This window comes from Pandoraea sp. PE-S2T-3, assembly GCF_002179965.1.
Classification (GTDB): Bacteria; Pseudomonadota; Gammaproteobacteria; order Burkholderiales; family Burkholderiaceae; genus Pandoraea.
This window is the reverse complement of the sequence record NZ_NGUQ01000011.1, coordinates 113,949-229,291: the sequence shown is the minus strand read 5'-3', so window position 1 is coordinate 229,291 and position 115,343 is coordinate 113,949. Positions and strand designations below refer to the sequence as shown.

Here is a 115,343-nt window from a genome sequence, read left to right as displayed (position 1 = left end):
CGCTGCGACATACAACCCGGTGATGTGGTGGCGATTGTAGCTGAAACGCAATCCCGGCCTGTCAATGTGGAATTAGCCGAACTCGCCGCTCAGGCGCTCGGCGCGAGGCCTTTCCGACTGGTCGTGCCGAGCCCGCGCGTGAGCGCGCCGGTGCCCGTGCGCTCCACCGGCGCCAGCGATGCACTAGGGCAGCTTGCCCCTGTCGTGGCGGCCCTCAAGGGGGCGGCGCTGGTCGTCGACTGCACCGTGGAAGGGCTGCTGCACGCCCCCGAACTGCCCGAGATTCTGGGCGGCGGCGCGCGCGTGCTGATGGTCTCGAACGAACACCCCGAAATTCTGGAACGCTGTGCCACCGACCCGGCATTGGAGCCGAAAGTGCGCGCCGCGATCAAGCGTTTGCGCAGTGCAGCAGAAATGCACGTCACCTCGAAAGCCGGTACCGATTTGCGCATCAGTTTGCGTGACGCGCGCGTCGGCGGTGTCTGGGGCTGGTGCGCGAAACCGGGACAAGTGGCGCACTGGCCGGGCGGTCTCGCACTGGCATTCCCCGCCGCACACAGCGTCAACGGTCAACTCGTGCTGGCACCCGGTGACATCAATCTCACGTTCAAACAGTACTTGCGCGACCGCATCGCGCTCACGGTCGAAGACGATTACGTCGTCGAGATCGAGGGCGAAGGCGTCGACGTCGATCTCATGCGCGAGTACTTCGCCGCGTGGGGCGACCGCGACGCCTACGCGGTGTCGCATGTCGGTTTCGGCCTGAACCAACGTGCCCGCTGGGATGCGCTCGCCTGTTACGACAAACGCGACTGCAACGGCACCGAGCAACGCGCTTTCGCCGGTAACTTCCTCTATTCGACTGGGGCGAACGAGGTCGCGGGGCGTCATACGCTGGGTCACTTCGATCTGCCGTTGCGCCGCTGCACCATTGCGCTCGACGGCGACGTCGTCGTACGCGACGGATTACTGCAAGGCGAGTTCGCATGACGGCCGCCAGCACGCCGGCGCCCGCCTTCCGATCGGCGGGCGAGGGGCCTCTGACACTGGTGCTGTTGCACGGCATCGGTGGCAATCGCAACGTCTGGCCGGCGCAATTTGACACCTTTACGCGCGACGGGCATCGCGTCGTCGCCTGGGACATGCCCGGCTACGGCGAGAGCCCGATGCCCGCAATCGCCACGATGGCCGCGCTGGCCGACAGCCTGCGCGCCTTGCTCGATGCTTTGACGAAGACAGGCGCTTCGCGCTTCGTACTCGTCGGGCACAGCATGGGCGGCATGGTGGCGCAGGAACTGATGGCACGCGGCGAACCGTCCACGCGCGATGTGGCGGCGCTGGTGCTCTGCGGCACATCGCCCGCGTTCGGCAAACCGGATGGCGATTTTCAGCGCGAATTCGTGCGTCAGCGCACCGCGCCGCTCGATGCGGGCAAGACACTGCGCCAGATGGCCGAAGCCATTGTGCCCGGCATGCTGGGTGAGCCCGACGAAGCGACACGCGCAAGCGCCCACGCCATTGCCGTGGACGCCATGGGCGCACTCACGCCCGATGCGTATCGCGCGGCGTTGCAGGCGCTCGTCGGTTTCGAGCAACGTGCGGCGCTCGCGCGTCTCGCCGTGCCGGTGCTGCTCATTGCCGGCGAACACGACACGAATGCCCCGCCTAAGGTGATGGCGCGCATGGCGGAAGCGATCGTCAATGCCCCCACCGTTCGTTACGTCTGCCTGCCCCGCGCGGGCCATCTGATGAATCTGACGCATGCGACGCCGTTCGACGTCGAAGTGCGCGCTTTCCTCGCAACACTCTAGGAGACAACCGTGGCCTATCAGCCCCCTTCGATCGTCGGCGAACACTATCCGCTCACCGACAAGCAACGTCGTCTGCTGGCGCTCGCCGAGCAGGTGGGACGCGAGTCACTCGCGCCGCGCGCCGCGCGCTGGGACCGTGAAGCGACGTTCCCGTTCGAGAACTACGACGACATGCGTGCCGCCGGGCTGCTCAAGCTCTGCATTCCCGAAGCACAAGGCGGGCTGGGGGCGGACTTCGCCACGTACATGATGGTGTCGGCCGAACTGGGCCGTCACTGCGGCGCGACTGCGCTCACGTTCAACATGCATACGTGTTCGATGATGTGGACCGGCATTCTGGCCGACGATCTCGACATGACCGAGGAACAGCGCGTCGAACACGCCCGCTACCGCGAGCATCATTTCGCCCGCGTGACGAAAGATGGCGCGGTCTACGCGCAGCCGTTCTCCGAAGGCAGCGCGGCCGCCGCAGGCAAGGCCCCGTTCGGCACCACGGCCACCAAGGTCGATGGCGGCTGGATGATCAACGGCCGCAAGATCTTCGCGTCGCTCTCGGGGGCCGCCAACTACTACGGCGTGCTTTGTACCGAAGACAAGCCCGAGCTGTCGATGAAAGACACGATGTATATCGCCGTGCCGGGCGACGCGCCGGGCGTGACGGTCACCGGCGACTGGGACCCGCTGGGCATGCGCGGCACGGTCTCGCGCACGCTGTTGTTCAAAGACGTGTTCGTGGCGGACGAACTGCAACTGATGCCGCGCGGCGTCTACTATCAGGCGGCGAGCCGCTGGCCGCACATGTTCATGACGCTCGCGCCTACTTACATGGGCATCGCGCAGGCGGCCTATGATTTCACCGTGAAATACCTGCGCGGCGAAGCCGAGGGCATGGGCGCACCGATCAAGCGCCGTATGTATCCGACCAAGCAGATCGCGGTGGCGCAGATGCACATCATGCTCGAGCAGACGCGCGCACTTTTCCTGCGTGCGTTGCAGGACGGCCGCGCCGACCCGGGCAAGGAAGCGCGCCTGCGTGCCTACGCTGCGCAATACACGATCATGGAGAACGCCAACGAGATGTGCCGTCTGGCGATTCGCACGTGCGGCGGACAGTCGATGCTCAAGACGCTGCCACTCGAACGGATGTATCGCGACTCGCGTTGCGGCGCGCTGATGCTGCCGTGGACGGCCGAACTCTGCCTCGATCGCATTGGCCGTGAAGCGCTTTACGAACCGGGCGAACGCGACGAATAAGCCGCACGAATCAGTGGCACGAACAAGTCGCACCAATAAGCGGCACTTTGCAAGCTGAAACACCTCTTGTCACGGAGGACAAGTTGACGCCTTTTGTAGAAGCGCTTGCCCGTCACGCGCGCGCCACGCCCGAGCGGCTGGCGCTGCGTTGCGGTGTGGGACAGCAAGCTGAAGAAACCGACTACGCCGCCCTGTGGCGACGCATCGAGCGCGTGGGCGGGCATCTGCGCGAGACGTGGCGTATCGCCCCGGGGGATCGCATTGCGTGCCTCGGTCTCAACGACGAGTTGCAGATCGCGCTGCTGTTTGCGTGTGCGCGCGCCGGGGCGATCTTTCTGCCGCTGAACTTCCGGCTGGCGGTGCCGGAGCTTGCGGCCATCGTGCGTCATGCAGGCGTGCGTGTGCTGTGGTTCGACGCGGAGCATCGCAATGCAGCGCGCGAGATTCGCGACGCGCTCGAACAAGAGGCCATCACCGATCTGCCGCCCCCGGCGATTGCGCCGATCGAAGGCTTGATTGCCGTGCCTTCGATCAAGCCTGTCGTGTATCCCGACGTCGCGCCCGATGCCCCTGTGTTACTGGCGTACACGTCAGGCACGACCGGCGAGCCGAAAGGCGCGTTGCATACACAGGCGGGCCTGCTCGCCAACGCCGAAGCCAGTTGGTGGGCGCACGACATGCGCGCTGACGATCACGTGCTGTCGACGCTGCCGATGTTTCACGTCGGGGGTCTTTGCATTCAGACGCTGCCGGCGTTGCTGCGCGGGGCAAGTGTCACGTTGCACCCGCGTTTCGATCCGGCGGCATGGCTGACCGACGTGGCATCGCGTCGGCCCACACTCTCGTTGATGGTCCCCGCCACCATGCGCGCGGTGCAACTGCATCCCGCATGGCCGGCGACCGATCTGTCGTCGCTGCGCGGCGTCATGGCCGGCTCGTCCGTGGTGCCGTTATCGGCGATCGACGCGTTTCACACACGCGGCATTCCGCTGGGGCAGGTGTACGGTGCGACGGAGACCGGTCCGGTGTCGATTGCGTTGCGCTTCGGCGAAGCGAAGGCCCATCCGGGGGCGGTGGGCCGTGCGTGTCCCGCCGTGGAAGTGCGACTGGCCGATTCCACGGGCAACGAGGTCGCGCCGGGCGAGGTCGGCGAAATCCTCATTCGCGCCCCGAACGTGATGCGCGAATACTGGCGTGCCCCGCAACATGCGTCGTTCGTCGAGGGCTGGTTCCGATCGGGAGACCTGGCGCGCTTGCGCGAGGACGGCTGCTTCGAAGTGGTCGGGCGCAGCAAGGACATGATCATCTCGGGCGGCGAAAACATCTATCCGGCAGAAATCGAAAATGCGCTGGTCGATTGCCCGGGCGTCCTCGAAGCGGCCGTGGTGGGTATTGCCGACGAGCGCTGGGGAGAAGTGCCGGTTGCGGCCATCGTCGCTGCACCGGTGGCGGGCGCATCGGCAGAAGTGACGCCGCAGGCCGTGCTCGATTACCTCGGCACACGCATCGCACGCTTCAAGTTGCCGCGCCGGGTGGTGATACTCGACACATTGCCGAAAAGCGCGCTTGGGAAAGTGCAAAAACCGATTCTCACCGCGTGGCTATCGAAACCGGAGGATGGGCAAATCCCAACTGCCAGTCGATAATCAGAGGACTTCTTCAAATTACTCTGTAAAACGCCGAACCCCTTGTGAATCAAGGGGTTCGGCGTTTTTGCTTGTGTCGCTTACGCAATGCATAAGGGAAAATCCCTATGAGTAAATTCCCATTTTGTTACCATCCCATGGGAATTTGATTTTTTACTTTGGGAATTTCCTCGCAAGATACGCCCATGTCGTCATCGGCGTTCTACCCCGCCGATTTTTTTGCTTTTTTCTGGTTTTAGGACGATGGACACCACCGAAGCTCACTCGGTCTCCGAACGCGTTTTACAGGTCCTCGTGACCGTAGCGCGTCACGGACGCCCGATCGCGGCACGCGAGATCGCCGCGCAGACGAGCCTGCCGCTCTCCACGGTTTACCGCCACCTCGTACCCCTGAAGAAATGGGGGCTGGTGCAGGAACACGCCCATGAGGCGTTGTATGAACCGGGTCCGGTCGGCGTGCAACTGGCGTGGGGTTTCGACCACAACTCGCATCTTGTCACGCAGGCGCGTGAAGAAATCGACGCCCTTGTGCAGCGCACCGGCGAGACCGTCGGCCTGCTGGTCGCCGCCAACGGTCAGGTGGTCTGCCTCGACATGCACGAGAGCGAGCAATCGCTGCGTTGCTCGTTCGCGAAGGGCCGCGCGCATCCGCTGGTGCACGGCGCCTCGGCCAAGGCCTTGCTCTCCTTCCTGCCGCAAGCGACCCGCGAGACCCTGATCGGCCGTCAGCTGGCTGGCCAGCCGGTCGCGCAGGAGCGTCTGATTGCGCAGGTCGAAGAGATTCGCAAGCAGCGTTATGCGGTGTCCGAGAGCGAAGTGGATTTCGGCGTCTGGGGCGTGTCGGCCCCGGTGTTTGCCGCCAAAGAACGCCTGGAGGGCACCATCACGCTGATGGCGCCGGCCGTGCGCGTGGCTCAGCGCCACGAAGAGCTGATCCGCCTGACCGTGGCGGCAGCCGAGCGTATTTCGAACCGATTGCAATATTTTTAACCGGTTACCCGACCGAGACTACACGAGGAGTACCAGATGAAATTGCGTCACATTCTGTTCACGATGGCGCTGGCCGTCACGTGTTCGAGCAAGGTTTTTGCGGCTGACGACGTGCTGCGTGTCGCCACCGATGCCACCTTCCCGCCGTTCGAATACGTGGAAAACGGTAAGCGTACCGGCTTCGACGTGGAAATGATCGAAGCGCTCGGCAAGGCCATGGGCAAGAAAGTCGAATGGACCGACATCGACTTCAAGGGTCTGATTCCGGCACTGCAATCGAAGCGCGTCGATGTGGCCGCCTCGGCCATCTACATCACCGACGAGCGCCTGAAGGTCGTGAACTTCACGCACCCGTACTACACCGGCGGTCTGGCCATCATGGTCAAGGCTGACAACAACACCATCAAAGAGCCGGCCGATCTGAACGGCAAGAAGGTGTCGGTGCAGGTGGGCACGAAGTCGGTGCAGTTCCTGACGGAAAACTATCCGAAGGTGCAGCGCGTGGAAGTCGAGAAGAACCAGGAAATGTTCAACCTGGTGGAAATCGGCCGTGCTGACGCGGCCGTGACCGGCAAGCCGGCGGCGCTGCTGTACGCCAAGGCACGTCCGGGCGTGAAGGTGCTCGACAAGACGCTGACGATCGAGCGTTATGGTTTTGCCGTGCGCAAGAGCGACACCGAGCTGACCAACGAAATGAACCAGGCGCTGGAAAAGATTCGTGCCGACGGCACCTACGCCGCACTGGTGACCAAGTACTTCGGCACGTCGAAGTAAGTTCGCAAGCCGCAATGACCTGAGTCCGGGCAGATATCTTGCCCGGTCGCAGGTTGGCTGCGGCAAGAAAGTCGCAATAAAGCAGTAGAGCAACTGACGGAGTACGCATGGAACTCGATTTTTCGCCGGTGTGGGCAAACTGGCAGGACCTCGCGCACGGCGCGCTCGTTACCGTCGAGGTAACTGTCTGCGCGCTGGCCTTGGGCTGCGTGTTGGGTTTGCTGGTCGGCATGGGGCGCCTGAATCCGGCGCATCGCATCCGCTACGGCATCTGCACCATCTATGTCACGTTCATTCGTGGCACGCCGCTGCTGGTGCAGCTCTTTATCCTGTTCTTCGGCCTGCCGCAGTTCAACATTCTGCTGCCGGCGTTCCTGTGCGGTGTGCTGGGTCTGGGCATTTATAGCGGTGCCTACGTCTCGGAAATCGTGCGGGGCGCCATCCAGTCGATCGAGCGCGGCCAGATGGAAGCTGCCCGTTCGCTCGGTATGCCCTACGGCATGGCCATGCGCTCGGTGATTCTGCCGCAAGCGATCGTGCGCATGATTCCGCCGCTGGGTAACGAATTCATTGCGTTGATCAAGAACTCGGCACTCGTGTCGTTGCTCACCATTCACGACGTGATGCACGAAGGCCAGAAGATCATCAGCGTGTCGTACCGCTCGCTGGAAGTGTATCTGGCGATTGCGTTTGTTTATCTGATTCTGACCGGTGCCACCACGCTGCTGTTGCAGCGCGCCGAGAAGTCCCTGCGTGCCGGAGGTGCCGTGCAATGAGCAATGTGAAGAAAGACATCGGCGCGCCGATTCTCAAGATCGAAGGGCTGGGCAAGGCCTACGGCAGCCATCAGGTGCTCAAGGGCATCGACTTCGAAGTCGATGCACGTCAGGTGGTTGTGGTCATCGGGCCGAGCGGCTCGGGCAAGAGCACGTTCCTGCGCTGCTGTAACGGGCTGGAGACGGCCGAGCAGGGCACCATCGAGATCGTCGGCAAGAAGCTCGTCGATCACGGCAAGATGATGAGCGAGAACGCGCTCAACGAACTGCGCACCGAAGTGGGCATGGTGTTCCAGTCGTTCAACCTGTTCCCGCATCTGACGGTGCTCGAGAACGTCACGCTGGCGCCGAAGAAGCTGCGCGGCATGAAGGGCGGGGAGGCCGAGAAGCTCGCGCGCGAGTTGCTTGCCAAAGTGGGGCTCGCCGCCAAGGCCGACGTATTCCCGGGCACGCTCTCGGGCGGTCAGAAGCAACGTGTGGCCATTGCGCGAGCGCTGGCCATGCAGCCGCAGGTCATGCTCTTCGACGAACCGACGTCGGCACTCGATCCGGAACTCGTGGGTGAAGTGCTGCAAGTGATGAAGGCGCTCGCCAACGACGGCATGACGATGCTGGTCGTGACGCACGAAATGGGGTTCGCTCGCGAAGTGGCCGATGTGGTCGTCGTGATGGATCAGGGCCGCATCATCGAAGCGGGTGCGCCCGAACAGATTTTCACCGCACCGCGTGAAGCGCGTACGCGTGAGTTTCTGCAAGCAGTTATCGCACGGTAAGGGCAAGGCAGGTACACGTATGACAATCGATCGAACGGTGTGGCAAGGCCGTGTGGATACTGGCGAAGCCGGTCACACGCTGCGTCTGCATCAGGTGCTTCGCGACTACGATGCGGCGCAGGCCGCGGGCGGCGCTGTCGTCCTGGGTTTTTGCAGTGACGAAGGCGTGCGCCGCAATCACGGGCGCCAGGGCGCAGTGGCGGGCCCCGACATGCTGCGCCGGGCGTTGGCGAGCCTGCCCGTGCAGGGCACGCCGGCCGTGTTCGACGGCGGCAACATCGTGTGCGCCGACGACCGGCTTGAAGCGGCGCAAGCCGCCCTCGGCCATCGCGTGGCCGAAGTGCTGGCCGCTGGTGCGCGTCCGGTGGTGCTCGGCGGCGGTCATGAAATCGCCTACGGTACGTTCCTCGGGGTCGCCGAACACTTCGGCGACCGCCTTCGCGACGAGCCAATCCTGATCCTCAATTTCGACGCGCATTTCGACTTGCGTGCGCAACCGACGGCCAGCTCGGGCACGCCGTTCTGGCAGATCTCGCAGTTGCTAGCCGGGCGTCAGGCGCCGTTCCACTACGCGTGTCTGGGCGTGAGCCGCTACAGCAACACCGACGCACTGTTCGAACGTGCGAAGGCGCTGGATGTCGACTTCTGGCTCGATACGGAAATGCTGGCGCATCGTCTGCCGGAAATGTGCGAACGGCTGGAGAAGAAGCTCGCCCGCGTGAGCCACGTCTATCTGACCATCGACATGGATGTACTGCCGGGCGAGAAGGCCCCGGGCGTGTCGGCACCGGCGGCGCACGGCGTAGCGTTCGAAGTTGTCGAGACGCTCATCGGCGTGGTCCGCCGCTCGGGCAAACTGCGTGTGGCCGATATTGCCGAGTACAACCCGACGTACGACCGCGATGGATTGACGGCACGTGTGGGGGCACGTCTGCTGCACCCGTTGATCACGCAATTGGAAGGCTGAGCCGGGGGCTGAATGCGTCGCGGGACGGAAAGCGCGAAGCAAGGCAGGACGGAAAACCGAATGCGCGGTTGAGCGCGGGAGGCGATGGGCGTGAAGGGTTATTTGCGCCAATCGCGGAATTTCTGCGCGACAATAGGGCGGGCGATCGATGGTGATCGCCCGCCCTATTTGTTTGGTGCGTTTTTTGGTGCGCTGCCGCAAAATTCCCCGGATTTCGCGGGTCGCGCGCCGTCCGAAGTCGACAAGCGAGGTCACGATGACAGAGCAGACGAATTCCCCCAACGATGCCCACACCGAAGTCGCCACCTTGGCCGGTGGTTGTTTTTGGTGTCTCGAGGCTTGTTACCAGCAGCTCGACGGCGTGAAGCGCGTCGTCTCGGGGTACGAGGGCGGTCAGGTCGATAACCCGAGTTACGAGCAGGTTTGTGAAGGCGATACCGGCCACGCCGAGGTGGTGCGCCTGACTTACGATCCGGACATCGTCAGCTATGAAGAATTGCTGATCGTGTTCTTCTCGATTCACGATCCGACCACGCTGAACCGGCAGGGCAACGACGTCGGCACGCAATATCGTTCGGCGATCTTCTATCACGACGAGAAGCAGAAACAAGTCGCCGAGCATCTGATTGCCGAGTTGATGGCCGAGATGACCTATCCGGCACCGATCGTCACGCAGGTCGTGGCCGAAGAGACGTTCTGGCCGGCCGAGGCTTATCACCAGAACTACTTCGTCCAGCATCCCGATCAGGGCTACTGCGCGTATGTCGTCGCCCCGAAACTCAAGAAATTCCGCGAGAAGTTCTCGCGTCGCTTGAAGGCCGCTTGAGCGCAAGCGCCGGACTCGCACGTGAGACGGATACCGTGCTCACGTGCGGCGTCGCGTTCCGCGCTTACGCATTCGCGGCGCTCAGAGTATGGCGCAGCGCAGACCGGCCCTCGGCATCGTCTGCGCATCTGCCGTTGCCGGTCGTTCGGCATCACGACGTTGCCGGCATGTCGCGAGATGGCGCGTGAAATCGGAAACTTGCATCATCGCCGGCGTGATCTTCGTCTCCCTGTTTTCCCGTGCACCGTGCCCAGCCATCCCCGCGGCCCCGTAATGGAAGTCGATGATGGCCGCGTGAGCGCTCGCGACATCGTACCGATACTCGTTGGGTGTATCGAGAAACATGAGCTCGCTGGCACCGAAGTCCAGCAGTTCCGCCTCGCTGGGCACCCCCTCACTGACCGAAAAGAAACCGCTCGCCACCGCGTGCGCGCCCACGTCATAGCGTAATGCGTTGATGGTGCCCGGCGCGTAATCAGGTCCGTCGCGCAGTAGCGACAGCAGGCCGATCTGGCCGATGACGCGTTCAAGCGAAGTGGCATCCCCTTGCGGATGCAGCGTGAGAATCGTCGCCAGCATCTCGCGCAATTGCGCGTTGTCCGGCACGCAGGCGTTCGGGCAACCGTCTCGTGGCGTCAACAATTCCGTCAATGCGTTTCGAACGTAGCGGTCGACCGGCACCGGCTTGCACTCGATGACACCGAGCCGGAAACGATCGGTCGCGCTGAGGGAGAGGGACGGCCCCGCAGGCAGTGCCGATAGTGCCGGTCGTGCCGGTAGTGCATTGGCCATTGTGCGCAGATCGGCGGCCACACGGGGCGGTTCGGCCGAACGCAGGCCGAGGCTGGAGGGTTCGCCTGGCAGGGAAAGGGCGGGAGCGAGGGCGTAGGAAGGTGGGCAAAGCGTGGGATTGGCGACAGCAAGACTCGGCATGTAGCGCGATCTCCTGAGAGTTGAAATGGATGAAGACGGGGCTGGGGGCAGGCGGGATTGAGGCTCATCCCACCACATTCACTGGCATTCCCTCAGCTTCCGCGAACAGAATCAGGCAGTGTTCCCCTACGTCCAGCGCGTGACCGTAGGCGGCGTCGAAGCTTTCGAAAACGAAGGCCTCCCGGGCGTCGGGCACTTGTTGCGTCACGATTTCGAAGCGATGGTGATCGAACCGGATATCGAGATACGTATCGCTCTCGTGAAACCAGACGACGTAGCCGCCGAATGGCAGAGTGGCAGGGGGCTCGCGCACCGTTGCCGTGCCGGGCGCGGCAGTACCGGGTGCCGCCTGCATCGAACGTGCATTGGGCGGCTGCGCATCCAGCCAGCGCTGATAGTCGTCACGAAAGGGCCGATCCGTCATGGGCGTATCTCCTTGGGAATGACAATGGCGCCTGTGAGGCGCCGGGGCGATGGTGCGATAAGTGACGTCCGCCGGTTGTTGCGAACGGGCTTGTCTTTGCCGAATTTGCGTCGAGTCGGGCGCACAACCGGCATCGGGGGAGGCCCCTCCGAAGGCGTGGCGCATACGATCATCGGGACGTGTTGATAGTGCCTTCCCGGGCCGGCCGGTAGTGCAAGGGACTTCCGAAAACGGTCTAGGACAACACCTCGATCCAGCAAATCTGCCCATCTCCAGCCGATTTCCACTGAAAACCCGCGCCGATACTAAACGTTCATATCTTCATTATTTTTCGCATAGAATGACGCTTCCCCTCATGAAGTCTTCAGGTAGTTAGCCGTGCGCCCCCTGCCTTTTCGCGATGCGTTGATGGCCATGATTGGCATCGCGCTCGTCAACATGCTGGTCGCTCTCGACCAGACCGTTGTCAGTACTGCCCTCCCGTCCATCGTCGCCGAACTCAAGGGTTTCGAGTATTACGCCTGGATCGCCAGCATTTATTTGCTTGCGTCCGTCGTGACCGTGCCGGTTTTCGGGCGGCTGGGCGATTATTTCGGCCGTCGCCAGTTCGTCATTGCCTCCGTGGTCACCTTTACGGCGGCCTCGGTGCTGTGCGGCCTGGCGCCCAACATGCCGTTCCTGATCTTCGCGCGCGCGTTACAGGGTCTCGGCGGCGGGATGATGGTCGGCACGGCCTTCGCCTCGGTGCCCGATCTCTTTCCCGATGCGCGCTCGCGCGTGCGCTGGCAGGTGGTGATCACCACGGCGTATGGCATCGGCACGGCGGCCGGCCCCTCGCTGGGCGGCCTGCTCTCCGAGCACTTCGGCTGGCGCTCGACCTTCTTCATCAACCTGCCGGTCGGCCTCGCCGCGCTGTACTTCGTGTGGCGATATCTGCCGAAATTCCCGTCGGTGCACAAGGGCGATGTCCGCGTCGACTGGCGCGGTGCGCTCTGGATCGCGGTCGTGCTGGGTGGTTTTCAGGTGTTCATCGAGAACGTGCCGGCGCATGGCGCGTCGCTCGTCAACCTGTTGCTCATCGTGGCGGTCGTCGTCGGCTTTTGGGTGTTGTTGCGCACCGAGCGTCGCGCCACGCACCCGATCGTGCCGCTCGACATGTTCCGGCACCCGCAACTGGTGGTGCTGTTCACGCTGTCCGTGCTGATCGGCTTCGTGATGTACTCCCTGATCTTCTTCGCCCCGCTGCTGCTGCAAGGCGGCTTTGGCCTGAGTCCGCAAACGGCTGGGCTCATCGCGACGCCGATCGCCGCTTGCATTGCGCTGGGCAGCTTCATCAACACGCCCATCGTGGTACGCCTGTCGCGCCCGACCAACATGCTGATCCTCGGCTTCTGCCTGCTGGCCGTCGCCTCGGCCGGTGTGGGGCTGGCGCATCGTGAAACCTCGCACGCCGTGCTCGCCCTGATGATGGCGTTCGCGGGCATCGGCATCGGGTTCATCCTGAACAACATGAACGTGTTCGGGCAGGAGATCGCCGGGCGCGAGCGCTTCGGCATCACCACCGCGCTGCTACAGTCGACACGCATGGTCGGCGGCATGCTCGGCACGACCATCGTCGGCACGCTCGTCAACCACTGGTACGCGAGCGGTGTGGCCGGTGCGGTGTCGGCCTATGACGGCACCCCGGCGTCACACGCTGTCGCGCGGGCCCTCGATCCGCGCATTCTGATCGACCCGGCGCTGCGCGGCGACCTGCTCACCGACCTGCGAGCCATGGGGATCGACGGCATGCCGCTGGTCGAAACCGCTCGCCAGACGCTGGTCAATGCCGTGCACGCCGGCGTGCTGCTCACCGGTGTCGCGGCGATCATTGCCGCACTGCTGGTGCGCCGCATCCGCCAGATCCAGTTTCCGAAGCGGCTCGACCGGTCCGTGGTCGTCGCGCCGGAATAAAGCGATAAGGCGTCGACCTCGTTTACAATGCGCGGTGTTTGCCGGTATGCGGCATCACCGAATTTTGTGAACGAGGTTTCCATGATCATCAAGCCACGCGTGCGCGGCTTCATCTGCGTCACCACCCATCCCGTTGGCTGCGAAGCCAACGTCAAGCAACAGATAGAGTACGTGAAGGCCCAGGGCCCGATCGCCAACGGCCCCAAGAAGGTGCTCGTGCTCGGCGCGTCTACCGGTTACGGTCTGGCTGCCCGCATCACCGCCGCGTTCGGTTGCGATGCCGCGACGCTCGGCGTTTTCTTCGAGCGCGCCGGCTCCGAGACGAAGCCGGCAACCCCGGGTTGGTACAACACGGCGGCGTTCGACAAGTTCGCCACCGAGAAGGGGTTGTACGCGAAGAGCATCAACGGCGATGCCTTCTCCAAGGACATCAAGGCCAAGACCATCGAGACGATCAAGAACGATCTCGGTCAGGTCGATCTGGTCGTCTACAGCCTCGCCGCGCCGCGCCGCATCCACCCGGAAACGGGGCAGGTCTTCAATTCCGTGCTCAAGCCCATCGGCAAATCGGTGACGCTGCGCGGTATCGATACCGACAAGGAAGTGGTCAAGGAATCGGTGCTCGAACCCGCGTCGCAGGAAGAGATCGACAACACCGTGGCCGTCATGGGCGGTGAAGACTGGCAAATGTGGATCGACGCGCTGGCCGAAGCCGGTGTGCTCGCCCCGGGCGCCAAGACCACGGCATTCACGTACCTCGGCGAGAAGATCACGCACGACATCTACTGGAATGGCTCGATCGGTGCTGCCAAGCGCGATCTCGACGACAAGGTGCTGAACATCCGTGCCAAGCTCGCCGCCAACGGTGGCGATGCCCGCGTCGCCGTGCTCAAGGCGCTGGTCACGCAGGCCAGCTCGGCGATTCCGATGATGCCGCTGTACCTGTCGCTGCTGTTCAAGGTGATGAAGGAACAGGGCACGCACGAAGGCTGCATCGAGCAGATCTACGGTCTGTACAAGGACAGCCTTTACAACGCCTCGCCGTTGCTCGACGCCGATGGCCGCGTGCGCACCGATCAGAAGGAACTGTCACCGGAAGTGCAAACGGCCGTGATGGCACTGTGGGACAAGGTGACCAACGACAATCTGTACGAACTGACCGATTTCGCGGGCTACAAGCAGGAATTCCTGCGCTTGTTCGGCTTCGAGATCGATGGTGTGGACTACGACGCCGATGTGAATCCGGACGTGCAGATTCCGCATCTGGTCGCGTAAGTTGACCCGGTAAGCGTCACAACGTTGTCCGACGAGGGCCTGACCCCGGCGAATTGCTTGAATTCGCTGGCGTCAGGCCCTCGGCGTTTCTGAATTCGCGTCGCCGGTGTCCGGCGATGTGGCGTCGGGCGTGCCGGCTCTGTCGGCCTCCGCCGTCGACAGTTCGGCAATTCGCTCGGCCAAGGCCTGACACGATAGCGGCGACGAGCCCTCGGCCTTGTTGTTGACGATCACATAGACGGGGTGACCGGCGAGCGCATAGTGCGTGGCCAGCGCGGCGAGCACGTCGCGTGTCGTCGGGTCGGGATCGACGATCTTGTCGAACGGCGCGTACTTCGCCTTGGCTTGTTCGTAGCGATGCCCGCTATTCAGATTCCAGCGCACCACCAGCGGTCCGGCGCCGGCTTCATCGAGCATCGCCAATGCGGCCGCCTGCCGCTCCACGTGTGGCATACGCGCGTGCAGGCCGATGCAATAACGCACGCCCAACTGTCCCAGCGCGCGCATCAACCGAGGCGTCAACAGCGCGCCGTCGCGAATCTCCAACGCATAGCAGGGACCGGGGACCGGTGTGCCCGACGGATCGTCCGACTGCGCCGGAAGCGGTGGCAACGCCGCGAAAAACGCTTCAATACGCTGCACCAGCGCGGGAATATCACGCAGAAGTTCCGAAGGCAGCGGCGACATCTGGAATACCAGCACTCCTGCCTTGGCACCGAGCCCGGTCAGACATGGCGTGACAAACTGCTCGGTCGCAATTCGCGCATCGAGAAAGCAAGGGTTCGACGACAGGCCTTCGCCTTGCTCGCCACGCACGACGGCGTCGGTAACCACGCTCGGTGCCTTGATCAGAAATCGGAAGCTGTCGGGCACTTGCTCGGCGTACTTCTGATACTCGACGATCGTCATCGGCTTGTAGAACGACCGGTCGATGCCGACGCAGCGCAGTACCGGATGACTCGCGTACGCAGTGAGTCCCTGACGGGAGAGCTTGGTATCGCTGTAGTCGTCATCCCAGACAATCCCCTTCCAACCCGGAAACGACCACGACGACGTCCCCAGCCGAATGTTGCCGGGGAGGGTGTTGCCCGTGGATTGCAAGGCGGAGGAGACGGTCGCCGCCCCTACACCGCCGCGACGGGGCATGCCCGCGCGGTGGCCGGTAGATTCGGGGGCGGTTGGGGTGGTTCGGGCAGGACCGACCTGCCCGGCGCGCCCGCCCGGCGCAGGATCGTCAGGCGGTGCCCCAAACAGATCGAACTGACTCATGAATGCCTACGGATGACGCGATGGATGACGAGAGGGTTGGTGCTACGGTCGACGCTATGGACGACGACGGACAACGCGATTAGACCACGTCCGCCACGTTGGCCGTCGTCCCGGCAATCTCGTCCGCCGCTCATCCGCCGATCGGGTTCTCGTACATATAGCGACGTGACCACGGCAGGCCCTTCGCTGGCTGCCCCGCCTTGCGGCACACGATCTGATAAATCGACACATGATCGTGTTCGAACGCATACGCGCAACCCGCGAGATACACGCGCCACACGCGGAAGCGCTCTTCACCCGCCAGCTCGCGCAGGCGCGGGGCATGCGCTTCGAAGCGCTCCGACCAGAGCGTGAGCGTGCGCGCATAGTGACGACGCAGACTCTCGACGTCGCTCGCTTCGAGCCCGCCGCGCTGCATCGACTCCAGCGCAAGGCTGATGTGCGGCAGCTCACCGTTCGGGAACACGTACTTGTCGATGAATTCGCCACCGCCCATGGCGGTTTCGCCACTGTCCGGGTCGGTCGAGGTGATGCCGTGATTCATCGCGACGCCGTCGTCCTTGAGCAGCGATGCCATCTTGGCGAAGTAGTCGGTGAGGTTCTTGCGGCCCACGTGTTCGAACATGCCCACGCTGGTGATGCGATCGAACTGGCCTTCGACGTCGCGGTAATCCTGAATGCGGATTTCGATCTGATCCTGAAGCCCCGCTTTCCTGACCCGCTCGGTCGCCAGATCGTACTGGTTTTGCGAGAGCGTGACGCCCACACATTTCGCGCCGAACTTCTTGGCCGCGCGAATCACCAGCGCTCCCCACCCGCAGCCGATATCGAGCAAGGTCTGCCCGGGCTGCACCTGAATCTTCGTGAGGATGTGATCGATCTTCTTTTCCTGCGCCGTATCCAGGTCTTCGTCGCCCTGTTCGAAGTAGGCACACGAATAGACCATGTTCTTGTCCAGCCAGAGCTGGTAGAAGTCGTTCGATACGTCGTAATGAAACTCGATCGAGCGCTTGTCGGACTGTTTCGTGTGATTGAAGTGGCGTGTGATGCGTCCGAGCGGACCGATCGCCGAAAGGCTGCTGCCGGCGAGCGCGTAGCTCATGTCGATAACGTCGGAGAGCTTGCCTTCGACGTCGATCTCGCCCTTCACATACGCCTCGCCTAGATTGTCGAGGCTTGGGGTCAGCAAGCGCGTCATGGCCGCAGGGCCATTGACGCGCAACGTCACGCTGGGGTTGTCGAACGCACCAAAATCATAGTGCTGCCCGTTCCAGAGCGCGAGGCGGATCGGCAGGTTGGAGGAAGTCTTGACGCCGCTGACCCAGCTTTCGAGTTTTTTCTCCCACAACATGGATGTGCTCCAAGTGTCACCAAAAAAACTTTAAGTCCGTACCGCACGGCGCGGCGACGTCTCCTCGTCAAACGGGCGGGCAGGCGTACCGCGTCGGCCAAGCCGATGCGTGGGTCAGGGTGAAAGGCGCGCCACGCGCCACGACCCATCGGCAAGCCGGAAATACTTGATGCGATCATGCAGGCGCGACACGCGGCCCTGCCAGAATTCGATGCTCTCGGGGTTGAGGCGATAGCCGCCCCAGTGCGGTGGACGCGGCGGTGCGTCGCCGAACTGGCGCCGGAAATCCGCTTCACGCTCTTCGATGATGCTGCGATCGGCCACTTCGGCGCTCTGCACCGAGGCCCAGGCACCCAGCCGTGAACCGACCGGACGCGAGTGATAGTAGGCGTCGCTTTCTGCTTCGGTCACCTTCTCGACGCGTCCCTCGATGCGCACCTGACGCTCGAGTTCGACCCAGTGGAACAGCAGACAGCCGTACGGCGTCGCGGCCAGTTCCTGCCCCTTGCGCGATTCGTAATTCGTGAAAAACGTGAAGCCGCGTTCGTCGACGCCCTTGATGAGCACAATGCGTGCGTCGGGGCGGCCGTCGGGCGTGACCGTGGCGAGCGTCATCGCATTCGGCTCGGACAGTTGAGCCTTGAGCGCTTGCTCAAACCAGTGTTGGAATTGGTCGATCGGACTGGGCGCTACGTCGCGCTCGGAAAGTGAGCCGAGGGCGTAGTTTTTGCGCAGGTCCGCGAGTGATGGCGTCTGGGTCACGACGATCGTTGTCGGTCAGTTGCGGTTGGGGGTTGCGACACAGTATAGCGAAGAGTCGGCGAATTTGCGCACGTGGTGATTTGTCGCATCGCCGACACGTCATCGCGCCGAATGCCGCGTAGTACGGGCATCCAGCGCCATGTGCTTGATATTTAAGGAGTGAACTATTTTGCGGGCTCGCCGGGACCGGCGGCCGAAGCGGATCCCGGCGGGGTGCCGCAAATCCCTGTGGCTGGCATGGGATTTGCGGCCGTTTTGCGACCTCAACCGGGCTTAGGGAGCCTCGCGGTCTGCCCCAAAAGTGGGCGCCGTACCGGGGCGCTGCGTGCTGCGCGAGGGCGTCGCCGATTTGCCACTCGCGCCGGGCACTGGCTTGACCGCCCCGGGGTTGCGGCTCGCCGGGCGTTGCAGGTTGGCGAGCAGCTCACCGCACGGGCTGTCCTTGCCCGGGCCGAGTTCGAGCAGCGGCACGAGGGCGGTGTATGGGGCGAGCACGCCAAGGGCAATGGCACCGCCCGCCCGGGCGACCAGCGTCGGCACGTTCACGCCCACGTCCGGATTCTTGAACGTGCCGTGCACGTACAGGGGCGAGCGCAACGACAGGAGGCCGAAGTGTTTCGGCTCGGGGCGGATCGTCAGGTTGAAGCGCTCGCGCTTGAGATCGACTTGCCCCGTCACGCCGATGCTGGTGTCGTCGGTATCGATCACGAAGGTGCGGGCGTCCATGATGCCGTCACGTACGGCAAAATCGGCCGCGGCACAGCGCATCTCGATCTGCTTGTCGCCAAAGAGCTTGGTGAGCACGATGTTGCCCACGTTCATCCCCAGGTACTGCAACAGCAGTTTGCTGACCGAGCCGCGATCGATCAGCGTCTTGATCTCGCCATTCGACGAGCCGGCCAGCGCGGCCACCGAGTTGCCCGTGGCGGTGAGCGCGGCGTCGCCGTTGACTTCACCGACGCTGGTCTTCATCAAGTCCACCTCGGGCAACAACTCCTTCATCTTCAGATGTCGCAACGAGATCTGCGAATCGACCTTCATCGGCTCGGCTTGCCCGTTGAGCACCAGGTTCGACGTAATGCGCCCGCCTGCCACCCCGAACTCCAGCGGTTTGAGCGAGAGCACGCCGTCGTCCAACACCACATGCGTGACGAGATTGTCGATCGGCAGGCTCTTGTCCTTGATGATCTTGCGGCCAGTGAACTGCACATCGGCGTCGATGGCTCGCCAGCGGTCTGTCTTGAACGGATCGACGGGCAGCACCTTGTCCGATGGCGGCGCTTTCGGCTTGCCGGAAAGGTCGCTGCCGCCCGACGGATTCTGGCCCCCGACGACCGGGCCCAGATCGACCAGCCGCAACTGATTCGAGACGACGGCGCCTTGCAGAATGTTGCGCGGCTCGCGCTGGCGGAACACCAGCGTGCCCGACAGATCGCTCTGGCCGACCTTGCCCTGGAAGCGTTCATAACGCCACACGCCGGCCGTATGCAGCAGATGGCCGTTGGTTTCGTAAGCGGGGGTTTCCGGCAACAGCACGCCGGTAATCGGATAGAGGTCGGCCATCGTCGGGCCGGCCAGACGCAGGTGCATGTCGAGCGCAGAGAGCGTGGCTGGGTTGGTGAACGTGCCGCGTGCGGCAATCTGTGTGCGGCCGATGCGCACGCTGGCGTCGAGCGGGTAGGGGTCTCCCGAGTCCTCCAACGAGAGAACGTCGCCGCCACGCGCCTTACCGGTCACGGCAGCCTTGCGGAAGGTGCCTTTGAGCGTTACGCCGATGCCGTACGGGGCTTGTCCGTCGATGGTGGCGACGTTGGCGGTCAGGTCGAGTTGCTGAGGCACGATATTGGCGCGAATCACGCCGTCTTCGAGAATCAGACGGCCGATACGAAATTTCCACGGCGAGGGCTCGCCGTTGCTCTTGGTGAAGGTCCAGTTGTTCTGGCCGTCGGCCCGTTCTTCGACAAGAATCTTGGGCGCGGAGAGCGTGACTTCGGGCAGGACGATGTGCTTGTCGAGCAGCGGCAGCCATTCGAGCGAGAACGTGAGGCGGCCGAGCGAGATCATGTTCGGCGTCTCGCTCCACGCAACATTGCCTAACACGATATCATTCGCGATCAGGCGAGGCCGCGGCAGCCAGCGCCCCAGTCCCGGGGTCTGTGCGTTCGGGGCGAGCCAGTGCAGTGACAGGTCGCCGCGAATCTCGAACGGCCGGCCGGTCGCGGTGCTCACTTCCCGGTTGATCCAGGGCCGGGCGTAGTTCCAGTCAAACCACGTGATGAACGCCGCGAATGCCAGCACGATGGCGACCAGAGTGATCGCCAGCCATTTCAAGGACGTTATCCATCGCATCATGAACAGTACCCCGTCGATTGTTGTTGCTCCGGTGCCTGCCACGCCATCGGAGGAAGATTTTGACGCGAACCGCCGTTTTGGCGGTATCGCGCGTTTATACGGTGACGACGGTCTCGCGCGCCTGCGGGAGGCCCACGTTGCTGTCATCGGCATCGGCGGCGTTGGCTCGTGGGTGGCCGAGGCCCTGGCGCGCAGCGCCGTGGGCAGGCTCACCCTCATCGATCTCGATAACGTCGCCGAAAGCAATACCAATCGTCAGGTGCATGCGCTTGATGGCAACTACGGCAAGCCGAAAGTCGCCGCGATGGCCGAACGTATTCTGGCCATCAACCCTGCCTGTCAAGTTACGCTTATCGAGGACTTCGTGGAACTGGAGAACCTCGACACGATGCTTGGCGGTGGCTTCGATTGGGTGATCGATGCCATCGACAGTGTGCGGGTGAAGACAGCGCTTATCGCGTGGTGCGTTGCGCACAAGCAGCGTCTTGTCACCGTCGGCGGGGCCGGCGGTCAGATCGATCCGACACGCATTCGCATCGACGATCTCGCTCGCACGATTCAGGATCCGCTGCTTGCAAAAGTGCGTGCGCAATTACGCAAGCAACATGGTTTTGTCCGTGGTCCCAAAGCCAAGTTCAACGTGCCGGCCGTGTACTCCGACGAGCCTTTGCAGTACCCCGAAGCGGTATGTGCGCCGGGCGAAACCCCCGATGCCGCTAACGGGCCCCAGGGGCTCAATTGCGCGGGTTTCGGCTCAAGCATGTGTGTCACAGCGACATTCGGCATGGCGGCTGCCGCGCACGTTCTGAAGCAAATGACGATGCGTGCCCCGAAAGCACGCACCTGACGTGTCTTTGTTTTACCAAGTCACGCGCGCCACGTCTGTAACCAAAAGTTACTAATGGGCGTGAAGTCGACGCGACGGGGGAAGCCGGGCGTGGAATAGAAAACGGCCGGGGGGCTGAACAGACCCCGGCCGTTTTTCATTGGTATGCCGCCATCGCAGGCGATCTCTCGAAATTCGTCACGCGACGAGAGATGACGCAGACGTGAGTGGCGCCGATCAGCGAAGTTCGCGGCGCAGCACCTTACCCACCGGCGTTTTCGGCAGTTCCTTGCGGAACTCGATCACGTGCGGCACCTTGTAGTTCGTGAGGTGCTGGCGGCAGAAATCGATCACGATCTGCTCGGTCAGGTCGGACGACTTCTTGACGATGACCGCCTTGACCGCTTCGCCCGTGCGCTCGCTGGGCACCCCGACGACGGCAGATTCGAGCACGCCCGGGCACATCGCGAGCACGCCTTCCACTTCGTTCGGATAGACGTTGAAGCCCGACACGATAATCATGTCCTTCTTGCGATCGGTGATACGAACGTAGCCTTGCTCGTCCATCGTGCCGATGTCGCCGGTGCGCAACCAGCCATCGGGCGTGACGGTCTTCGCCGTTTCGTCTTCCCGGTGCCAGTAGCCCTTCATGACTTGCGGGCCGCGCACGCAGATCTCGCCTTCCTGACCGAAGCCGAGGGCTTCGTTGGCGTCGTTGCGGATGCTCACCTCGGTGGACGAAATCGGCAGCCCGATCGAGCCGTTGAACTCGCTGCCGAGCGGGTTGATACACACGGCCGGCGAGGTTTCGGTGAGGCCGTAGGCTTCGATGAGCGGATGCCCGGTCACTTGGCGCCAGCGCTCGGCCACGGCGCGTTGCACGGCGGCACCGCCACCGAGGGCGCACTTGAGGGCGCTGAAGTCGAGCTTGTCGAACCCCGGGGTATTGAGCAGGCCGTTGAAGAGCGTGTTCACACCGGTCATGAACGTGAACTTCCACTTGCTCAATTCCTTCACGAAGCCCGGCATGTCGCGCGGGTTGGTGATGAGCAGGTTGAGTGCGCCCAGTTGCAGGAACACGAGGCAGTTCGCGGTCAGGCAGAAGATGTGATACAGCGGCAGGGCCGTGACGATGATCTCTTTGCCCTCTTCGAGGCCGGAGCCGATCCAGGCGCGCGCCTGCAACATGTTGGCGATCATGTTGCGGTGCGTGAGCATCGCGCCCTTGGCCACGCCGGTGGTGCCGCCCGTGTATTGCAGGAAGGCGATGTCGTCGTGACCGAGTTGTACCTCGTTCAGCTTGGCGCGCGCGCCTTGGGCGAGGGCGTCACGAAACGACACGGCGTGCGGAATATTCCAGTCGGGCACCATTTTCTTCACATGGCGCACTACGTAGTTCACGATCCAGCGCTTCGGGGCGGGCACCAGGTCACCGATGGCCGTCGTGATGACGTGCTTGACGGGCGTGTCGGGCAGGGCTTTTTGCAGCGTAGCGGCGAAGTTCTCGATGACGACGATGGCGGCGCAGCCGGCGTCCTTGAGTTGGTGTTCGAGCTCACCGGCGGTGTAGAGCGGGTTGACGTTCACGACAACCATGCCGGCGCGCAGGATGCCGAAGACGGCGACCGGATATTGCAGCAGGTTGGGCGACATGATCGCGACGCGCGAGCCGCGCTCCAGCCCGGGCAGGCTTTGCAGATAGGCGGCGAAGTCGCGCGATTTTTTCTCGAGGTCGGCGAATGTCATCGTCACGCCGAGGTTCGAGAAAGACGGGCGATTTGCGAATTTCTGGCAGCTTTGAAGAAACAGGTCGTTCAGCGAACGATACGCGTTGACGTCGATCTCGGCCGGCACGCCGGGCGGATAGCTCTTGAGCCAGACTTTTTCCATGAGCGCCTCCTTGAATATGGTTTTTATCGCATCGTCGCTTCCGGGGGAAGGGGGTTCCCCGTGGCGCCGTGCCTGTTTTGAATGTCGACGCGCGAAATGGTGCGCTGCCCGATGTTCCCTTGGGGAACTGTGCTCGGTGCACGCGGCGCCTTGAGCGCAGAAATCATGCGTCGCAAAAAGCCGTAGGATACCGTGTCGTTTGCGCGCGTAGCAGAGGGAATCCCATGATTTGGCGCGGGTTTGCGTGGAGTAATTGTTCTAGCGGCAAACACTTGCCACGGTGGGCGATTCCGCGCTAATCCCGCATGGAATGCGCGGTGAGGCGGGGAAATCAGAGATATGACAAAAGAATTGCAAAAAACACTTGCGCGGTGAGTTGGTTTCTTACATAATTCTGTTCTCACAGCGCGGCTGTAGCTCAGTTGGATAGAGTACTTGGCTACGAACCAAGGGGTCGTGGGTTCGAATCCTGCCAGCCGCGCCATCTGATTCGAGGGTCTCCTCACGGAGACCCTTAGTTTTTCGGGAGAATCTTTCCCGTTGGCGCACCTAGTATTAGGCATGCGTTGATGAGAAAGAGTATCGACAGCGTCAAAACGTCTGATCGGTGTCTCGCGTGTAGTTTGTGCGGCTGTAGCTCAGTTGGATAGAGTACTTGGCTACGAACCAAGGGGTCGTGGGTTCGAATCCTGCCAGCCGCACCACGTAGTAGAAAAAACGCTCCAGAGGCGAAAGCTTCTGGGGCGTTTTTCATTGGTGCGCCGGAAATGACGAGGGAACGTTGCTAAGCCGCAAAAGTGTTCTCGCCCCCCGGTAGTGCGTTTGCGCATGTTCAATTTTTCGAGATGTTCAATTTTCTTGAACAAGAAAATTGAACATCCCCTACGGCTCGATGCGTGCGCCGATTTGCCGTGTTTTACCCCACCTGCCACCCCAACCCCAGCGCCTTTTGCAGCGTAACGAACGACTTGAGCAGTTGCGCGTCGCCGGCGATGCGGTCTTGTTCGGCGGAGAAGCGCGTGCGCTCGGCGTCGAGCCAGTCGAGTGTGCTTGCCGTGCCGGCGCGATAGCGTTGACGCGTGAGCGTTGCGGCGCGCGTTGCCGAAGCCTCCACACTGCGCAGCCGGTAGACGTTCTCGCGCTGGTGTCCGTAACGCGTGAGCGCCACATCGGCGTCGCGTAGCGCCGTCAGCACGGCACTTTCGTACTTCGCCTGCGCCTGATCTCGTCCGGCCTTCGCACCGTCGACACCGGCCTGCACGCGGCCGAAGTCGAGCACATTCCATTGCAGACGCGGCAGCGCCATCCAACTGAAGTTCTCCTTGCGCACGAGATGACCCGGGTCGAGGGCCGAATAGCCCAGTTCACCCATGATCGAAAGCTTCGGGAACCAGTTGGCGGTCTGCACGCCGATCTGCGCGTTCTGCGATGCCAGACGCCGCTCCGCCGCACGAATATCCGGACGTGCCTGCAACAGCGCCGTCGGGTCGCCGATCGCCACCTTCGCGGGCACCGTCGGCAACGCCTTGGGCGCCTTGAACTCCGCGTCGAGCGCGCCCGGCGCACGGCCCGTCAGCAGCGCCAACTGATCGAGCGATTCGATGACGTCCGCCTCCAGCGGCAACACACGCGACTGCGTCTGCTCCACCTGCGTCACCAGACGTTCCACATCAAGTTCCGACGCCACGCCACCGGCACGCCGCTGGCGCGTGAGGTCCAGCATCTCGCCTTCAAGCTGCGCGGAGTCGCGCACCAGTGCCAGACGTGCCTGCTGATCGCGCAACGCGACGTAGGTCTGCGCGACCTCGGCGGCCAACTGCACGTGTGCGTCGGCGAGATCTTCCGACGCCGCATCGGCGTCGGCGCTCGCTGCTTCCACGGCCCGGCGCGTGCCGCCAAACAGATCGACTTCCCAACTGGCATCGAAGCCCGCGATATACAGATCGAGCGGACCACGCCCGCTTGAGCCGCTGCCCCCATTCCCGCCGAGCAGGCTCAAATCGGGAGAGCGTGTGCGCAGCATCGTCACATCCACCGTGCCCTTCGGCAGCAGATCGGCCTCGTGACTGCGCAGGCTGGCGCGCGACTGGCGCACTTTGGCCTGTGCTGCGCGAATGTCAGGACTGTGCGCGATGGCGTCGTCGATGAGGGCGGTGAGTTGCGCATCGTCGAGCGCCGTCCACCAGCGTGCCACGCCGGGCGTATGCGCTTCGACACCGCTGCCCGCATGCGGATAGGTGCCCGTGCGCATGGCATCGCCGGCCACGTCGGGCGCGCCATGGTAATCGGGGCCGACGGTGCAGCCCGCAACGAGAAGCGCCGAAGCAACGGCCAAGGTTCGCAAATAAAGAGTCATGATCAGTGCCCGCCGGAGCTGAAACCCGCGGGTTGCTTGAGCAGCAGGGCAAGCGGCACGCATAACAGCAGCGCAATGCCCAGCGCATAGAAGGTCTCGGAAAACGTCATCACACTGGCTTGCTGCGCTATCTGGGCGGCGAGTTGCGCCGTGGCCTGTAACTGCGCGTGGGCCATATCGCCCGTCTGCGCAAAGAAGCCGGCCGCGTTCGCTGCCAGATGTTCCTGTCCGAGCGAACTGTTGGCAGTGATCGTCTCGCGCAGCATGGCGTCGTGATAATCGGTGCGGCGGTCGATCAGTGTGCCGAGCAGGGCCAGGCCCACCGAGCCGCCAAGATTGCGCGCCATGTTGTAGAGCCCGGCCGCGTCGCCCGCGTCCTGCGCCTCCACGGCGGCCATCGACGCCTGATTGAGCGGCATCATCGCGAGCATCTGCCCCACGCCGCGCAGCAACTGCGACACCGTGAAGTCATGTCCCACGCTCTGCGCCGTCAGGTCGATGTCGAGCATGCAACTGGCGAAGAAACACAGCAGCCCGACAATCACGAGGAACCGGATATCCACGCGGCTGATGAGCCGTGGCAGGAACGGCATCATCAGAAACGCGGGCAGCCCCGAGAGCAGCATGATGTTGCCGGACTGTTGCGCGTTGTAACCCGCAATCGTCGCGAGAAACTGCGGCAGCAGATACGACACTCCGTAAAGCCCCGCGCCCACCGTGAACACGATGTAGATCACGCTCGCGTAGTTCTTGTTACGCAGCAGCGAGAGCTTCACGATGGGTTTCTCTGCCGTGAACTGCGCCACGAGCATCATGCCGATACCCACGGCCGACAGAATCGACAGCCAGATAATCATGTGCGAGTCGAACCACCGCTCGCGCTGCCCTTCTTCGAGCACCACCGTGAGCGAACTCAGGCCGATGGTCAGGCCGACAATGCCGAGCCAGTCGGCTTTGACGAACGCATGCAGATTGGTCGGCTCGCGTTTGAGGCCGAGCATGAGCAGCGAGACGATGGCCACCGAGATCGGCAGATTCAGGAAGAAACACCAGCGCCAGTTCGCGTTTTCGGTGAGCCAGCCGCCGACTACCGGACCGAGCAACGGCCCGAGCAGCACGATCAGCCCGAACATCGCCATCCCGACCGCCATCTGATGACGTGGCAGGCGAGTGCGAATGATCATCTGCGCGGTCGGAATCATCGCGCCACCGGCGAAGCCCTGACCGATGCGCCCGATCACCATCTCCGGAAGGCTGCTGGAGATGCCGCACATCATCGAGAAGATGGTGAAGAACACCGCATTGAGCGTCAGGAAGCGGCGCAGACCCAGCACGCGCGTGAGCCACGCCGCGAGCGGAATCATGACGATTTCCGACATCAGGTAGCCGGTCGAGATCCAAGTGCCTTCGGTGCCCGAGGCGCCGATCTGGCCTTGAATCTGCGGCAGCGCCGAGTTGGTAATCGAGATGTCGAGCGTGGCGAGCAAGGCGCCCATCGCACCGGCCGCGACGGCGATCCAGTCAGACGCCGAGGCGTTGCGGGGCGCAGCGGCCGCTGCACTTGCGCTGCTACGGCCGCCACCGCTGCCACCGCCGCCGGTGCCTGCGGCGACGACGCTGCGCGCTTCATCACGCGAAAGCGCGCCCGACGCGCCCGGCGAGCCGGCCGGGGCGGGGAGCGTGTGTGCTTCAGCCACGTTGCACTCCGGTGCTGTTGCTCCCCGGCGTAGCGCGAGCATTGGCGTTGGCGTTGGTCGCGGGGCCGACGGTGCTGTTCAGCGGTGCGCTCAGCGCCAACGGTGCGATCGACTGACCCGGCAATGCCGCCTGTGCGGGCTTCGCAGGTGCCGCTTCCTTACGCGCGTGCGTGTCCACGTCCGCCGTCACCGACAAGCCGGGCAGCAGGACCGTGCGCAGCGACTCGGGCACGTCCAGTCGAATGCGCACCGGCACGCGCTGCACGATCTTCGTGAAGTTGCCGGTCGCGTTCTGCGCCGGTAGCAGCGCGAACTGCGCGCCCGTGCCCGGCGAGAGCGAATCGACCACCCCGTGAATCGGCTCGCCGGGCAGTGCATCGACGTGCACCGTCACCGGCTGGCCCGGGCGCATGTGGCCGACCTGCGTTTCCTTGAAGTTCGCCGTCAGATAGACGTTCTGCACCGGCACCACGGTGAGCAGGCGAGTCCCCGGCTGGGCGAACTGCCCGACGCGCACCGTGCGATCTCCCACGCGACCGGCCAGCGTGCTCTTGACCACCGTATCGGCGAGATCGAGTTCGGCTTTGCGTGCACTGGCCTGCGCCACCGACAACTGCGCTTTGGCCTGCGCGAGCGCGGCGTTGAGCGTATCGGTCTGGCGCACGCTCGCGTCTACGCTGGCTTCGTTGCTCTTGAGCGTGGCGTCGGCGCGCGTGCTGGCGTTGCGCAGCTCGGCGAGCCGTTCATCCGTTTCTGCTCCCGTGGCGACGAGCGGCGCGTAGCGCTTGACCTGTCCGGCCGAGTACGCGGCATTGGCCCGGGCGCTTTCCAGCTCGGCGCGCGTCTGCGCAATGTTGGCGGCATGCTGGCCCAGTTCGGCCTGTGCACGGGCGACATCCGCTTCGCGGGCCGCGACCGTCGCCTGCGCTTCGTCGTAAGCGGCCTGATACTGACGGCCGTCGAGTTTGACCAGCGGCTGGCCGAGCGTGACGGTCTCGTTGTCGCGAACCAGCACTTCGGTCACGTAACCGCCGACTTTCGGGGCGACGGTCATGCTGTCGGCTTGCAGATAGGCGTCGTCGGTCGATTCGATAAAGCGGCCGACGAACCACCACTGCGTGCCCCAGCCGACGGCGGCGATCAACGCCAGCACGCCCGCGCCGATGGCGAGCTTTTTGCGACGGGGGTTGCCGGGGGCTTTCTGGGCGGGGCGATTCGCGCCATCCGGCGTGGCGGACGGGGCCGCGGTGCCGGGCGCTGTCTTGGCCTCTTCGGGCTGACGCGTGGCCGTATCGATCGACTGTGCCGACGTTTCGAGTCGGGCCTGCGCTGCGGTAGACATCGGAAAACTCCTAAATTATTCCAATTGGCAGAATTATTCCAGTTGATCGAATTATGTCAAGTGTTATATTTTTGACGAAAGTTTTGGGAAGCAAGGAGATTCATGGCACGGACATCACCGCAGACACAACGCGCACCACGCGCGGCAGCCCGCCCGCGACACGCGGTCGACACGGGATACCAGCGTGGCGAGGAAACGCGCGCGCGCATCATCCTGGCGGCGATCAAATGTTTCGGCGAGCACGGTTTTGCGGGCGCATCGACGCGCGACATTGCCAACGAGGCCGGCGTGAACGCCCCGGCGTTGCAGTACTACTTCGATAACAAGGAAGGCGTGTACACGGCGTGCGTCGAGTACATCGTCGAGGTGGTATGGAAGCAGGTGGGCGAAGCCGTGATGGCGGCCGAGGCCGTGCTGGCCGACCTGACGGCGGGCGATGTGCGCCTCATCGACGCGTTCTGTGCGTTGCAGGACCGCAAGGCCGGCTTTCTCGAAGACGTGCCGCAGATCGACGGCTGGCACATGTTCATGGCCCGCGAACAGGCGGGACTCGGCCCGGACGTCGGCTTCAAGATGTTTCACGAGCGCTTGTCGCAACGCATCGCGGCGGTGACCGGCGGGATCGTGGCGCGCCTTTGCGGCACGTCGACGGATGACGAACTCACGCTGATGCGCGCCGTGTGTATCAGCACCACGGGGATGGCGTTCCGGGTGATGGGCCGCTCCGTCAATTGCTCGATGGGGTGGTCCGATGAAGACCCCGAACGCAATCGCCGGATTCGCGCGGTCGTGGTGGAGCAAACCCGCGACATGCTGGAGTTGCTCGTCAAACGGCGCAAGGCATCGAAGTAATGCCATCGCCAGGGGTGCCGGACGGCACCCCTTGTTTCATTCAATTGTTCATTGCTGCGTGACGGCGTGAACGTCTCCCTCGCCATCGCGCTTGCGATACCAGAGGAAATACACCAGCAGCACCACGGCCACGAACGGCACGCCGAAGAGCAGCGTCATGCGAAACACGCCGGTAAAGAGCGTGGTCACCATGACGGCGGCCATGAGCGCCGCACCCAGCAGCGTGAGCCACGGAAAGCCCCACATCCGAAACGCGAGACGCGGATGATCGCCGCGCTGCCATGCCCGGCGGAAGAAGAAATGCGTGACGAAGATCATCATCCACGTGAGCATGGCGCCGAACATCGAGATCGCCATCATGAACGTGAACGACGACTCGGGGTACAGGAAGTTCACCAGCGTGGCGAGCGCGATACCCACCGTCGAGAGCATCAGTGCGGCGAGCGGCACACCGCGCTTGTTCACTTCGCCGAAGCGCGCGGGCGCATAGCCGGCACGCGAGAGCGAGAACATCATGCGCGTGGTGATGTAGAGCTGGCTGTTCATCGACGAGAGCGCGGCAATCAGCACCACGAAGTTGATGACCCCCGCCGCGCCCGGAATGTTGATGGCCTGCATCACTTTCACGAACGGGCTTTCGTCGTGACCGGCGGCCGTCCACGGCACGATGGCGAGCATGAGCGCCAGCGTGAGCAGATAAAACAGCACGAGACGCACGACCGTCGAGCGGAATGCGCGCGTGACCGCACGCTCCGGGTTTTCGGCTTCACCGGCGGCGACTGCAATCATCTCGATGGACAGATAGCTGAAGATCGAGATGATCACCGCGACCCACATGCCCCACAGGCCTTTCGGGAAGAAACCGCCGTGTGCCGTGTAGTTCGCGAAGCCGGCCGGCGAGTGATCGGCGTTCACCACCGAGCCCGGTGCGATGAACACCACGTAAGCGCCGATCATGATGAACGCGACGATGGCCGCAATCTTGATGAGCGAGAAGCCGTATTCGATCGCGCCGAACAAGTTCACCGACATGGCGTTCACGAGCACCAGCGCAGCGGAAAAGCCGGCCACCCAGTACCAGCCCGGCACCTGCGGGAACCAGTACTTCATGTACACGGCGATGGCGCTCACTTCTGTGCCAACGGCGAGCACGATGCACGACCAGTAGGCATAGCGCACCAGAAATCCGGCCCACGGCCCGATGTAGTGCTCGGCATACGCGCCGAACGAGCCGGACGTCGGATGCGCGACGGTCATCTCGGCCAAGCAGCCCATGAGCATCAGCGCGATGAGCGCGCCAATACCGTAGGAGAGCAGTACGCTTGGGCCCGCAAAGCCGATGGCGAAGCCGCTGCCGAGGAAGAGCCCGGTGCCGATGGCGCCACCGATGGCGATCATGGCCATCTGGCTGGCGGTGAGCGAGCGTCGCAAACCTTGTTCGCGGCGCGTGATGTGAGAGAAGTTACGGGGAGACGGGGGCAGGGGAGAACGCGACATGGCACACCTCTTGGGGCGCCGTCGGCATCAGGGCGGCACCCGCATGAAAACCGCATTGCTTGTTATTGCCCGTTCGCGCCTGACTGACGAACGCAACTCAAAAACGGCGCGACCGGACCCCACCGCCCCGGCCGAAGCCGGGACGGGTCAAACCACTGCAAAAGATGGAACTAAGACCAGCGTAGCTGGTGCGGCTGGTGCAGGTAAGGCGACATCAGAAGATGTGGCGAATACCCGTGCCCACGCCCACTTGCGTCGAGTTACCCGGCAGTTCGACGCGTGCGGCGCCGCTGACCTTGTTGTAATCGACCGTGCCGTAGACCTGCGTGCGTTTGGACAGCGCGTACTCGGCGAGCAGCACGTACGTGTAACGACGGCCCGAACCGGCATCGCCTGCCTGCGCGTTGATGTTCTTGATGTCGTCGAAGTAGGCGGCGCCCGTGATCGCGAGGTTCGGCATGGCCTGAATGGTCGTGCCGAGATAGAACGTCATGTCCTTGCGCGGGTTGTCGTTCAGGTTGCCCGTGGCGACGGTTTGCGACGGATCGTTGAGCGTACCGTCGAGCCAGCCGCTGCGGTCGCGACCGCCCATGTAGCCGACGAACACCTTGGCGATCGAGACGCTGTAGATACCACCCAAGCCCCACATCTGCTGCACGCGCTTGCTCGCGTCGCGGGCTTGCTGATACACGCCGGCGAGCTGGAACGGGCCCATCGCGTAGGCGGCACGCGCACCCCAGTAATTGCTGGCGGCCATCGTGCCGGCGGTGTTGCCGAAGCCGTAGGTCGCACCGACCGACAGCCCCCCGAACGTACCGGCGTAGCTGACGGCATTATCGACGCGACCGCGCGTGATGTTGTACATCCACGAGTTGTTTGCGTAGTTGCCGATCGTGAGCGGGTCGAAGTCACCATAGACGTTGAACGCCTCGGTAGCCTGACGACCGATCTTGATGGTGCCGTACTGGTTTTGCAGGCCGACGAAGGCATAACGATCGAACAGGCGCGGGCTGTTGGCGAGCGTACCGTTCTGCGGGTTGATACCCGATTCCAACTGGAAGATCGCCTTGAGGCCGCCACCGAGGTCTTCCGTGCCCTTGAAGCCGAAACGGCTGTTGGTCACGGCGCCGTTGGTCACTTGCCAGAGGGCATCGTTATTGGCATTGGCGTTGGTCTGGTAGCGAACGCTCTGGTCGACGATCCCGTAGAGGGTGACCGAGCTTTGGGCGGCGGCGGTAGTGCTGAAAGCCAGGCCGCAAGCGGCCGTCACAATGGCCAGGCTGGCCGGAATTGCAGACTTCATGGGTCTCCTTTTTAGTCTTGTAGACATCAGCTAATTGTCGAAACTGGCCCGCTTCTCCTTCCGATATAGGAGACGGCGGACTCTTTTTGGCACGACAACGGCGACAACCGGAACTGCACTTTTGGTGCCTTGGGTGGTTGCGCAACGCGAGCAATCCCCCGATGTCCGGCGCAAACAATGCAGCCTCCCGGCTGAAAGCCGAGGGCTATCATATCAATGCAAAATTTGAATTTGCTTGCTATTTATGCCGAGCAACTGGCGGGACGTCGAAGGATCTGCCAAAATCCCGGAAAACTTGATGGATTCTGCCAATGAACCTTGACCTTGCCGATCTGCGCATCCTGCGCCATCTGGAACTCAATGGCCGTATCTCCAACCAGGAGCTGGCCGATGCCGTCGGTTTATCGCCTTCAGCGTGCCTGCGCCGGGTCAAATTACTTGAAGACCGGGGCGTGATTTCCGGATACCGCTGTATCGTGGACGCACAGCATATCGGTCTGGAGTTCGAAGCGCTAGTGCAAATCACATTGCGTCCGGACGTCGATCAGTGGCATGAAAAGTTTCTGGCTTGCGTGCAGAACTGGCCTGAAGTCGTGACCGCACGAATTGTCACCGGATCAGCCAATTACATCTTGACGGTAAGAGCCCGTAACCTCGCGCATTATTCGGACTTCATCGTCAATGAGCTATACCGGGCGCCGGCTGTGATGTCGATTCAATCGAACATCGTGCTCAAGACAATCAAGAACACGCAGTCGCTTGTCGATCTCGTCAAGCAGAAATAAAACAATAGAAGATATTAACTACCTGTAATTCTCGCAATAATCGATTTTCAGTCGCTTCTCAGGTGATTCTCAGTCGATTCTCAATCGGTGATACAGGTTTTTCAAGCGGAAGAGGCTCTTTGTATCACTCGTCGAATATCATCGCGAGTTGATTTGAATTGAGTCGAATTACCGACAACCGATGCCGGTCTTTGAATCGGCACTATCAAAAACCAAAGAGACGCAGCATGGCAGTGATCACCACCATCGAGGACTTGCGGGTTCTCGCTCAGCGGCGCGTACCGCGCATGTTCTACGAGTATGTCGATTCGGGGTCGTGGACCGAGTCGACCTACCGCGCCAACGCGGAAGACTTCGGCGCGATCGGTTTTCGCCAGCGGGTGGCGGTCAACATCGAGCACCGCAGCACGCGCACGACGATGTTGGGCACCGACGTGGCGATGCCGGTGGCTCTGGCGCCGACCGGCATGACAGGCATGCAGCATGCCGACGGCGAAATTTTGGCGGCGCGTGCTGCCGAGGCATTCGGCGTGCCGTTCACGCTCTCGACGGTGTCGATCTGTTCGATCGAGGATGTTGCGGCACATACCAAGGCGCCGTTCTGGTTCCAGTTGTACGTGATGCGCGATCGCGACTTCATCGAGCGCCTGATCGACCGCGCGAAGGCGGCGGGGTGTTCGGCGCTGATGGTGACGATGGATTTGCAGATCAGCGGGCAGCGCCATCGCGATATCAAGAACGGTCTGTCGGCGCCGCCCAAGCTCACGTTGCCGAACATCGTCAACATGATGACCAAGCCGCGCTGGTGCATGGGCATGCTGGGGACGAAGCGCCGGACGTTCGGCAACATCGTCGGCCATGCGAAGGGTGTTGACGACATCGGCTCGCTGGCGGCATGGTCGGCGGCGCAGTTCGACCCGTGTTTGTCGTGGGACGACGTCGAGTGGATCAAGAAGCGCTGGGGCGGCAAGTTGATCTTGAAGGGCGTGCTCGATCCCGAAGATGCGCGTGCGGCACGCGACACTGGTGCGGACGCCATCGTCGTGAGCAATCATGGCGGGCGTCAGTTGGACGGCACGATGTCGACGATTCGCGCGTTGCCCGACATCGTCGCGGCGGTGGGGCGCGACACGGAGGTCTGGCTCGACGGTGGCATCCGCTCGGGGCAGGACGTCATCAAGGCGGTGGCGTTGGGCGCGAAGGGCACGCTGATCGGCCGTCCGTTCCTGTATGGACTAGGGGCGATGGGCGAAGCCGGCGTGCGCCGTGCGCTGGAAGTGATGGCGAAGGAAATGGACGTGACGATGGCACTGACGGGCCGCACGACCGTCGACCGTCTCGATCCCTCGATGCTCCTGCCGGGCAGCTACCCCACGGGTCTCGGTCCGTATCTTCCGGAGCCGGGCAGGACGTAAGGGGGGATTGCTGGTTCGACGTTGGGTACCGGCATGGAAAGCCGCAGCGAATCCGCTGCGGCTTTTTTCATTGAAAAGCTAGGGTCTTTCCGATAACGGACCGTTGACCTTCAATCTGGCTCCACGCGAGGCGATGATGCGGCGTTCATCCCTCAACACTTCGTATCCTGTGGCGGACTATGTCGACCTATCCCTTTACGCTTGAACGAGACACAAATGGCACCTTACTGGTGAGGTTTCCGGACGTGCCCGAAGCAATTACCGTTGCTGATGACGAGGCTGACGCGCATGTGCAGGCACGCGAAGCGCTTGAGGCTGCATTGGTGTTTTACGCGAAACGACCGCTTCCAGAGCCGTCCTGCCCGAACACTGGGCAAGCAACCGTCACGTTAGTTGTCGTGACCTGACCCACCAACAAAAAAGCCCTGCGATCCGCTCGCAGGGCTTTTCGTCATCCGCTAGCCGATACCACCGGCATCCGCACCAATCAATGACGATAGTGCTTGTGATGGCCGCGGCGCTTGCCGTGGCGATAATCGTCGTCGTAGGAGTTCGAGCGCGACATGTTGCCGCCGAGTGCCGCACCGGCACCGCCGCCCAGCGCTGCGCCGATCAGGCCGCCGGACTGGCCGCCCATGGCATTGCCGGCTGCCGTGCCGGCGCCGCCGCCCAGTGCGCCACCAAGAATGGCGCCCGTGCGTTCGCGACGGTTCGACGTGATCGCACCACCGGCACCGCCGCCGACCGCGCCACCCACGACGGCGCCCGTGCTGCCGCCGAGCGCACCGCCCACGGCCGCACCGGCCACACCGCCCAGCGCACCGCCGAGGGCATTGTTCATATCACCGGCCGTGGCCGTCAGGGAGGTGGTTGCGGCCAGTGCGGCCAGCACCACCATCGGAAGAATTCGCTTGAACATGAGGCTCGTATAGATTCGGGTTAATCGCGCAGCCAAGTATAAGGAGCCCTCGCCGCACTGCCCGCACCTCAATGTTTCCTCTTTCGTAAGACGGGTAACAAAGTGTATCGGCGCGTGATCTTCGCGTCGTTTAGTTATAGCGGCGGCTCCGCTTTCCGGCGCGACGTCACCTTCATCTCCGCCACATACCGGTAGAGCTGTTCCGCCGCCGGCGAGAGTGGCCGGCCCTTGCTGCGAATCATGCCCATGCGGCGCGTGACCACCGGGTCGATCAGCGGCACGCTGGTTAGCAGCGGATGCTCGCTGCCCGGCATGGCCATCGTGGGCACCGCCGCCACCCCGAGTCCCGCTTCCACCAGTCCGAGCATGGTCGTCACATGCTGCGTCTCGCAGATGCTGGGCGGGCGTTGCGGCAACCCCGTCAGCGCCTGATCCAGCAACAGCCGGTTGCCCGACACCTTGCCGACCGTGATGTAGTCGTACTCGTAAAGCTCGCGCCACGTCACACGCTTCTTTCCCGCCAGCGGATGATCGCGCCGGCACGCAGCCACATAGCGCTCCTGCAACAGCAGCTTGAACTCGATGTTCGGCTCTTGCGACCCGATGAAATTGAGCCCGAAGTCGGCGTCGCCATTGACCACCGCCGCCAGCACTTCATTGGCGCTCGCATCCAGCACCGAAATTCGAATACGCGGAAACGCCTTGTGATACCGCGAAATCACCTGCGGCATGAAGTAGTAGGCCGCCGACGGCACGCAGGCAATCGTCACGTGCCCAAGGCTCGTCGACGCCACATCGCGAATGCCCAGCAGCGCGTTATCGAGATCGGCCAGAATCCGCTCCGCATCGCGGGCAAACGCGCGTCCCACATTCGTGAGGGCGACCCGCCGCGTGCTGCGCTCGAAGAGCTTCACACCCAGCGCGTCCTCGAGCTTGTCGATACGGCGCGATAGTGCCGGCTGGGAGAGATGGATGGACTCGGCCGCGCGCCGGAAGCTGGATAGCTGCGCGACGGCGCGAAAGGCTTGCAGATCGTTCAGATCGAAGTTGATCGCCATGACGTTCGGGGGGAGGAAAAACGTGTCGCTGACGGGGTGTTCGGTTATGTTGTTGCAACCAGTAAAACGCGCCGAAAACGCGCGCGGCACGGGGCGCCGCGAGTCTACCTTGTTACCGCTCGGTCGGTGCATCAGCATCCTACGATTGATAGCGTATGCGCATCAATCTTTCCAAAACTTGCAATTCACAAGGGAGGAACTTACGGCGCAACATTGGCGGCTTCAAAAAAGCGCCCATGACGGTCTCGACACGTCCCCTGGCAGAGGCGCAGCAATGCGACGATTTTTGCGGACCGACCCCCCGGGCCGCAGGCAACACGGAGACAGCGCATGCCACAGCGCCCCCAAGACGCGATTTCGCGTCGACCCTCGAAAGCCGGCGCAGTACTGCGCGTCACCGCCGGCAATTTCCTCGAACAATTCGACTTCTTCCTGTTCGGTTTCTACGCCACCCAGATTTCGCGCGTCTTCTTCCCGACAGACAGTGAATTCGCTTCGCTCATGCTGACCTTCGCCGTGTTCGGCGCGGGCTTCCTGATGCGACCGCTCGGCGCCATCATTCTCGGTGCGTATATCGACAACGTCGGCCGCCGCAAGGGACTCGTCACCACGCTCGGCATCATGGCGAGCGGCACGATCCTCATCGCCTTCGTGCCGGGTTACGCCACCATCGGCATGGCTGCGCCGGTGCTGGTGCTGATCGGCCGTCTGTTGCAGGGCTTCTCGGCCGGCGCTGAGCTCGGCGGCGTGTCCGTCTATCTGGCAGAAATCGCCACACCGGGCCGCAAGGGCTTCTACACGAGCTGGCAGTCGGCCAGCCAGCAGGTGGCCATCGTCGTCTCGGCGGCGCTCGGGTTCATCCTGTCGCTGACGCTCACGGCGCAGCAGATTGGCGAGTGGGGCTGGCGTCTGCCGTTCTTCGTCGGTTGCATGATCGTGCCGGTCATCTTTGCGCTGCGCCGCTCGCTTCAGGAAAGCGACGAGTTCAAGCAACGCAAGCGTCATCCGTCGGTCGGCGAAGTCTTCCGCTCGATGGCCGCCAACGCCGGTGTGGTGATTGGCGGCGCGATGCTCGTGGCGCTCACGACCACCGCGTTCTACCTGATCACCGTCTACGCGCCGACCTTCGGCAAGAGCGTGCTGCACCTGTCGAGCACCGATGCGCTGCTGGTGACGCTTTGCGTGGGCGTGTCGAACTTCATCTGGCTGCCGATCGGCGGTACGTTGTCCGACCGTATCGGCCGCCGCCCGGTGTTGCTGCTGTTCGCGGGCCTCACGCTTGTCACCGCTTACCCGGTGCTGTCGTTCCTGGTGCAGGCACCGAGCTTCTCGCGCATGCTGATCGCCCTGCTGTGGCTGTCGTTCCTGTACGGCATGTACAACGGCGCAATGATTCCGGCGCTGACCGAAGTCATGCCGCCCGACGTGCGCGTGGCCGGCTTCTCGCTGGCGTACAGCATCGCAACGGCACTGTTCGGCGGCTTCACGCCGGCCCTGTCGACGTACTTGATTCACGCCACCGGCGACAAGGCTGCCCCCGGCTACTGGATGAGTTTTGCGGCGCTGTGTGCGATCTGCGCGACGCTCGCGCTGTATCGCGGCCGCACGGGCGGTCAAGGTCAGACGCGCACCGATCTGCGCACGGCCAACTGATCGCGAGGCGGGAAACATGCGCATCTGCCTGCTTCCCGCCTTCTCTGCTTTCTCTGCCTCGTCGGTCTTGACGCAGGCATCCCCCCAGAAAAACACCATCGAGCGAGACAACTCATGAATGCCCTGACCCCCAAGGCGCGTACGCGCACGCCCCGACGTTTGCTGAGCGCCATTGGCGCCGGTCTGTTGCTGGCCACTGCACTCGGTGCCACGTCTGCCAGCGCAGAAGACCTGCGCGTGATGAATTCCGGTGGCTTCACCGCGGCCTACAAGGCGTTGCTGCCGAAGTTCGAAGCGGCCACGGGCGATCACGTCGACACGGCGTGGGGTCCGTCGATGGGCAAGGCACCCGAGGCCATTCCCAACCGTCTGGCGCGCGGGGAATCGGCCGATGCCGTCATCATGGTCGGCTACGCGCTCGACGATCTGATCAAGGCAGGCAAGGTACGCGCCGATTCGCGCGTCGAACTGGCGGATTCGCGCATCGGTGTCGTCGTGAAAGCAGGCGAGGTGGTGCCCGATGTCAGCACGCCGGAAAAACTGAAAGCCGTGCTGCTGGCGGCCAAGTCGGTCGCGTATTCCGATAGCGCGAGCGGTGTGTATGTCGAGCGCGAGTTGTTCAGCAAGCTGGGCATCGCGGATCAGATGCGCGGCAAGGCCGTGATGGTGCAGAAGACGCCGGTCGCCGAGAAAGTGGCCGCAGGCGACTATGCCGTGGGCTTGCAGCAAGTGAGCGAGTTGCTGCCGGTCAAGGGCATCGCGTTTGCGGGCAAGATTCCCGAGTCGCTGCAATCGGTGACGCGCTTCGCAGGCGGTGTGCCGGTGAATGCACCGCATCCGGACGAGGCGAAGAAGATGCTGATGTTCATGGCCGCCCCCGCTGCGGCGCATGACGTCGAGTCGACCGGGCTGGATCCGCTCACCCACTGACCAACCACTGACGCACGAACGAAGTCCTGATGCCGGGAACGAAATTTTTCCTCTCGGCATCCGTGGCGGGTTTGACCGACAATGACGTGTCAGACAACGGCGTCGCCGACAGAGCGACGCCCCGCCAAGGAGAGAGACAAATGGCCTCTGTGCCGAACGTGCCGACCCCGGCAGCCGTCGATTCACAAGCGGCCGCCTCCGCCGCTGCCGCCGTAAATTCCCCGCACGCTACCTACGCCGCAGAACGCCTCGACGATATCGTCGCGCTCGACGCGCTGGCGTTGTCCGACGCGATCCGCACGCGCCGCGTGTCGTGTCGCGAAGTCATGCAGGCGTACCTCGCGCACATCGCGCAACACAACGCAGCCGTCAACGCCATCGTCTCGTTGCGCGACGCCGACACATTGCTGCGCGAAGCCGATGAGCGCGACCGGCAACTGGCGCAAGGTGAGTATCTCGGCTGGATGCACGGCATGCCGCAGGCGGTGAAGGATCTCGCATCGTGCGCAGGCTTGCCCACACGCAAAGGCTCGCCGCTCACGTCGACCGGCCCCGACACACAAGACAGCATCAGCGTGTCGCGTCTGCGCGCAGCGGGCGCGATCTTCATCGGCAAGACCAATGTCTCGGAGTTCGGGCTCGGCTCACACAGTTACAACCCGGTGTTCGGCACCACACTCAACGCTTACGACACAAGCCGAATCGCAGGGGGCAGCAGCGGTGGTGCGGCCAGCGCACTCGCCATGCGCATGCTGCCGGTGGCCGATGGCAGCGACATGATGGGGTCGTTGCGTAACCCGGCGGCGTTCGGCAACGTGTATGGCTTTCGTCCGTCGCAGGGGCGTGTGCCGTATGGCCCGGTGCCGGAGATTTTCGTCCAGCAACTGAGCACTGAGGGACCGATGGGGCGTACCGTCGCCGACGTTGCGCGGCTCCTCGCTACGCAGGCCGGTTATGACGCGCGCAGCCCGCTTTCGCTGGCGCATGCCCATGACCCGGCACAGTTCGCGGGTGCGCTGCATCGCGACGTGAAGGGCTTGCGTCTGGGGTGGCTGGGTGACTACGGTGGCTATCTGCCGATGGAAGACGGCGTGATGGCGCTGTGCGAAGCGTCACTGCGCGACTTTACGGCGATGGGCTGTGAGGTCGAAGCGTGCGCGCCCGGCTTTTCGATGGATCGTCTGTGGCAGACGTGGCTCACGCTGCGTCACTGGCTCGTCAACGGTTCGCTCGGTGAGATGTATGCCGACCCGGCGCGCCGCGGCAAACTCAAACCCGAAGCGCAATGGGAAGTGGCCGGTGGCGAACACCTGCGTGCCGCAGATGTGTTCCGCGCCTCGATTGACCGCAGCGAGTGGTACCGGTCGCTCGCCCGGCTGTTCGAGCGCTACGACTTTCTGCTGCTGCCCTCGGCACAGGTCTTCCCGTTTGAAGCGCAAACGCATTGGCCGGCATCGGTGGCGGGCAAGCCGATGGACACCTATCACCGCTGGATGGAAGTGGTGATCGGCCCGACGCTGGCCGGCTTGCCGGCGATCAGCGTGCCGGTCGGTTTCGATGCACGCGGGTTGCCGATGGGCTTGCAGATCATCGGCCCGGCGCAGGCGGATCTTGCCGTGCTGCAACTGGCCCATGCGCACGAGCAGTGCACGCAGTGGGTGCGCCGGTTCCCGCCCGCGATGCTGGCCTCAGGCCGGACCGCGTGATGCTTTAAGGGGTTTCAGCAAATCGCCGAGCGCGTTGTGATCGATCTCGTACATCAGCGCGAGCAGGCGGCCGATCTCGCCCGTGGGAAAGCCTTCGCGGGCAAACCAGCTCAGATAGTTGGCGGGCAGGTCGGCAATCATCGTGCCCTTGTGCTTGCCGTAAGGCATCGGCGTGGTGACGAGCCGCAGCAGTGCGTCGGTGTCGAAATCGATCATTTGAGCAAATCGCGTGAGCGCCCGGAGGTCGCAGAAAGCGTCACGCTATCACACACCGTCAAACACAGTCACACGCGACACCGATGTCACGCACGCGCTGTCAGCAGCAATCGCCACCCGGCCACGCCGAAGACCACCGCGAGTCCGCCATCGAGCCAGCGGCGCAGCCGCAGATACAGGTGCCGCGCCGTCTGCGTCGAAAACAGCAGCGCGTAGCCGCAGAACACTGTCACGCTGATACTGATGCATCCCGGCAAGATGGCCGGCTGCACCACGCCGTCATGCGATGACGACAACGCCACGATCGACACCCAGCTCAACACGGCCTTCGGGTTCGTCAAATGCAACAGCGCGCCGCGCAGGTAGACCTTCCGCAGCGGCTCGCCGTCAGCCGATACGGCGGCCTTGCGGGATGAGGGATTGAGGGCAGTACGGCCCGACTTGAACGCGAGCCACAGCAGATACACGCCGCCGAAAATCTTGAGCGCGACGAGAAACTGCGAGTAGGCGATCAAGGCTGCCGACACGCCGAGCATGGCGACCGTCGCCCAGAACATCGATCCCGAGATGACGCCGAGCGCAAACGTAAGCGCCGGCTTGCGGCCATGATTCGCAGCGATGGACATGATCGCCAGATTGCTGGGCCCGGGGCTCGCCGTGCCGACGAAATAAGCCGTGTAAGCCACCAACAGATTGGCGGAAAGCAAAGTGACGTCGGCCATCGCGCGCCTCGTGCGTCGTTGATCGGGGGAGTCTTCGCAGTGTCGACGCCCGCGCTTTGCGATGCCATAGACAGTTCGTCAATCTCCCACCGAGCCAGTTGCGAGACGCCCGTGGTTGCCGTCGCCGGACGATGCATCGGGGGCATGGTGACGATAGCGAAACAACACGCCCGCCATAACCACGCACGTCAGGCCGCCGCCGATCATGGCCAGCGCGAACCCTTGTGTCATGGCGACACGGTAAGCCTGCGGCAACCAGTCGAGCTGAATGTCCATCAGGTGAGCTGTGACGGCCAACCGCGCCAGTCCCGGGGCATCGGCGGCGCCGTGGGCCTGTGCCGCCCCGGCGAGCCCCTGCATGGCGCGCAGGCTCATCACGCTGCCGAGCAGCGCAATGCCCATCGTCATGCCGGTCTGGCGCAACGCGTTCATCGTCGCGGAGGCCATGCCGGTGCACTCGGCAGGCGCGAGCCCCATGACCGTCATGCCGGTGGCGGGCACCGCGAGTCCCATGCCGAGGCCGAGCACGGCAAACGACGTGCCGACGATCCAGAACGGCGTGTCGGGGGTAAAGGCGGCCATGGCACACATCGTTAGCCCGATCGCGCCATAGCCTGCGACCATCAGCAGGGGCAGGGCGACACGATGGGCGATACGGCCGAAGAGCAGCGACGTCACCCCCATCATCAGAAACTGAGGCATCAACTGCCAGCCGGTTGCCGCAGGCGTGTGGCCTTGTGCCTGCTGTAGAAACAGCGAGAGGAAGAACAGACTGCTATACCCCGCGAAGCCCAGTGCGAACGAGGCGGTATTGGCCACCCGCATACGTGGGTCGCGCAACAACGCCATCGGCAGCAGCGGACGCGCCACGCGCCGCTCGACCCACACGAATGCGATGAAGGTGACGACGGCGATGGCGAAGACGACGGCCAGAGATTCGCGCGGGGTGTCGGGTTCGCCAAGTTGAATCAACCCGTACGTCAACGCGCCCAGACAGATCACGCTTAGCAATTGCCCAGCCGGGTCGAACACGCCGTGAGGGTTGCGCTCGCGCGACGGAATGCCCCAGATACCGAGCGCCAGCGCAATGAGGCCCAGCGGCTCGTTCACGAGAAAGATGCTCTGCCAGCCAAAGTGTTCGACGAGCAGGCCACCCAGCAACGGCCCGAGAATCAGCGCGAGCGCACTGAATGCTGACCAGCCGCCGATGACGCGTGCTCGCTCGCGCGGGTCCGGAAACGCATGCGTGAGAATCGGCATCGCGCTGGGGATCAGCAAGGCACCGGCCACGCCCTGAATCGTGCGGCCAACCAGCAGCGGGGCGAGGGTGTCGGCACAGGCGCAGACCGCCGAGCCGAGTGTAAAGAGCGCGACGCTCGCGCTCCACACGGGCTTGTGGCCGTAGCGATCGCCGAGCGGCCCGGCACTCAGCATGAACGCCGAGATGGCAATGGCGTAGGCATTGACGACCCATTGCAGGCCCGCCATGTCGGTGTGCAGACGGAGTTGGAGCGTGGGCAGCGCCACGTTGACGATGCTGATGTCGAGCGACGCGAGGAACGTGCCGAGGTAGGCCGCACAGACTAATGCGCGGCGGCGAGAGGGTTGCATGGTGACATCCCGGTGGTCGATAAATTGAGAATGGTTCTCATCTTAATAAATCGACTGACCGTCGGTCAATGGAATTCTTCTACGCAATCGAGACGTGTATCGACGCGGCGGTGCCGTGGTGTCGTGCTGCCCGGGGTGCCAAGCTGAGGCGACGTTCGCCCGCCCCGGACAGCGGACGTGCCGGGGCCGGGCGAGTCCTGTCGCTTACGCCGAAATCGGAAAGCTTCGGTCGTAGGTCGGTTTCACGTCGAGCGGCTGTCGCAGCAACCCGACCTGCGCGTAGAAGTCGGCAGTGCGCTGCTGCTCGGCGACGAGCGCGTCGTCGATGTTGCGCCACTTGGTCGCACGGCGAGAAAACTGCAAGCGCGCGGCTTCGGGGGGAATGCCGATGATGCGCGCCATGGCTGCCGAGAACGCATCCACGTGCTGGTACGACCAGACCTGTGCGCGCACCACGCGCGAAAGGAAGTCGCGCAACACCTCGCGCTTCGCGGCGAGCGCCGAGTCGGTGGCCGCGAGATAGCTCAGTCCCGACCACAACCCCCGTCCATTGACGAGCACGCGCCCGCGCCCCGTCGTTTCCGCGACGGCGGTGTAAGGCTCCCACGTGGCCCAAGCATCGACCGAGCCGCTGGCCAGCGCGGTGATGGTGTCGGCGGGCGGCAGAAAACGGAAATTCACGTCGGTTGGTTTGAGCCCGGCTGCCGTGATTGCCTTGAGCGACACGAAGTGACCGATGGACCCGCGTGTCGTGCCGATGTTCTTGCCCTTGAGATCGGCGGCAGTGCGCAGCGGCGAATCGGGCTGCACGATGAGGGCCGTACCGTAGGCATCGGAACGATTGGCGCCGATGATCTTGATCGCAGCACCGGCGGCCAGCGCAAAGATGACCGGTGCGTCGCCGATCGGGCCACAGTCGACCGCCCCCGCGTTGAGCGCTTCGGCAAGCGGTGCGGCGGCAGGGAATTCCGACCATTGAATGTCGTAGGGCAACTGCTTGAGTTCGTCCGCCGCTTCGAGCAGTGCGCGCAGCCCGCCTTTCTGATCGCCAGCCTTCAGCAGCGGGCGGCCCGATTGGGCCATTGCCGAGCCCGGCAGCGCAAGCGTGGTGAGCGCACCGGCGGCGCTCGACGTCGTGACGTATTGAAGAAACCTGCGGCGGGAAATCGTCATGAGGAAAACCTGTCTTGTTGGAGGGATATCGGTGGTTGGACGGTCAGACAAGGCGGTCTCGTGATCAATGCACGAAGCCGCCTTTGATGAAGCGCACCGGCTCGTTGTCCATCTGGCGCAACGTGGCGCTCAGCGGGTCGGGGGCGGCGGGCGATGTGAGCAATGCGCCGACGGATGAGGTGGTGCACAGCAGGCCGCCGTCGGCCCAGCCGCGCTTGCCCGCCGGGGCGAGCGCGCGCAGCCAGCCGTCGCGGTCGGCCAGCCATTCGGTGCCGGCGAGCTCGGCCGGCGTTGTCCCGGCGATCTGCGCAAAGACGGGCCATGCCTCGGGAGAATCGGCAAAGCAATCGGCGCGCGCGCCAAGGGTTGTCGTGGTCGACGCGACGGTCGTCGCGATGGCGGGCCGTGCCGTTGCGCGAAGCCCATCGGCAAGCGGCGCCGAGACACGCCGTACTCCGGCTGCCGCGCCCGGCAGCGCGCGCAGCCGGGTATCGAACACGGCCGTCTCATCGCGACGGATCAGCAGTGTCAGAAAGCGAGGATCTTCGAACGGCGCAGGATGCCGCGTATCGACGGCCACCACGCGCACCCTTTGCGTGCCACGCCATTGCGAGAGGCTTCGCGCGGGCGCATCGCCGCACGTCACCGTCAACGCGGGCAACGCGATCGGCACCGGCCAGCTACCGCCCGCCGCCATGCCCGCCGATGCCGACAGCACGCGCATGTAATCGAGCGCGGCCCAGATTTCCTTGTCGCTCAGGCGGCCGGTAAAGCCGGGCATCGTTACGCCAGCGTCGTCGCGCATGCCGTAAAGCACATGCCAGAACAACTCGCCGTCGGCGCGACGGCTGAGCAGGGCGCTGGCCATGGTGGGCGGCCAGCGCCGCAGTGCTGCCGCCTGTGGTCCCTCGCCGCGACCGTCCGCGCCATGACATGCCGCGCATTGCGCCGCATAGACTTGCGCGCCCCGCGCAATGCTCTCGACGGTGAACCCGCTCGGGTTGGTATGGAAGCTGGCCGGTACCGCCGCCGTAAGCCACAGCGAAGACGATGGCCAAGGGGCGAATACCAGCGAGGCGATCGCTGCCGCGATCAGCCAACGGCGCGCACGCCGCCAAAAGATCGCGATCAGCACGCAGGCGATGGCGAAGGCCAGCGCGGCCAGCGTCCATGCAAACTGGCGGGCCAGCGCAACGTCGATGATGAGGTTTTCGCCCGCGATGCGTGAGCCCCATGGCCACGCGGGTGCCCCATGCGTCTCACCCGCGATGCCGAGTGCATGCAGCGCCCACAACAACGCGGCTTGCACGGATTGCAGGCCGAACAGAAGCGCGTTGAGCCAGACGTGTGTCGGAGGCAGTGTCATCGGGCGCGCTCCAGTGGCGCGCCCTTCAGCGAGCTCGTCGGCGCGCCTGTCGGCGCACCGGTCAAAGTATTACCAGCTTGCATCGAGCCCCAGATGTCGCAGCGCCTCATGACGCAATTCGGTGATGCGGGCATCGCCACGATGGCGCGGGTAGGGCAGATCGACGCGCAGTTCGGCAACGATGCGCGCGGGGCGCGGACTGAAGATGACCACGCGCTGTGCGAGGAAGATGGCTTCTTCCACATCGTGCGTGACGAGCAGCGACGAGAACCCCGCGCGCTGCCACAGTTCCACGAGTTCGCTTTGCATCGCCAGCCGGGTGAGCGAATCGAGCTTGCCGAGCGGTTCGTCGAGCACGAGCAGACGCGGATCGTTCACGAGCGCACGGGCCAATGCCACGCGCTGCGCCATGCCACCGGAGAGTTGATGGGGGAACGCGTCTGCGAACTCCGACAACCCCACGCGCGCGAGTGCCGCGTCGACGCGGTCGCGTTCGCGTGACAGCACGCCGCGCGCTTGCAGACCGAGCGCGACGTTATCGCGCACACGCCGCCACGGATAGAGCGTCGGGTCCTGAAACACGACGATGCGCGACGGATCGGGGCGCGTAATCGCCGTGCCGTCCTGCGTGATCGTGCCGCGCGTCGCTGTCTCCAGACCGGCGACCAGCCGCAGCAAGGTGGATTTGCCGCAGCCACTGGGGCCGAGCAATGCAACGAACTCGCCGGGTGCCACGCTCAGGTCGACGCCGTCGAGCACTTGCAGTGGCGCCTGTCGTGTGCCAAACCAATGACTCACGCCGCGAATATCGATCTGCGCGCCAGTGTTGTTGGCGGCTGCCTGACCGGCAGGCGTCGCGGCTTCCGTCGACGCGAGCAGCGCCGCTGCCGAATCGTGGCGAGCCGTATCGGACGACGTAGGGGAGATGGCCGTGCTTACCATTTGACGGTTCCTTTCTGCCACGCCAGCGCGCGGTCGCGAACGGTGAAGAGCAGGGTGATGACACCCGAGAACAGCAGCGCCATGACGATCAGTGCGGCGTACATGTTCACGTAAGAGGCCCAGCCTTGCGCCCACGTGAGATACCAGCCGAGGCCGGACTTCACACCCATCATCTCGGCCGTTACCAGCACCGAGAACGACGCACCCAGCCCCATGAACAGGCCGACGAAAACGTTGGGGAGCGCCGCAGGAATGGCCACGCGCAGCACGAGAAACACGTCGGACGCGCCGAGCGTGCGCGCCACGTCGTAGTAGCTCTTGTTCACGCTGGCCACGCCGGACCATGTGAGCACGGCGACAGGAAACGCCGTCGACAGCGCAATCAGGAACGCCGCAGCGGAATAGCTCGACGGGAAGAAGTAGAACGTCAGAGGCAGCAGTGCGGTGGCCGGTACCGGGCCGAGCACGCGCAGCACCGGATGCACCCAGTAGCCGATGGCGCGCGACCAGCCGATCGACACGCCGGTCAGAAAGCCCGCTACTGCACCGAAGCCGAAACCGAGGCCCAGCAGCCGGAGGGTATTGAGCGCGCTGTCGCCCAGCCGTTGCCAGTCTTCGGTGTAGACCTCGATGAGCGCTTGCGGCGGGGCAAAGAACGGCGTGGGCAGCGAGGCTGTCTTCGCCGTGAGGATCTCCCAGCCCGCGAGGACGACGGCGATGGCCACGAGCCACGGGCCGCTGCCGGTCAGCGCTTCGCGCAGACGCAGCAGGGGGGACGTCGTGCGTCCTGCCACCGACAACACCGCCAGCGCCGCGGCGACCACCAAGGCAACAACCCCCAACTCGTCGGTGAAGGCCCAGTCGGAGAAGCCGACGACCTTGTTGGGCCAACGCAGCGTGATCGCGCCAAACGCGGCCCACGCGAGTGCTGCAACGAAGCCGACACCCCACAGGGGCGGCGTGCGGGGTGCGGCAAAGAGTTGATCGAGACTCGTGTCGTCAAACGCGTTGGCAATGGCACCGGACGAACCGACTGCCCCAGTGGCATACACGGTGCGTTCGCGCAGCGCGGGGCCGTCGGCCTGTTCGGCCAGCTCAAGTGCCCCGGCAGGGCTGGCGGCACGCAATGCGGCATTGTCGAGAATGGCACTCATGGTGTTTTACCCCAAGACATTGGCGTAGACGTGCTGCGCCAGTTTCTGCGGATCGGTCGATTTCTTGAGTACGCCGATACGGCGGAAGTCGTCGGCGAAGAACGCGATCTCGTCGCGCAGATCGACACCGGTCGGATGGTGCGAGTAAGTGAGCGTGGCGTAGAGCTTGCGCAGGTCCTCCGGGCTGATCTTCGGCGAGTACTTGGCGAAAATCTTGGCGGCCTCGTTCGGGTTCTCGTTGACGAATTCGGTCGCCTGCACGATCGAGCGTGCGAGCGCACTCGCCGCCGCGCGGTCGTTGCGCACCAGTTCACCGCGTGCGCCGATCACGCAGCAGACCTTGCGTGCGTATTCGCCGGTGAGGTTGGTCGCGAGTTCGACATACGCGCCGTTGGTGCGCTTTTCCAGCAGATAGAGGTTCGGGTCGCCGTCGGCGATCGCTTGAATCTCGCCTTTGTCGACGGCCACGCCCAGCAGGTCGGCCGGGTACTGGCGCCACGTGATGTCGCGCTCGGCATCGATGCCGTGTTTCGAGAGCAGGATCTGGAAGAAGTGCTTGCCCGGGGCGGCGAGATCGGACACGCCGACCGTCTTGCCCTTGAGCGATTCAAGCGACGTGATGCCGGCGGCCTTCGAGCCCAGCAACCGCACGCAACCGCCGTGCGAGCTGCCGATGATCTTCACGTCGAATCCGGCTTCGAGTGGCTTCAGCCAGCGGTGAATCATGCCGACGGCAGCGTCGGCCTTGCCGGTGGCAATCGATTCGAGCAACTGGTCGGTCGAGCCGCTGTAGTTGATGAGATCGACCTGAAGCCCGTTCTTCTCGAAGAAGCCCCGCTCCTGCGCTGCCACGATCGGCGTCAGGCAGAACGAGTTCTGGTTCCACGCGAACGTGAGCTTGCGCTTCTGCGACCATGCCTTGCGCCCGAGCAGCAACGCCGGCGCCGCAAGGGCCACGGCCCCCCCGGCTCGCAACACCTTGCGGCGCCCCGTCTGCACGTTATCGATCACTGACGACGGCGCGGTATTCCCCTTTTCCAGAAACTTCATGACGACGATTCCCCTGTTTGTTTTTGATGGTGGTCTGAACTGGTTTCGATGCGACGGATCAGTCGAGCCAATCAGTCGAGCAGATCGGGCTCCGCTTCGACGAGCCCTTCGAACAGGCTCTCGAAGGAATACAGCGCGCCCTCGGGGCCGCCGACCTGACTGTGCGTATGACGTGCGGTGGCCTCATCGATGGGCTGCGGCGTACCGGCGGCTTCGGCGAGCAACTGCGTGTGGGCGGCGTTCTCCAGCGCGATGTACCACCAGGCGGTGGCTTCCACGGTCGGACCGGCGGTGAGAATGCCGTGGTTCTTGAGAATCACGCCTTTCACCGTGCCGCTGCCGTCGGGCTTGTTCAGTGCGTGGGCGATACGTTGCCCTTCGCTGTCGTCGACCACCATGCCGGTGAAGTCGTCGAACAATGCGTGGTCCTCGAAGAAGCCGCACGAGTCTTGCGTGAGCGGATCGAGCGCACGGCCCAGCGTCGACCACGCTTTGCCGTAGGTCGAGTGCGTGTGCGCGGCGGCGACGAGGTGCGGATGCGCTTCGTGAATGGCCGCGTGAATCGCAAACGCCGCCTTGTTCAGCGGGCGGTCGCCGATGACCGTCTCGCCTTTCGAATTCACCAGCAGCAGGTCGGAGACCTTGATGCGAGAGAAATGCACGCCGAGCGGATTGACCCAGAAGTGGTCGGTCAACTCGGGGTCACGCGCGGTGATATGCCCGGCGAGGCCGAGATCGAAGCCGTGACGCGCGAAGATGCGGAAAGCGGCGGCCAGCCGTGTCTGGCGATGGCGGCGCTCGGCGAGCACGTCGCTGCGCACGGGCGGGGCATCGAACCAGAAACGCTGTTGCGGCGCGGCGTTGAGCACCAGCCCCGTGGGCGTGGTGTGTGTGGGGTGGGGGGCGTGACCGGCAACGTCATCGTTGCGGGCAAAGGCGGTGGTATTGACGGGAAGAACGGCGGCCATGGTGTTTTCCTTGGGTCGGCAGGACGCGATCAGGCAGCGCGACGTGCAGCGCCGGTCTCGCCGCTCTCGCCGCGCTCGCCGTTCTGGCGGTCGCGTTCGGCAACGAGCGTGCGCAGGCGCGGAATCAGTTCGCGGCCGTAGTCGATGGTGTCGCCCAGCGGGTCGAAACCGCGAATCAGGAACGTGCTGACGCCCAGGTCGTAGTAGTCGAGGAGCGCGTCGGCAACCTGTTCGGGCGTGCCGACGAGGGCGGTCGAGTTGGAGCGTCCGCCGATGAGTCCGGCGATCTCCGTCCACAGCACTTTGTCGAGGCGCGCACCCTTGTCGGCCGCCGCCAGCAAACGCCGTGCGCCTTCGCTTTGCAGGGCCGAACCCTGCGATAGCCCGGCTGCGGCGCGAATCGCTTTTGCTTGCGCCAGAATCTGATCGGCGCGGGCCCACGCCTTGGCTTCGGTCTCGGCCAAAATCGGCCGGAACGACACAGAGAAGCGTGGCGTGCGTCCATGTACGGCCGCTGCCGCGCGCACGCGGGTGGTCAGCTCACGCACCTGATCGAGTGATTCGCCCCACAGCGCGTAGATGTCGGCGTGTTTGCCGGCGACTTCGAGGGCCGCGCCGGAGGCACCACCAAAGAAGATCGGCACGTGCGGCTGCTGCACCGGTTTGACTTCCGAGTAGCCCTGCTTGAACCGGTAGTACTGGCCCTCGTGATCGAACGGTTTGTCTTCCGTCCAGATGCGGCGAAGGATGCTCAGATACTCGTCGGTGCGCGCATAGCGCTCGTCGTGCGAGAGAAAGTCGCCATCGCGCGCCTGTTCCTCGTCCGACCCGCCCGAAATGAAGTGCACGCCCAGACGGCCGCCGCTGAACTGGTCTAGCGTGGCGATCTGGCGCGCGGCCAGCGTCGGCGCTGTAAAGCCCGGACGATGCGCGAGCATGAAGTGAATGTTCTCCGTCACCGTCGACGCATAGGCAATGGTGAGCGTGGCCGACGGGCTGGTGGAGTGGTGCGGGACCAGAATGCGGTCGAAGCCCGATTGCTCGTGGGCACGGGCGAAGGTGCGCACATAGTCGCGGTCGACCACCGGGCCGCTCTTCGGGTGAATTTCGGACTGCTTACTGCTTTGGATCATGCCGATGATCTCGACGCTCATGAGCGCTCTCCTTGCTTTCTCTTGTGGGGCAACAGAGGCGGCAGCGCTGACAGGGCGACGTGGGCCGGTTTGCGCTACACGCCCATCGATCGGAACAGACGGTGAACGGGAGTGAGCCTACGCAAACAAATCTCGGCCGTTAAATAATCATTTCCGCAAAGATTATTCAATATGGATGGTTGGGCTTATCCCGCCAGCGCCTTACGCTATGAGCACTACGTACAACCCGGCGACCCGGTACGTCCTGTACCTGACGCGTATTTGCTTATTCCAAATCTCATGGCTACCGTTGCTCAACCTCTCGAGTTGGCCGCGTCGGGCGACGACCGCACCGGCGTCTCCGGCGCCGTGCTGCATCTGGCCAGCACACAGGGCGAAGGGCGTCATGCGGGCGCAGAACCTCGAGCCCTGCGTGCCGACACGTTCACGCGCTCGCTGGATGCGCTGCTGCCGCAACTCACTCGCGACTTCGCTGCGGGGGCTGCCGCGCTCGATCGCGATGCCCGCTTTCCGTTCAACAACTTCGCGCAATTGCAGCGTCACGGGCTGATTGCTGCGGTGATTCCGCAAGCCCATGGCGGTCAGGGTGCGGGGTTGGCCGAGGCACGCCGGATCATCGGCGCCGTGGCGGCGGGCGAATCTGCCACGGCCCTCGTGCTGACCATGACGTATCTGCAACATCGCTCGCTGGTGCGTACCAGCACGCGATGGCCTGACGCACAACGCAGCGACGTGTTCCGCAGCGCCGTGACCGAGGGCGCGTTGATCAATGCCCTGCGCGTGGAGCCCGATCTGGGCACACCGGCGCGCGGCGGCTTGCCATCGACCATCGCGCGCCGTACGGAAACGGGCTGGCGGCTCTCGGGCCGAAAGCTCTATTGCACCGGCATTCCGGCGCTTAGCTGGCTGTCGGTCTGGGCGCGCACGGATGAGGCCGAGCCGCGCGTCGGCGTGTTTCTCGTGCCAAGGCCAGCCAATTTTCAGGATGCCGGGGATGCGCTGGATCGTCCGGGCATTCGCGTTGTGCCGAACTGGGACCATCTGGGGCTGCGCGCATCGGGCAGTCACGAAGTCATCCTCGAAGACATCGATCTGCCTTTTGGCAACGCCGTCGATATCCGTCCGCTGCACGAGTGGGCACCGGCAGGCATCGGCCAGCGCGATAACGATGCGCACATCGAACAGCAGGCGTGGATGAGTGTGTTGCTGGGCACGCTCTATGACGCCGTGGCGCGGGCGGGCACCGAATGGCTCGTCACGTTCCTGAATACGCGGGTCCCGGGCAATCTGGGCGCGCCGCTCGCCACCGTGCCACGCGTGCAGGAAGCCGTCGGCGAGATCGCGACCTTGTTGCACGTCAACCAGCGTTTGCTCGATGCGGCGGCTGCGGCCGCCGATGCGGGCCAGCCCGATGACGATATCGCCAGCGGCGCACTCAAATTCACCGTGACGGGCAATGCCATCCGTGTGCTGGAACTGGCCTTGCAACTCACGGGCAATCACGGGCTCTCGCGCAGCAATCCGCTGGAGCGCCATCATCGCGACGTGCTGTGCAGCCGTATTCACACGCCGCAAAACGACACCATCCTGAGCGCGGCCGGCCGGCGCGCGCTCGCTGCCTTTCGGGTTCACGCATGACCGCTGCTTTGGTTGAAAACACCCCGCCCAACGTCTCTGACGTTGCCAATTTGTCCGCGCACGACTACGACGCGCTCGATCCGCTGCGCAACTTCGTCGCGGCGTTTTCACGGCTGCTGGAACGCCGTCCGCACGAGACGACTTTGCTCGAAGAAGGCGCGGGCCTGCTTGCGCAACTGGTCGCCCGCGACGACTGGTTGCCTGACGCGTTTGCCACGCCGCACCCCGAGCACTATCAGCAATACCTGCTGCATTGCGATTCAGGGCAGCGCTTCAGCATCGTCAGCTTTGTCTGGGGGCCGGGTCAGCGCACGCCGATTCACGACCACACTGTGTGGGGGCTGATCGGCATGCTGCGGGGTGCCGAGGATTCGCTGCCATTTGTGCTCAACGCGAAGGGCGTTCCGGTCGAAGCGGGCGAGCCGGTGCGGCTCGTGCCCGGCGACGTGGAGATTCTCTCGCCGCGCCTTGGCGACATTCACCGCGTGACCAATGCCTTCGACGATCGCGTTTCGGTGAGCATTCACGTGTATGGCGCGAACATTGGCGCCGTGCACCGCAGCGTGTTCACCGAAGCGGGTGAGCGCAAAGGCTTTGTCTCCGGCTACGCCAACGCGCAATTGCCGAACCCGTGGGGCAGGGCGGCGCAACGCGTCTGACGCTATGGCGCGGCATGGCGCTTACCCCCATGCCGCGCATCCCGGGCTTCTCACGCCATGCCGAAGCGCACCACATCACACGGTACGGGCGGCCGGGGCTTCTGCCACAATGGCCGTCTGGCTGCGCAGGCCATGCCCTCCAATTTGCTTGCTTCCGAATTCAAGGAATTGCCGTGTCCGATCATTCGACCGACGTGCCGTCGCAGACGGCCGATACCACCGCCTTCCCCAAACTGCCCTTTGCCGACGTGCGCGCCGCGCTACTCGCGGGGCAGGAAATTGCGCTGCTGGATGTGCGCGAGGAAGACCCGTTTGCGCAGGCGCATCCGCTGTGGGCGGCCAACCTGCCGCTCTCCCGCGTGGAAATCGAAGCGTGGGCGCGCATTCCGCGCCGCGATACGCGCATCGTCGTCTACGGCGAGCACGGCGGGCAAGACCTCGCACCGCATGCCGCTGCCGTGCTGCGCAAGCTGGGCTATGGCGACGTGAACCTGCTCGCGGGCGGCCTCGATGGCTGGATCGCGGCGGGCGGTGAAGTGTTTCGCGACGTGAATGTGCCGAGCAAGTCGTTCGGCGAGTGGGTCGAAGGGCTGCGCCACACGCCGTCGTTGTCCGCGCAGGAAGTGCAGGCGTTGCTCGACGACGAAGCCGACGTGGTAGTGGTCGATGCGCGGCGCTTCGACGAATACCAGACCATGAACATCCCCGGATCGACCAGCGTGCCCGGTGCGGAGCTCGTGCTGCGCGTGCGGGAACTGGCCCCTGACCCGGCGACGCGCGTGATCGTCAATTGCGCAGGCCGTACCCGCAGCATCATCGGCACGCAGTCGCTCGTGAATGCAGGCCTGCCCAATCCGGTCGCAGCGCTGCGCAATGGCACTATCGGCTGGACGCTGGCCGGGCAAACGCTGGAGCGTGGGGCGCAGCGCCGTCATCCTGCACAGGTGCGCGAAGCGACGCTCGCCGTCGCGCGTGAAGGCGCGCGTGCCGTGGCCGACCGCGCTGGCGTGAAGCGCATTACGCTCGATGCCGTGGCGACGCTGAACGCGCCCGGCCGTACGGTGTACCGCTTCGACGTGCGCACGCCGGAGGAATACGCAGCCGGTCACTTGCCGGATTTCGCGAGTGCGCCGGGCGGACAACTCGTGCAGGAAACCGATCATCAGGCCCCCGTGCGAGGCGCATGGATCGTACTGGCGGACGACGATGGCGTGCGCGCCGACATGACCGGCTCGTGGCTCGCCCAGATGGGCTGGACTGTCTACGTCGTGGAGCCGCACAGTGCGCACGCGCGCAGTGCACAGGGCGGCTGGCCGTTGCACACGCCGAGCGCGCCGGACGTGGCCTCGGTCACGCCCGCGTTGCTCGCCCGCTGGCTCGACGACGCGGCCCCGGGGGAGATTGCAGTGCTCGACTTCACGGCGAGCGCCAACTACGTCAAACGGCATATCCCGGGCGCGTGGTTCGCGATTCGGGCGCGGCTGGCCGAGGCGTTACGCGCCGTCGGTCCGGCGCAGCGGTATGTGCTGACGTGCGGATCAAGTTTGCTTGCACGCTTTGCCGCAGCAGATTTGCGACGTCTCACGGATGCCGAGATCGTCGTGCTCGAAGGCGGTACGCAAGCGTGGATCAACGCCGGGCTGCCGCTGGAGACTGGCGAAACGCGTCTGGCCAGCGCGCGCGACGACCGCTATCGCCGTCCCTACGAGGGCACGGATAACGCTGCCGAGGCGATGCAGGCCTATCTGGACTGGGAGTTCGGACTGGTCGATCAATTGCATCGCGACGGCACGCATCGCTTTCAGGTGATCTGACGCAACGTCCCGGGCATTCGCGACAGTCGCGGCAATCCGGGAAGTCTGCGTGAGCGGAGCGGCAGGCGTGGCATACTCCGGTTTTTCCGAGGTCGCCGGCGGGCTCATCGACGTGAGCGCGGGCCGGTACGGCGGCCCGCTTGCTCTCCCGATTCGACCATGCCATTGCAGCGCTTCATTGCCCGCCGACTGGGCGCCCTCACCGAGCCGAGCACGCGTATCCCCTACGCGTGGGTGTATCACGAGCCCGACGTCTTCCTGCAACGCACGTCGCATCTCAACGTCGCCAAAAAGTACCTGCATCGCCGCCTGCGTCTGGCGCTGAGCGGTCAGGCGAGCCGCGAGGTGCGCCACGTGCCGCCCAATGCGCGCGTGTTGTGGATCTACGGTGGCAAGGCCTCGGTCGGCGACGCCGTGATGGACCTCTCGGGGCGTGCACTGTTGCGTGGGCGCGAGGCGCCTGTCGATCTGCTGATCACCCCCAGCCTCAAGGCAGTCTTCGAAGGCGACGACATCTTCCGGCACGTCTACGACGACCCGAAGGCGGTGAATCCGGCCGACTACGACGTTGTCGTGATGCAGGAATTCAACTACCCGACGCTGCGCATCAAGCGACGCCATTTCCCGACGTTGCCGTTTGCGTGTCTGTTCCGCTTCTTCCACGGCCCGGACCGTAATCAGACGCAATTCAGTCTGGCGGCGGTCAACGATGTCTTTGCCCTCGGTCTCGGTCCCGACGAGCTGTTCTCGCGCGCGAAGCCGTATCTGCGCGCCGAGACCGATCTGCCTGATGCCATCGCACAGCAACTGCCACAGCGTCCGTATCTCGTGCTGGCGATGGGCGGTGTCGAGCCGCGCCGTACCTATGCGCACTGGCGCGAGTGTCTGGCCGCTTACGATGCCGCGACGGCCGGTATGCCCGGGTTGCCGGCCGGTATCGTGCTGCTGGGGTCGGGCAATGGCGCAGACGCCGCCAAGGCACTGATGGAGGCGGAGTTCGCGCATCTGCAACTGGTCTCGTTCGTCGGCCAGCTCACATTGCGCGATGCAAAGCGCGTGATCGCCAACGCCGCGCTGTTTGTCGGTGCCGACGGTGGTCTGATGCACGTCGCGCACACGACGCCGACGCCAAGCGTCACGCTGTTCGCGAAGGCGGAGCCGCCGTATCTGCGCCTCACGCCGGGCTGCCAGTCCACCCCGCTGCAAACCGAGAGCGACGTGAGTGCGGTCGATCCGGTCGAACTTGCCGATACGATCGTCGCAACGCTGGCGTCGTCGCCACCGGCATTGCCGCGCTGATTTCCTCCTTTCGCCCTCAAATCTCCCAATCGCGCACCTGTCAACGTTGACAGGTGACGCTGACCCCCGCCAGGCCTATGTTGGTCGCAGGCGGCGGCGTCGACACGGCCATGTCAGGATCGATCGTACGTGGAGGGTTGTCGCGTTGTGCTGTCCGTCGTTCCTTTCTGAAAAGGAGCCAGCGTCATGCCTACGTCAACTTCCGCGGCACCCCGGCAGCGCGTTCTGGCTTCGGCCATCGGACTCGCCTTTGCGACACTCGCGATGTCGTCACAAGCAGGCACGGTGATCGGGACCAATCAGGTCATTGACGCCCCCGGCGACGCGACCGAAACATGGACGGTCAGCAACACTGGCTCGCTCACGGTCAATAGTGGTGCCGCGACCAACTGGCTCTTGATCCAGGGCGCCCCGCCGTCGACGGGGCCTTCGACGCTGACGACCGACGGCGCGACGATCATCTCGACCGCACCGGGGGCCGGTGGCGGCGCACCACCCGCCGCGATCACGATAGAAAACTCCAGCGCGACGATTTCGAATTCGACCGTATCGAGCGCGACTAACGCCGGCATTCAGTTGGTGGGGCAGACCACCGCAGGCCTCGTTGCGCCCACGGCGACCGTCACGAACAGTACGGTTTCGGGCTTCCAATACGGCATTTCGGTATCGTCGAACGGCGTTCTCACGTTGAATAACTCGAACGTGAGTGCCGGGACTGGCGCCGCTGGCGGGATCAACGGCGGCGTCGTGAACTTCGACTCGACGGTGGTCGCCACGGGCGGCACGATCAGCGGCAACATCTCCGGTGTGACAGCGACCACGACCAACCTGACCACGGAGACGACCTCGAACACGACCTTGAGCGGCGTCAGTGTGAGCGCCGCGACCGGTGCCGCAATCGTGGTGCAACCGGCCCGTCCGGTGGCCGCCTTCGAGGGCCACACGGCCAATATCCTGATCGAAGCCGGCTCGACGCTCACGGGCGGCAACGGTTACGCCTTGCAAGCCACGGGCCTGATCACGGCCAATGCCACGATCGACAACTCGACCATCGTCGGCAACGTCAGCGATGACGGTACGGCCACGCTCAATCTGACGTTGCAGAACAACGCCAACCTGACCGGCTCGCTCGCCAATATCAACGTGCTGGCGGTCAATTCGAATGCGACGTGGCGGCTCATCAGCGACAACACGGTCGGGACGGTGACGATGAATGGCGGGAACATCGATATTTCGGGCACCGCGCTCGGCACACCGACCACGCATACGCTGACGATTGCCACGCTCTCCGGCACCGGTACGTTCCTGATGAGTACCAATCTCGGCACCCACACCGGCGATCTGCTCAATGTGACGGGGACGGCCACCGGGACTTATCAGCTTCACGTGCGTAACTCGGGCGGCGAGCCGACCAACCTTTCACCGCTCACCGTCGTGCAGACCGGTGGCGGAGGGGCGGCGTTCTCGCTGGTCGGTGGCAAAGTCGATGCGGGCGTCTACAGCTACACACTGGAGCAGCAGGGCAACAACTGGGCACTGGTCACCAACCCCGGTTCGCCGGAAGACCCCGGTGAAGGCGATCTGACGCCGGGCGCGAAGACCGTGCTCGGACTCTCGGGCGCTGGGCCGACGGTCTGGTACGGGGAAGCCGCCATCCTGCGGTCGCGGTTGGGCGAGCTTCGTATCGGAGACCAAAGCAATAGCGGTGTCTGGGCACGCGCCTTCGGCAAGCAATACAACGCAAAGCCGGAGGATGGTACAAGCTACCGCCAGACGCAGTACGGCGTGATCGGCGGTGTCGATGGTGTCGTCGGTCAGGCGTGGGGCGGCACGTGGCTCGTCGGTGCAATGTTGGGCACCAGTCACAGCAAGCTGAGCTTCGATAACGGTTCGACCGGCGGCGTGAACAGCTACACCGCAGGTCTGTACGCCACATGGATCACGAAGGCCGGTTGGTACTTCGACGGCTTGGTGAAGTTCAACCACTTCGTCAACAGCGCGGACGTCATCATGAGCGATGGCACCGGTTCGCATGGCGGCTTCAATAACAACGGTATCGGCGCGACGCTCGAATTCGGGCGGCACATGGAATTCGGCAACCGCTGGTTTGTCGAGCCGTACATTCAGGCGTCGATGGTGCGTATCGGCGGGGATAACTTCTCGCTGGATAACGGCATGCAGTCGTCGACGTCTCACACCGGCTCGGTCGAAGCCCGCATCGGCGCGGCGTTCGGCAAGACGATCGAACTGTCCGGTGGCGCACTGCTGCAACCGTACCTGAAGCTCGCCGTGATTCAGGAGTTCATCACGAGCAACCAGATCATGATCAACGGCATCAACTTCAACAACGACACCTCCGGCACGCGCGTCGAGTTCGGGGCCGGCGTTGCGGCACAACTGCGCCACAACATGCAGATCTACGCCGAAGTGGAAACGAGCGCCGGGCACAAGATCAGCCAGCCCTGGGGCGCCCAGATCGGCTTGCGTTACGCCTTCTGACGACATTCACCCATCGCCTGCATCGATTCCGTGGGAGGACGGGGCGATGAAAAGTCGTGAATATCTCTGAAATTAACCATTAAATCAGTGGTTTACATCACATTTCGCCCTACCGTCTGCCTCGTTGGTCAACTTTCAACGAGGTCTCCTCTTGGCGTATTCGACGTTCTCTCCGCGTTCCCGGGTTTCCACACGTTCCCAGCACTTTCCTCTGTCCGCTCCCGCTCAGATGCCGATGCGCCTGCTGGCGGCATCCGTCTTTCTCGCGCTGGCGGCACTCTCAACCGATGCACGGGCGCAAGACCTCATCATCGACACCTCGTGTATTGGTGCTGACCTCAGCGGCTTTTGCACCCGCGAGCACGACGAGCTCGACGGCAACAGCATGACCGTGACCGGTGACGGCCGAGCCCGGCTGATCGGCGCGACGGACCGCGCGACCTCACTGGCGTATTTGCGGGTGCTGGATGGTGGCACCGTTGAAGCTTCGAATCTGAATATTTCCGGCCATGCCAACGCCGACATCTCCCGTGGTCTTCTCAGCGTTGTCGACGGCAGCCGTTTATCGCTGACCGATTCGACCGTCATCAATACTGGCGACATCGCGCTTTCCGTGGGGCGCTCGACACGAGATCCGTCGCTGTCACCGGCGATCGCCAGTCTGGAGAACGTGAGCCTGAAAGCGGTCGGCCGTGGGGTGCTCCTGACCGGCGACGCGTTGCTCGAGATGTGGGGCGGCGAGGTGATTGCCGAGCGTGGCACGGGCCGGCTGAATTACGCCGTACAGGTGACCGACAGCGCGTTTCGTGCCTACGGCACGCGTCTGGTCGGTGCCGATCACGCGGTGGTCATCTCGACCGAAGTCAATCCGACAAAGGCTGGCTCGGAGGTCATCCTCTCCGGTGCGACGCTTGAGTCGGAGGATGGCGCGGCCATCAGCATCTATCGCGAGCGAGGTTCCACCCCGGATGAATTCAACGTCTCGCTCGCCATCGTGAACGGCACGACCATCAAGGCGGGCAACGGCACGCTGATTGAAGTGGGTTTCGATCAAGTGGTCGATGATCCGCTTAGCGTGGACATTACGGTCGATAACAGCCGTCTCGAAGGCGACATCAAGTTCAAGGACTACGTCGACTCCGACCTTACGTTGTCGAACCATGCCGTCGTTACCGGACGCATCGAAGGCGCTGACCGCCTCCATCTCAACGATGGCGGCGAATGGCGCCTGATCGAGAACAGCCAGACGGCAAACATCGCCATGCAGGGCGGTATCGTCGATATTCACGGCACGGCGGCCGAAGGGCAGTACCACACGCTGGAAATCGGCTCGCTCTCCGGCACGGGCATGTTCCGCATGCAGGTCAATCTTACCGATGCCGTGAGCGACCAACTGCATCTGACGGGCGGCGATTCGACCGGCGACTTCAGCCTCGCCGTGAAGAACACCGGCACCGAGGCGAAGGTGGAACGTCATCAACTCGTGCAGGACGACGGCGGCAGTGCCGGATTTTCCGTGGTTGGCGACACGGTCGATTTCGGCGCGTACTCGTATAGCCTGCAAAAGGAAGTGATCGACGGAAAGACTTACTGGCATCTCGTGCGCGACGGCGGGCCGTCGGCGGGGACCGATTCGGTCGTCGGCATTTTCAGCGCCGTACCGACGGTGTGGGCGGGAGAGGCCGCCACGCTGCGTACCCGTCTAGGCGAAGTGCGCATGGCCGAAACCAAGGAAGGCGGTGTTTGGGCGCGTACGTTCGGTAATCGCCATAATGCGAGTCCAAGCGTCGGTCAGGGATATTCGCAAGACCAGTGGGGCGTGATCGCCGGTGCCGATCGGGTGATCTCACGCGACGACAACGGCACGCTGTTGGTGGGGGCCATGGCCGGTACCAGCAGCAACAACCTGAAGTTCAACGGGGGCTCGACCGGTTCGATCGAGAGCTACACCGCGGGCGTGTATGCCACGTGGCTCGGCACACGTGGCTACTACCTCGACACCGTATTGAAGTACAACCACTATCAGTCCGAGCTCGACGTGCGCATGCGCGACGGCGGGCGGAGTAAGGGCGACTTCAACACCAATGGTCTCGGCGTCTCGGCAGAATTCGGCCGCAAGATTGCGCTCGCCAATGATTGGTTCGTCGAGCCGTATTCCCAGATTTCGGCAATGACGGCGGGCAGCGCTGAATTCACGCTCGATAACGGCATGGCCGGCAAGTCCGATCGCAACGCCTCGGTACAAGGGACGTTGGGCGTGACGCTCGGCAAAACCTTCGAGACGTCGAAGGGCAATTTCCAGCCGTATGTGCGCGCTGCCGTGGTGCAGGAGTTTGTGAAGAACAACAAGGTCCGCATCAACGACATCGAGTTCAACAACGATCTGTCGGGCACACGCGGTGAAGTCGCCGTCGGCGTGGCGGCGCAGATGCAGCACAACCTGCAAGCCTATCTGGATACGTCGTACTCGATCGGCTCACGTCTGGACAAGCCGTGGGGTGTGAACGTCGGCGTGCGCTACACCTTCTGACGCGGAGTGCAGTCCCCAAGACTTCTTTCGTGACGAAGCGGGGGTGGGGCCGATCCCCGAAAGGTCGGTGCCGCTTCCTTGCCCCGTGTGACTTCTGTCACGCGGGGTTTTTTTTATGGCCGTGCGCAGTACACGCGAGGTTGATCGGCAACGGCGACCGCCATGCCTTCCCCCACGCGCATCGCCTGAAAATAATCGGTGTTTCCCGGGCGAAAGCCGGGCAGCAGGTAGCGATACACCATCTCGTCGTCGGACGCGTCGTTGATCAACCGCGTGGTGTGCGTGGTGCTCACGCGCAAGATGCTGCCGACCGACCGGTAGTCGAACTCCATGGCCCGGTGCACGCGCGTGAGTGGTGCGTCGTCGGGCTTGCCCGTATCGGGGCTCGCGCGCAGAAAGCCCGAGAAGCTGGTGAAGCCCGTGCCGTTAGCACGGTATTCGGCATCGGCCCGGCCCCAAGACCGCACCAGCCGTTTGCCCGAGTGGGTGGCGAATTCGATATCGGCCAGACACTGCCATTCGATGCGCTCCGGTCGTGCCGATAGCCAGACCGCACCCCATGGCAGCAAGGCGGCAAGGGCGATGCCCAGAACGAGATAACGCGGACGAATCATTGACTTCATGGGGAGGCGCGGCTCGCTTGCTGGTTGACGATCAGATAGGACACGCATTCGGGCGCGTGTTCTTCGATGGCGTAACGGCAGAGGATGTAGCTCGACGTGTCGCCGTGTGCGGTGTCGTTGATGTAGACGAGCCGGGTTTGGAGATCGCTGACTGAGACCGGTGGCTCGCGCTTGAGCGTGGCGATGCGATCGGCAATGAAGGCAGTGTCTCGTGCCCGGTCGGGCGTGATGAAGTAGCGGTGCGTGTCGTCACCGGCAACAGGCAACCAGACAGCTGCTAGTGCGTTCGTGCGCAGGTCGCCGCGCAGCGGCGGGATTACCTGAAACGCCGCGAGCGTGCTGATGAGCGCGATGCCCGCCCAGATGCCGGTGGCCATCAAGGGCCGGACGGTGAACCGAGAGACAGCGCGAACTGACAATGGCACCGGCGGCGATGTCGCCGGAATACCGGCCGCTACGTTCGATTCCTGTGCTTCTGCCGCTGATGAAATTTCTTTCTCATCTGCGTCACTTTGGGCATTTTCCCGGCCAAAGTGCGGCATCGGCAGCACCGGAGAGGCAGGAACGACGCTGGGTGCGGTGTTGGCGTCCACGAACGGACTGACCCTGACAACCTGCGTCAGGCGATAGCCGATGCGGGGGACAGTGACGAGCGCGGCCGGATCGACGCTGGCTTGTTCCAGCGCCCGCCGGATCTGGACGATAGCCTGACTGAGGTTGTTGGCGGAGACGACCGCCCCGTATTGCTCCCACGCCTGCGTGAGTAGTGTCTTCTTGGTGACGATGTCGCCATCGGCTTCGAGCAGCACCAGCAGGCATCTGGCCGCGGCGGCGCCCAACGAGAGCGGCACGTCGGGGGCTTGCAGGCTCTCCAGTGCAAGGGTGTCGCTGTCGAAGCGGGCGGCATCGCCGATGAGGTACTTGGCCATGTCGAAGGGTCCGGGGGAAGGCGGTGTTGACCCATGTTACGTCGAAAACGCCGCTGTAAAAGTATCGGGTCCGGTGCCTCGGCCCCATGAAAAAGACCGCACACCCCGTCAGGCGTGTGCGGTCTCAACGCCCCGTTACCGGGGCTGAAGGGGCTTCTGTCGACTAACGCGCTTTCTTGCCACCTTTTTTCGGCTTGCCATTCGACCAGGGCGAAGGCATGCGGGTGCGGCCGATGCGAGATACGGCTTGCAGATTGCTCATATCGCTCATGTCGCCGGACGTCGACCAAGGGCCTGTCGGACGATCGGGGTCAACCGGCGGATTGTTGTTGACCCGCGTGTCGCCGATGACGAACGACTCGCCCGACGTGACCGATTGCCCGGCGGCATTGGTGATTGTGACCGTGGCATACACCTGCCCCAGCAAGTGCACGTACTGGATGCGCTCCCACGGATACCGGACTTCCACCTCCTGTCCAACGTCGCTGATCGCGACATATTTTTCGAACGAGTAGCCCGGGATCGGTGTGTCGCCGGGTTGGCCAAACTCGGCCCTGTCGATCGGCCCCAGCGCGCCGGTGCGCCCGAAGGCGGCATAGACGTGAACGTGCAGCAAATCGCCGTCCTTCATGTTGATGTAGGGCTGCACGAAGAGCGGTGCATAGCCGATACCCTTGCCTTCGGGCGGCGGCGGGGAGGTGTCGTCATACCCGATGTTCTTCTTGAAAATCGGTAAAGGCAGCGGATCGCCTCCGCCCGGCAGTTCGCCTGCGCTCTCTACCGTCACGTCCTGTTTGACGGAGTAAGCCACGTTGAACAAATCGGGAAGGGGGCCGTTGGCCGGTCGAATCAGGCGTGCGCTCGTGTACATGACCGGAATCTCGCCCGAGCCATGGGCGGTGATTTCGGCCTCGGGCAGCACAAACTCCAGATCGACACCCGCAGTGACTTCGGCGGCGGTGACCGTGTGCTCGAAAAACGCGAGCGGCCACGGATCGTCGTCGGTAAAGGCATCGTCGGCGTAGTACAGACGAATGACGTCGTCTTCGATGAAGGCCGCATTCCCCACACCGGGCCCCATTGCAATTTCCCATGGCACGACGAAGGTAGCGTCGGCCGTCGAATCCGCAACCGGGATGACGTTCTCGTCGTCGCCGGCCTGCCAGCCGTTGCGGCGCACGATCGGCACGCCGAGCCCTTCGTTTTCCGGCGTATCCGGGTCGGGATCGATGCCACCGGACTGATCGAGATTGATCACCACCGGTGTGACAGGTGATACGCCGAGCAGACGCCCGTTGCGAAGAACTTCATAGGCGACGTCGACATCGTTGTTGCCTTCCGTCAAGACCGATGCCAGCAACAGGGCATAGGGGATGACAACGAACTCCATCGGATCGTTGGTGTCGGTTTCGCGTGTGACGATGTGCGGCGCACTGCGCAGGGTGGGGCCCCAAAGCACGATGATCTCGTCACCATCGAGAATGCCGGGGTGACGCGGAATGCCGACCTGCACCGGCTCGCGGGCGTCGGCCTCGTCGATGATCCCATCGTCGGCATTGCGCGGCACGATGGGGGCGAGCAGGTCATCCATCCCTTCGTTGATGAACGCGGGGACTTTGACCGGCGTGGAGCGCAACGAGGTATTGCCTGCCAGATCGGTGATGTCGTAGGTAAAGGCGAGCGTGCCGTCACCGAGCGCTTCGAGCTGGGCGCGCGTGAACGTGACGACGAGGTCATCGTTCGCGCCGCCGACGGGGATCATGACCGAGACTTCGTCGGTGCTGCCGGTGTCCTCGTTGACGAGGTACACCGTGACCGTATCGCCGTCGATGCGCCCTGTGTAGCTGAGAATCGTGCAATCGAGCACGTCGCCCAAGGCAGTCAGCTTGGCATCGCTCAGGCCTTCCGCTTCCACGCCTTCAGGCAGATCGAGCCGCCCGAGTTGGGGCGACCCCGGCGCTTCGGTATCGACAATGTAGGTGAGGAGGGCGGAGTCTTCCGTCGGGTCGCCTGTGAACTCGGACTTCAATAGATACGACAGCGTGTGCGTGCCGTCGGCGCGGGGGGACGGGATCGTGAAAACCAGTTCTTGGTTGTCGACCTCGTCTTGCGTGATCGCGCGTTCGGCCTGCTCGGCACCATCGATCTTGAGAACCACTAGATCGCCGGCATACCAACCGGTCAGCAGGATAGAGGTGACCGTCAACTCATTGCTTTGCCACGATGACAGCAGCAAGAGTTGGTCCGGAAATCCGGAGGGAATGGAGACCAGAGCCGCCGCCTCGATAACGAGGTCGTTCGGTACCTCCAGAACCCCGGTGGCCCCTGCATTACCCGGTGGATCGTCCTTCTTGAGCGCGATCTTACGGCGGCCGGGGACTCTGTACTGCGCATAGTTCGCAGAATCGCGTTTCATGGCGGACTCCTTCGTCTACTGATTCGGACGTGCGGCTTGTCCGGCGGCGTTTGCCGCCGGGACACTGCCGAAGACGGCAGCCCCGTCACTCGCACGCAGCGCCGGGGAGCCCATTGTGGAACCGGAGATTTGCGCCCGGTAACTGTCAACGTTGACAGTTGGCGCGCGTGAGGCCGGCGTGGCTTGATGGGACACCGGATTGCCGGCCGCGCCACCGCTCGTGTGGCATTCCCCCGGTTTCACGATCATGCGGAGACGACCATGCTCACGAACGACGCCCTGTCCGCCCTTCAGGCGAATTCATCAGCCAGTGCGGGGGGCAGTGCGACGGGCTCCCGTGGCGTGCTCGCGTCGGTGACGCGCGACCCGACCTACGAGGCGCTGGTCGACTTCGATCCGCCACAGATACCGGCAGCACAGGCCTACGACGGCATCGGTGCGCGCGACGTCAACAAACCGGATGGCAAGATCAAAGTGATCGTGCCGCCGAGCATCTTGTGGGATCTCGGCGATTCGGTCGCGCTGTACTGGGGCGATGATCGCGTGGCCGTTGCACACCACGTGCTCGGTGCCGGTGACCTCGGCCTGCCGCTGACGCTGGAAGTCGACGTGCTCATCGTGCAGCGCGTCTACGACGCCTCGGGGCTGCAAGTCAGTCCCGTCGACGTCTGGTACGTGTTCACGACCGGCAATACGGGCGATGAACAGTCGTCCGTGGCAACGACCATCATCGTCAAGCTCACGCTGCCCGGTGGCCCCGATCCCGATCCTATCGGCACGCCGTGGACCAACGACAATCTGGCGCCGGCCGACATTCCCGACGGCATCATCGGTGGGCCGGATGCCGACAACGGCGTGCCCGTCACCGTGCCACCGTGGCTCAACATGGCCGAGGGCGACGTCCTGCGCATTCGCTGGGGCACGCAGTCTGTGTTCCATGCACCGCTCACCGCCAGCGAAGTCGGCTTTCCCGTTACGGTCATGATCGGCAAAGCGACGATCATCGATGCGGGCGACAGCGACACGTTGATGGTCACCTACGACATCGACGATATCGTGCGCGAGTGGTCGCTCAATTCTCTGCCCGTCTTTGCGAAAGTCGAAGCGGGCGACGCGATCCTCTCGCCGCCGACGGTACTCGAAGCCCAAGGCGGCGATCTCGATTACGACGCGCTGGGGGGCGACGACGCCACGATCGTCATCGCGTTTCAGGACCCGCCCATGGTGGTGGGTGGCACCTTGCATATCGTCTTCGACGGGCTGGCGTCGGACGGCCATACGCTGCGTCACGAATTCGACGTGGCCATCGTGTCGCAAGCCCCCGTCATCGGTGCGGACCTGCCCAACGATGTGATCGGTGAAGTCACGCCGGGGACAGCGTCGCTGTACTACATCGTGCGCGACGGCACGGGAGACACGGGGCGCTCGCAGCGCACCTCGTTACGCATTCTCGGCGAGCGCGTGTCGTTGCCCGCGCCAGTCGTGCCGGAAGCCGTGGGCGACGAACTCGATCCGGCGGACGCTACGGCAGGGGCGACCGTCGTTGTTGCGGCGTGGGCGGGCATGGCCGTCGGCGACGTGTTGACGTTGCGCTGGGAAGGCACCAAGGCGAGTGGCTTGCCGATGGTGCACACGGAAGACAAGACAGTGGCGGCCGCGGGGGCATCCGTGAGTTTTCTGGTGCCGCCCGATTACGTGGCGGGTCTCGCGGGCGGGGCGGTGGACGTGTTCTACATCGTCAAACCGGCGGACAGCGATGCTTCGACGCGCGAGTCAGACCATCTCGCGTTGCGAGTGACCGGCGAATCGGCCCTGCCGGCCCCGCAGGTGGTGGGCATGGTGGGTGGAGAACTGAATCCGCCGGACGATCCGGCGGCGACCGTGGACGTCATCATCCCCGTCTGGGAGTTGATGAGTGTGGGCGACGTGCTCGAAGCGTTCTGGGATGGCCAGTCGCCGGAAGGCTCGACCAGCGGCGAGGTCACGATGACCGCGGCCGATCTGGCCAAGCCATACGTCTTCACCGTGCCGCGCAGAGTGATCGATGTGAACGCCGCAGGACAAGGGGCGGTGGACGCGTGGTATCGCGTGACGCGCGCCGGGCAGAGCACCCCTCAAACGTCTGCCATCACGCGCTTTCGTGTGGTGGCACCGTCACTCGATCTGTTGCCGCCGCCGAAAGTCGACGAGGCCGTGGGCAATATCCTCGACCCGGCGCCGCTGCCTGCCGCTGGCGCGACGATACGTGTCGCGCCGTATGCGGGGATGATCGCAGGCGACTACGTCACGCTTCGATTCGGTCCCGGCACCGGCGGCGGCGAGCACATCGATGTGCTCGACGTCACCGAGAACATGGTGGGACGCGACATGACCCTGCGTGTGCCCAAGACGAAGGTGCAATTTCATCTGGGCAGCACGGTTATCGTCAACTACACCGTGCACCGGCTGGACGGCAGCGAACAGGATTCGGAAAACCTCGTACTCACCGTGCGCAGCGAGACGAAGTGGCCGGCACCGGATGTCGACGAAGCCGACGGCGATTACCTCGATCCGCCACTGGCGGAGTTCGGTGTTGCGACACGGGTATTCGGTTACACCGACATGCAACGCAACGATCGCATCGTGCTGCACTGGGGTAACCCGGGCGATACCGGCTATTACACCGACAGCATCACGGTGAGCACCGAGCGTGACTATCAGTTCCGGTTGTTGCCCGACGACGTCACGCCGTGGGTCGGCCGTACCGTGCCGATCTGGTACGAGATCGAGCGCGGCGCGCAGCACTTTACGTCGGAGACGTTTTCGCTGCGGGTCGGCACGGCACAGCAGGAATTGCTCGATGCGCCCGATGTCGTCGAGGCCGAGGGCGGCATTCTCGATCCGTCGGACCTGACCACCTCGGCCACGGCGCGTATTCCGGTGTACGACGGCATGCGCAGCGGCGACTACGTTCACATGACGTGGGGCGGCGGCCCGGGCAGTGGCGGGCTGGAGTGGTTCATCGACGTGACGCAGGGCATGGTCGGTAACCCGATCACGCGTCCGATCCCGCTGGCGAACATCACGCCGTTCGACGGCAAGGATGTCACGCTCGTGTACACGGTCGACAGCGGCACGCCGCCTGAGCGCCAGTCTGAGGAATACACCGTGCGTGTGCAGCGCGGGACGATGGATCTGCCTGCACCCGAAGTGCCCGCCTTGCGTGACGACGGTGTGCTCGATCCACGCGACGTTGCGCAGGGGGCCGAGGTGCGCGTGCTGCACATGGATGGCATGCAGCAGGGCGACACCATTCGCCTGCACTGGGATAGCACGATAGACGGGGGCAGCGACGAACAAGACAAGATCGTCGGCAGCACGACGGATCCGATTACGTTCATGGTAGCGACCGACAAGGTGCTGGCCGGTGTGGATGGTGGCGTAGCGGCGTGGTACGAACTCCTGCGGGGCGGCTCGGTGATCGGCACGAGCGACAAGCTCGATTTCACCATCAAGCTGTCGGCGCTGCCGTTGCCGCTGATCGATCAGGCCGACGGCGACACGCTGGACCCGGATGACGTGCCGGCCGGCGGCGTCACAGTCACGCTCGACGCGGCCGCGTTCTTCAAACAGGGCGACCGCATCGCGCTGGCATGGGACGGTGCACCGGGCAACGGCAGCGCTCAGTATTCGCACACCGTGACGGCGGGCGAAGCGGGCAACAGCGTCAAGATTGCTGTGCCCAAGGCCATTGTCGAAGCGAACAACGGCGGCACGATTGCGCTGAGCTATTCGGTCACCCGCGCGGCAGGCGGGCCCGTAGAGACTTCCGGACGCAAGATTTACGACGTGCGGCGCGAAATCGGCAGCGGCGATCTGCTCGTCATGGGCGCCCGCTACAACGGCTCGGTCTATCGCGCGTCGAGCGCGGCGCAATACCTGCGGGCGCTCAATCGCACGTCTCGTGCCGATCTGGTCGCGGAGTGGCGTTACGACGACGAGGTGACATGGACGACCGGCGTGACGTTCAAGGACACGCGTCCGTGGCGGTCACTGCTGGTGCGATCGGCCACCAATCAAGTCACCATCAACGCGGCCAACATCATCGGCACGGGGGGCGACAGCGTCACGGTGCAGGGCAATGCGGCGCTCGTCGCGTATCTCACCCGAAAGAACGTGATCGGCTGGGGCAACGCGGCCTATGGCGCGAATGTGCCGCCCACCATCATCACTTACACCGACGTCGTCGAGGTGTCATCGACGCGCTCGGCTTATGCCCTCAGGCGAGTCAATGGACAGGTCGCGGTCTGGGGCAATACGGCCGAAGGCGGGGCGATTCCCGGGGGCGGCGCTGACATCGTCAACGCGGTGCGTATTCACGGTAACGGCACGGCATTCGCCGCAGTGCGCGGCAGCGGGTACCTGAGCGCCTGGGGGACGGCCGCGGCCGGCGGTCAGTTGACGGCCGAAGCGCAAGGCCTCACTGACGTGGCGTTCGTGGCGACGACGGGGACGGCGTTCTGTGCGCTGCGCCGTAACGGGCAACTCGTCGGTTGGGGCACCACCGCCAGTGGAGGGACGGTGCCGCCCGAAATCAAGGCACTGACCGACATTCACGACGTGCGCGGCAACTTCACGGCGTTCTGCGCGTTGCGCGCGACCGGGGCAGTGGTGGCGTGGGGCGTACCGGCTGACGGCGGCGCCGTACCACAGGCCATTGCGGTGCGCACCGACATCATCGAACTCGCCAGCGCGTCGTCGCGAGCGCTCGCGGTTCGTACCGGCAACGGGCAGGTGCTGACTTGGGGGCAAGCCGGTTACGGCGGCGCAGTACCTGCCGAGATCGGCGCGCTGACCGATATCGAAGAGGTGACGGCCACATGGGGCGCGTTCTGCGCACGGCGCGGCAATGGTGCCGTCGTCGCGTGGGGCGACGCGACACGCGGCGGTGCGGTGCCGACGGAAATCGCCGTACTCACGGACATCGTGCAGGTTGCCGGATCGAGCGGTGCCTTCGCGGCATTGCGTCGCAACGGCACCGTGGTGACGTGGGGGCTGGCTGCGGTCGGTGGCAATTCCTCCGCGGTGGCCGGTCTGCTCGTCAACATCCGCGCGGTGTATGCCAATACCGATGCCTTCGTTGCCATCGAGGACGTTGGTGGCGCGGTCACCTGGGGCGTGCCCACGGGCGGTGGCAACAGCGACGCGGTCAGATCGATTCTGGATACCAACCTGTTCTATCAGGCGCTCGCCGGTGGTGCGTCAAAGCATGCACGGGCGACGCAGAAGGGAAGACCCGTCGCGGCAGCACCGGTGCCGGTCAAGTGAGGCCGCCCGATGCGGGGCAATGGCGGCACTGTGCGCGCCGGTCGTTTCAGGCTGGCCGGCAACGCGCCGTCGTCGAGACGCCCGGCAGCGATGTCTGGTGCCAGATTGCCATGGCCAGCGCCCGGCGTGGCCGCAACGGTCGACGGTTGTCCCGGCGCCGCGCCGAGTGAGGGCGGCGTACGCCTGCGCCCGGGGCTCACTGTCAACGTTGACAGTTGGCGCGCGTAAGGTCGGCGTGGCCTGATGAACCATCGAATTGCCGATCGCGCCACCGAGTGAAGGGCGCTGCTTCGGCCTCACCTTCTCGTGGAGAAGATCATGCGCAGCAACGACCCCCTGTTCGCTTTTCAACGCAATTCGTCGGCACGCATGGGGGGCGGCGCAGCGAGCGCCCGACACCTGCTCGCGCCTGTTACGCGCGACGACACCGTCAGGCATGGCCGAAACGTCGCCAATCTGGAGCCGCCGCAGGTGCCGGCGGCGACGGTCTACGGCGGTATCGGTTATCGCGATGTGCGCGATGCCAACGGTCAGATTTTTGTCGTGATCAAACCCAACAGCCTGTTCAAGGTGGGCGACACCCTCACCCTGTATTGGGGGGACGCGACCCGGCCCGTTGCGCAGCACACGCTCGTGGCCGGTGAGAACTTCTTTCCCGTGACGATGCAGGTGAATGTGGCCGACGTGTTGAGCACCGGGGATGGCGTCGTGGACGTGTGGTTCGATCTGCTGTCGAACGACACGGGCGACACGACCACCGGCGCGCCGCTGGCGGTGATCGTCAAGACCACGCTGCCGGGCGGCCCCGACCCCGACCCCGTCACGTCGCCTTGGGTCAACGAGAACCTCGCGCCGCCCACGATTCCGCCGGGCATCATCGGCCAACCCGAGGCGACCGATGGCGTACCCGTGACCGTACCGGCATGGATCAACATGGCGCCGGGCGATGTGCTGTGCATTCGCTGGGGAACGCAGTCGGTCTACTGGCCGGCGCTCACCGCCGCCGAAGTGGGCCGCCCGGTTGTCGTCGTCATCGACTATCAGACGATCATCGACGCGGGCGACAGCCCCAGCCTCGTCGTGACCTACGACATCGACGACATCGTGCGCGAGTGGTCGCTCAACTCGCTGCCGGCTTTTGCCGAAGTGGAAGCGGGCGATGCCACGCTCGACCCGCCCGTGGTACTTCAGGCGCCTGCGGGAGAACTCGATCACGATGCCCTCGGCGGTGACGATGCCGACATCGTCATCACGTTTCAAGACCCGGAAATGGCCGTGGGCGACACCTTGCATATCGTCTTCGAAGGCTTGTCTTCGGAGGGGCGCGAGGTACACCACGAATTCGACGTGCCGATCGCGTCGGACACGCCTTTCGTCACCGCGAAGCTGCCCAATGACGTGATCGGCGACGCCGCGCCGGGCTCGGCGTCGCTGTACTACATCGTGCGCGATGGCAATGGGGATAAAGGTCGTTCGCAACGCAATTCGATGACGATTCTCGGGCAACCCGCACGGTTGCCTGCACCGATTGTCACGCAGGCAAACGGCAATGACCTCGATCCGGCCGATACCGTGACGGGGGCCAATGTCGTCATTGCCGCATGGCCCGAGATGGCCGCGCAGGACGCGGTGACGTTGCGATGGGAGGGCGTCAAAGCCAGCGGTGCGCCGTGGGTGCATATCGAAGAGAAGATCATCGCTGCCGCCAGTGTCGGACAGCCGGTGAATTTTCTGGTGCCACCTGCCTATGTGGCCGATCTCGCCGGCGGCAGTGTCACGGTGTACTACATCGTCGACCCGGCCGCGCCAGAGGTGTTGCCGCGCGAGTCGGCGCGCGTGACGTTGCGCGTGCTTGGCGAATCGGCACTGCCCGCACCGGATGTCGAGGGCGTGGCCAATGGCGAACTCAATCCTCCGGCGGATCCGGTCGAGGGTGTCGAAGTGATCATCCCCGTGTGGGAATTGATGAGTGCCGGCGACGTGCTTGAAGCGTTCTGGGAAGGGCAGTCGCCGGGCGGAACCGTCACCGGCACACATACGTTGGCCGCCGCCGACTTGAATCAGCCGTACGTTTTCCTTGTGCCGCGCGAATTTGTCGATGCCAATGCGGCAGGACGCGACTTCGTCGACGTGTGGTATCGGGTTACGCGTAACGGCCAGACAACTTCGCAGACGTCCGCCATCACCCGCTTTCGTGTGTTGGCGCAGGCCCCTGATCTGTTGCCGCCACCGGAAGTCGACGAGGCCGAGGGCGATGTTCTCGACCCCGTCCCGCTGCCTGCCGCCGGCGCGACCGTGCGGGTGGTGCCGTACGCCGGCATGACCGCCGGCGACGCCATCACGATTCGCTTCGGCGCAGGGTCCGGCGGCGGTGAGCACACCGATACGTTCGACGTGTCCCAGAACATGGTGGGGCAGGACGTCACGATGCGCGTGCCGAAAACCAAAGTCGAGTTTCATCTGGGCAGCACGGTCATCGTCAATTACACCGTGCATCGGCTCGATGGCCGCGAGGAGGATTCGGAGAATCGTGAGCTGCAAGTGCGCAGCGAACTCAAATGGCCTGCCCCGGTGGTGGATGAGGCCGAGGGCGATTATCTGGACCCGGAACTGGCTGTCTTCGGTGTGACCACACGCGTGCGCGGCTACGCCGGCATGCTGCGCGACGATCGTGTCGTGCTGCACTGGGGTAACCCGGGGGATGACGGGTATTACGTCGACAGCATTACGCTGAGCACGGCGCGTGACTATCAGTTTCAGTTGCTTGCCGCAGACGTTGCGCCGTGGATTGGCCGTACGGTGCCGATTCACTACGAAGTCGAACGCGGGGCGCAGCGGTTTGTCTCGGAGACGTTGCTGCTGCGAATCGGCACGGGGTCGTCGACCGACCTGATCGCACCCGAGGTGCTTGAAGCCGAGGCCGGTGTGCTCGACCTGTCGACACTGACCACGCACGCGACGGCAAGTATTCCGGTGTATGACGGCATGCGCAGCGGCGACTACATTCACATGACGTGGGGCGGCGGTCCGGGCAGTGGCGGCACGGAATGGTTTATCGATGTGACGGGGAATCAGGTCGGCAAACCGATCACCCGCAATATCCCGATGGACAATCTCACGTCGTTCGATGGCAAGGATGTCGTGCTCGCCTACACCGTCGATAACGGCACCCCGCCCGTACTCGCGTCAGAGGAATACACCGTGCGCGTCGAGCGTGGCGCCCCTTCGGTGTGGGCACCGCCCCGGGTGCCGGAGGTCGTCGACGGCATTCTCGACCCGCGCGATGTGGTGCAGGGCGCAGAGGTTGTGGTGGACTTCGTCGAAGGCATGCGTCAAGGCGATACGGTCCGCATGCACTGGGATTGCACGATCGCGGCGGGCAGCGACACGCAGGACAAGATCGTCGGCAGCTCGCAGACACCCATCGCGTTTCTGGTCGATCGCGCCAAAGTGCTGGCCGGTGTGAACGGCAGCATCGAGGCGTGGTACGAGGTCATTCGCGCGGGCAATGTCCTGGCTACCAGCGAAACGTTCGGGTTCGCCATCAAGCTGTCTGAATTGCCACTCCCCGTGATCGATCAGGCGGATGGCAAGACGCTCGACCCCGACGATGTCCCGGCAAGTGGTGCGACGATCACGCTCGATGCGACGGCCCTGTTTCAGCAGGGCGATCGGATGGTGTTGTCGTGGGAGGGCGTGCCGGGCAGTGGTTCTGGCGAGTACTCGCATACGGTGTCGGCGGGGGAAGCCGGCGGCGCGATCAAGATCACCGTGCCGAAGGCGCTCGTCGAAGCGAACAACGGTGTCACCGTTGTGCTGCGTTACACCGTCACGCGTGCGGCGGGTGGGGCGGTCGAGACCTCCGGCGAAAACATCTACGACGTGCGGCGCGAGCTGGGCAGCGGCGAGTTGCTGGTGATGGGGGCTCGCTATTGCGGCAGCGCGTTTCGCTCGTTCGGCATGCCGCAGTATCTCCACGCACTCCATCGCACGACAACCGCCGACCTGCTGGCGGAGTGGCGCTATGAAGACGATGTCGCATGGGGGACCGGCGTGACGTTCAAGGACACACGCCCATGGATGCCGCTTCGCGTTCGCTCGGCGACCCATCAGGTCACCATCAACCCGGTCAACATCGTCGGTTCGGGCGCGCAGGCGACGGTCGCGGGGGGCTCCGGCGCTTTTGTTGCCCGCCTCGTGCGCAGGAACGTGATCGGTTGGGGTTTCACAACCTACGGCGGCACCGTTCCCGCCGGCATCATCGACTATGCCGACGTGGTGGAAGTCTCGTCGACCACGGCGGCCTATGTGGTCAGGCGTGCCAGCGGGCGCGTCGCCGCGTGGGGCAATACCACCTTAGGTGGCGCGATTCCCGGTGATGGTGCGAATCTGACCGACGTGGTGAGAGTTCATCCCAATGCGGCAGCATTCACCGCCGTGCGCGGGGCGGGTTATTTGACCGCGTGGGGCGCCGCAACACTGGGAGGTGCACTTTCCGATGAGGCGCAGGGGCTGACGGACGTGACTTCCGTCGCCGGGACGGCGTATGCGTTTTGCGCGTTGCGGCGCAGTGGACAAGTCGTAGCGTGGGGTAACACGACCTATGGCGGAAACGTGCCGGACGCCATCAAGGGGCTGACGGATGTGTACGACGTGCGCGCCAATTGCTATGCGTTCTGCGGGTTGCGTGAGAACGGCACGGTGGTGGCGTGGGGAGACGCGGGGAGCGGCGCAGGCGTGCCCGACGGCATTGCAGCGCGCACCGACATCGTCGAGTTGTCGAGTGCGACGATCGGCGCCTTTGCCGTGCGCACACGAACCGATCAGGTACTCGCATGGGGGGTGGGGTCTTACGGCGGTACTGTGCCGCCGGCGATTGCTTCGTTGACGGACATTGCCGAGGTCACCGCCACTTGGTATGCCTTCTGCGCGGTGAGGGGAAATGGGGCAGTCGTGGCGTGGGGCCATGAATCGTATGGCGGCGCTGTTCCTGTGGAAATCGCCCGGCTTGGCGACATCGTGCAGGTTGCCAGCTCCAGTGGCGCGTTCGCCGCGTTGCGCCGCAACGGCACCGTGGTCGCGTGGGGCATTCCAACGTCGGGCGGCGACACGTCTTCAGTGGCCGACGATCTGGTCAATATTCGCGCGGTGTACGGCAACAACGACGCCTTCGTCGCGATCAAGGCATCGGGGGGCGCCGTCACGTGGGGCCTGGCTGCCGCCGGTGGCAACAGCGACGCCGTCAAAGCGCTTCTCGACACCGACCTCTTCTACGAGTCATCGGCGGGCGGCACCCAGCGCAAGCCGAAGACGCCACACGCCGACCTGTCAACGCTGACAGTTGTTGCGCCATGAGGCCGCGTGGCTAGATGGTATTGCCGCCGTCGCGCGCCTGCGCACGGCGATCCGGGCGCGAGGCGTCCGATGCTCACCGGTGTGGAGATTCTTATGTCCAAGCTAGATGCAACCCTCGAACGGCCGGCCACGGCCATGCAACGCTCGGGACCCAAAATGTCCGGCCGAAGCGCCGCAGTTTCCTCGTCCGGTCTGCTGGCCGACGTCGATGCGCCCGTGTGTGAGCAAGCGGTAAATGGCGCGCTCGATCCCGACGATTTGACCGTGCAGGGCGCGAGTTTCATCGTCAAGGCATATACCGGCATGGCCGTCGGTGACTACCTCCTGCTGCGCTTCGACGTTGGCGGCCCGAACGAGGTGACGGTCGATTTCGACGTCACGACCAACTTCGTGGGGCAGGACGTCACGATCCGGATTCCCAAGAACAAGATCCTGCCCGCGCTCGATACCGAGGTCGATGTCGACTACGTGGTCGAACGTGCTGCGGGGGGCGACAACCTCGAATCCGACATCCTGTCGTTGTACATCGGCGTGCGTGACGATGCCGGGCTGACGGCGCCGTCGGTCGATGAGGCCGATGGCGATCATCTCGATCCCGAGTACATCGAGTACGGCATACGCGTGCGTATTCCCGTGTACGACGGCATGGCGATCGGCGACGAGATCGTGCTGCACTGGGCCGCACTCGACGACGCCGGGTACTACACCGACAGAATCACCGTGCGGGCCGTACGCGAAGTCACGTTTCCGATTCTCACGGAGAACCTTGCGCCGTTTCTCGACAAACGGGTGCCGGTGAGCTACGAGGTGTTGCGCGATGGCGCGGTCTATCCGTCCGACGTTTTCGACCTCCGCATCGGTGAGGTGGCAGACGAGGGTTTGCTCGCGATTCCCGCAGTCGTCGAGGCCACCGGCAACGTACTCAATCCCGATCTGGTGACGGGCGGGGCGACGGCGCACATCGGTCCCTATGAGGGGAATCAGGCCGGTGATTACGTGCATGTCGTGTGGGGCGGTGGTCCGCCGACGGGCTTCGAGAGCTACATCGACATCACGGAGCGATATCTGACCGAGCCGTATCCGGTGCGTATTCCCTTCGACAAGATTTCACCGTTCATCGATCGGTCGGTGGCGCTGTACTACGAGAAAGAGTTGCCCGACGGCACGTGGCAGCTGTCGCAAACGCTGACGCTCGACGTCAAGCGCGAGACGGTGCAGGCGGGCCCGCCTGCCGTACCGCTATCGAGCGACGGGAAGCTCGATCCGCGCGACATCGATCCCGCTTACGGGGCGGAAGTCGCGGTGCCGCCGTACACCGGCATGCGTCAGGGCGACACCGTCGTCATGATCTGGAAGGGAGAGGACGGTGGTGACTTCGAGAGCCCGCCGTACATCGTGAAGTCGACCGACGTCGGCAATGCGGTGAGCTTCTACGTGCCGTATCTGAGTGTCATGGCGAGTCTCGACAAGGGCGTGGACGTGCACTACGAAGTCACGCGGGCCGGTACCGTCATCATCGTGAGTACGGCACTGGAATTGTCGATACGGCAGTCCGACCCGCCGGCAGCGATCCTGCTCGAAGCGGTCGGCGACAGCGTCAACCCCGACGATTGTCTCGACGGTGCGCATGTGCAGTTGCCTGCCGGCGCCAAGTTCCGCGCGGGCGACAAGGTGTCGTTCCGATGGCATGGCCTGTCGGGGGCCGGTACGTTCACCAAGACGATCACCGTGGCAGACGCCGAGGCGGGCGGCCCCTTGGAAGTCGTCGTGCCACACGCCACGGTAGCCGCCAACGTCAATGGCACCGTGTCGCTGGAATACACCATTTCTCGCGCCAACGGTGCCGAGGACGAGACGGCGCCGCCGGCCATCTTCGATGTGGTCGCGGTACCGGGCAGCGGCGAGTTGCTCGTGCTCGGTGCGCGTGGCAGCGACAACGTTTGCTTCGGCTTCTGCAAGCCCCAACACGTGAGTGCGTTTCAGAAATCGTCGCGGCAGAGCCTGAATGCGCAATGGCGCTACGACGATGAAGTCGACTGGACACTCGCCCACAGCTTCCGGGACGTGCGGCCATGGATGCCCCTTCGCGTGCGCTCGGCGGACGACACCTTGACGCTCAATCCGGCCAACATCACAGGTTCCGGTGTGCAAGAGAGCGCCCTCGGCTACGCGGCATTCGTCGCGCACCTGAACAAAGGCAACGTTGTGGGTTGGGGATCGGCCGCTCACGGGGCCACGGTGCCGTCGACCATCGTTACGTATGACGACGTGATTGAAACCAGTTCGACCGAGGGCGCGTTTGCCGTGCGTCGCAGTAATGGCCGGATCGCCGTGTGGGGCAACACCGCGCAGGGCGGCGCTTTACCCGCCGACTTCACCGTCACCGATGCGGTCCGGATCGTGGGCAACACCAACGCGTTCGCGCTCTTGCGGGCGAACGGTCAGGTGAAAGCATGGGGGCGGGGAAACACCGGGGTCACGATTCCGCCGGAAATCGAAGCACTGACGAACATCATCTCGTTACACGCAGCAGGCACCGCCTTTGCAGCAAGGCTGGCAAGCGGCGCAGCGGTCGCGTGGGGCGTCGTCGCCTCCGGCGGAAGTATGCCGGCGGAAATCGGTGCGCTTACCGATATCGTGGACATACGCGGCTGCCGTGGTGGATTCTCGGCCTTGCGCGCCAACAAGCACGTCGTCGCATGGGGGAGTACACCTTACGGCGGTGTGGTGCCCGGTGCCATCGCGGCCCGCTCGGACATCATGGAGCTTGCCAGTGCCACGATATACGCCTTTGCGGTTCGCACCGAAAGCCATGAGGTGCTTGCGTGGGGGGATGCCGACTTCGGCGGCACGGTGCCCGCAGACATTGCCACGCTCAGCGATGTCGAGGAAGTGGTTGCCACGCAGAGCGCCTTCTGCGCACGCCGTGCCAACGGTGCCGTCGTCGCTTGGGGGAACGCGGCGCAGGGTGGCACCGTGCCGCAGGAGGTGGCCGTGCTCAATAACGTTGTGCAGGTTGCCCGTACCTGGGGTGCTTTCGCAGCCTTGTGTTCCGACGGCACGGTGGTGGCGTGGGGAATGCCGGCGATAGGGGGCAGTACCGCGACCGTGGCACCGCAGTTGGTGAACGTGCGCGCCATCTACAGCAACACAGAAGCCTTCGCCGCGGTACTGGAGGACGGTGGTGTCGTGACATGGGGTGTTGCCGCAGCGGGTGGCGACAGCACGGCGGTCAAGCCGATTCTGGATTCGGGCCTGACGTATGAGGCGACGTCTGCCGTGCGCGGCCGCGCGCTGACGGCGCTGGCACTTCAGATGCGATGAGGTGAATCACGGCCCGGGGGCGTCTGCGCCCGGGCATTGCCGGACATTACCGGAGCATGACCATGTATCTGGACAAAGACACCAGCGGCAAGCGCAACAGCGCCGCGTCGCTCGAAGCACCCTCGGTCGAAGAGGCCGACGGCGGCTCACTCGACCCCGATTCGCCGTCGGCCACCGTCGTCGTGCCGTTATACCAAGGCAAGGCCGTCGGCGACACCGTCACGATGCACTGGGAAGGCGAGACCGGGGCAGGGTCGACCAGCGACAGCATTCAGGTCACGGCGTCAAACCTGCCGCGCGTCATTCGCTTCTACGTGTCGGCCCAGTACATCGCGGCCAACGACGGCAAGACAGTTGCGGTGTCCTACACCGTCGTGAGTGTGGCGGGCGGCACCGAGTCCTCCGACGCACTCACGCTTGCCGTGGGCGACGCGTCCCCTGAGCCCGGGCTCGTTGCGCCGCCGGAGATCGAGGGCGTCGTCAACGGCGTATTGAATCTGGAAGACGTACCGGCAGGGGGGGCGAAGGCCAGCGTCGCGCCCTACGGCGGCATGGCGCGTTACGACGTGGTGTTCATCAGCATCAACGACGGCGAGTGGGAAGACGCGAAGTCGATTTCGTCCGACGCCGAGGTGGGCCAGCCCGTGACGTTCACCATTGCCCGCGAGGTGTTGATGCGTTTCTCAGGGCGGGCCGTTCGAGTCCAACGATTCGACGGTGCGTATTCTCGAACCGGTCGGCGAGTTGCCGGTGGTCGACGTGCCGTTGGCCGAAGGCGGCTCGATCGATCCCGACGCGGTGATCGGACCGAGCGTGGCGGTGGTTGTCAAACCCTATCAGGGCATCGCCGAGGGCGACGTGATCACGCTCACGTGGACCAACGCGAGCGGTGTCCCGGCGGCGTTTGTCGAGACGGTGACCGTTGGCGGCACCCCCCAACAGGACTACGTTTTCGACGTGCCACGCGCGCACGTCGACCAGAACCGCGACCAATCTGCGTTGCTGTCGTACACCGTCAAGCGCGGCGGCGGGGCGCCCGTCGCATCGGACGCGCTCACGCTCTTCATCGGCGAGGCCTTCGAGGCAGCCGTCTCCGTCGATGCGACCGGCAAGGGCTACCTCGTTGCGGAGAAGCCGCCATTGGTCGTGCCGGCCTTCGCGACCTACACGCGCGAGGGCAAGTTCGGCACAGGCCCGTACACCTATCAGACGAGCGACGCGGACGTGGCGCAAGTCAACAACGCGGGGGTTGTCGTCGCGACGGGCAATGGCAGTGCGACGATTTCAGCGACTGACAGTCTTGGCCAGACACGCAGTCATTCGCTGACTGTCGTGGGCATCCGGCAAGTGTTCTTCGTGAGCGCATCGGCAAACTTTGCGGGCGCGAAGGTGGCGTGCACGGCGGCCGGGCTGGACATGGTGTCGCTCGACGACATGAAAGCATTCTGGCGGGGCTACTACCCGAGTACGGGGCCGGTGGCCGGCTACATGGGGTGGTTGAGCTACCTGTTCTGGACCGGCACACAGATCGGTGCGGGAACGGCCTATGCCTACGATCTGAACGGCGGCTCGGAGCAGGGCAATGCGACGGGGCGCAACGAAGCGGACTTTTTGCAGGTGATCGGCATCGCGCCGTGATGCGAAATCGAGAGGTGGTTCATGTTCAGCCGTCGCGTATTGATGATGACGCTTGGCGGGCTCGTCACCGCATGGCTTGCGCTGCTGGCACTCCCGGCGCTTGCGCTCAATGGTGCGGACGTGGCGCATCTGATCAACCAGCGATACCGGAACACCCCATCGAAATGCTTCGTCAACAGCCCCGTCTACGAGTGCTCCGGAGTGTTGTTGCGCACCGCGCCACGCGATGGCGCGGGGGGCAATTTCTGGCGCCTGAGTGCCGATGATGTCGCTGCGGGCTATGCCGAGTTGAGCTATGCGAGGCAGGACCTGCCGCGCGTCAATCCGCCGGATTCTGTGGGTTTTGTGCTGGCGGACAGACCGACGGCTGCGGGGGATGGCAAACCCTACGCGCTGGTTTGCGGCTGTCCACCGGTTCAGAGCCCGTTGCCGCCCTGTACCCCGTGTCCGGCGAACGCCAGTGCAGCGGGCGTCAGTCTCTGGAACGCAAGCGCCCCCGCAAGCCTCGCAGTGCAGGCCATTTATTACGACGTCGCTGCGGGCGGTCAATTGGCAGAGGCACTGCGCTATCAGAAACAGTATTTCGACGGCACCGGGCAATGGGTGCCCATTCTGAAGGCGTCGATCGGCGACGGTGCTGCGACCGCGTTCGGCTTCGACGAGCGCGATCAACTCGACTGGGGATACGCCGTCGCGAAGCAGCTCGAGGCGCGCTATCTCGATACCCGGATCACGTGCCCGGGGAATTTGCCCGGTTATGAATGCTCGGGGGTACTGATCCGGAATACCGGTTTCGGCACCGCGTTCCATGCGTGGAATCCGAGCCCCAACTCCGTGTCTCGGAATGGCGTTTCGTTCTCGTATGCGCGCGTGGACATGAACATGACCCTGACCACGGGCGGGGTCGGCATCATCATGCGAGAGCTGTCGGCGCCCGCACAGCATCCGGTGATATGGCGCTGCTCGTTCCCGGTGAATGCCGTGACTGCGCAGCGTCCCGACAGTTGCTCTACCGAAGGCGATGCGCGTCTGTGCGATGCGTTGGGGATTTCCACGGCGGCCCAGTATCTGGCGACATGGGCGAACGGCAACGGGTGCGGTCTGGCGCCGTCGGTCGCACAGTTCGGCGTACTGGTCGACCTGCGTAAATCGTTCGTCGACAAGCACAACGAAGTCATTCTCGCCGCGTGGCCGCAGGACATTCCTACCCAGATCCCGCTGGAATCGCTTTTCTACACGGGCGCGGAGAACTTGCCGGGGACCGAGTACGTTCAACAGGATTACATGGCCGTCACCGGCCGGTTCATGCCGATTGTGTCGGTCACCCTCTCGGCGGCGCCGGGGGCCATCTTCACATACGACCCCGGGCAACAGGACGGTGCGTTGTTGCCCGGTGCCATCTTCATTGCGCCCGGGGCACGCAGTACGAATCTGCATTGGTGGAATTCGGAATATTGACCGATACTTGAAAGCACGTGGGTCTGAAAAATGGAAGGCGGCACCTGTCAACGTTGACAGTTTCCGCCCATTTTTGGTGCCGATACCCTTGTTTCATCCAGCCTGTCGACGGAGGTATGCGATGCGGGTAGATGTTTTGAGGGGCGCACAGATGATGCCGTCGACGCGCGCGGAGATCGCCCGCTTCCGGCATCGGGTCTTCGTTCAGAAGCTGGGGTGGTGTGTTCCGGCATCGCCAGTGGCTGCCCGCGCGACAGTCGGTGAAGAATCTGACGAGTACGACCACGACGATACGGTGTACGTGACCCTGCGCGGCGACGGTGACGCGATCGTCGGTTGCGCACGCTTGCTGCCTGCCACCCGTCACTTTCTGCTTGGCGATCACTTCCGGCATCTCGTCGACGACATGCCGGCTGCCGTCGTCTTCGAGTACCCGAAAATACGCCAGCTCGATGAGGCCTTGAGCCTCGACCCCGAAACCACGTTTCCGGACGCTGTGTGGGAGTTGTCGCGATTTGCGCTGGAAGCTGCCGACGTGTGGACGCCTCGCTCGAAAGTCGCGTTGGAGCAATCGGCGCAAGGGGCACGGGAGTTGCTGCGGGCTGCCATCTTTACCGCGCGTGCGCTGGGTGCGCACCGGCTCGTTGGCGTGACGTACGTGAGCCTGGCGCGACTGTTCGTGCGCCTTGGTGTGCCGACCCACAAGTTGGGTGTGGCGTATCGCATCGACGGGCGCTGGGTAGCGGCTTATCGCATCGACATCGATGCGGTGGCACTGGCGGCGCTTGGGTTGATGCGCGCCACCGGCGCCGATGCATTAACCGACGCATCCACTGAAATTCCAGCCGGCGCCGACACCTTGCCGGCCGTACCTTCAGGCGAGAATCAGCGCCACATCACCAGACGGATAGCGCTCTGAACCTTGTTGCGACAGCCGGTCTTGTCCAGACAGTTGCGGATATGGAAGTTGACCGTGCGTGCGGAGATGCCGAGGATGTCGCCGATTTCGTCGGCGGTCTTGCCTTCTGCGGTCCAGAGCAACACTTCGCGCTCGCGTGCCGAGAGCGAGTCCATGTCGAAGGGCGGATGTTGCGGCCGGAGCAGCCGGCTCATCGACTCGTGCGTGTAATTCGCCAGCACGCCCATGCCAACGTTGAGCGATTGCAACTCGGAAGGGGATAGCGCGTCGTGCGCTCGCCCGAAGCTCAGCAGACCGAATTCTCCGTGCGGTCCCCAGCACGAGCGTCCCACACCGTGATTCAGACCGAAGTCGGCGGCTTCCCGCCAGAACGCGTCCGCGCGCGGCATCGCCGGGTCGCGCCACAGCATCAACTTGTCACTCTGCGTACCGACCAGCACCGTCGGATCGACATCGAGAAAGCCTCGGTTGCAATAGTGCGACATCCAGCCGGTCGGGTAGGTGTCGAACACACGAACCTCCGCTTGCGTGGCCGAGCGGTGACTGCGAAAGCCATAGCAGCAATATTCGAAGCCGATGCGGCTTGAGAAGTTGACGATCCGTTGAAACAGCTTTTGCGCGTCGTCGATGTCGACGCGATCGTCGTGAATCGTTTCGAGCAGATGCATCAAGGCAGACATGACGCCTCCAGGGGCGGGGACTTCCGATCATGTTGCGGATGACGGTCTGGCGTGCGGCGCCCTGATTCGATCGCGTACACGCCTCCAGCGCGGTCTTGGCCGCGTCGGCCCTGAGGTGTGCATTCACGTCGGACTTGGTAACGAAGGGCGTAACCGTGGGGTTCCCGCAATCCCGGACAATCTATTTTCTGACGGGGCGCATTGTCTGCACCGGATGTTTCAACTTAAATTCCGGTCGCCATTATTTTTGGTAGTCCGGTTTATTTCGTACGTCGATGTGATGAAGGATATCACCGGGTTCCGGAGAGTCAATGCGTTATTTGTCCGGGTTCCGAGACAATCTCTTGCGCTTCAAGACGTCTTTCTAAAATCGTTACACATTGATTGAATGGTTCTTGTTTCGATAAAATGTCAGCGTTTGCTGAGTCATGGCAGTTGAAGTGCGACGGACACCGAAGCCCTTGGCGGGCGGCATTTCGTCGCTTTTTTTGAGGTGCGAAGTAATCTGGTTACGATTTTTTGAAACTGGAAAATTAAAAATTAACGCGTATTTGTTCGTAACCAATTAATTTTTAATTGGAAATTTATTTTTCGAGTTTTTGTTAATCACTGGTCCGTTTGTTCAATAATTGCCGAAATTCATGCTTCGGGATTCGGTAAAAACTCATCAAGCGTTGCAACAAATGATGCAGTCGTGCCCCGATTCGTTTCCCGGACAAAAGCACGAAATGCTTCGCTGCGCGCCAGCCAAGCGTCGATATTGCCGATGACGGTCAGCTTGACCCGGTAGTTCACGAGCTTTTGCAGAATGGCACCCGCGAGGCCGGTTTCGAGCCGGAAGAAGTCGTCGTGCAGCACGTGGGTGTGCAGGGCGACCCAGTCCACATCGTTCTCCCATGCGGCGCTCAGCAGGTCGCCGACGTCGGCTTCACGGGATAGCGCGTTCGCGGGGGCGTTCCAGACCAGAACGGGACGAGCGTCGAGCGTGACGATCTCATCGCGAGGGTTGAGAGCTTGCGGCATGGGCAAAATCGGTATTAGGGTTGATTGGCAGCGATAGCGGCACGGATGAGGGCGGTGAGCGCTTTCTCGTTCACCGTGTCGCCTTCATGGAGGTCGATGGCCCGGCGGGTGTTCCCGTCGAGACTGGCGTTGAAGAGTTTGGCAGGGTCGGGCAGCGAGGCACCTTTGGCGAAGGTCAGCTTGACTGCGGTCTTATAGGATTCGCCGGTACAGAGAATGCCGTCGAGCGACCAGACCGGCACGCGCCATTTCCACTCCTCGGTGATGCCGGGATTGGCCTTCGTGATGATGGCGCGGACGTGGGCGAGCATGTCGCCGCGCCAGTCCCCCAGTTCTGCGATGCGCGCGTCGATGAGTGCGGCGGCATCAAGGGGCGCGGGGGGAGTCTCCGGCTGGGGCTTCTTCATGGCGAGTGCCTCCGGGGGAACGCGACAGGCGTTCGGGAGTGCACATTGTAAAACGAGAGGAAATCGGGGAGAAAAACGGGGAGGGGCGATTCAGGGCGAGGGGCAGGCGCTGCGCCCGTCCCGGAGGACGGGCGCAAGAGAAGCTCAATCAGAACGCAGCGCTATAGATGGCAAACGCGTCCGCTTCTTTGACTTCGCGGGGGTTGTTGACCAGCAGGCGGGTCTGAAGCATGGCGTCGCTGGCCATCCGTGCGATGTCGTCCTGCTTCACGCCGACTTCACGCAGCGTGCGCGGAATGGCGGTCGCAACGATCATCGATTCGATGTGGCGGATCAGCGCATCGGTTTTGGCTTCATCGCTGCCGGTGGCGTTGTCGCGCAGGATCACGTCGGCCAGTTCTGCATACAGCTTGCTGGCAGCAGGCGCATTGAAGCGCATGACGTGCGAAAGCACCAGCGCGTTCGAGAGACCGTGCGCCACGTGGAAGATGCCGCCGATCGGGTAAGCGAGCGCATGCACCGCTGCAACCGGTGAGTTGGCAAACGACTGACCGGCGAACATGGCGCCCACGAGCATGGCTTCGCGTGCGTCGCGGTTGTTGCCGTCGTCGCAGGCGGGCAGCAGGTTACGCGAGAGCAGTTCGAGGGCCTTCACGGCCAGCATGTCCGAGACAGGATTCTTCAGGTGCGCTGACGTATAGGCTTCGATGGCATGCACCATCGCGTCGATACCGGTGGCGGCGGTCGCCGCGCGCGGCAGGCCGAGCGTGAGTTCCGCGTCGAGAATGGCCAGATCGGCGAAGAGTTGCGGCGCGACCACACCCATCTTCGTCGTCTCGCCGGTCGTCACGATCGAGACCGCGGTGACTTCCGAGCCCGTACCGGCGGTGGTCGGCATCTGCACCAGCGGCAGGCGCGTGCCCGTCACTTTCTTCACGCCGTACATGTCTTTGAGCGACTGCGTGCCCGGCAACAGCACGGCGAGCAGCTTCGCCACGTCCATCGACGAACCGCCGCCCAACCCGAGCACGATTTCCGCATCGCCCGCACGCGCACGTTCGGCAGCTTCGAGCACCACATGTTCGGGCGGATCGGCGATCACGTCGTCGATCACCGACACCTGCCAGTCATGCTTCGTCAGATCGGCCAGCGCCGGGTTCAGCAGACCGCTCTTGTGCAGAAAGCCGTCGGTGACCACGCACAGGCGCTTGCCCGACGGAAACTGCTCACGCAGCAGCGCGCCGAGACGGCGGGCTGCACCAAATTCCACAATGACGGTGGGGACCGTCTGGAAACGAAACGGATTCATCATCGTTTTCCTCTTGGTGACTGCGCGCGGCACACGTCAATGCATCAATGCATCGGCGTGCCGCACGCGACAAAACTAGACAGACGCCGCGACCATCTGGCCGCGATCGATACGGTAGACGTTATCCAGCACCGCGCCCGCGTGTTGCAGGTCGGCGCCCGACAGAATCACGGCGAGGCCTGCGCCGCGCATTTGACCGATCACTTCCGCGATGCGCTTCGAGAGCGCCGGGGCGACGCCCTCGAACGGCTCGTCGAGCATCAGCAGGCGCGAACTCGTCATCAATGCGCGTCCGACGGCCACCAGTTTCTGCTGGCCTCCCGACAATTGCAAGGCACGGCGCGGCGCCCATTCACGGGCTTCGGGAATGATGCGGTAGACCGCGTCGAGACGCGTCTGCACATCCTTCGCCTTCAGGGCCCACGCGGGCACGCAGAGATTCTCTTCCACGGTCATGTCCGGAATCAGGCGGCGGTCTTCCGGCGCGTAGCCGATGCCGAGCGACGTGCGCTGATGCGACGGTGCGCGCACCAGATCCACATCGTCGAACGTCAGCGTGCCCGAGGCCGGTTTCACCAGCCCCATGATTGCACGCAGCGTCGTCGTCTTGCCCGCGCCGTTACGGCCGATCAGACCCACGATCGCGCCCTTGGGCACCGAGAACTGCACCCCGCGCAGAATGTCCGTCGCGCCGAAGCGCACATTCAGATTCTTGACTTCAAGCATGGGCCACCTCGCCAGTGGTAGTGGCCGAGCCGTCGGTCGCAGGCACTGCGGCCACCGTCTCGCCGATGATCAACTCGCGCACCTGCGCGTCGGCCAGCACCACGTCGGGGGTGCCGTCGGCCAGAATGCGGCCGTCGCAAAACGCCAGCACGCGGTCGCTGTAGCGGCGCACGATTTCCATATCGTGCTCCACGAACAGCACCGTGATGCCGAGCAGGCGAGCGGCGTCCAGCACGCGGTTCATCACGTCGAACTTTTCTTCCGCGGCCACGCCGGACGTCGGTTCGTCGAGCAGCAGCACTTCCGGCTTGCAGACCATCGCCAGCGCGATGTCCAGCAGCTTGCGAACGCCCTCGGGCAGCGTGCCCGAGATCATGTCCGCAAATTCCAGCACGCCCAGACGCGCCAGACTCTCGTTCGCCAGATCGGCAGACAGCCCCGAAATTGCCAGTGCAATCTCGATGTTCTCGCGTGCCGTCTGCGAGCCGAACAGTTGCGGAATCTGGAACGAGCGGGCAATGCCCAGACGCGTGATCTTGCGCGGTGCCAGCCCCGTGATGCGCTTGCCGCGAAACACGATCTCGCCGCGATCCGGTTTGATGTAGCCCGTGAGCATGTTCACGAACGTGGTCTTGCCTGCCCCATTCGTGCCAATCAGCCCGACCACGCTTTGCGCGTCGATATTGACCGTGATGTCCCGGGCAGGTGTCACGCTGCCGAAGGTCTTGTACAGGCCCGTAGCCTCAATGATGTGATTCGATGCCATCTCGCCAGCCCTCATGCCGTCGCGTCGCCCGAGGCGCGCGCCGTCTTCGTTTGCGTGACCGGGTGTGCGGCCGCTGTCTTGCGGCGGCCCAGCCCGAGACTCGTGAGCCCGCCCGGCAGGAACGCGATGATCGCCAGCATGATCGCGCCCATCACGATTTGCCATGTGTTCGGTGCATAGCGATAGGCCATGGCGCGTGCCACTTCGAGCAGCAGGGCACCGATGAACGGCGAGAACGCGAAGCGCGTGCCGGAGAGCACGGCGATGAAGACGAACTCGCCCGACGTCGTCCAGAACGCCATGTCCGGATCGATGTGGCCGATGTTGAACGCCTGCAACGCGCCGCCCAGCCCGGCGAGCGCGCCGGCGATGATGTACGTCAGGTGAATGTTCCGGCGTGCCGAGGTGCCCAGATACTCCACACGGATTTCGTTATCCTTGATCGCCGGACCGAGACGCCCCGGTGTCGAGCGCATGTACAGCGCCACCACCATCACGCAAAGGATCGCTGCGATAAAGCCCACGGCGAACAGGTTGGTGCCCGTGAGTTGCCACGGCGTTGCGCTGCTGCCCAGCGTCGGGGCGTTCACGTTGAAGCCGTCGCTGCCGCCGAGTTCAACGTTGTTGAGCAACAGGCCGTAGCAGATCATCGACAACGCCAGCGTCAGCATGGCGAAGAAGATGTCGCGATAGCGCGCGAGCAGGAAGCCGAGCACGAACGCGAGCACTGCCGACACGATCATCGACAGCGCGAGCAGCGCAAACAACTCCGTCAGCCCGTAGAAGTTCATGCCGAGACCAACGCAGTAAGCGCCGACCGCGAAGAACAACGCCTGACCGAACGAGGCGAGCCCCGTGCGCAGCAACAGCGCGAGGCCCAGTGCCACGATGCCTTTCGACAACGCGACGGAGACGAGAAACTGCCACTGCGGCAGCGCCAGACCCGCCGCACCGATGACGACGAAGCCGATCACCGCGAGCCACGTGCCGGGCGCGCGCAGGTGAGAACAGATTGCGGAACTCATATCTTGCGAGCCTCCATCGGAGCGAAGATGCCTTTGGGACGCACAGCCAGCACCAGCGCCATGACGATGTAGATCGAGAACAGCTCGCCTTGCGGCCAGTAATGCACGGCACTCGCGCGTACCAGCCCCACGAGCAGCGCGCCGAACGCGGCGCCGGGCAGCGAGCCGAGCCCGCCGATAACCACCACGGCAAACGTGAGCACCACGATTTCAACGCCCATGCCGGGCGCGACCGAGACCGTCGGTGCCGTGAGTGCGCCGCCGATGGCGGCGAGCACGGCACCTGCCATGAACGTGATCACGAAGTAGCGGCTCACGCGAATGCCCATCGCCTGACTCACTTCGCGATCGTGAATCACCGCGCGCAGCAAGCGGCCGCTGCGGGTGAACTTCAGGAACGTCGTGAGGCCCACGCCTGCGATCAGCGCGACGCCAACGATCAGGAAGTTGTAGTTCGGGTACGAGAGGTCACCCACGTCGAAGTTGCCGAGGAAGCTGTACGGCTCGGAGACGGTGTACGGGTCGACGCCCCACACGAGCTTGATCGCGTCTTCCATGATCAGGAAGAGCGCATAAGTGACGAGCAGCAGCACCACCGGGTCTTGCCCGTAGAAGCGCTTGAGCACGCCGCGCTCCATGATGAAACCGATGGCCCCGCCCGCGACCATCGCCGCCAGCACGAGCAACAGGTAGCTCACGTAGAGGTTGCCGCCCTGGGCAACCCACGGGCCGATCAATGTCACGCCAGCGTACGCGCCGAGCGCGTAGAGGCTGCCGTGCGCCATATTCAAGATTTTCAGCACGCCGTAGACGAGGGTCAGTCCCAGAGCAACCAGGAACAGCCACGCGGCGTACATCACCCCGTCCACCAGGACGGCGTAGATCTGCGACATCTCGCATTCTCCTTGGAACGCAGAGCGGGCAGCGCGTGATACACGGCGCCCGCCCTGCGGGTACGACTCAAGCTTGCTTTGTTACGTTGAAGCGGCGAAGGCGTGATGGCCTTAGTGCTTCAGACCGCCCTTGATCCAGTCGGCCGACTTCACACCTTCCGGCGGCGTGACTTCTGCGATCGAGTACTGCTTCACGTCCGTCACGGTGACCTTGCCGTTCACGTTCTTCACGATGCCGAACGCGGTGCCTTGCGCGGCCTGGTGACCCTTGCCCAGCGTCAGGCCGATCTTGCCGGCCGGGGCTTCGAAGGCGAGGTGTTCGAACGAGGCGATGACCTGCTCCGGCGTCGGCTGCTTGCCGCCGTTAGCGGCCTGTGCCTTCTCGTAAGCGGCCTTGAGCGCGAGAATGCTCTGGTTCATCTTGTACGACGGGTAGCTCGGCGTGTCGTTGAACTTGGCGCTGTAGGCCGTGCGCAGCCAGCGGTTCAGCGCGTTGTCCGGCGCGAACATGCCGTACATGCCGCGTGCACCGATGATCACGCCGTCGGGCAGACGCGTCTTGCCGTGCGTGGCCGTCTCACCGGCGGTCAGCACCGTCAGCGACTTCTTGAACAGATCGCGCGGACCGGCCTGCACCACGAGGCCTTCCAGATCGCCACCCCAGAAGCTGGAGTGCAGCACGTCCGGGTGGGCGGCGAGCAGGCTCGAGATGCCGGCGTTGTATTGACCCGCGCCCAGTTGCGGCATTTGCGAGCTGACCGACTTGGCGTTCGGCTTGAGCGACTTCAGCGTGCCTTCGAAGTCGGCCCACGCGTCCTGACCCCAGGCGTAGTTCTGGTTGATGCCGGCGTACGTTTGCAGATCGGGCTTGCGCTCGGCGACATAGCGGGCGGCGCCCACGTTATCCATCGTCGCGGTCGCGACCGGACGGAAGACGTACTTGAAGCTCGCGTCTTCGAACACGCGCGGCGTGCCGCAATCGAAGAACAGCGTGACCTTCTTCATTTCTTCGGCCACCGGCGCAATCGCCAGACAGTTGCCCGAGGACGTGTAGCCGACCACATAGTCCACACCTTGATTCAGCAGGTTGCGGTACTCGCTCACTTGCTTGCTGGTGCTACCGGCTTCGTCGATGTAGACGAGCTCGATCGGTGCACCACCGAAGCCCTTGGCGGCGTACGGTGCGGGCACCTTGCCGGCGTTGAGTTCTGCGGCCGTCACTTCGGCAGCGTTCTTGGCGGGCACGCCGAACGGGCCGGCAGCGGCGCCCGACATGAACGTGACGATGCCGATCTTGATCGGCTTCACGGCCGGCGTCTGGGCTTGTGCCGTAGCGGCAACCGAGGCAATGGCGGCACCGGCCGCGATAGCGAGGGCGAGCGGCTTCATGCCGCGCTGGATCACGCGCTTCATACTGGTTTCCTTTGGTGGTATTGCGACTTGTGTCGTGTTATCGGTCTAGTGCCGTTAGTGGGTGCCTGTTCGTATCGGGCATCACACTTGCAGGCACAGATACTTCAGTTCGAGGTATTCCTCGATGCCGTAGTGCGAGCCTTCACGGCCCACCCCGGATTGCTTGATGCCGCCGAACGGGGCGACTTCGTTGGAGATCAGCCCGGTGTTCAGGCCGACCATGCCGTACTCGAGGGCTTCGGCCGTGCGCCATGCGCGGGCGATGTCGCGCGTATACAGATAGGCAGCCAGACCGAATTCGGTGTCGTTGGCGAGGGCCACGGCGTCGATGTCGCGCGTGAAGCGGAACAGCGGGGCCACCGGGCCGAAGATTTCTTCGCGCGCCACACGCATTTGCGAGGTAGCGTCGGCGATGATCGTCGGCGTGTAGTACGTGCCGCCCAGCGAATGTGCTTCGCCGCCGACAAGTACTCGGCCGCCTCGTGCCTTGGCGTCTTCCACCAGCGTCACAACTTTTTCCACGGCCTTGCCTTCGATCAGCGGGCCGATGACCACGCCGTCTTCCAGACCGTTGCCGACCTTCATTTCGGCGACGCGCTTCGCAAACTTCTCGGCGAAGGCGTCGTACACGCCGTCCTGAATATAGAAACGGTTCGCGCACACGCACGTCTGGCCGCCGTTGCGATACTTCGCGGCGATCGCGCCTTCGACGGCAGCGTCGAGATCGGCATCGTCGAACACGATGAACGGGGCATTGCCGCCCAGTTCCAGCGACAGACGCTTGATCGTCGGTGCGCATTGCGCCATGAGCAGACGGCCTACGCCGGTCGAGCCGGTGAACGACAGCTTGCGCACGGTCGGGTGCGCGGTCAGCACGCCACCCACGGCACGGGCGTCGCCCGTCACCACTTGGAATACGCCTGCGGGGATGCCGGCACGATGGGCCAGCTCGGCAAGTGCGAATGCGGACAGCGGGGTGAGTTCCGACGGCTTCACCACGATGGCGCAGCCGGCGGCGAGGGCGGGCGCGACCTTGCGCGTGATCATCGCGGCCGGGAAATTCCACGGCGTGATGGCGGCGCACACGCCGACCGGTTGCTTGATCGTGACCAGACGCTTGTCAGCCGCCGGGGTGGCCAGCACGTCGCCGTCAATGCGCTTGGCTTCTTCGGCAAACCACTCGATGAAGCTGGCCGCGTAGGCGATTTCGCCGCGCGATTCGGCCAGCGGCTTGCCCTGTTCGCGGGTCATCAGATACGCCAGATCGTCGGTGTTGGCGATCATCAGGTCGAACCAGCGGCGCAGCACGGCGGCGCGCTCCTTGCCGGTGCGGGCGGCCCACGGCTTCTGGGCGGCTTCGGCGGCAGCCACGGCACGCGTGGTTTCTTCCGCGCCGAGTTCCGGCACGCGGGCCAGCACTTCGCCCGTGGCGGGGTCGAGCACGTCGAACGTCTTGCCGCTGTCGGCAGCGATCCACTGACCGTCGACCCAGGCGAGTTGCTTGAAGAGGGTGGTGTCTTTGAGTTGCATGGTGGTGGGCCGGGGACGCCGGCAGAAGTCGTTGATGGCATGACGCGCCACGTTGGCACCGAGGTCTCCGCTCACTCGGCTCCGTAGCTTGCCGTTCCATCTATTGAACGGTATTCTATGTATTGAATTGAATTCTACGTATTGAACGGTATCGGTGCAACTAGGTGGTTTTCCTAGGGCGGAATGAGAATGACTTCCCCGTACCATGCTGGCGGCACGCCACCGGGCGAGCCGTTGTTTCACGCCGTTTTTCAGTTACCTACTTCCCTGAAGCCGATTTCCGATACATGCCCAAGCGCAAACTCGACGTCCCCGCCAACACGAATCTCGCCGCCCATGCCAACGCGGCTCCCGAGGCAGAGCCGCTCAAGACCACGGCCCCGGCGGTCGTGCGCGCGGTGAATATCCTCGACGTGATCGCCGCGTCGAGCGAGCCCGTGGGGCTGGCCGATCTGGCGCGCGAGACGGGTGTGCCCAAGAGCACGCTGCACGGGTTGTGCGACACGCTGGTCAAGCTGCGGCTGGTCAAACGCCACGCCAATGGCGGCATGACGATGGGCTCGTACGTGATGGGATGGGCGAACGCGTTCCTGTCGCAGACGAACATCACCGAGGAGTTTCGCGCGGTGTGGGAGGATTCGCGCGCGTTTGCGCAGGAGACCGTCACGCTGTCGGTGCTCGATGGCGCCGAGGTGATCTATCTCGCCTGTCACAACGGCAACCGTCCGTTGGGTGTGACGTTCCGTATCGGCATGCGCTTGCCCGCCCCCTATACCGCCACCGGCAAGGCCATGCTTTCAACGCTGCCCTCGCACGAAGTCGCCGATCTGCTGGCCGGTGCGTGGCCGGCACCGCTGACCAAGGCGAGCGTGGCGACGTATCCGGCGTTGTCCGAAGAAATGGCGCAGGTGCGCCGCGATGGTTATTCCATCGACAACGGTCAGATGCGGGAGGGGATGATCTGCTTTGGCGCGCCGGTCTTCGATGCGTCGGGCGAGCACGCGGTGGCGGGGCTGGCGGTGAGTTTTCTGACCAACGAAATCGATGCGGTCACGGGCGAACGTATTGGCCGGCAAATGCGCGAGCTGGCCGACCAGTTATCGATGCGGTTGGGCGCACCGGCCAGACGCTGACGTCGAGCGCTGAAGCCCGACGCAAAACCCATGTCGGCGGCCCGGTTATCGGGCCATTGCGGCAAACCTCAGGCGCGAACGCTGTCAGCTTCGCGCCATTTTTCTGTCAGAACAATGTAATGACCCGGACAGCGTGGCGTGGCCGTCCGATTGTTATCGTTTACGGAACAGTCATGTTCACGAATGCGGGCTATCCCCTAAGGGTTATCGCTGGCATCATCTGGCCTTGACTGATGTCCAGACAGCCAACGGAAGCGAAGGGAAGCGCGATCCGGGCGGTGCCATGGGGCGGACATCCTGAGTTAGGAAGCACTACGCCATGTCCAATATCGCAATCGTTTACTACTCGCAAGGCGGCGCAACCGCCATGATTGCCCATTCGGTTGCCCAAGGCGTCAACGACGCCGGTGCACACGCACAGTTACTCAGTATCGAACCGCATCAATTGATCGACGGTCAGTGGCACGACGAAATGATGCTGGCGCGTCTGGCGAATGCCGACGCCATTATCTTCGGTGCTCCGGCGCTGCAAGGCGGGATCGCCGCGCCGCTCAAGGCTTTTGCCGATGCCACGATGGATATGTGGCGCGCGCGCAGCTGGCGCAACAAGGTGGCAGGCGGGTTTTCGTTCAGCTACCGTCCGGGCGACGACAAGCGCAACACGCTCGACTATTTCGCCGCACTCGCCGCCAAGCACGGCATGGTGTGGGCCGACCCGGAAGACCCGGACACGCCGGACGAAGGGCTGCATGCCCGCCGTCTCAAAGACTTCGTGAGCGTGACTGGCCAAGGGGTGGAAGCCGATGCGGCTTACGCGCTCGACCCGGCAGATGTCATCGCCGGTAAGCAATACGGCCGCAGTGTGGCGGCGCTGGTCGCGCGTCTGGCCGGTGAAGTGCTGGAATCGCCCGCCGTGCTCGCACGTCGTGCGCGGGAGGCTGCCGAGCGCCGGCTGTGAGGCGCCCGGCGTCGGCCGGGGAAGGTGTGCGCTTGATCGACTGAATTGACTGAATCGACTGAATCGAGTTAATCCACTTAGTCGTTGCGCACGTCCCCGACCGGCTCCGCATGAATCTGCAACACCGCATCGCGCTTGGCGAGCAGGTGCTTGCGCAAAATCTCCGATAGCCGTTTGCCGTCTTTTGCTTCGAGCGCAGCAATCATCTGCTCATGCTCGTCGATGGCCCGGTCCCACTTGTCGGTGCGGAAGTTCGAGCGAAAGCGCAGCGCCATCAAACGGCGATTGATCGAAATGTAAGTCTGACGCAACGCCCCGTTGCGCGCAGCTTCATTGATCCGGTCGTGAATCTCCTGATTACGCGCGTAATACCCCGGCAGATCGTGCTGCGCGCGACACGCCAGCATGGCGTAATGCAGCGCCTTGATCTCGGCCAGTTCGACGGCGGTCATGCGCTCGGCGGCCAGCTCACCAGAAAACCCTTCGAGCGCACTCATCAGCTCGAACGTCTCCCAGATCTCCTTTTCCGTCATGCGTGCCACGCTCGCCCCGCGATTCGGCGCGATGTCGATCAGCCCCTCGGCGGCGAGCACCTTGAACGCCTCGCGCAACGGGGTGCGCGAAATACCCAGCGTCTCGCATAGCTCACGCTCGTTGAGCTTCACCCCCGGCGCGAGCACGCCTTCGATGATGAGCTTGCGCAGGTGTTCGACCACGGTGTCGTGCAAACGCAGGCGTTCCACGCGTGGGATCTCGGTTCCGGTAATCGTCGGCAAGTCTTCCATCTTTTGCATTCAAAATCATCAAACCTTCATGGCGGCGATTGTACCGTACTGAATCCCGGTCCCGTCCCGCCCGGGTAAACACCTGTATTAAAAGTGTTTCTCACCCCTTGCGAGAATTTTCGGCTCTGCTAAAGTATTTTGCATGCAAAATTCAAAAGGAGAGAGTCGTTCATGTTGAAGCTCGATTTCCATCCCTCGGGTCGCCACTTCCTGCAAATTCCCGGACCGAGTCCGGTGCCGGATCGCATTCTGCGCGCCATGAGCTATCCCACCATCGACCATCGCGGCCCGGAGTTCGGCGCGCTGGGCCGCAAGGTGCTCGCTGACATCAAGAAGATTTTCAAGACCGAACAGCCGGTGGTGATTTATCCGGCATCGGGTACGGGTGCGTGGGAAGCCGCGCTCTCCAATACGCTCTCGCCCGGCGACACCGTCCTGATGTTCGAGACGGGTCACTTCGCCACGCTGTGGAAGAAGATGGCCGAGAACCTTGGCCTGAAGCCCGAATTCATCGGCCTGCCGGGCACCGACGGCTGGCGTCAGGGCGTGAAGCCCGAGATGATCGAAGCGCGTCTGCGCGCCGACACCTCGCATGGCATCAAGGCCGTGTGCGTGGTGCATAACGAAACGTCGACCGGCGTGACCTCCGATATCGCGGCCGTGCGCCGTGCCATCGACGCCGCCGGTCACCCCGCGCTGCTGCTCGTCGATACGATCTCGGGTCTTGGCTCGGCGGACTACCGTCACGACGAATGGGGCGTGGACGTCACCGTCTCGGGCTCGCAAAAGGGTCTGATGCTGCCGCCGGGGATCAGCTTCAACGCTGTCTCGCCGAAGGCACTCGAAGCTGGCCGCCACGCAAAGATGCCGCGCGCATTCTGGGGCTGGCAGGAAATCATCGAAGCCAACAAGAACGGCTACTGGCCGTACACGCCGAACACGAACCTGCTGTACGGCCTGTCGGAAGCGCTCGACATGATTCTCGAAGAAGGGCTGGACAACGTGTTCGCCCGTCATCAGCGTCTGGCCGAAGCCACCCGCCGTGCGGTGCAGGCGTGGGGTCTCGAGATTCAGTGTCAGGACCCGGCGGTGTACAGCCCGGTGCTCACCGGCGTGGTGATGCCGCAGGGCGTGGATGCCGATGAAGTGCGCAAGCGCATCTACGAGCGTTTCGATATGTCGCTCGGTCAGGCGCTGGGCAAGATTCGCGGCACGATGTTCCGCATTGGCCATCTGGGCGATTGCAACGATCTCACGCTCATGGCCACGCTCGCGGGTTGCGAGATGGGCCTGCAACTGTCGGGCGTGAAACTGGCGGGTTCGGGGGTGGTGGCGGCGATGGCCCATCTGGCCGAAGCCAAGAGCACGCCGTCGCTCAAGGCCGCCGCCTGATCTGGCGATCGAACGACCCGGCGATCACGGTGAACAAGCCCTAACGCAGCGCCCCGATCTGGAGGCCGATTCTGTCGCAGACCGAATTGTTGATCGGGGCGTTTGCCGATTTGAGCGGCGGCTTTCCGCTGGCTTACCGGTCGTTGAGCGGGTCGTTGAGCGCCTTTGCCTGAGGCAGCTTTCGGGAAACAGGCGGGAATTACGGGGTATGCCATGCACGCCCTTGCAGTGAATGCTTTGCTTGCAATTCAGCCGGCGCCGGGCCATGTCACAGAACCTGCCCGCGCCGCCGCAACACCTCACGCGCCGCCTGCTGCGAACGGGCGCGCCCTACGGGCTGTTTCAGGAGACATGCAATGAAGCTTTTCAGAGCGACGAGAGTCGTGCTGGTGATGCTATGCGTCATGTATTTCATCACCTACCTAGATCGCGTCAACGTCAGCACGGCCGCGGCCGGCTTCGGTAAGGAATTCAATCTCAACAAGACCGAAATCGGTCTGGTCTTTTCGGCCTTCGCGTATCCCTATCTCGTCTTCCAGATCATCGGCGGCTGGGTGAGCGATCGCTTCGGCGCCAAGCGCACGCTGCTCGTATGCGGTGCGTTGTGGGCCGTCGCAACCATCCTCACCGGCATGGCGGGTGGTCTCGTCACGCTGTTGCTCGCGCGTCTGTTGCTGGGCTTGGGCGAAGGGGCAACGTTCCCGGCGGCCACGTCGGCCATGTCGCGCTGGATTCCCAAGGAAAAGCGCGGTTTTGCGCAGGGCATCACGCACGCCGCCTCGCGTATCGGTAACGCAGTGGCACCGGTGGTCGTCGTGGCGATCATGACCACGCATGGCTGGCGCGAGTCGTTCTATCTGTGCGGCATCGTGAGCCTGGTATGGGTGGTGGTGTGGGGCTTCACGTTCACGGAGCGTCCGCAAGATCATCCGCGCATTACGACTGAAGAGCTCGCCGTGCTGCCGGCGCTGAAGGCCAAGAGCCCGTCGGTGCCGTGGGGCCCGCTGTTCAAGCGCATGCTGCCGGTCACGATCGTGTACTTCTGCTACGGCTGGACGCTGTGGCTGTTCCTGTCGTGGATTCCGCAATACTTCCTGCATAGCTACGACCTCGATCTGAAGAAATCGGTGTTGTTTGCCTCCAGCGTGTTCTTTGCCGGGGTGATCGGCGATACGCTTGGCGGCATCGTGACCGACAAGCTCTACGAGCGCACCGGCAGCCTCAAGAAGGCACGTAGCTGGATGGTCTCGGTGTGCATGCTGCTCACGCTGATTTCGCTGGTGCCGATGATGTTCACGCACCATTTGTACGTGTCGATGGCATGCCTCGCATTCGGCTTCTTCTTCGCCGAAATGACGATCGGTCCGATGTGGGCGATTCCGATGGATATCGCGCCGGAATACTCGGGCACGGCCAGCGGCATGATGAACTCGGGCTCAGCGCTCGCGGCCATCCTCTCGCCGGTGATCTCGGGGTATTTGATCGACCGCACGGGCAACTGGGAACTGCCGTTCCTCGGCAGCATGATCCTGATGGGGGTGGGCGTTATCCTCGCCTTCCGCATGCAGCCCGAGAGCAAGTTCTCGAGCGCCGGTGAAGCGAAGGGCGCAAGTACCACGCGCCAGCCGGCTTAAGCCACATTCTCCTGCACGGGTGGGCGTTGGCCCGCCCGCGCAGCGACGCCTCAGGCCAGCTCAACGCCAGCAACGTCATGAATCCGCAATCGAAATCCTCAGCTTCCTCCGTGCTCCAGCCCGTGCATCTGATGCCGATGCAACGCGGCGGCGTGGCCTTGACCCCGTTGCAGGAACGACTGCGCCGCGAATTGCGCGGTGAAGTGCTGTTCGACCGCGCGAGCCGGGGCCGCTATGCCACCGATGCGTCGATCTATCAGATATTCCCGATCGGTGTGGTGGTGCCGCGCGATCAGGACGACCTGATCCGCGCCCTCGATATCGCGCGCGATCAGCACGTGCCGGTGCTCGCCCGTGGGGCGGGGACGAGTCAGTGCGGCCAGACCATCGGCGAAGCGCTCGTCATCGACAACAGCAAGTGGCTCAACCGCGTTGTGGCGTTCGATGCCGAAGCGCGCACGGTGACGGTCGAGCCCGGCATCGTGCTCGATCATCTGAACGCGTGGCTCAAGCCGCACGGTCTGTGGTTTCCGGTGGACGTGTCGACCGCCGCGCAGTGCACGATCGGCGGCATGACCGGCAACAACTCGTGCGGTTCGCGCTCCATCGAGTACGGCAACATGGTGCACAACGTGCTTGGCATCGACGCGGTGCTGGCCGATGGCGCGCAACTGCATTTCGGCTCGCTGCATACGCCGCCGACGCACGCCCGCACGCAGGCGATTCTGGCGGGCGTGCACGAGATTGCCATGCGCGAGCAAGCGGAACTGCGTGAGCGTGTGCCGCGCGTGCTGCGTCGCGTGGCGGGCTACAACCTCGATCTGTTCGATTGCCTGAACCCGCGCGCTTATACCGACGACGGCGTGGCGAACCTCTCGCACTTGTTGGTCGGCTCCGAGGGCACGCTCGCGTATAGCCGTCAGATCACGCTCAAGCTCGTGCCGCTGCCGGTGCACAAGACGCTGGGCGTGGTGAACTTCCCCACGTTCTATCAGGCGATGGATCTCACGCAGCACATCGTCAAGCTTGGGCCGGTCGCGGTCGAGCTGGTCGATCGCACGATGATCGATCTGGCGATGGATAACGCGGCCTTCCGGCCGGTGATCGAGAAGGCGCTTGTGGGCGATCCGCAGGCGATTCTGCTAGTGGAGTTCGCGGGCGACGACGCGGCGGCACTGCGCGCAAAGCTCGTCGATCTCTCTACCTTGCTGGGCGATCTCGGCTTGCCCGACAGTGTCGTGAAGATGCCCGAGGCCGGGCCGCAGAAGGCGCTGTGGGAAGTGCGCAAGGCGGGCCTGAACATCATGATGAGCATGAAGGGCGACGGCAAGCCGGTGTCCTTCATCGAAGACTGCGCCGTGCCGCTCGAACATCTGGCGGAGTACACGCGGCGGCTGACCGAAGTGTTTCATCGTCACGACACGGAAGGCACGTGGTATGCCCACGCGAGTGTGGGCACGCTGCACGTGCGCCCGATTCTCGACATGCGTCGCGACGGTGCGCACAAGATGCGCGCGATTGCCGAGGAAGCGGCGGCGCTCGTGCGCGAGTACAAGGGCGCTTACTCCGGCGAGCACGGCGATGGGCTATGTCGCGGCGAATGGGTGGCGTGGCAGTACGGACCGCGCATCAATGCGGCGTTTGGCGAGATCAAGCAGTTGTTCGACCCGGAGAATCGCTTCAACCCGGACAAGATGGTGCGCCCGCCGAAGATGGATTCGCGCGAGCTGTTCCGCTTCGCCCCGGGATACGCGGCCAAGCCGCTGACACCTGCACTCGACTGGAGCGCGTGGAACGTGAAGCGCGACGCGCTCACGGGCCAGCAGACCGCGCCCGGCACCGGCAGCGACGCCTCGAACGGCCTCGCGTCGGCAGTGGAGATGTGCAACAACAACGGCCACTGCCGCAAATTCGACGCGGGCACGATGTGCCCGAGCTATCGCGTCACACGCGATGAACAACACGTCACACGCGGGCGGGCCAACACGTTGCGCCTCGCGGTGTCGGGGCAGTTGGGCGAGGACGGGCTGGCCAGCGACGACGTCAAGGAAGCGCTCGATCTGTGCGTGTCGTGCAAGGGCTGCAAGCGCGATTGCCCTACGGGGATCGACATGGCGCGCTTCAAGATCGAAGCCCGTCATGCACGGGCGAAGCGGCACGGCGTGTCGCTGCGCGACAAGATGATTGCGTATCTGCCGCGCTATGCGCCGTGGGCGAGCCGCGTCGGCGGCCTGCTCGATGCCGCACAGCGCCTGCCGGGCGGGAATGCCGCCAAGCGCTGGCTGGGTCTCGCGCTGGAGCGCTCGGTGCCGGCGTTGCGGCGGTCGTTCCTCGATGGACAGGCAGCGCTCCCGAATCTTGCGAATGGGCGTCAGGCCGCGCAGGGCGAGCGTGAAGTGCTGCTCTTCGTCGATACGTTCAACAACTACATGGAACCCGAGAACGCGCTGGCCGCGAAGCAGGTGCTCGAAGCGGCGGGATATACGGTGCATGTGAACCGGCGTGAGGGTGAGCGGCCGTTGTGTTGCGGACGTACGTTCTTGGCAGCCGGGCTCGTGGATGAGGCGATGTCCGAAGCGCGCCGGTTGCTCGATGCGGTGTTGCCGTACGTTGAGCGCGGCGTGCCGATCGTGGGGCTGGAGCCGTCGTGTCTGCTGTCGTTGCGCGATGAAGTGCTCGGCTACGGCTTTGGCGACTCCGCACGCACGGTGGCGGATAACGCGTTCCTCTTTGAGGAATTTCTGGTTCGCGAGCAGAAGGCAGGCCGCTTTTCGGTGGACTGGCAAGCGTTGCCCGATGGCGTCGGTGAGGCGCTCGTGCACGGTCATTGCCATCAGAAGGCGTTCGACGCGTTCTCGCCGGTCACGGCGGTGCTTGGTTGGCTGCCGGGGCTGAAGGTATCATCGATCGAGTCGTCATGCTGCGGCATGGCGGGCAGTTTCGGTTACGAGGCCGAGCACTACGACACCTCGCGCGCGATGGCCGAATTGTCTTTGTTGCCCGCAGTCCGGCAACGTAACGCCAATGCCATCGTCGTGGCCGACGGCACCAGTTGCCGTCATCAGATTCACGATGGTGCGCACACGCAGGCGCTCCATGTGGCGCGCGTGCTGGCGAAGGCGCTGCCCGCATCGCTGTCCGCGTAATTTGCCGCGCGCTTCCGTCAAAGGATTGTCATGCCTGATTCGGTCAACGCTGTTTCGACGTCTGCTTCTGTAGTGTCTTCCGCCGTGCCGCCGGTAGTCGGCGGCATTGCCGTACCGCCCGTGGCGAAGGCGGGCGACGCGCTCGCCCAGATCGCCACGCCCTCGCTGGTACTCGATCTCGACGCCTTCGACGCCAACATCGAACGCATGGCGAGCGCGGCCGCTGCCCGAGGCGTGGCGGTGCGCCCGCACGCCAAGGCGCACAAGTCGACCAGCATTGCCCGTGCGCAAATGGCGGCCGGTGCCGTCGGCGTTTGCTGCCAGAAAGTCACCGAGGCCATCCCGTTCGTCAACGCAGGCATCGGCAATATCCACATCAGTAACGAGTTCGTTGGCGAAGCGCGCATCGCACTGGCTGTCGCGATGGCCGCGCGCGTGACGTTGTCGGTTTGTGTGGACGATGTGCGTCAGGTCGCACCGCTGGGCATGGCGGCCAAGCGCGCGGGCGTGCGCATCGCCGTGTTGCCCGAAGTCGACGTGGGGCAGGGACGTTGCGGGGTGGATTCGACCGATGCGGTGGCAGCACTGGTCGACGCCATCGATCACTACGAAGGGCTGCGCTTCGGCGGCTTGCAGGCGTATCACGGCAGCGCACAGCACATCGCCAGTTGGGATCTGCGACGTGACACAGCGCGGCAGGCGGCAGACAAAGCGGCCGCGTATGTCCGGTTTCTCGAAGCGCGCGGCATCACGTGCCCGGTCGTGACGGGCGGCGGCACCGGCACGGCGGAATTCGATATCGAAAGCGGTGTGTACACCGAGATTCAGCCGGGCTCGTACGCGTTTCTCGACGGGCATTACGGCTCGCTCGAATGGCGCGACGACTGGCGCTTCCGGCACGGGTTGTTCCTCGCGTCGACGGTAATGAGCACCGCGCGTCCGGGCGTGATAGTGTGCGATGCAGGACTCAAGAGCGTGGCGACCGATTCGGGCTTGCCTCGGTTCTGGTCGTCGCAGCAAGCGGGCAAGCCGCATTACCGTACGGCCTCCGACGAACACGGCGTACTGGAGCTGGCGTCGGCGACCGAAGACAGTGCACCGTGGCTCGGCGAGACGATTCTGCTGGTGCCGGGGCACTGCGACCCGACGGTGAATCTGTATGACCGGTATGTCGCCGTACGGCACGGACGTGTTGAAGCGCTTTGGGCAATCGAGGCGCGCGGGCTGAGCCAGTAAAGGCTCGGGTGTTGTCGAAATTCTCCAAAAAATTTGGAGAGGGGGCTTCACAACTTCAAAAAGCTGCGCTATAGTCTCACTTCTTCGCCGCACGGGGGTATAGCTCAGCTGGGAGAGCGCTTGCATGGCATGCAAGAGGTCAGCGGTTCGATCCCGCTTACCTCCACCAAACGGAAGACTTTAAGTCCCCTTCGTCTAGAGGCCTAGGACATCACCCTTTCACGGTGAGTACAGGGGTTCGAATCCCCTAGGGGACGCCAGATTCATCGGCGTGACACTCGGTTAGCTCCGGTTGCACGTCAGATAATCGGTTGTCGGCAAACGCGCTTGGCTTCATCGCCAAGCGCGTTTTGTTTTTTGTGCCGCAGAAATTCACCTTCAGCGCACCGGCGTACTCGCCATCTTCCCTACGACAGTTTTCCACGGCCGCACGCGCCACGATTTCACCAGCCCGTTGCGCACATATGGATCGGCATTGGCGAACGCCTCGGCCGACGCCGCACTCTCGCCCTCGAACAGCAATGCCGCCGTGTCGACGGGATCTTCCAATGCCCCCGCCAGCAACAAGTCACCCCGATCCACCGCTTGCCACGCGAGCGCCAGATGCGCGTCGCGATAGTCAGCGCGCCGGTCGAGATAGTCATCGACGAGTTCGTAAGTCAGCAGGTAATGCATGAGGGTGTCTCCGTAAACGATCAACGATAAAACGCCGACGGCGGCACGCCGAAGTGCCGCTTGAACATCGCGGCAAACGCGCTTTGACTAGCATAGCCGTGATCGAGCGCCACGTTGACGATCTTCTCGCCATGCGCGAGCGCTTCGAGCGCCTGTAGCAAGCGTGCCTGCTGACGCCAACGCCCGAACGTGATTCCCGTCTCCGCCGCAAAACGCCGCTGGAAGGTCTTGGCCGACAGGCTCACTTCGCGTGCCCAGTCGTCGAGTGTGGCGGCGTCGGCCGGTGTCTGCACCAGCCGGTCGCACACGCGGGCGAGCCGCGCGTCGCGTGGCCACGACAGATAGAGCGGCAGCACGGGCAGGGCGGTCAATTCGTCCAGCAACAGCCGCATGAGCCGGGCGTCGCGTGAGTCTGGCGCGTAGTCGAGCGGAATGGCGATGGCGGCCAGTATCAGTTCGCGTACCAGTGGCGAGATATCCACCACGCAGCTCGCTTGGGGCAGCTTGGCGGCGTCGGGTTCGACAAACACCGTGCGCATCTTCACGTTGCCGCTCATCTGCACCGTGTGTTCGAGCCCGGCAGCCAGCCACACGCCGCGCGTGGGCGGCACCACCCAGCGCCCGGACGGCGCCGCGACGATCATCACCCCTTCAATGGCATAGAGCAGTTGCGCGCGCCGGTGCCGGTGCGATGCGATGAACGTGTTGTGGCCGTAATCGACCGCCATCGCAGCCATCGGCATGGGGGTGCGTTCGAAGCGAAGGTGATCGGTCGAAATCAGATCCGTCGGCGCCATGACGATGTCTTTTTTGAGATAGGTTTGGTTATTTTAGCGTGAGACACCCAAAAGGTTATCGCCGACGATGGACCTTCCTTTTTCTGACTTCTGTGGGAATCGTCATGGGGTACATCCTGTATCCGTTGGGCGCCATGCTGTTGTGGGCCGGCAACGTCATCGTCTCGAAACTCTCTGCCAGCGCGATCGCGCCATCGGCGATTACGTTCTATCGGCTAGTGCTGGCCGTCGCGGTCTTGACACCTTTCGTCATTCGGCCGCTGATGCGCAACTGGTCGCATGTGCGCCCGCAGTTGGCGAAGCTCGGTTTCCTCGGCTTTCTGAGCATGTCGTTCTATCAGAGCCTGTCGTATCTCGCGGCGCATAGCACCACGGCAACGAACATGGCCATCGTGACGGCGCTCGCACCGCTGCTGACGTTGCTTTGGAGTGTGGCGCTGCTGCGCGAGCCGCCGACGCTCGGCATGCTCGTCGGCGGTTTGCTCTCGCTCGCGGGGCTCGTGTACCTGATCGGGCGGGGCCATCCGGCCACGCTGCTCGACGGCGGTATTCACTTGGGCGACGTGCTGATGCTGATCGCCTCGGCGTCTTACGGGCTGTACAGCGTATTGCTGCGCCGCTGGCACGTTGCGTTGCCGTCGACACAGTCGGCGTATGTGCAGGCGTGCGCGGCATTGATCACGATGATTCCGATGGTCGCGCTGGTGCCCGCCGGGCAGGCGCAACTCAATGTGGCGACCGTGCCGCTGGTGTTGTACGCGGGGCTCGGTGCGTCGATTCTGTTGCCGATTCTGTGGATTCAGGGCATTCGCCATCTTGGCCCCAATCGTTGCAGCATGTTCATCAACGTGCTGCCGGTGATGACGGCAGTGCTGGCTGTGCTGATGCTGGGCGAGCAATTGCATACCTTCCATATTCTTGGCGGCGGCGTGGCGCTGGTGGGCGTGGCGATTGCGCAGCGCTGGAAGCGTCCGTTGCCGGGCTTCGGCGGGGACGATGCATCGGATTCGGATGAGGTGCCGGCATGACAGGCACCGCGTGGAAATCGACGGCACACCGGGAGCGAGGAACCACGCCGGCCAACGGTCATGAGGCCGTGCCGGGACAGGGCGCGGGCGACCGCGCTTCGACGGACGCGCCGTTGTACAGCGGGCAGCAGGGGCCGGGGGGCACCTCGCCCGTGGCGCGGGCGTCGGCAGCGCAGGCATCGCCATCCATCAACTCAGGAACGACACCGGGCGGCGTACCCGGCAACGGTGGGGGGCAAGACGCCCTTGCCCCGTTGTGCGCACGGCTGGATCGCCTCACGGCGCTGGTCGAACAGTGGCTGACCGGCGACCAGTCGCCGACGGTCGACTGGAGCGCGTCGGTGGCCTTCCACTGGCGGGGCTCGCGGGGTGGACAGGGCGGGCAGGGCGGTGCAAGGCTGGTGCCCGTGACCGATCCGCAACTGATCTCGTTCGACGACTTACGCAACGTGTCGCGTCAGCGTGAAGTCATCGAGCGCAATACGGCGCAGTTCGTCGCCGGGCATCCCGCCAACAACGTGCTGCTCACCGGCGCGCGTGGCACGGGCAAGTCGTCGCTGGTCAAAGCGTGCCTGTACCAGTTCGCGCCGTTGGGCCTGCGGCTGGTCGAAGTGGACAAGGCCGATCTCGACGATCTGCCGCATATCGTGGGCTTGCTGCGTGCGCGCCCCGAGCGCTTCGTGTTGTTCTGCGACGATCTGTCGTTCGAGCCGGGGGAGTCGAGCTACAAGGGATTGAAAACGGCGCTCGATGGTTCGGTGTCTGGCGGTGCGGCGAACGTGCTGGTGTATGCCACATCGAATCGCCGGCATCTCGTGCCGGAGTCCGCCAGCGACAACCTAGACACGCACGCGGGCGCGAACGGCGAGCTGCATCCGGGCGACGCGGTGGAAGAGAAGATATCGCTCTCGGAGCGCTTCGGTCTGTGGCTGACGTTCTACGGCTTCTCGCAAGACGAGTATCTGGCGGCCGTGGCCCTTTGGCTCGGGCATCAGGGCTTCGACGATGCACAGATCGCCGAAGCCCGAGACGCTGCATTGCAGTGGGCACTCACCCGGGGCGCTCGCTCCGGGCGTATCGCCGCGCAGTTTGCCCGCGACTACGCGGGGCGGCGCTTCGCGGCGTCGCTGGACGCGGCCAAATCAGACGTCCCGCCGACCGCCACCCCGTAAGTGCTCACTATGCGACGGTCTTGCTCGGCGGCGGAAAACGCCTCCCAGAGCAGGCCGTTGCAATCGGTGTTGCTGCTGTATTCCGGCGCGGCATCGTCTTCGAAGCCGACATGGCGCAACTCCCCTGCCCGCGAGGGTGACTCGTTGATCGAGAAATTGAGCAAGTCGGTACGCCACATGGCGTAGGCACCGGGCACGACGGCCGAGGGCGGTTGGCCGAGCCGAGCCGAGTAATCTTCGATGGACTGGCCGAGATCGCGCACGGCGAGCGCGATGTGAAAGCGTTTCATGGGGTCTCCCTTTTTCAATGACGAACGACGCGTGCGACGGATGCGACGCGAGCGATCACTCGCTTACCGTCTCGGCGGTCGTTGTCATAGATCGTAGGAGAGGCTGGCGCGGCTAGCCAGACGGCGCGTTATCCCGGTACCGATGGTAACGGGCTGCCAAGCCGTAAGGTTCGGGGGAGTGCTAGTCGTGTCCGGTGATGTTGCCGGGGAGTGCGACGCCGCTTGATGGGCGCCGGATAGACGGCCGCAGGCCGTGAGCGGGCGCTTACTGGGGCCGCTGAAAGTCGTTGGCGACCCAAGCCTGGGCACTGTTGCGCGAGAGCTTGAAGTTCGGCGGCACTTTCACCGAGGCGATGGTTTCACCGAAGCGGTCGATGGCGCTGAGGGTCGCGTACGGATCGTACTCGTCGGGCACGATGTCGAGCGTGACCTCGATGTCGCCATCGGGGCCGTCGACGCTCACCCGCTTGTGCATTTGTGCGCGCAGTTGCTGCTCGTGACGGCGCAGCACTTCGGCGGCGGTCTTCACCAGCGTGTTGAAGGCGTTCACGTCGAGCGGTTTCGGATTCTTCTTGTCGCGGCCCATGGTCCACGGGCCGACAAGGGCGGGTTCGGACTCGCCGTCCTTGTACATCGCGACGGCCCAACCGTCGTCTTCCTCGTTCTTGATCACCTTGGCCGTCCAGCCGTCGTCGCACCACAGACGTGCCTCGTGGATGACGCCATCGTTGTCGATGAGGTCAGCGTCGGCAGGGGTCTCGGGGGCGTTCGAAGCGGTGTTGGCGGGTGTTGCAGTCACGGTCGGGTCGGGAGGGAGAAAGGCGAAGTGCGCAATTTTACCGCGTCCGGCGTTGGTGCGGACGCGGCCGTAGTTGACGGGGCTCTGCCTCGACATCCGGCATTGAGGTCTTGCCCCGAGTTTCAGCCCCGAGGGTTAGCCTTGTCAGCCCTTCACCAAGCCCCCGTCCACGATCAAATTCTGCCCCGTCACCGCGCGCGCCCACGGCGAGAGGAAATACAGCACGGCGTCGGCGAACTCGTCGGGTGTCGTGACCCGGCGCAGCGGCGTGAGGCTCGCGATGAGGTCGAACACGGCTTCCGGCGTGGCGGCGCTCGCATCGGTCACGCGCAGCAAGCCGCCGGAGACCATGTTCACCGTGATGCCGTCGGGGCCGAGATCGTTGGCCGCCGTGCGTGTCAGTGCCAGCAGTGCGGCCTTGGCGGCCGTGTAGTCGTGGTACGGCACCACCGGGTTCTGGAACAGGTTGGTGCCCACGTTCACGATGCGTCCGAAGCCGGCTTCGCGCATGCCGGGCAATGCGGCCTGCATGGTGTTGAGCGCGCCTTTGACGGCGCCTTCGAACTGTTGCGTGAAGCGCGACCACGAGATATCGGCCAGTTGCGGGCGCGCGTCGCCGTCGAAGCGAAAGTCTGCCAGGGCATTGTTCACGACCGAGACGATCGGTGCGCCGGTGCGCTCACGGGCTTCGGCGAAGAGCCGGGCGACGGCTTTCTCGTCGGTCACATCGGCTTGCAAGGCAATCGCGCGCGGACCGATCGATTCGGCCAGCGTACGCGCGGCGGCATCGCTGCGCAGATAGTTGATGATCACCCCCGCGCCCTCGCGCGCCACGGCGCGCGTGATGGCTGCACCCAAACCGCGGGCGCCGCCCGTGACGAGCACCCACTGCGATTCCAGCTTCATTCCGATGTTCCTTGTCGTGTGCTTGTGATGTTCTGATGCGCATCGTGCGCACCGGGTGCCATTATCGCGCGTTCTACGGGGTGTCTTGTGCCCGAGGCAGGTCACTCATTCGCTGCGGCCAGCGCACTCAGCAGCACCACGGGCAACAACACGCACCAGAAACTCGTCCAGTGATACGCGAAGCCGCCGAAAACCGCACCCACGGCAAATGCCGCCAATGCCGGAATCATCTTCTTCAGGCGCGTACGTGCGGCCTTGTCGTCGCCCGAGTTGCCGCTCGCCAGTTCCACCATGTCGATGACGATCTGCGTGGTGTTGCCCGTCATGATCGTCGTGGGCGCGAGGTCGGCCAGCAGCAGTCGTCCGATCGCGTTTTGAATCGCCAGCGCGGCGACGCCGAACATGCCCGCCAGAATGGCCAGCGGGGCGTCGGCCGAGACGATGGGGCGCGCGATCATGCCCACGATCATGAAACCCAGCAACAGCAGCGTCTGCGTGGCCAGCAGCAGGCGCAACGGGCGGCGCCCGGCGCGCGAAAAGCCCTGCACCGCCAGCTTCACCATCGCGACCACCGCGACAAACACCGGCAACGCGAGCAATTTCGCAAGGACGCCGACATGGGTGCTCGCCACGAGCTGCACGCCGATCATCACGAAGTTGCCGGTGACATGGGCCGTGAACAGGCCGAACAGCGCGATAAAACCCACCACGTCGATATAGCCGGCGACAAAGGCCAGTGTCATCCCGATGTTGGTCGGCTTCGCGAAATGCGTGACACATAGGCGGGCGAATGACGCGGCTTGCGTCGGCGTGGGGATGTGGCGGGGCGTTCCCATGAGGACTCCTGTTCGCAAGGCGGGACGGTGCAGTTGCGGTGCGTACGTCGGCATGGCGGGTGCTGATGAAGCATATCACCGCAAGTTGGATGTCACCATCGGGTCGACCCGCTATACTTCAACCCACTGCGGGGCACGCAGCATGACACGTGCTGTGTCACGTATTGTCCGAACCACTGAATGAATGGAGATTCCTGATGAAGACCAGCGCACGCAACCAGTTCACCGGCAAGGTCGTCGCCCTGCAACGCGGTGCCGTCAATGACGAAGTGACGCTGCGCACCGATGCGGGTCAGGAAATTGTCGCTGTGATTACGCACGAGAGCACCGTGAACCTCGGTCTGAAAGAAGGCAGCGAGGCCGTGGCGCTGATCAAGGCGTCGTCGGTCATCGTGATGGTCGACGCTGACGCGAGCAAGGTGTCGACGCGCAACGTCATCACCGGCAAGGTGTCGCGCGTGGAAACCGGCGCAGTGAACAGCGAAGTCGAGATCAAGGCCGACAACGGCGCGGTGATCGCGGCCATCGTCACGAACGAAAGCGCCAAGCGCCTCGGCCTGCAAGCCGGTCGTGAAGCCGCTGCACTGGTCAAGGCATCGAGCGTGATCGTGGCGGTTGCCTGAACGAACCTGCCGAACCTGCTGCATGACGATGGAGACATCGTTGACGCCTTTGCAACCATCGCACGCGCGCCCTGAAGGCGCGATCTTCGCCGCGTTGTTCCTCCCGAACGCGACGCCCGAACGGGCTGCCCGGCTCGGGCTGTCGGGGGCCGCATTCGCGGAATTGCTGCGACGCCATTTCGCCCCCGTGCCTGCCGAGTGGCGGGCGCTGGTGGCGGATCTGCCGACGCCCGCCTGGGCCGCCCACGCCACGTTCGTGGTGGAAATGCGCGAAATGCTGCGCCGCCGTGCCGACCCGATTCTCCACCCGACCGATGCCGCCGATATGGCGACGATTCTCGCCACGGCCTGTCTGCGTCCCGATCACCTTTGGCGTGATCTGGGCTTGTCGGGGCGCGACGATGTCACCGCACTTCTCACCCATTTCTTCCCGGCACTCGCGGCGGAAAACACGCTGAATCTGCGCTGGAAGCGGTTTCTCGCGGAAGCCTGCGCCAGCGCGTACGGCCGCGCGCCTGCGCCTGCGCCGGGCTGCCCCGGTTGTGAAGCCTACGGCGAGTGCTACGCGCATCTGCGGCAGCGCTAGGGCGCGTCGCGCCGTCAGTTGTGTAGGGCGTTTTGGTCGCGCCGCTTCGCTACGCCGCTACCGCTGTTGGCGGTATCAGATGCGTCATCAGAATCGACAGATTCTCGGCGTTGCGTCCTGCCCGCGCTGTGGCATTGCCATCATTGACCGTTCTGTCGAGCACGCGCTCGACGGTCTGGTTGAGGTCGTCGGCAAAATTACCGTGCTCGTCGTTGCGATGCAGTCCGAGAACGGCCAGCGCATGGCAAAGTTCCGGGGCATTCGCGAGAAACACGCTCTGCGCATGGAGCACGGAATCGGCATTTCTATCGAGCACCGCCCCCACACCGAATTCATGGAAATGCGTGACGACCTGCTGCCCGTTGTAGCGCATTAGCAGGAGCAGACGGGCTTTATCTTCCAGCGTCAGTCCCGGGTCGCCGAATTGGGCGAAGCTCATCCAGTCCTGTTTCGCCGGCAGCGTGAAGTCACCGATCTGAAAGGCACAGGACGGCTTCTCGGAGACGTGCCAGGTGAGCAGATCGTCGCGTGAGGGCGCCACAAGGTCAGTGAGCCGCCGGAACGCTTCGAACTGGTCGGCGGCGGTCTCGGCATGCGCCAGCCGGAACAGGGTCACCTTGGCATCTTCCTTGCACGTGCCCAGAAAGTAGTCTTTGATTCGCCCCCACAGGCTCGTGACATCCCTTTCGTACTTGGCGCTCACGCAGAGCCGTATTTGCGCAGCATCCAGCGTGCGGTAGTCGGGGTTGCCGAAGCACGTGGCAGCGGTGGTGATGGCGGTCGACATAACAGGCTCCTCTTGGGGTCAGCAAGGAGTGTGATGTGCGCGGGCTGTATCGGGATTTCACAAATCGATCAGCCGGACCGGTGCGCGGCGAGAATTTCCGCGCGCTGCTAGCATGTGCGTTTGCACGGTGCAGTGCCCGCTGCGCCGACGTCCCTGCCCCCGGAAGGAGTTTCACCATGTCGATTTCCCTCTATCGCGCCACCGTTCCCGTCTACCTGCGCGGCCTGACGGTCATGGCCGACTACATCAAGAAAGCGCGTGCGCACTGTGAAGAAAAGGCGCTCGATCCCGAGACGATTCTCAAAGCGAAACTGGCGCCGGACATGCTCGATTTCACCGCTCAGGTGCAGCGTGTCAGCGATACGGCAAAGTTTGCCGTATCACGTCTTACAGGTGTGGAATCGCCGAAATTCGAAGATAACGAAACGACGTTCGATCAACTGCGCGATCGCATCGCCAACACCGAAGCGTTTATCGCCGGTGTGCTCGAAGACCGTTTCGAAGGGGCGGAGTCGCGTGAGATCACCTTGAAGTTCAAGGCCTACCAGACGACGATGGACGGCGTGGATTACCTGCTGAAATTCGGCTTGCCGAACTTCTATTTCCACGTGACGACGACGCACGACATTTTGCGCGCGCAAGGCGTGGCCGTCGGGAAGACGGACTACCTCGGTCCGTACGAAATGGAAAAGATCTGACCCTGAACCGCCGTCGTCGGCGGTCAGTGCGTCGAAATCGGCAGGTACATGCGTAACTCGTCCTGATACGTGTTGCCGATGCGCATCGCGTCGGGCTCACGGCCGATTTCGACAAATCCGAATGATTGATAGAGTGCGATCGCCGCCCGGTTGGTCGCACTCACTTGCAGCGTCAGATGGCGCAGGCCGGGTTGGGAGCGCGCGAGCGCCACCGCCGACTCGATCAGCGCCCGGCCAATACCGCGCCCGACGCTGTCGGACTGCACGTACATCCCCCACAGAAAGCCCACGTGCGCGAACTTGCTGGCCTTCTGCCGCCCAAGCCCGAGCACGCCCACCAGACGTTCGTCGCTGCCTTGGCGATCGAACGCCCCGAAGACACCCACGTCCGGGCGCACCTCCAGCCACTCGCGCACGCGCTCGATCGGCCAGTCTTTCTCGACTTCATAGCTGGAACCGAACGCTTCCGGGTGCGCCTGCAAGCCGGCGAGACGCAGCGCCTGAAAGGCGAGTGCGTCGGCCGGCACCAGACGCCGTACGTCGACGTCTGCGGCAGCGGCCGTGGCCGTCGTTTTCGCCATCGTCGGGCGGGCGGGAGGACTCATGGCAGACGCGGCTCCATCATGGCGAGCACTGTGCGGGCCGCTTCTTCGGAAGAAGCGGGGTTCTGACCGGTCACGAGGCGGCCGTCGCCGACGACGTGCGATTGCCAGTTGTCGGCCTTTTCGTACAGCCCGCCCAGCTTCGCGAGTTCGGTTTCCACGAGGAACGGCACGATGTCGGTCAGCCCGACGGCTGCCTCTTCATCGTTGGAGAAGCCCGTCACGTGACGCCCGCGCACGAGCGGTTCGCCATTGGCGTCGCGCACTTTCAACAACACCCCGGGCGCGTGGCAGACAAAACCGATGGGCTTGCCGGCGCGCTCGAAGGCTTCGATCAGACGGATGGAATTCGGGTCTTGCGCGAGATCCCACAGCGGGCCGTGGCCGCCGGGATAGAACACCGCGTCGTAGTCGTCCTGCTTGACGTCGGCCAGCCGCAGCGTGGTGGCGAGGGCCTTCTGCGCGTCGGGGTCTTCGCGAAACCGGCGCGTGGCGTCGGTTTGTGCGTCGGGCTCGTCGCTCTTCGGATCGAGCGGTGGTTGTCCGCCGGCCGGTGAGGCGAGCGTGACCGCGAGCCCTTCGTCGATGAAGACGTAATAGGGCGCGGCGAATTCTTCGAGCCAGAAACCGGTCTTCTTGCCCGTGTCGCCCAAGCGGTCGTGCGAGGTCAGAACCATCAGGATGTTCATGAAACGTCTCCCTGTCGAGTCAGCCGTGCGAATCATTTTACCTGCCATAGCGTTCACTCGCAGGCGACAGGTTGTGGCGTTACATGTTCCCGGTCATGTGACTGACTTCAATGGGCGGATGACGCTCACCAGCGCGGCTTGTGAGCGGAATTGGCAGAAAGCCGCAAAGGAATTCGATTTGCGGGCCGCGGCGCGTCCGCTATGCTTGTGCGGATGCGGGCCACGCCCGAAGCCCACTGGAGCGAGACATGCAATTGATTGGAATGCTGGATTCCCCGTACGTACGCCGCACGGCCATCTGCCTGAAGCTGCTTGGCCTGCCGTACGAGCATCGCTCGCTGTCGGTGTTCAGCACGTTCGACGCCTTTGCCGCGATCAACCCGGTGGTGAAGGCCCCGACGCTGATCACCGACGACGGCACAGTGCTGATGGATTCGACGCTGATTCTGCAATACCTCGAATCACTGGTCGATGCCGAACAGCGCTTGATTCCGGTCGACCCGGCAGAGCGGCTGCGCGCCTTGCGCCTGACGGGACTGGCGCTGGCGGCTTGCGAAAAGTCGGTGCAATTGGTGTACGAGCGCGAACTGCGTCCGCTTGAGAAGCGGCACGAGCCTTGGACGGATCGTGTGCGCACGCAGGTGCGTGCGGCGTTTCGTGGGCTGGAGGTGGAGCTGGCGCAGGTGCCGATTCTGGCAACGCCGGACGCGATCGGCGAGCATGGCGTGACGATCGCCGTGGCGTGGCGCTTTCACCAGTTGCTCTTGCCGGAGGTCGATTTCAGCGCGGAGTTTCCGGAAGTTGCCCGGTTCTCCGCGCAGGCCGAGGGGATGCCCGCGTTTCGCGAGACCCCTCCGATCTGAAGATAACGGACGTCAGTTCTTGAGACGGTAGCCGGTCTTGAACATCCACGCGATCACGGCGACGAACACCGCGAGGAACACCAGCGTCATGCCGAGGCTCACGCCGACGCTGACGTCGGCCAGCCCGTAAAAGCTCCACCGGAATCCGCTGATCAGATACACCACCGGGTTGAACAGCGTCACCGTGCGCCAGAACGGCGGCAGGATGTGCGTCGAGTAGAAGCTGCCGCCGAGGAACGTGAGCGGCGTGATGATGAGCAGCGGCACGAGTTGCAGTTTCTCGAAGCCGTCTGCCCAGATGCCGAGGATGAAGCCGAGCAGGCTGAACGTGATCGCGGTGAGTACCAGAAACAGAATCATCCAGAACGGATGCTCGATGCGCAGCGGCACGAACAGCGCCGCAGTGCCGAGCATGATCACGCCCAGAATGACCGACTTGGTCGCCGCCGCCCCGACATAGGCGAGCACGATCTCCATGTACGACACCGGCGCCGAGAGCAACTCGTAGATGGTGCCGGTAAAGCGTGGAAAGTAGATCCCGAACGAGGCGTTCGACACACTCTGCGTGAGCAGCGAGAGCATGATCAGGCCCGGCACGATGAACGCGCCGTACGGCACGCCCTCGATCTCCGGAATGCGCGAGCCGATGGCCGCGCCGAACACCACAAAATACAGCGACGTCGAAATCACGGGCGAGATGATGCTCTGCATCAGCGTGCGTCGCGTGCGCGCCATCTCGAAGTTGTAAATCGCCTTCACGGCGTAAAAATTCATGGCGCGGCTCATCCTTCTTTTTTGTGCACGAGC

At 63.8% G+C, this 115,343-nt stretch carries 93 protein-coding genes and 4 tRNA genes (2 of these 97 cut by a window edge); 47 read left to right on the top strand and 50 right to left on the bottom strand.

The genetic code is table 11. The features are described from left to right. From CDV46_RS08340 to msrA, 10 genes are all read left to right on the top strand, one after another. Nucleotides 1-990 carry the 3' portion of a peptidase M29 gene (locus CDV46_RS08340; protein ID WP_087722291.1) on the top strand. It extends 57 nt beyond the left edge of the window, so only the last 990 of its 1,047 coding nucleotides appear in the window; the start codon falls outside the window, past its left edge; the stop codon is at nucleotides 988-990. Beyond that, nucleotides 987-1,811 carry an alpha/beta fold hydrolase gene (locus tag CDV46_RS08335; protein ID WP_087722290.1) on the top strand — a complete coding sequence of 275 codons (825 nt, stop codon included), beginning with the start codon at nucleotides 987-989 and terminating at the stop codon, nucleotides 1,809-1,811. Before CDV46_RS08340 ends, CDV46_RS08335 begins: the two co-directional genes overlap by 4 nt. A gap of 9 nt (nucleotides 1,812-1,820) precedes the next feature. Next, nucleotides 1,821-3,065 carry an acyl-CoA dehydrogenase family protein gene (locus CDV46_RS08330; RefSeq protein WP_087722289.1) on the top strand — a complete coding sequence of 415 codons (1,245 nt, stop codon included), beginning with the start codon at nucleotides 1,821-1,823 and terminating at the stop codon, nucleotides 3,063-3,065. Nucleotides 3,066-3,148: 83 nt separating this feature from the next. Next, nucleotides 3,149-4,711 carry a class I adenylate-forming enzyme family protein gene (locus tag CDV46_RS08325; protein WP_087722288.1) on the top strand — a complete coding sequence of 521 codons (1,563 nt, stop codon included), beginning with the start codon at nucleotides 3,149-3,151 and terminating at the stop codon, nucleotides 4,709-4,711. A 243-nt stretch (nucleotides 4,712-4,954) separates the two neighbouring features. Then, a complete protein-coding gene (locus CDV46_RS08320; RefSeq protein ID WP_058377680.1) occupies nucleotides 4,955-5,701 on the top strand; it encodes an IclR family transcriptional regulator in 747 nt (248 codons plus the stop codon). 36 nt (nucleotides 5,702-5,737) lie between these two features. After that, a complete protein-coding gene (locus tag CDV46_RS08315) occupies nucleotides 5,738-6,475 on the top strand; it encodes a transporter substrate-binding domain-containing protein (RefSeq protein ID WP_058377681.1) in 738 nt (245 codons plus the stop codon). A gap of 107 nt (nucleotides 6,476-6,582) precedes the next feature. Then, nucleotides 6,583-7,251, top strand: coding sequence for an amino acid ABC transporter permease (locus CDV46_RS08310; protein WP_058377682.1), 669 nt, complete (start codon nucleotides 6,583-6,585; stop codon nucleotides 7,249-7,251). Then, nucleotides 7,248-8,024 (top strand): amino acid ABC transporter ATP-binding protein, encoded by a 777-nt coding sequence (locus CDV46_RS08305; RefSeq protein ID WP_087691569.1) that lies wholly within the window; start codon nucleotides 7,248-7,250, stop codon nucleotides 8,022-8,024. The genes CDV46_RS08310 and CDV46_RS08305 overlap by 4 nt, the downstream gene beginning before the upstream one ends. Before the next feature lie 19 nt (nucleotides 8,025-8,043). Then, nucleotides 8,044-8,991, top strand: a complete 948-nt coding sequence (gene hutG, locus CDV46_RS08300; protein WP_087691568.1) for a formimidoylglutamase — start codon at nucleotides 8,044-8,046, stop codon at nucleotides 8,989-8,991. A gap of 256 nt (nucleotides 8,992-9,247) precedes the next feature. Beyond that, nucleotides 9,248-9,817 (top strand): peptide-methionine (S)-S-oxide reductase MsrA, encoded by a 570-nt coding sequence (gene msrA, locus CDV46_RS08295; protein WP_058380133.1) that lies wholly within the window; start codon nucleotides 9,248-9,250, stop codon nucleotides 9,815-9,817. A gap of 81 nt (nucleotides 9,818-9,898) precedes the next feature. Here the strand turns inward: msrA and CDV46_RS08290 are convergent, their stop codons facing one another. Both CDV46_RS08290 and CDV46_RS08285 read right to left on the bottom strand, forming a co-directional pair. Continuing rightward, the gene (locus tag CDV46_RS08290; protein WP_140413322.1) at nucleotides 9,899-10,828 is read right to left on the bottom strand and encodes a hypothetical protein; all 930 of its coding nucleotides are present in this window, start codon (nucleotides 10,826-10,828) and stop codon (nucleotides 9,899-9,901) included. After that, the gene (locus CDV46_RS08285) at nucleotides 10,815-11,174 is read right to left on the bottom strand and encodes a hypothetical protein (protein ID WP_087722286.1); all 360 of its coding nucleotides are present in this window, start codon (nucleotides 11,172-11,174) and stop codon (nucleotides 10,815-10,817) included. The genes CDV46_RS08290 and CDV46_RS08285 overlap by 14 nt, the downstream gene beginning before the upstream one ends. 414 nt (nucleotides 11,175-11,588) lie before the next feature. Here CDV46_RS08285 and CDV46_RS08280 point away from each other — a divergent pair, with 414 nt between their 5' ends. Together CDV46_RS08280 and fabV are read left to right on the top strand one after the other, a co-directional pair. Then, nucleotides 11,589-13,127, top strand: a complete 1,539-nt coding sequence (locus CDV46_RS08280; protein ID WP_087722319.1) for an MFS transporter — start codon at nucleotides 11,589-11,591, stop codon at nucleotides 13,125-13,127. A gap of 81 nt (nucleotides 13,128-13,208) precedes the next feature. Further along, complete coding sequence (gene fabV / locus CDV46_RS08275) at nucleotides 13,209-14,402, top strand: enoyl-ACP reductase FabV (protein ID WP_087691565.1); 1,194 nt, start codon at nucleotides 13,209-13,211, stop codon at nucleotides 14,400-14,402. Nucleotides 14,403-14,474: 72 nt separating this feature from the next. Here the strand turns inward: fabV and CDV46_RS08270 are convergent, their stop codons facing one another. The 4 genes from CDV46_RS08270 to CDV46_RS08255 all read right to left on the bottom strand — a co-directional run bounded on the left by CDV46_RS08270 (nucleotide 14,475) and on the right by CDV46_RS08255 (nucleotide 20,115). Further along, nucleotides 14,475-15,671, bottom strand: coding sequence for a DUF72 domain-containing protein (locus CDV46_RS08270; protein ID WP_087722285.1), 1,197 nt, complete (start codon nucleotides 15,669-15,671; stop codon nucleotides 14,475-14,477). 130 nt (nucleotides 15,672-15,801) lie between these two features. Then, nucleotides 15,802-17,022, bottom strand: coding sequence for an SAM-dependent methyltransferase (locus CDV46_RS08265; protein WP_087691563.1), 1,221 nt, complete (start codon nucleotides 17,020-17,022; stop codon nucleotides 15,802-15,804). 114 nt (nucleotides 17,023-17,136) lie between these two features. Next, complete coding sequence (gene pdxH / locus CDV46_RS08260; protein ID WP_087691562.1) at nucleotides 17,137-17,784, bottom strand: pyridoxamine 5'-phosphate oxidase; 648 nt, start codon at nucleotides 17,782-17,784, stop codon at nucleotides 17,137-17,139. Nucleotides 17,785-18,057: 273 nt separating this feature from the next. After that, nucleotides 18,058-20,115, bottom strand: coding sequence for an AsmA family protein (locus CDV46_RS08255; RefSeq protein ID WP_249277738.1), 2,058 nt, complete (start codon nucleotides 20,113-20,115; stop codon nucleotides 18,058-18,060). A 19-nt stretch (nucleotides 20,116-20,134) separates the two neighbouring features. On the opposite strand from CDV46_RS08255, the gene tcdA reads away from it, so the two are divergent. After that, nucleotides 20,135-20,983: a tRNA cyclic N6-threonylcarbamoyladenosine(37) synthase TcdA gene (gene tcdA, locus CDV46_RS08250; protein ID WP_087722284.1), complete on the top strand. Its 849-nt coding sequence runs from the start codon at nucleotides 20,135-20,137 to the stop codon at nucleotides 20,981-20,983. Between the two features lie 216 nt (nucleotides 20,984-21,199). On the opposite strand, the gene CDV46_RS08245 is transcribed toward tcdA, so the two are convergent. Continuing rightward, nucleotides 21,200-22,852, bottom strand: coding sequence for an AMP-binding protein (locus tag CDV46_RS08245; RefSeq protein ID WP_087691560.1), 1,653 nt, complete (start codon nucleotides 22,850-22,852; stop codon nucleotides 21,200-21,202). 407 nt (nucleotides 22,853-23,259) lie between these two features. On the opposite strand from CDV46_RS08245, the gene CDV46_RS08240 reads away from it, so the two are divergent. Together CDV46_RS08240 and CDV46_RS08235 are read left to right on the top strand one after the other, a co-directional pair. Continuing rightward, nucleotides 23,260-23,336 (top strand) — tRNA-Arg (locus CDV46_RS08240). A 143-nt stretch (nucleotides 23,337-23,479) separates the two neighbouring features. Then, a tRNA-Arg gene (locus CDV46_RS08235) sits at nucleotides 23,480-23,556 on the top strand. A gap of 212 nt (nucleotides 23,557-23,768) precedes the next feature. On the opposite strand, the gene CDV46_RS08230 is transcribed toward CDV46_RS08235, so the two are convergent. The 3 genes from CDV46_RS08230 to CDV46_RS08220 form a co-directional block, all read right to left on the bottom strand. Beyond that, nucleotides 23,769-25,208, bottom strand: coding sequence for an efflux transporter outer membrane subunit (locus CDV46_RS08230; protein ID WP_087722283.1), 1,440 nt, complete (start codon nucleotides 25,206-25,208; stop codon nucleotides 23,769-23,771). A 2-nt stretch (nucleotides 25,209-25,210) separates the two neighbouring features. Then, nucleotides 25,211-26,704, bottom strand: coding sequence for an MDR family MFS transporter (locus CDV46_RS08225; RefSeq protein ID WP_087722318.1), 1,494 nt, complete (start codon nucleotides 26,702-26,704; stop codon nucleotides 25,211-25,213). Between the two features lie 193 nt (nucleotides 26,705-26,897). Further along, on the bottom strand, nucleotides 26,898-28,247 hold the full coding sequence (locus CDV46_RS08220; protein WP_087722282.1) for an HlyD family secretion protein: 1,350 nt from the start codon (nucleotides 28,245-28,247) through the stop codon (nucleotides 26,898-26,900). Between the two features lie 102 nt (nucleotides 28,248-28,349). Here CDV46_RS08220 and CDV46_RS08215 point away from each other — a divergent pair, with 102 nt between their 5' ends. Then, on the top strand, nucleotides 28,350-29,099 hold the full coding sequence (locus CDV46_RS08215) for a CerR family C-terminal domain-containing protein (protein WP_087686571.1): 750 nt from the start codon (nucleotides 28,350-28,352) through the stop codon (nucleotides 29,097-29,099). 48 nt (nucleotides 29,100-29,147) lie between these two features. On the opposite strand, the gene CDV46_RS08210 is transcribed toward CDV46_RS08215, so the two are convergent. Next, entirely contained in the window at nucleotides 29,148-30,596 is a 1,449-nt protein-coding gene (locus CDV46_RS08210; RefSeq protein ID WP_176399034.1) for an amino acid permease, read from the bottom strand. A gap of 214 nt (nucleotides 30,597-30,810) precedes the next feature. Beyond that, nucleotides 30,811-31,899, bottom strand: coding sequence for a porin (locus CDV46_RS08205; protein WP_254915967.1), 1,089 nt, complete (start codon nucleotides 31,897-31,899; stop codon nucleotides 30,811-30,813). Between the two features lie 311 nt (nucleotides 31,900-32,210). On the opposite strand from CDV46_RS08205, the gene CDV46_RS08200 reads away from it, so the two are divergent. After that, complete coding sequence (locus CDV46_RS08200; RefSeq protein ID WP_058377695.1) at nucleotides 32,211-32,684, top strand: Lrp/AsnC family transcriptional regulator; 474 nt, start codon at nucleotides 32,211-32,213, stop codon at nucleotides 32,682-32,684. A 227-nt stretch (nucleotides 32,685-32,911) separates the two neighbouring features. Beyond that, nucleotides 32,912-34,099 (top strand): alpha-hydroxy acid oxidase, encoded by a 1,188-nt coding sequence (locus CDV46_RS08195; RefSeq protein ID WP_087722280.1) that lies wholly within the window; start codon nucleotides 32,912-32,914, stop codon nucleotides 34,097-34,099. Between the two features lie 487 nt (nucleotides 34,100-34,586). On the opposite strand, the gene CDV46_RS08190 is transcribed toward CDV46_RS08195, so the two are convergent. Both CDV46_RS08190 and CDV46_RS08185 read right to left on the bottom strand, forming a co-directional pair. Then, a complete protein-coding gene (locus CDV46_RS08190) occupies nucleotides 34,587-35,018 on the bottom strand; it encodes a hypothetical protein (protein ID WP_058377697.1) in 432 nt (143 codons plus the stop codon). Nucleotides 35,019-35,152: 134 nt separating this feature from the next. After that, entirely contained in the window at nucleotides 35,153-36,076 is a 924-nt protein-coding gene (locus CDV46_RS08185; RefSeq protein ID WP_087722317.1) for a LysR family transcriptional regulator, read from the bottom strand. 330 nt (nucleotides 36,077-36,406) lie between these two features. Here CDV46_RS08185 and CDV46_RS08180 point away from each other — a divergent pair, with 330 nt between their 5' ends. From CDV46_RS08180 to CDV46_RS08170, 3 genes are all read left to right on the top strand, one after another. Further along, nucleotides 36,407-37,729 carry an MFS transporter gene (locus CDV46_RS08180; protein ID WP_058377698.1) on the top strand — a complete coding sequence of 441 codons (1,323 nt, stop codon included), beginning with the start codon at nucleotides 36,407-36,409 and terminating at the stop codon, nucleotides 37,727-37,729. Nucleotides 37,730-37,843: 114 nt separating this feature from the next. Further along, nucleotides 37,844-38,659 (top strand): substrate-binding domain-containing protein, encoded by an 816-nt coding sequence (locus CDV46_RS08175; protein WP_087722279.1) that lies wholly within the window; start codon nucleotides 37,844-37,846, stop codon nucleotides 38,657-38,659. A 140-nt stretch (nucleotides 38,660-38,799) separates the two neighbouring features. Continuing rightward, nucleotides 38,800-40,365: an amidase gene (locus tag CDV46_RS08170; RefSeq protein ID WP_087722278.1), complete on the top strand. Its 1,566-nt coding sequence runs from the start codon at nucleotides 38,800-38,802 to the stop codon at nucleotides 40,363-40,365. Here CDV46_RS08170 and CDV46_RS08165 read toward each other — a convergent pair. The 10 genes from CDV46_RS08165 to CDV46_RS08120 form a co-directional block, all read right to left on the bottom strand. After that, nucleotides 40,348-40,581, bottom strand: coding sequence for a DUF3820 family protein (locus CDV46_RS08165; protein ID WP_058377699.1), 234 nt, complete (start codon nucleotides 40,579-40,581; stop codon nucleotides 40,348-40,350). The two genes, CDV46_RS08170 and CDV46_RS08165, sit on opposite strands and share 18 nt — an antisense overlap. Nucleotides 40,582-40,667: 86 nt before the next feature. Further along, nucleotides 40,668-41,303 carry a LysE family translocator gene (locus CDV46_RS08160; RefSeq protein ID WP_087722277.1) on the bottom strand — a complete coding sequence of 212 codons (636 nt, stop codon included), beginning with the start codon at nucleotides 41,301-41,303 and terminating at the stop codon, nucleotides 40,668-40,670. A gap of 78 nt (nucleotides 41,304-41,381) precedes the next feature. Beyond that, nucleotides 41,382-42,914 carry an MFS transporter gene (locus tag CDV46_RS08155; RefSeq protein ID WP_087722276.1) on the bottom strand — a complete coding sequence of 511 codons (1,533 nt, stop codon included), beginning with the start codon at nucleotides 42,912-42,914 and terminating at the stop codon, nucleotides 41,382-41,384. Nucleotides 42,915-43,118: 204 nt separating this feature from the next. Next, on the bottom strand, nucleotides 43,119-44,087 hold the full coding sequence (locus CDV46_RS08150; RefSeq protein WP_087686579.1) for an ABC transporter substrate-binding protein: 969 nt from the start codon (nucleotides 44,085-44,087) through the stop codon (nucleotides 43,119-43,121). A 64-nt stretch (nucleotides 44,088-44,151) separates the two neighbouring features. Next, complete coding sequence (locus tag CDV46_RS08145; RefSeq protein ID WP_087722275.1) at nucleotides 44,152-45,453, bottom strand: c-type cytochrome; 1,302 nt, start codon at nucleotides 45,451-45,453, stop codon at nucleotides 44,152-44,154. Between the two features lie 69 nt (nucleotides 45,454-45,522). Beyond that, the gene (locus CDV46_RS08140; RefSeq protein WP_087722274.1) at nucleotides 45,523-46,395 is read right to left on the bottom strand and encodes an ABC transporter ATP-binding protein; all 873 of its coding nucleotides are present in this window, start codon (nucleotides 46,393-46,395) and stop codon (nucleotides 45,523-45,525) included. Beyond that, nucleotides 46,389-47,549 carry an ABC transporter permease gene (locus tag CDV46_RS08135; protein ID WP_254915966.1) on the bottom strand — a complete coding sequence of 387 codons (1,161 nt, stop codon included), beginning with the start codon at nucleotides 47,547-47,549 and terminating at the stop codon, nucleotides 46,389-46,391. The genes CDV46_RS08140 and CDV46_RS08135 overlap by 7 nt, the downstream gene beginning before the upstream one ends. Nucleotides 47,550-47,555: 6 nt before the next feature. After that, on the bottom strand, nucleotides 47,556-48,599 hold the full coding sequence (locus CDV46_RS08130) for an ABC transporter substrate-binding protein (protein ID WP_087686582.1): 1,044 nt from the start codon (nucleotides 48,597-48,599) through the stop codon (nucleotides 47,556-47,558). Between the two features lie 71 nt (nucleotides 48,600-48,670). Further along, entirely contained in the window at nucleotides 48,671-49,567 is an 897-nt protein-coding gene (locus tag CDV46_RS08125; RefSeq protein ID WP_087722273.1) for a class II aldolase/adducin family protein, read from the bottom strand. Between the two features lie 29 nt (nucleotides 49,568-49,596). Beyond that, on the bottom strand, nucleotides 49,597-50,721 hold the full coding sequence (locus CDV46_RS08120; protein WP_087686584.1) for an LLM class flavin-dependent oxidoreductase: 1,125 nt from the start codon (nucleotides 50,719-50,721) through the stop codon (nucleotides 49,597-49,599). Between the two features lie 279 nt (nucleotides 50,722-51,000). On the opposite strand from CDV46_RS08120, the gene CDV46_RS08115 reads away from it, so the two are divergent. The 6 genes from CDV46_RS08115 (at nucleotide 51,001) to CDV46_RS08090 (ending at nucleotide 61,160) form a co-directional block, all read left to right on the top strand. After that, entirely contained in the window at nucleotides 51,001-52,359 is a 1,359-nt protein-coding gene (locus CDV46_RS08115) for an acyl-CoA dehydrogenase family protein (protein WP_087722272.1), read from the top strand. Beyond that, the gene (locus tag CDV46_RS08110; RefSeq protein ID WP_087722271.1) at nucleotides 52,356-53,018 is read left to right on the top strand and encodes a cysteine dioxygenase; all 663 of its coding nucleotides are present in this window, start codon (nucleotides 52,356-52,358) and stop codon (nucleotides 53,016-53,018) included. The genes CDV46_RS08115 and CDV46_RS08110 overlap by 4 nt, the downstream gene beginning before the upstream one ends. Nucleotides 53,019-53,212: 194 nt before the next feature. Continuing rightward, the gene (locus CDV46_RS08105; RefSeq protein ID WP_441339317.1) at nucleotides 53,213-54,832 is read left to right on the top strand and encodes a rhodanese-related sulfurtransferase; all 1,620 of its coding nucleotides are present in this window, start codon (nucleotides 53,213-53,215) and stop codon (nucleotides 54,830-54,832) included. A gap of 159 nt (nucleotides 54,833-54,991) precedes the next feature. Further along, complete coding sequence (locus CDV46_RS08100) at nucleotides 54,992-56,131, top strand: glycosyltransferase family 9 protein (RefSeq protein ID WP_087686587.1); 1,140 nt, start codon at nucleotides 54,992-54,994, stop codon at nucleotides 56,129-56,131. A gap of 186 nt (nucleotides 56,132-56,317) precedes the next feature. After that, on the top strand, nucleotides 56,318-58,630 hold the full coding sequence (locus CDV46_RS08095) for an autotransporter outer membrane beta-barrel domain-containing protein (RefSeq protein WP_087722270.1): 2,313 nt from the start codon (nucleotides 56,318-56,320) through the stop codon (nucleotides 58,628-58,630). Nucleotides 58,631-58,859: 229 nt separating this feature from the next. After that, nucleotides 58,860-61,160, top strand: a complete 2,301-nt coding sequence (locus CDV46_RS08090) for an autotransporter outer membrane beta-barrel domain-containing protein (protein WP_087722269.1) — start codon at nucleotides 58,860-58,862, stop codon at nucleotides 61,158-61,160. Nucleotides 61,161-61,273: 113 nt separating this feature from the next. On the opposite strand, the gene CDV46_RS08085 is transcribed toward CDV46_RS08090, so the two are convergent. The 3 genes from CDV46_RS08085 to CDV46_RS08075 form a co-directional block, all read right to left on the bottom strand. Beyond that, nucleotides 61,274-61,783: a hypothetical protein gene (locus tag CDV46_RS08085; RefSeq protein ID WP_087722268.1), complete on the bottom strand. Its 510-nt coding sequence runs from the start codon at nucleotides 61,781-61,783 to the stop codon at nucleotides 61,274-61,276. Then, a complete protein-coding gene (locus tag CDV46_RS08080; protein WP_087722267.1) occupies nucleotides 61,780-62,712 on the bottom strand; it encodes a transcriptional regulator in 933 nt (310 codons plus the stop codon). The genes CDV46_RS08085 and CDV46_RS08080 overlap by 4 nt, the downstream gene beginning before the upstream one ends. A 163-nt stretch (nucleotides 62,713-62,875) precedes the next feature. Continuing rightward, the gene (locus CDV46_RS08075; protein ID WP_087722266.1) at nucleotides 62,876-65,128 is read right to left on the bottom strand and encodes a hypothetical protein; all 2,253 of its coding nucleotides are present in this window, start codon (nucleotides 65,126-65,128) and stop codon (nucleotides 62,876-62,878) included. A gap of 261 nt (nucleotides 65,129-65,389) precedes the next feature. Here CDV46_RS08075 and CDV46_RS08070 point away from each other — a divergent pair, with 261 nt between their 5' ends. The 3 genes from CDV46_RS08070 to CDV46_RS08060 all read left to right on the top strand — a co-directional run bounded on the left by CDV46_RS08070 (nucleotide 65,390) and on the right by CDV46_RS08060 (nucleotide 79,114). Beyond that, nucleotides 65,390-70,435 carry an RCC1 domain-containing protein gene (locus CDV46_RS08070; protein ID WP_087722265.1) on the top strand — a complete coding sequence of 1,682 codons (5,046 nt, stop codon included), beginning with the start codon at nucleotides 65,390-65,392 and terminating at the stop codon, nucleotides 70,433-70,435. A 318-nt stretch (nucleotides 70,436-70,753) separates the two neighbouring features. Next, nucleotides 70,754-75,790 carry an RCC1 domain-containing protein gene (locus CDV46_RS08065; protein WP_087722264.1) on the top strand — a complete coding sequence of 1,679 codons (5,037 nt, stop codon included), beginning with the start codon at nucleotides 70,754-70,756 and terminating at the stop codon, nucleotides 75,788-75,790. Nucleotides 75,791-75,883: 93 nt separating this feature from the next. Next, the gene (locus CDV46_RS08060) at nucleotides 75,884-79,114 is read left to right on the top strand and encodes a hypothetical protein (RefSeq protein WP_087722263.1); all 3,231 of its coding nucleotides are present in this window, start codon (nucleotides 75,884-75,886) and stop codon (nucleotides 79,112-79,114) included. A 46-nt stretch (nucleotides 79,115-79,160) separates the two neighbouring features. Here the strand turns inward: CDV46_RS08060 and CDV46_RS27380 are convergent, their stop codons facing one another. After that, on the bottom strand, nucleotides 79,161-79,385 hold the full coding sequence (locus CDV46_RS27380) for a hypothetical protein (protein ID WP_254915965.1): 225 nt from the start codon (nucleotides 79,383-79,385) through the stop codon (nucleotides 79,161-79,163). Nucleotides 79,386-79,831: 446 nt separating this feature from the next. Here CDV46_RS27380 and CDV46_RS27375 point away from each other — a divergent pair, with 446 nt between their 5' ends. From CDV46_RS27375 to CDV46_RS08045, 3 genes are all read left to right on the top strand, one after another. After that, nucleotides 79,832-80,752, top strand: a complete 921-nt coding sequence (locus tag CDV46_RS27375) for a hypothetical protein (protein WP_254915964.1) — start codon at nucleotides 79,832-79,834, stop codon at nucleotides 80,750-80,752. A gap of 21 nt (nucleotides 80,753-80,773) precedes the next feature. Further along, nucleotides 80,774-82,210, top strand: a complete 1,437-nt coding sequence (locus CDV46_RS08050; RefSeq protein WP_087686595.1) for a hypothetical protein — start codon at nucleotides 80,774-80,776, stop codon at nucleotides 82,208-82,210. A 151-nt stretch (nucleotides 82,211-82,361) separates the two neighbouring features. After that, nucleotides 82,362-83,129, top strand: coding sequence for an acyl-homoserine-lactone synthase (locus tag CDV46_RS08045; RefSeq protein WP_254915963.1), 768 nt, complete (start codon nucleotides 82,362-82,364; stop codon nucleotides 83,127-83,129). On the opposite strand, the gene CDV46_RS08040 is transcribed toward CDV46_RS08045, so the two are convergent. The 10 genes from CDV46_RS08040 to CDV46_RS07995 all read right to left on the bottom strand — a co-directional run bounded on the left by CDV46_RS08040 (nucleotide 83,096) and on the right by CDV46_RS07995 (nucleotide 92,901). Beyond that, nucleotides 83,096-83,809: an autoinducer binding domain-containing protein gene (locus CDV46_RS08040; RefSeq protein ID WP_254915962.1), complete on the bottom strand. Its 714-nt coding sequence runs from the start codon at nucleotides 83,807-83,809 to the stop codon at nucleotides 83,096-83,098. The genes CDV46_RS08045 and CDV46_RS08040 overlap by 34 nt on opposite strands. A gap of 639 nt (nucleotides 83,810-84,448) precedes the next feature. Beyond that, nucleotides 84,449-84,832: a DUF4180 domain-containing protein gene (locus CDV46_RS08035; RefSeq protein WP_087722262.1), complete on the bottom strand. Its 384-nt coding sequence runs from the start codon at nucleotides 84,830-84,832 to the stop codon at nucleotides 84,449-84,451. A gap of 14 nt (nucleotides 84,833-84,846) precedes the next feature. Then, a complete protein-coding gene (locus CDV46_RS08030; protein ID WP_087722261.1) occupies nucleotides 84,847-85,239 on the bottom strand; it encodes a DUF1801 domain-containing protein in 393 nt (130 codons plus the stop codon). Nucleotides 85,240-85,387: 148 nt separating this feature from the next. Then, nucleotides 85,388-86,548, bottom strand: a complete 1,161-nt coding sequence (locus CDV46_RS08025; protein WP_087722260.1) for an iron-containing alcohol dehydrogenase — start codon at nucleotides 86,546-86,548, stop codon at nucleotides 85,388-85,390. Nucleotides 86,549-86,623: 75 nt separating this feature from the next. Then, nucleotides 86,624-87,274 (bottom strand): branched-chain amino acid ABC transporter ATP-binding protein, encoded by a 651-nt coding sequence (locus tag CDV46_RS08020; protein WP_087686599.1) that lies wholly within the window; start codon nucleotides 87,272-87,274, stop codon nucleotides 86,624-86,626. After that, a complete protein-coding gene (locus tag CDV46_RS08015) occupies nucleotides 87,267-88,040 on the bottom strand; it encodes an ABC transporter ATP-binding protein (RefSeq protein WP_087686600.1) in 774 nt (257 codons plus the stop codon). The genes CDV46_RS08020 and CDV46_RS08015 overlap by 8 nt, the downstream gene beginning before the upstream one ends. 11 nt (nucleotides 88,041-88,051) lie before the next feature. After that, the gene (locus tag CDV46_RS08010; RefSeq protein WP_087686601.1) at nucleotides 88,052-89,065 is read right to left on the bottom strand and encodes a branched-chain amino acid ABC transporter permease; all 1,014 of its coding nucleotides are present in this window, start codon (nucleotides 89,063-89,065) and stop codon (nucleotides 88,052-88,054) included. Next, complete coding sequence (locus tag CDV46_RS08005) at nucleotides 89,062-89,958, bottom strand: branched-chain amino acid ABC transporter permease (RefSeq protein WP_058377720.1); 897 nt, start codon at nucleotides 89,956-89,958, stop codon at nucleotides 89,062-89,064. The genes CDV46_RS08010 and CDV46_RS08005 overlap by 4 nt, the downstream gene beginning before the upstream one ends. 111 nt (nucleotides 89,959-90,069) lie before the next feature. Further along, nucleotides 90,070-91,371, bottom strand: a complete 1,302-nt coding sequence (locus CDV46_RS08000) for an ABC transporter substrate-binding protein (protein ID WP_254915961.1) — start codon at nucleotides 91,369-91,371, stop codon at nucleotides 90,070-90,072. A gap of 81 nt (nucleotides 91,372-91,452) precedes the next feature. Continuing rightward, nucleotides 91,453-92,901, bottom strand: coding sequence for an NAD-dependent succinate-semialdehyde dehydrogenase (locus tag CDV46_RS07995; RefSeq protein ID WP_087687177.1), 1,449 nt, complete (start codon nucleotides 92,899-92,901; stop codon nucleotides 91,453-91,455). A gap of 287 nt (nucleotides 92,902-93,188) precedes the next feature. On the opposite strand from CDV46_RS07995, the gene CDV46_RS07990 reads away from it, so the two are divergent. Both CDV46_RS07990 and CDV46_RS07985 read left to right on the top strand, forming a co-directional pair. Then, entirely contained in the window at nucleotides 93,189-94,034 is an 846-nt protein-coding gene (locus tag CDV46_RS07990; RefSeq protein WP_087686602.1) for an IclR family transcriptional regulator, read from the top strand. 319 nt (nucleotides 94,035-94,353) lie between these two features. Further along, nucleotides 94,354-94,992 carry a flavodoxin family protein gene (locus CDV46_RS07985; RefSeq protein ID WP_087686603.1) on the top strand — a complete coding sequence of 213 codons (639 nt, stop codon included), beginning with the start codon at nucleotides 94,354-94,356 and terminating at the stop codon, nucleotides 94,990-94,992. Nucleotides 94,993-95,069: 77 nt separating this feature from the next. Here the strand turns inward: CDV46_RS07985 and CDV46_RS07980 are convergent, their stop codons facing one another. Beyond that, a complete protein-coding gene (locus CDV46_RS07980) occupies nucleotides 95,070-95,786 on the bottom strand; it encodes a GntR family transcriptional regulator (RefSeq protein ID WP_058377723.1) in 717 nt (238 codons plus the stop codon). Between the two features lie 162 nt (nucleotides 95,787-95,948). On the opposite strand from CDV46_RS07980, the gene CDV46_RS07975 reads away from it, so the two are divergent. The 6 genes from CDV46_RS07975 (at nucleotide 95,949) to CDV46_RS07950 (ending at nucleotide 103,445) form a co-directional block, all read left to right on the top strand. Continuing rightward, nucleotides 95,949-97,169, top strand: coding sequence for a pyridoxal-phosphate-dependent aminotransferase family protein (locus CDV46_RS07975; protein ID WP_087722259.1), 1,221 nt, complete (start codon nucleotides 95,949-95,951; stop codon nucleotides 97,167-97,169). Nucleotides 97,170-97,525: 356 nt separating this feature from the next. After that, a complete protein-coding gene (locus tag CDV46_RS07970; protein WP_087686606.1) occupies nucleotides 97,526-98,803 on the top strand; it encodes an MFS transporter in 1,278 nt (425 codons plus the stop codon). 77 nt (nucleotides 98,804-98,880) lie between these two features. After that, the gene (locus tag CDV46_RS07965) at nucleotides 98,881-101,949 is read left to right on the top strand and encodes an FAD-binding and (Fe-S)-binding domain-containing protein (protein ID WP_087722312.1); all 3,069 of its coding nucleotides are present in this window, start codon (nucleotides 98,881-98,883) and stop codon (nucleotides 101,947-101,949) included. Nucleotides 101,950-101,979: 30 nt separating this feature from the next. After that, complete coding sequence (locus CDV46_RS07960) at nucleotides 101,980-103,185, top strand: DSD1 family PLP-dependent enzyme (RefSeq protein WP_087722258.1); 1,206 nt, start codon at nucleotides 101,980-101,982, stop codon at nucleotides 103,183-103,185. A 93-nt stretch (nucleotides 103,186-103,278) separates the two neighbouring features. Further along, nucleotides 103,279-103,354, top strand: a tRNA-Ala gene (locus CDV46_RS07955). 15 nt (nucleotides 103,355-103,369) lie between these two features. Continuing rightward, nucleotides 103,370-103,445, top strand: a tRNA-Glu gene (locus tag CDV46_RS07950). A gap of 118 nt (nucleotides 103,446-103,563) precedes the next feature. Here CDV46_RS07950 and CDV46_RS07945 read toward each other — a convergent pair. Together CDV46_RS07945 and CDV46_RS07940 are read right to left on the bottom strand one after the other, a co-directional pair. Further along, nucleotides 103,564-103,860, bottom strand: a complete 297-nt coding sequence (locus CDV46_RS07945; RefSeq protein ID WP_087722257.1) for a YciI-like protein — start codon at nucleotides 103,858-103,860, stop codon at nucleotides 103,564-103,566. Nucleotides 103,861-103,880: 20 nt separating this feature from the next. Next, nucleotides 103,881-104,657 (bottom strand): AraC family transcriptional regulator, encoded by a 777-nt coding sequence (locus tag CDV46_RS07940; RefSeq protein ID WP_254915960.1) that lies wholly within the window; start codon nucleotides 104,655-104,657, stop codon nucleotides 103,881-103,883. A gap of 104 nt (nucleotides 104,658-104,761) precedes the next feature. On the opposite strand from CDV46_RS07940, the gene CDV46_RS07935 reads away from it, so the two are divergent. Beyond that, the gene (locus tag CDV46_RS07935; RefSeq protein ID WP_087686609.1) at nucleotides 104,762-105,685 is read left to right on the top strand and encodes a DMT family transporter; all 924 of its coding nucleotides are present in this window, start codon (nucleotides 104,762-104,764) and stop codon (nucleotides 105,683-105,685) included. A 266-nt stretch (nucleotides 105,686-105,951) separates the two neighbouring features. Then, nucleotides 105,952-106,857 carry an ATP-binding protein gene (locus tag CDV46_RS07930; protein ID WP_254915970.1) on the top strand — a complete coding sequence of 302 codons (906 nt, stop codon included), beginning with the start codon at nucleotides 105,952-105,954 and terminating at the stop codon, nucleotides 106,855-106,857. Here CDV46_RS07930 and CDV46_RS07925 read toward each other — a convergent pair. The 4 genes from CDV46_RS07925 to CDV46_RS07910 form a co-directional block, all read right to left on the bottom strand. Further along, nucleotides 106,785-107,147 (bottom strand): hypothetical protein, encoded by a 363-nt coding sequence (locus tag CDV46_RS07925; protein ID WP_087722255.1) that lies wholly within the window; start codon nucleotides 107,145-107,147, stop codon nucleotides 106,785-106,787. The genes CDV46_RS07930 and CDV46_RS07925 overlap by 73 nt on opposite strands. Before the next feature lie 265 nt (nucleotides 107,148-107,412). After that, the gene (locus CDV46_RS07920; protein WP_441339316.1) at nucleotides 107,413-107,946 is read right to left on the bottom strand and encodes a hypothetical protein; all 534 of its coding nucleotides are present in this window, start codon (nucleotides 107,944-107,946) and stop codon (nucleotides 107,413-107,415) included. Nucleotides 107,947-108,090: 144 nt separating this feature from the next. Continuing rightward, nucleotides 108,091-108,852, bottom strand: coding sequence for a 3-oxoacyl-ACP reductase (locus CDV46_RS07915; RefSeq protein ID WP_087686611.1), 762 nt, complete (start codon nucleotides 108,850-108,852; stop codon nucleotides 108,091-108,093). Nucleotides 108,853-108,953: 101 nt separating this feature from the next. Beyond that, a complete protein-coding gene (locus CDV46_RS07910) occupies nucleotides 108,954-109,688 on the bottom strand; it encodes a YoaK family protein (protein WP_084656061.1) in 735 nt (244 codons plus the stop codon). A gap of 197 nt (nucleotides 109,689-109,885) precedes the next feature. Between CDV46_RS07910 and CDV46_RS07905 the strand changes: the two genes are divergently transcribed. Together CDV46_RS07905 and CDV46_RS07900 are read left to right on the top strand one after the other, a co-directional pair. Further along, a complete protein-coding gene (locus CDV46_RS07905) occupies nucleotides 109,886-110,311 on the top strand; it encodes a TOBE domain-containing protein (RefSeq protein ID WP_058377731.1) in 426 nt (141 codons plus the stop codon). 40 nt (nucleotides 110,312-110,351) lie between these two features. Further along, nucleotides 110,352-110,897, top strand: a complete 546-nt coding sequence (locus tag CDV46_RS07900; RefSeq protein ID WP_249277386.1) for a nitrogen fixation protein NifQ — start codon at nucleotides 110,352-110,354, stop codon at nucleotides 110,895-110,897. Nucleotides 110,898-110,946: 49 nt separating this feature from the next. Here CDV46_RS07900 and CDV46_RS07895 read toward each other — a convergent pair whose 3' ends face one another. Further along, a complete protein-coding gene (locus CDV46_RS07895) occupies nucleotides 110,947-111,684 on the bottom strand; it encodes a hypothetical protein (RefSeq protein ID WP_087722254.1) in 738 nt (245 codons plus the stop codon). 176 nt (nucleotides 111,685-111,860) lie between these two features. On the opposite strand from CDV46_RS07895, the gene CDV46_RS07890 reads away from it, so the two are divergent. After that, a complete protein-coding gene (locus CDV46_RS07890; RefSeq protein WP_087686615.1) occupies nucleotides 111,861-112,382 on the top strand; it encodes a DUF1993 domain-containing protein in 522 nt (173 codons plus the stop codon). Nucleotides 112,383-112,405: 23 nt separating this feature from the next. Here the strand turns inward: CDV46_RS07890 and CDV46_RS07885 are convergent, their stop codons facing one another. Together CDV46_RS07885 and CDV46_RS07880 are read right to left on the bottom strand one after the other, a co-directional pair. Beyond that, nucleotides 112,406-112,987: a GNAT family N-acetyltransferase gene (locus CDV46_RS07885; RefSeq protein WP_087722253.1), complete on the bottom strand. Its 582-nt coding sequence runs from the start codon at nucleotides 112,985-112,987 to the stop codon at nucleotides 112,406-112,408. Beyond that, a complete protein-coding gene (locus CDV46_RS07880; protein WP_058377736.1) occupies nucleotides 112,984-113,673 on the bottom strand; it encodes a type 1 glutamine amidotransferase domain-containing protein in 690 nt (229 codons plus the stop codon). Before CDV46_RS07880 ends, CDV46_RS07885 begins: the two co-directional genes overlap by 4 nt. A gap of 248 nt (nucleotides 113,674-113,921) precedes the next feature. Between CDV46_RS07880 and CDV46_RS07875 the strand changes: the two genes are divergently transcribed. Next, a complete protein-coding gene (locus CDV46_RS07875) occupies nucleotides 113,922-114,536 on the top strand; it encodes a glutathione S-transferase family protein (protein ID WP_087686617.1) in 615 nt (204 codons plus the stop codon). 12 nt (nucleotides 114,537-114,548) lie between these two features. On the opposite strand, the gene CDV46_RS07870 is transcribed toward CDV46_RS07875, so the two are convergent. Both CDV46_RS07870 and CDV46_RS07865 read right to left on the bottom strand, forming a co-directional pair. After that, nucleotides 114,549-115,310 (bottom strand): ABC transporter permease, encoded by a 762-nt coding sequence (locus CDV46_RS07870; protein WP_058377738.1) that lies wholly within the window; start codon nucleotides 115,308-115,310, stop codon nucleotides 114,549-114,551. Nucleotides 115,311-115,318: 8 nt separating this feature from the next. After that, a protein-coding gene (locus CDV46_RS07865; protein WP_058377739.1) for an ABC transporter ATP-binding protein crosses the window boundary here: on the bottom strand, nucleotides 115,319-115,343 show its final stretch. Its footprint extends 905 nt past the window's final position; only the last 25 of its 930 coding nucleotides appear in the window; its start codon lies beyond the right edge, outside the window; its stop codon occupies nucleotides 115,319-115,321.

Excerpts from the sequence above, each read along its gene's own strand:
- CDV46_RS08335 (WP_087722290.1), top strand. The coding sequence starts at position 987 with ATGACGGCCGCCAGCACGCCGGCGCCCGCCTTCCGATCGGCGGGCGAG.
- CDV46_RS08320 (WP_058377680.1), top strand. The coding sequence starts at position 4,955 with ATGGACACCACCGAAGCTCACTCGGTCTCCGAACGCGTTTTACAGGTC.
- CDV46_RS08315 (WP_058377681.1), top strand. The coding sequence starts at position 5,738 with ATGAAATTGCGTCACATTCTGTTCACGATGGCGCTGGCCGTCACGTGT.
- CDV46_RS08310 (WP_058377682.1), top strand. The coding sequence starts at position 6,583 with ATGGAACTCGATTTTTCGCCGGTGTGGGCAAACTGGCAGGACCTCGCG.
- CDV46_RS08305 (WP_087691569.1), top strand. The coding sequence starts at position 7,248 with ATGAGCAATGTGAAGAAAGACATCGGCGCGCCGATTCTCAAGATCGAA.
- hutG (WP_087691568.1), top strand. The coding sequence starts at position 8,044 with ATGACAATCGATCGAACGGTGTGGCAAGGCCGTGTGGATACTGGCGAA.
- msrA (WP_058380133.1), top strand. The coding sequence starts at position 9,248 with ATGACAGAGCAGACGAATTCCCCCAACGATGCCCACACCGAAGTCGCC.
- CDV46_RS08290 (WP_140413322.1), bottom strand. The coding sequence starts at position 10,828 with ATGTGGTGGGATGAGCCTCAATCCCGCCTGCCCCCAGCCCCGTCTTCA.
- CDV46_RS08285 (WP_087722286.1), bottom strand. The coding sequence starts at position 11,174 with ATGACGGATCGGCCCTTTCGTGACGACTATCAGCGCTGGCTGGATGCG.
- CDV46_RS08280 (WP_087722319.1), top strand. The coding sequence starts at position 11,589 with ATGATTGGCATCGCGCTCGTCAACATGCTGGTCGCTCTCGACCAGACC.
- fabV (WP_087691565.1), top strand. The coding sequence starts at position 13,209 with ATGATCATCAAGCCACGCGTGCGCGGCTTCATCTGCGTCACCACCCAT.
- CDV46_RS08270 (WP_087722285.1), bottom strand. The coding sequence starts at position 15,671 with ATGAGTCAGTTCGATCTGTTTGGGGCACCGCCTGACGATCCTGCGCCG.
- CDV46_RS08265 (WP_087691563.1), bottom strand. The coding sequence starts at position 17,022 with ATGTTGTGGGAGAAAAAACTCGAAAGCTGGGTCAGCGGCGTCAAGACT.
- tcdA (WP_087722284.1), top strand. The coding sequence starts at position 20,135 with ATGAACAGTACCCCGTCGATTGTTGTTGCTCCGGTGCCTGCCACGCCA.
- CDV46_RS08245 (WP_087691560.1), bottom strand. The coding sequence starts at position 22,852 with ATGGAAAAAGTCTGGCTCAAGAGCTATCCGCCCGGCGTGCCGGCCGAG.
- CDV46_RS08230 (WP_087722283.1), bottom strand. The coding sequence starts at position 25,208 with ATGACTCTTTATTTGCGAACCTTGGCCGTTGCTTCGGCGCTTCTCGTT.
- CDV46_RS08225 (WP_087722318.1), bottom strand. The coding sequence starts at position 26,704 with ATGGGCGCCTTGCTCGCCACGCTCGACATCTCGATTACCAACTCGGCG.
- CDV46_RS08220 (WP_087722282.1), bottom strand. The coding sequence starts at position 28,247 with ATGTCTACCGCAGCGCAGGCCCGACTCGAAACGTCGGCACAGTCGATC.
- CDV46_RS08215 (WP_087686571.1), top strand. The coding sequence starts at position 28,350 with ATGGCACGGACATCACCGCAGACACAACGCGCACCACGCGCGGCAGCC.
- CDV46_RS08210 (WP_176399034.1), bottom strand. The coding sequence starts at position 30,596 with ATGTCGCGTTCTCCCCTGCCCCCGTCTCCCCGTAACTTCTCTCACATC.
- CDV46_RS08205 (WP_254915967.1), bottom strand. The coding sequence starts at position 31,899 with ATGAAGTCTGCAATTCCGGCCAGCCTGGCCATTGTGACGGCCGCTTGC.
- CDV46_RS08200 (WP_058377695.1), top strand. The coding sequence starts at position 32,211 with ATGAACCTTGACCTTGCCGATCTGCGCATCCTGCGCCATCTGGAACTC.
- CDV46_RS08195 (WP_087722280.1), top strand. The coding sequence starts at position 32,912 with ATGGCAGTGATCACCACCATCGAGGACTTGCGGGTTCTCGCTCAGCGG.
- CDV46_RS08190 (WP_058377697.1), bottom strand. The coding sequence starts at position 35,018 with ATGTTCAAGCGAATTCTTCCGATGGTGGTGCTGGCCGCACTGGCCGCA.
- CDV46_RS08185 (WP_087722317.1), bottom strand. The coding sequence starts at position 36,076 with ATGGCGATCAACTTCGATCTGAACGATCTGCAAGCCTTTCGCGCCGTC.
- CDV46_RS08180 (WP_058377698.1), top strand. The coding sequence starts at position 36,407 with ATGCCACAGCGCCCCCAAGACGCGATTTCGCGTCGACCCTCGAAAGCC.
- CDV46_RS08175 (WP_087722279.1), top strand. The coding sequence starts at position 37,844 with ATGAATGCCCTGACCCCCAAGGCGCGTACGCGCACGCCCCGACGTTTG.
- CDV46_RS08170 (WP_087722278.1), top strand. The coding sequence starts at position 38,800 with ATGGCCTCTGTGCCGAACGTGCCGACCCCGGCAGCCGTCGATTCACAA.
- CDV46_RS08165 (WP_058377699.1), bottom strand. The coding sequence starts at position 40,581 with ATGATCGATTTCGACACCGACGCACTGCTGCGGCTCGTCACCACGCCG.
- CDV46_RS08160 (WP_087722277.1), bottom strand. The coding sequence starts at position 41,303 with ATGGCCGACGTCACTTTGCTTTCCGCCAATCTGTTGGTGGCTTACACG.
- CDV46_RS08155 (WP_087722276.1), bottom strand. The coding sequence starts at position 42,914 with ATGCAACCCTCTCGCCGCCGCGCATTAGTCTGTGCGGCCTACCTCGGC.
- CDV46_RS08150 (WP_087686579.1), bottom strand. The coding sequence starts at position 44,087 with ATGACGATTTCCCGCCGCAGGTTTCTTCAATACGTCACGACGTCGAGC.
- CDV46_RS08145 (WP_087722275.1), bottom strand. The coding sequence starts at position 45,453 with ATGACACTGCCTCCGACACACGTCTGGCTCAACGCGCTTCTGTTCGGC.
- CDV46_RS08140 (WP_087722274.1), bottom strand. The coding sequence starts at position 46,395 with ATGGTAAGCACGGCCATCTCCCCTACGTCGTCCGATACGGCTCGCCAC.
- CDV46_RS08135 (WP_254915966.1), bottom strand. The coding sequence starts at position 47,549 with ATGAGTGCCATTCTCGACAATGCCGCATTGCGTGCCGCCAGCCCTGCC.
- CDV46_RS08130 (WP_087686582.1), bottom strand. The coding sequence starts at position 48,599 with ATGAAGTTTCTGGAAAAGGGGAATACCGCGCCGTCGTCAGTGATCGAT.
- CDV46_RS08125 (WP_087722273.1), bottom strand. The coding sequence starts at position 49,567 with ATGGCCGCCGTTCTTCCCGTCAATACCACCGCCTTTGCCCGCAACGAT.
- CDV46_RS08120 (WP_087686584.1), bottom strand. The coding sequence starts at position 50,721 with ATGAGCGTCGAGATCATCGGCATGATCCAAAGCAGTAAGCAGTCCGAA.
- CDV46_RS08115 (WP_087722272.1), top strand. The coding sequence starts at position 51,001 with ATGGCTACCGTTGCTCAACCTCTCGAGTTGGCCGCGTCGGGCGACGAC.
- CDV46_RS08110 (WP_087722271.1), top strand. The coding sequence starts at position 52,356 with ATGACCGCTGCTTTGGTTGAAAACACCCCGCCCAACGTCTCTGACGTT.
- CDV46_RS08100 (WP_087686587.1), top strand. The coding sequence starts at position 54,992 with ATGCCATTGCAGCGCTTCATTGCCCGCCGACTGGGCGCCCTCACCGAG.
- CDV46_RS08095 (WP_087722270.1), top strand. The coding sequence starts at position 56,318 with ATGCCTACGTCAACTTCCGCGGCACCCCGGCAGCGCGTTCTGGCTTCG.
- CDV46_RS08090 (WP_087722269.1), top strand. The coding sequence starts at position 58,860 with ATGCCGATGCGCCTGCTGGCGGCATCCGTCTTTCTCGCGCTGGCGGCA.
- CDV46_RS08085 (WP_087722268.1), bottom strand. The coding sequence starts at position 61,783 with ATGAAGTCAATGATTCGTCCGCGTTATCTCGTTCTGGGCATCGCCCTT.
- CDV46_RS08080 (WP_087722267.1), bottom strand. The coding sequence starts at position 62,712 with ATGGCCAAGTACCTCATCGGCGATGCCGCCCGCTTCGACAGCGACACC.
- CDV46_RS08075 (WP_087722266.1), bottom strand. The coding sequence starts at position 65,128 with ATGAAACGCGATTCTGCGAACTATGCGCAGTACAGAGTCCCCGGCCGC.
- CDV46_RS08070 (WP_087722265.1), top strand. The coding sequence starts at position 65,390 with ATGCTCACGAACGACGCCCTGTCCGCCCTTCAGGCGAATTCATCAGCC.
- CDV46_RS08065 (WP_087722264.1), top strand. The coding sequence starts at position 70,754 with ATGCGCAGCAACGACCCCCTGTTCGCTTTTCAACGCAATTCGTCGGCA.
- CDV46_RS08060 (WP_087722263.1), top strand. The coding sequence starts at position 75,884 with ATGTCCAAGCTAGATGCAACCCTCGAACGGCCGGCCACGGCCATGCAA.
- CDV46_RS27380 (WP_254915965.1), bottom strand. The coding sequence starts at position 79,385 with ATGCTGTCGCTGGTCGACCCTGCCCCGGTCTCGCCTTCCCAGTGCATC.
- CDV46_RS08050 (WP_087686595.1), top strand. The coding sequence starts at position 80,774 with ATGTTCAGCCGTCGCGTATTGATGATGACGCTTGGCGGGCTCGTCACC.
- CDV46_RS08045 (WP_254915963.1), top strand. The coding sequence starts at position 82,362 with ATGATGCCGTCGACGCGCGCGGAGATCGCCCGCTTCCGGCATCGGGTC.
- CDV46_RS08040 (WP_254915962.1), bottom strand. The coding sequence starts at position 83,809 with ATGTCTGCCTTGATGCATCTGCTCGAAACGATTCACGACGATCGCGTC.
- CDV46_RS08035 (WP_087722262.1), bottom strand. The coding sequence starts at position 84,832 with ATGCCGCAAGCTCTCAACCCTCGCGATGAGATCGTCACGCTCGACGCT.
- CDV46_RS08030 (WP_087722261.1), bottom strand. The coding sequence starts at position 85,239 with ATGAAGAAGCCCCAGCCGGAGACTCCCCCCGCGCCCCTTGATGCCGCC.
- CDV46_RS08025 (WP_087722260.1), bottom strand. The coding sequence starts at position 86,548 with ATGAATCCGTTTCGTTTCCAGACGGTCCCCACCGTCATTGTGGAATTT.
- CDV46_RS08020 (WP_087686599.1), bottom strand. The coding sequence starts at position 87,274 with ATGCTTGAAGTCAAGAATCTGAATGTGCGCTTCGGCGCGACGGACATT.
- CDV46_RS08015 (WP_087686600.1), bottom strand. The coding sequence starts at position 88,040 with ATGGCATCGAATCACATCATTGAGGCTACGGGCCTGTACAAGACCTTC.
- CDV46_RS08010 (WP_087686601.1), bottom strand. The coding sequence starts at position 89,065 with ATGAGTTCCGCAATCTGTTCTCACCTGCGCGCGCCCGGCACGTGGCTC.
- CDV46_RS08005 (WP_058377720.1), bottom strand. The coding sequence starts at position 89,958 with ATGTCGCAGATCTACGCCGTCCTGGTGGACGGGGTGATGTACGCCGCG.
- CDV46_RS08000 (WP_254915961.1), bottom strand. The coding sequence starts at position 91,371 with ATGAAGCGCGTGATCCAGCGCGGCATGAAGCCGCTCGCCCTCGCTATC.
- CDV46_RS07995 (WP_087687177.1), bottom strand. The coding sequence starts at position 92,901 with ATGCAACTCAAAGACACCACCCTCTTCAAGCAACTCGCCTGGGTCGAC.
- CDV46_RS07990 (WP_087686602.1), top strand. The coding sequence starts at position 93,189 with ATGCCCAAGCGCAAACTCGACGTCCCCGCCAACACGAATCTCGCCGCC.
- CDV46_RS07985 (WP_087686603.1), top strand. The coding sequence starts at position 94,354 with ATGTCCAATATCGCAATCGTTTACTACTCGCAAGGCGGCGCAACCGCC.
- CDV46_RS07980 (WP_058377723.1), bottom strand. The coding sequence starts at position 95,786 with ATGCAAAAGATGGAAGACTTGCCGACGATTACCGGAACCGAGATCCCA.
- CDV46_RS07975 (WP_087722259.1), top strand. The coding sequence starts at position 95,949 with ATGTTGAAGCTCGATTTCCATCCCTCGGGTCGCCACTTCCTGCAAATT.
- CDV46_RS07970 (WP_087686606.1), top strand. The coding sequence starts at position 97,526 with ATGAAGCTTTTCAGAGCGACGAGAGTCGTGCTGGTGATGCTATGCGTC.
- CDV46_RS07965 (WP_087722312.1), top strand. The coding sequence starts at position 98,881 with ATGAATCCGCAATCGAAATCCTCAGCTTCCTCCGTGCTCCAGCCCGTG.
- CDV46_RS07960 (WP_087722258.1), top strand. The coding sequence starts at position 101,980 with ATGCCTGATTCGGTCAACGCTGTTTCGACGTCTGCTTCTGTAGTGTCT.
- CDV46_RS07945 (WP_087722257.1), bottom strand. The coding sequence starts at position 103,860 with ATGCATTACCTGCTGACTTACGAACTCGTCGATGACTATCTCGACCGG.
- CDV46_RS07940 (WP_254915960.1), bottom strand. The coding sequence starts at position 104,657 with ATGGCGCCGACGGATCTGATTTCGACCGATCACCTTCGCTTCGAACGC.
- CDV46_RS07935 (WP_087686609.1), top strand. The coding sequence starts at position 104,762 with ATGGGGTACATCCTGTATCCGTTGGGCGCCATGCTGTTGTGGGCCGGC.
- CDV46_RS07925 (WP_087722255.1), bottom strand. The coding sequence starts at position 107,147 with ATGAAACGCTTTCACATCGCGCTCGCCGTGCGCGATCTCGGCCAGTCC.
- CDV46_RS07915 (WP_087686611.1), bottom strand. The coding sequence starts at position 108,852 with ATGAAGCTGGAATCGCAGTGGGTGCTCGTCACGGGCGGCGCCCGCGGT.
- CDV46_RS07910 (WP_084656061.1), bottom strand. The coding sequence starts at position 109,688 with ATGGGAACGCCCCGCCACATCCCCACGCCGACGCAAGCCGCGTCATTC.
- CDV46_RS07905 (WP_058377731.1), top strand. The coding sequence starts at position 109,886 with ATGAAGACCAGCGCACGCAACCAGTTCACCGGCAAGGTCGTCGCCCTG.
- CDV46_RS07895 (WP_087722254.1), bottom strand. The coding sequence starts at position 111,684 with ATGTCGACCGCCATCACCACCGCTGCCACGTGCTTCGGCAACCCCGAC.
- CDV46_RS07890 (WP_087686615.1), top strand. The coding sequence starts at position 111,861 with ATGTCGATTTCCCTCTATCGCGCCACCGTTCCCGTCTACCTGCGCGGC.
- CDV46_RS07885 (WP_087722253.1), bottom strand. The coding sequence starts at position 112,987 with ATGAGTCCTCCCGCCCGCCCGACGATGGCGAAAACGACGGCCACGGCC.
- CDV46_RS07880 (WP_058377736.1), bottom strand. The coding sequence starts at position 113,673 with ATGAACATCCTGATGGTTCTGACCTCGCACGACCGCTTGGGCGACACG.
- CDV46_RS07875 (WP_087686617.1), top strand. The coding sequence starts at position 113,922 with ATGCAATTGATTGGAATGCTGGATTCCCCGTACGTACGCCGCACGGCC.
- CDV46_RS07870 (WP_058377738.1), bottom strand. The coding sequence starts at position 115,310 with ATGAATTTTTACGCCGTGAAGGCGATTTACAACTTCGAGATGGCGCGC.